The organism is Persicobacter diffluens (genome assembly GCF_036244895.1).
In the GTDB taxonomy this organism is placed as follows: domain Bacteria; phylum Bacteroidota; class Bacteroidia; order Cytophagales; family Cyclobacteriaceae; genus Persicobacter; species Persicobacter diffluens.
Map to the genome: position 1 here is coordinate 115,343 of NZ_BQKE01000002.1, position 115,343 is coordinate 230,685.

Here is a 115,343-nt window from a genome sequence, read left to right on the forward strand (position 1 = left end):
TTTTTTAAGGGCCTTTCGCTCCGCTTGATTTTCCTGCGCCTGTAGTCCGGCATTCCCCCAAAAAAGGAAAAGCAGTAGCCATAAACAAAAGCGTAATCGATCCATGAGCATAAAAAGAGGTTACCTTTTTAACCGGATCGGTTGCGCTTAGTTGCATTATTCGAAGATAGTTTGGTTGGTCCTCAAAACTTTGTCAGGGCATTGACTCAAAATGTCTGCCTTTTTAGATATAAATAAAACTATCTTTTTTCAACAAAGGCAAACTGGACCTGTCCCATAGCAAGCCACTTTCGGTCAGTTTTTTATTCAAAACCGCCACCTTCATGGCTTCTTTCGGAATGTTGTCCAGATTTAGACAGCTCGGTTTGCGTACGGTAGCAAAAAATTCCTGTTTTAGCCGCTCTTTTGGCAGACTTTCTAGTTCGTTAAGCTGAAGGTTTTTTTGGTGTTGATCAATGGTGCTCATAGCGGTCAGGTTTAATTGTTTTGGAATGAAGATATTTGGCTTAATGCTGCCGGTATCAGGAGGGCAAAGTCCTCTACCTGCCGGTCTTCGGCAATGGTCAAATGGTTTCCCAGCAGTTTGTATCGGTAGCGCAGGTTGATGCGGTAACGATCAATGAAAGTACCTGTCTCCCATTCTCTGCGCTTGATTTCCCGGCAAATCTGACTCAGCCTGCCAAAGGTTCCTGCTCCAAAAAACTGACGACTAATCGCCAGATTTAATTGTTCCAAAAGTTGCACCGCCGTGAGCTGGTGCAAAGGTTTTTCGATTTGTTTGATTCTTGATCCCGTCATTTTGCAATCTTTAGATTTTGAGATTGCATCAAGTGATGGTTTGTCCGCTTGGCAGACCACATCCGTTGACCACCGTGACGCATGCGCTCGGTTGGTACTGCTCAGTATGGGTTTTTAAGCTTGTATTTCCCTAAAAACCAACACCAATAGTTCTTGATGCTCGAAATGTTAAATGAATTTATTTAGTTTTTTATAAGGCCCAACTCAGATCCACTGGATGCTGGCAGGGCTGGGGTGTTCCCGATCGCATCAGAATCTCCGTCTTTATACGATTCAAATCCTGATGGTTCGTCTTAGGTCGATTATTTTCATCCAATTGTTTCGAAAAATTTTGGATTAACTCCTGCTCCGAACATCGGCGAAGAAACTGTCTTGAGAATTTTTGAATTTTTTTAATGGTCATGGTGCAATCAGTTTTTAGTTTAAAATCAAGATTGCAACAGAAATATTCGTGAGGCGTCGGTATTATTTTGTCCGTGTCGACCGCATGCTCAACCACCGTGGCTCCGAAGCTCGGTTGGTATTCGTCAGAATTCCTGATGCATTACAAAGGTAGGGGAGGCAGCTCTAAAATTCCAAATAATTTCCGATAAAATTTTTATTACCAAAGCTAAGGGTCTATTTTTCAGGGTGTAAAAATTTTTATTTACTTTTTTGGGGGTGCCCTCCTGACGTCGGTCGGGCCCTTGGGCTCGCTCTTTGGCAGGGGCGGATACTATGTTTGTTAATGGCACCGCCCTGCCAAAGGAGCTCAAACAAGCCCCCGCGGTCCCTCACCCGTGGGGGCCATGGTTAGTTTGAAATGCCTCACTATGGAACAAAAATCTCCTTCTTTCTGGTGTAGGGGACCGGGAAAAGCATAGGAAACTCCTTTTCCGGAAAGCAAAGGTCCAGGCTATCAAATTCTGCCTGTAGATTTTGGTAAATGGATTCCTCCCTGTTCCTTTGGTTTTCTTTTTGTGCCGGATCTGCGGAAAGGTGGAATAGTTTAGTGCGTACCTCTTCCTTGGGAAGTTTCTTCATATAGTTTTCCTGATCATTCCAGGTAATGATCCAGTCTCCTTTTCGGTAGGCATAATCGTCCATATAGCGCCAGTATAAATTTTCATGTGGTCTTTCAGTTGTTTTGCCCTGTAAATGCGGAATAATATTCACTCCGTCCAGGTCGGTGGAAGGGCTTATGCCTGCATGAGCCAAAAAGGTGGGGACAATATCCAGCGAGATTACCGGATGCGGATAACTTTGGCCCGCCGGTACCTGCCCCGGCCATTTGATGATGAAAGGCACCCGGATTCCCCCCTCATAAGTATCTCCCTTATAGCCTCGAAGTCCTCCGGTTTTTGACATGGTGATGTCCCCGGTATTGTAAGTGTGCGGACTGTTGATCGTTCGGGGAGAGCCATTATCCGAAAGGAAAACAATAGCCGTATTCTCCTCAATGCCCTTTTCCCGTAGCATTTCCATAATGGCCCCAACACCATCATCAATAGCCAGTGTCATACCGGCTAATATTCTTCGGTAAGGTAATGTATACTCCCGAAATTCATCCACCCGGTCCAGATAACTTTGAGGGGCATCCCAGGGATAATGTACCGCATTATAGGCCAGATAGAGGAAGAAGGGTTCCTCCGCATTTCGTTCAATGAACTCCACGGCCTCCCTGCTGAATTCATCTGTCAGATAATTGCCTTTTTTATAATCAACAATTCCTTCTATTCCATTTACATTCCGGTGTATCGGCCATTGATCTTTGCCTTTTGCCTCTTCGTAAGTGCTGGCTGCTTCATAATAACTATGTCCACCAGCATAGAATCCATAAAAATAATCAAAATTGCGGTGGTGTGGTTTGAAATGATCTTCCGCTAGCCCGAAATGCCATTTCCCTATGGCACCGGTTTTATAGCCCGCAGCCTTTAGATAATCCTGTAACATAGGCTGATTTAAGGGAAATCCTTTGGTAGATTGCGCCCCGAAATTCCCGCAAATCCCAAAGCGATCCTGATACCTTCCGGAAATTAAGCCAGCTCTTGAAGGACCACAAACAGAAGAGGTCACATAGCCTTGTTGCATCCAGCTGCCCTCACTGGCTAATTTGTCAATATTGGGGGTGAGCATATCCTCCGCACCCATAAAGCCCAGGTCGCCAGCGCCCATATCATCAATCAGGATGATGATGAAATTATCAGGCTTTTGCGCCACTAAACCGTGAAAACTGAACAATAAAAATAATAGGGGGGTAAGTTTTAACATAATGAAAAAATTGAATTCACATCCAAGGTGTGCAATTATGTGCTATATCTTTCAATATTCATTAAATATATAGCTTTTGTAGCAGCGGTATTCTGTAATTATTCAGGTGGTTATTACCGTTTAGGGATTAGCGAAATCATTGATATTGAGTTGTTAGTAAAGGGATTGTTCTCCGCTTTTTACCATTGATGGGCAATGAATTTCCAGCGAGCTTGAAGGGCAATTGATTGGCAGTTTAGAAAAGAATGATTAAGTAAAAGTGCTCGGAATGTGATTTAGGTATTCATGGTGGAATATGGTGAGTAATTAAAAAGTAGATTTGGTTACCATTATTATTCATTGCTCCCCGTCCTTTTGATGGTAAGGGCAGGGCTTTTTCATAAAAAGCTAGATCAGCCAATCAATACCTTATATTAAATCATTAATCGTTTCTTTTTCATTTTCCTTGATAGAAAACGAAACAAAAAATCCAGGCTGTGATCAATGTCGGCGGGACAAAGCACCTGTGGTGGAATCCATCAAGGCGACATTTGGAGCAGGCAGGAGGCTGGTGAAATAGGGCTGAAATGTCACTGTGATGCCTTCTTGTCGCCAGCAGAACCTTTGTCTATCCGTCCATTGATCAAGGCCGAACTGTTGATGTGGAAAATTTTATACGATAAAGCCAATGATGGAAAAGATAGAAAGCTAACCCATAAACAAGCGCGCAAATCAAACAGACCATCATTGGGAACTAGATCATTCCTATAATTTGCCCATTTGTTGTTTGATGAAAAAGCCGTGATGGTAGGGGAGAGCAGCGATAAGCATTCAGTTTGTTCCTTAAGAGCGTGTTTAAAAGCACACCATCCGGCTGCAAATTCGAATTATTGGAAGTGATTTTGGATAATTTCTCAACAATAGCGATGCTATTCTCTGAATATAATCGGGTATCGCTTCTGCAATAATCAAATTTTTGATACGAATTTAGGCTTTTTAACACGCTCTGAATTAGTCTGATCAATTATATTTTTCAGAGGCTTTTATTTATCAATCCTCTTAAATGTAAGTAGATTTAGCCTATATTAGCTTCATTTCAAAATATATATCTTCTATGACCGACCTGTTAAAATCTTTTGATACTTATAATGACTTTGTCCGGGGATTATATTTTACCCTGATTTATGAAGAAATTGCTTCCTCCGTAATGCACGAAACGCCTCTTCCGTCTTCAAAAGAAAACCGGGAAGCGGTAGAAAAAGTGTTGAATCTTCAAAATGGGGAGTTTGAATTGGTCTTCAATAACTGGAATACGGAAGACTCCGTGGATGCTGATTTTTCTCAAGACTATCCCTATGAGTCTGCTTACAGGTGCATCTCCCAAAAATATTTGATTTATATTCGGATGGAGGAGGATTCTCTGTTGGTGGATTTCCTGTTTGACGGGAAGGACAAAGCACTTGAGCAGCGGGTGATGGAGCAAAATCATGCTCTTCGTAAAAGCTTTGGGTTGGAAAGAGCCCCGGCATTCAAAGTTTTAACGAAAAGTAATATCCAATTTCATACAGAGGATGTCCGGACAAAATTAATCAATTTAGATTTAAATTTTTATAATGATGATTTTATCCCGGTTCATGAGGAAATTGAAAAAGCCATGTCTGAACAAAGGTCTGGTTTGGTCTTGTTATACGGAAAGCCCGGAACCGGGAAAACTTCTTATATTAAAAGCCTTATCGGAAGTTTCCCGCAGTTGAACTTCATTTTTGTTCAAAATGAATTTGTGAATAATCTTTTAGATCCGGATTTTATAACTTTTTTATTAAGGCAACGAAATGCCGTACTGGTGATTGAGGATGCGGAAAAAGTTCTTAAAAACAGAGACAAGGTAAATGAAGATTCTGTTGTTTCAACTGTTTTGCAATTAACGGATGGCTTGTTTTCTGATTATTTAAATATTAAAGTGATTTGTACCTTTAATACCAGTTTAGCTTCTATCGATCAGGCATTATTGAGGAAGGGGCGAATGATTGGCAAATATGAGTTTGGGGATCTGTCACTAGAAAAGACTAACCAGTTATTAAAAGAAAGGGACCTACCCAAAGTGGAGGAAGGGCTGAGCCTTGCTAATATTTTTGGATTTGACCAGAAATCCTTTGATACGCAAAAGAAAAGGAGAATAGGATTTTGATTTTTTAAAAGATAGAAAAGGTTTTTTCTGACAGCACTAAGACTGGGTTGTTCACTATTAGTTGGTGCCAGGCCATCCATTTTGAGTGTGAAAAAGCTATTAGGAGCCTGTTGATGTCGCTTCCAGGATAATCGACCTAAGCCGAATTATACGCCGCCAAATTCATTGATCCGGCTCAGGAGGCTTAATTTCAGTCTGTTCCAGATTTTTTTCTTTGGGCTAATTGAAAACCGATAAAGCCAATTTTAACAAACTGAAATAGAGCGGTTTAACGCAATGACCTGCATCCGGGCTTGAATAATTCGGCTTAATATTTTACGCTTCTGGCACCGTTTTAATGAGCAAACTATTGAAGCCAATTTTCATTTTGAAATGATAATTTTCGGTCTTATTTCAGCCGGTCATTTATTTGCTTTTGCCATTTGGCAGCTTCTTCAAGACTGAAATCATATTGATTTCCATCAGAAGTGGTAATTTTGATTTGGTCATTTTTAAACAGGCCAGAGTTTTCCTGCTTCACCACTTGACTGATATGGTCATAAGTAATTTGAATTTGATCGAATTGGCCCGACTTCTTATCCGTAGTGAAGATTACTTTTTTATCCGTTAAAAATAATTTCCCGTACACGGTGTTTTTTCCTGTGTTCAGACTGGCAAATCCTTCCATTTCAACGGTATCCTCAGCTGATAATTCTGCCAGCAATTTTTTATTTCTCCGCTTGATGAAATTGGTTAAAAGGTAAGGCCAGCTAAAACTAGATAGGAGTCCGAAGAGCGCAGATTGGAATACAATTTTTTCAATAGAAAGATATGGTTCAGAAAAAAAAGTATGTAATCAGTATGGTGAGGACTGCGAATCCTATGGAGGACTGAATAAACATTTGGATTCGTTTTTTCAGATCAAATTCGTAATGTTTCTTTCCGATTTCCATAAAGGGTCATAGTAATTAATGGTTGCCAAATTAGATATAATGTTTACATAAGACTAAAAAATACAATTAAAATTATATTAAAGTAGTGGTCTTTCCACTGAATTTCGATTTTCCGTTGGTTGTCCTGCCCCAGGACTTTCCTGTAGTTGTTCCGTTCTTTCGTTTTAAATTTCTCATTTTCTCCTGAGCATTTCGGAAAAATGAAAATCACTCGAAATGCTCCTATAGCCGGGTCAAAAAATAGGCTGCAACTGAGTCAGGACTCACGAAAATACTGAATGTGTTGGGGATGTCAGTTTTGGCTTAGACCTCGTTTAAATGCGCGCCATACGGCCTCAAATTCGATTATGAAAGCGATTTTGGATAATTTCTCAACCATAGCGATGCTATTCTCTGAATATAATCGGGTACCGTTTCTGCAATAATCAAATTTTCGCTGCGATCTTTGGCTTTTAAACACGCTTTTTGTCTTTTGAGGTAAAGATCATTAAGTATAAACAATCCAGCATAGGCGAGCCAGAAGGTAGTCCCATCCTCAAAGGTGATTTTTTCACATTTTATTTGAATTATATAGGGTATATATATTAAATAATCCATTTTAGGATTATTATTGTTTTTTATTTAAAGCTAGCGTATAAATGAAACTAATTAAGCAATCCATGATTTTGAGCATGATTTTTTTAATCTGCTCTTTTAATAATAGAAATCCAGAAAATCCGGAAAAATCAACACTATTCGAGCTTTTTGCTTTGGCGCCTATTACCTTATTTGATGGGACTTCTGAGGGAATTACCATAGAAGAAAAGAAGGATTTGTGTATTCAAAAAGAATCTGATTCCTGGAAAATCACCTATTTGACTGATGAAAAAATGGAAGTAACCTGTAAATATCCGAGTTCTAGTATTACACTGTTTACCTTAGAAAGGAAAAGTAAGTCACCTATTCTTGTTGCCTTCACCGTAAATGAGCGGAATACCTCGGTTGAGTTGTGGGAGAAAGATAAAGGTGGAAATCTTGAAAAAGTGGAGCTTCTGCCTACCGTTCACGCCAAGGACTTTTTTTTTATTGAAAACCAATTTGATGGTTTATCTAAATATAATAATAATGTGTATTATTCAGTAGATACTGAAAAATTTATTATAGGTGCCGGATTATACACTTGGATGGAAAAGGAGTTCGAATTTAGACCGGTTGATTTCCAAATTGAATTAAAATGGGATGGGGAAAAATTTTATCCCGATAAACAAGTTATTGTCGATTAAGCTGATGGTGGTTCATCTTTGTTCAATGGTCGGATGTCTTCTTTGGCAGGCCTTCAAACAAGTTAACCTATTTTATTCCTTTTTAAATTCCCTTTCGCTGTAATGCGGGAAAAATAAGCTTATATCGGTTTTTATTAACGATGTAGCTGAATGAGGAGAGAGCAAGCTTAGCCAAATTTGGGCTGATTGAAAATCGGCAAAACCAATTTTAACAAAGTAAAATATTGTTTCTTATAATACTTGCCCGAATCTATTGGTGAACCATTCGGCTTAAGCGTCCGGTAGGGTATTCTCACCTTTTATCTCGTTGGTTATTAATCCGTCATTTCTCCTCATTTTCCTTTATAGCATGTTTAAAAGCCAAAATTCGCAGCGAAAATTTGATTATTGCCAAAGCGATAGCCGATTATTTTGTGAGAATAGCATCGCTTTTTTTAAGAAATTATCCGAAATCGTTTCCAATAATTTCAATTTTGAGCCAGACGTTGCGCTTTTAAACATGCTCTTATTTTAAGTTTTATATAGGTGGGCGCAATGCCAAAGAAAAAATTTGTTCTACCCTCCTTAATTCTCCTCTTCTTTATTTGGACTAATTCAAAATAAGTCTCATTTTTGCGACCGTTAATTAAATGAAAGCATCCATGAGGCTATATTTACTGTTATTCATTCTACTGATTTTTAACTTTTCGGGCTTTGGCCAGGGCATTATCAAGGGATCCCTAACGGATGATGCGGGTTTACCTCTTCCATTTGCCAATGTCGGATTAGAGGAGCGGTCCGAAGGCACCAGTAGTGATGAAAATGGTGCTTTTCTGTTGGAAGCAATCCCGGCAGGTTCCTATACCCTGATGATTACGTCGGTAGGTTTTCAGCCCTTGAAAAAGAGTATTACGCTAAACTCCGGGCAAACGCTTCGTCTTCAATTAAAAATGAAAGGGGAGGCAACCCAATTACAGCAGGTCGAAATTGTGGGACGTAAGGAGGAGAGTTATAAGGATGATTATTCTTTTGCTGCGACCAAGACCGGTACCATGCTGAAGGATGTGCCACAGTCCGTGAGTACGATTACCAAGGAATTAATTATCGATCAGCAAATCACGAAATTGGGCGAGGCAGTGAAGAATATTTCCGGTGTTTCCCAATTTACAGTATACAATGACCTGACCATCCGGGGCTTTCGTTCCCGCCAATCTCATTTGGTAAACGGTTTAAGAACTGCCTTCAGTTTTTGGACCCAGCCCAATATTAATTTATATGAAAAAGTGGAAGTGGTAAAAGGTCCTGCTTCGGCCATGTTTGCCAACACCCGACCAGGCGGTACGATTAATTTTGTGACTAAAAAACCGCTACAGGTCGCCGGAGTAACCGCGCAGGCCAGTGGGGGGAGTTTCAACACCTGGCAGGCCAATGTAGATGCCACCGGGCCTGTTGGTCAATCAGAGAAGTTTTTATACCGGGTAAATGCCGGCTATTCCAATACGGCTGGTTTTCGGGATTTGCAAGGGCAGGAAAGTTTCTATGTGGCACCTTCTTTCTCCTTTTTACCGACGAACAGCACACGTATCAACCTGGACCTGGTATACCAGGGGGACCGGATGAAAATTGACCGGGGGCAAGCTGTGTATGATGGGTCCAATGATTTCTCGGTTACGCCCATTACGCTGAGTACCTCAAGAGAAAATGATTATCTGGATCTGGATAATTATTATATGACCCTTTCGGTGAATCAGAAAATCACGAAAAATATCAACTTTAATGCTTCCTATTTGAAGTTTAGAATGGACGGTGATTTAGCAGAACATCGCACCAACCGCAAATATTTAACACCTTCCGAGCTGGAATTGCGATATGTCAACCGCCAGGAATATGAGTTAGCCGATAACCTGTCTGCTTATTTCGTGGCCAATGCCCAAACAGGGCCTTTGCAACACACGCTTTTATGGGGCGTTGATTACAGCACTAAAACTTATGATAAAAATGAGTGGGTGGCTATTGGAATGAATGATGGGGTCGCCAACTTTGACCTGGACCAGCCAGATAATAGTGCCGCAGATGTGAGTCAATATGACCGTTCCATTGAAATTGAAAAAGGGGCCGGGGCCTACAATCGTAATTATACGACCGGGGTATATTTGCAGGATCAGATCAAGTGGAATAAACTTCAGCTGCTACTGGGATTGCGTCAGGAATTTTATGCGGAGGAACGCCTGGATCAGGGCGATGAGGAGGCTATCCGACAAACCGCCTTTTTACCTCGTGTGGGACTGGTATACAGCGCACATGCTAACGTTAACATTTATGGAACCTATACGGAAGGCTTTGAACCTCAGGATTACCGCTTCAATACGCCACAATACGGAGGTCCTTTTGATCCGCTGAAATCAAAAATGGTCGAATTAGGGGCTAAGGGAGCTTTCTTTGAGGACCGTTTATCTGCTGCAATAGGCATTTATCAAATTGATGTGGAGAATATCCTGATCAATGATCCGAACGATCCGGAGAAAAAAGAGCAAAGGGGTGGTGAACGATCGCAGGGTGTAGAGCTGGATGTAGCCGGCCAAATTACACCCAGTCTTTCTTTGAGTATCAATTATGCCTTTAACAATGCCTACATTACTGATTCAGATAATGAAGAAGAAATTGGTCGCCAAAAAGAAAATGCACCGGTACATCAGGCTGGATTTTGGGGGAAATACACCCTGAAGGATGGCCCATTAAAAGGACTCGGTTTTGGTCTTGGAAGTCATTATGTAGGGGACAGGGTCACCAATGTAGAGGGTTTGGTTTTCGATGATTATCTATTGTTTGATGCGGCCTTGTTTTATGAAGTAGGGAAGTTTAACTTTGCAGCCCATGCCAAGAATTTAATGAATGAGACTTATTATATCGGTGGATATAGTTACGACCGTTTGTTCCCGGGCATGCCCAGAAATTTTAGTTTATCATTGTCGATAAAGCTTTAAATAGCTAAATGAAGAGATTGTGGAAGTGGCATAGCGTCATTAGTTTGTATGTAGGGGTGGTCATCATTATTCTCTCCGTTAGTGGAAGTTTGGTGGTCTTTAAGCAAGAGATTGACCAATGGTTGAATCCTCACCTTTACTATATCACACCCGCCTCTTCCATTTCTGATGATCTTGATACATTTATTAATGCGCAATTAGGGGAATACCAGCAGTTGAAATCTTATAGCCTGGATATTCCCGAGGACAAGGAGCAGTCCTGGTGTTTGTCTGTTTACCTGAACAGGGAGGGGCAGCCGGCAGAAAATCTGGAGATCTTTATTGATCCTTATAAGGCGAAGGTACTTGGTGTCAGGAGTAAGTATCACAGTACGGCTTTTTTCCTGAGAACGCTGCATATCCGGTTATTTGAGGATTACTATGGTCGACAATGGGTAGGCCTGGCCGGTGTGTTAATGGTAGTGAATTTGGTCATTGGAGGAATTTTGTATTTTCCATTTTCCAAACGCCAACGTTTTGGGGAAGTGCGAAAGAAGAATAGTCGCTTATTATTCGGCGACTTACACAAATTTATTGGGCTAAGCACTTTGGTTTTTCATTTGTTAATCGCCATAACAGGGGCCTGGCTTGGCTTCCAGCCCATAATTCAAAAGAAAATCCTTCATCAGCGTCCCGGAGATTGGCAACCATCCGTCATGCGCACTAATCCACAAGAGGATCTTTTTACACCCATTGCTTTTCATGCGGTACTGGAAAAGGCCCGGACGCTAAAACCCGATTGGGAGGATTTTAAAATTCAGCCATCGATTAATGGTGCGGGGACCGTTACCGTTTTAGCTAATATCAAGGGGGCTGTTTTCGAGCATCAAACCAATGCGATATGGTTAGACAAGGAATCTCTGGAATGTCTCCATCAATTGGATCTGCGGGAGGAAAATTTCCTTCGTAAATTATACTATTGGCAGGAAGGTCTGCATTTTGGACATTTTGGCGGTTGGCCCCTAAAGATTTTATATGCGGCAGTAGGCCTTATCGGGGGATTTTTGGGTGTCTCAGGTTTTGTGGTGTATGTAAAGCGTCAAAAGAAAAGCTGGTGGTCTTCTAAAGCGGACTTAAAGATGGTTCTCTTTAGCTTGTTGAGTCTTGCACTGGGATTGGTCCTATGGGGTTTTACCCGTGTTTATGGTGTTCATTGGACATTAAGGGGTAGCAGCTATTTATTTTACTTTTTTTTAGTAATCCCTTTTCTGATTCCCGCCTGGCCTAGGATCAGCTCATATATTGAGAAATTAAAACGCTCCTGACTCCTATTGCGCAGGCCGTTTTTAAGGTGTTTTGCGTGCATCATAGGACATTCAGTTTGGTGGTGATTAGTTATTTAATAGCAGGGAGGTGGTCGAGGCATAGTCCGCAAAAAACATGCATCTTAGTTTCACCTGAAGGATGCTCCATAATCCGCGTTTACCTGCATGGCGGGATAAAGGATAGAGTAGTTCCCTTTGTCTATTTTTTTATCAACGATGCAGCTGAATAAGGAGAAAGCAGAAGCACTCCAACCCGGGCTAATAAAATCTATAATCATTATCTTAGTGGGCTGATAGTGAGTTCTGTTGGTAGCGGGACTAAATTTAGTTCTTTTTGGAAAGCGGTGATCTTTATTAGAAGATGTTTTGATTTTTCTTATGGGCAATACGGTATTTGCATAGACAGGCAGATAAAGTGTTCACCGGAAGAGGTTGAGCCAATGTGTCAGTATTCTGAAATTGTAAATTGGGTTTACGCTGAGTTTAGCCAGCAGGAGGAATGAATAAGGAGGGGCTAAGGTAACCGTAAAATCCCCCGACAAAGGCCATTTTCGAACGACCCTCCCCGGGGATATTGTTACTCCGTCCCTCCTTACTTCTGCGGAGGAGTGGTTGGTCTTACTTCAATCTTACTTGGAAGGGTCCGCGGATGCATCTGCATCAGGTCGACGACCATCTGTCCCAAATCTTCAGGCTGAATTTTCCATGCGTCTGTCTCTGCGGGTTCATGTCCATTGAAATAACTGGTGACAGAACCGGGCATGATGGTGGTCATTTTGATGCCGTATTTCCGCAGGTCCAGCATCACAGCCTGGCTGAAACCTACGAGCCCAAATTTGCTGGCATTATAGGCGGATCCTCCGGCGAAAAAGTTGGTGCCGGCCAGGGAGGCGATGGTAATCAAATACCCTTTGGATTTCTTTAGCGGCTCAATGGCAGCTTTGGTGGTATTGAATACCCCGGTCAGGTTGATGTCAATGGTTTCCTGCCATTGCTCAGCAGTAATGCTTTCTATGGAGCCGAAGTGTCCGACGCCGGCATTGGCGATGACGACATCTACCCGTCCCCATTTGGCTTCCATGGCTTCAATCACTTTTTGCTGGTCTTTCAGAGAACGTACGTCCGCTTCAAAAGCCAGTACTTCACCGCCACCAATGGCAACGAGTTCTTCCGCTGCGGCCTCTGCCGCGGATTGGCTCCTGCTGGTAATGGCGACATGAACCCCTTCATTGATCAGGGCTTCCGCAATGCCAAAGCCGATGCCTTTACTTCCGCCGGTGATCAGGGCGGTTTTTCCTTTTATTGCCTGCATAATTCGATTTGTTTGAGGTGGGTACAATATAGGAAATTGTCGGTCGAAATGAAGGAGATCGGCAGGTAGACTAATAAAAAGAGCAATAAAAAAAGCGATCCTTCTGAATCGCTTTTTCTGTAGTTTTCCTGAAGGATCAGGGTAACCATTTAATATTTCTAAAGTTAGGCTTTCTCTTTTCCAGAAAGGCGTTTCTTCCTTCTTTGGCTTCTTCGGTCATATAAGCCAGTCGGGTGGCTTCACCGGCAAATACCTGCTGTCCTACCATGCCGTCGTCGGTCAGGTTCATGGCGAATTTCAGCATTTTAATGGAGGTTGGGGATTTCTCCAGGATTTCCTGCGCCCACTGGTAAGCGGTGTCTTCCAACTCATCATGCGGAATTACGGCGTTTACCATGCCCATTTCGAAGGCATCCTGTGCACTGTAGTTGCGGCCCAGAAAGAAGATCTCTCTGGCTTTCTTCTGGCCCACCATTTTCGCCAGATAAGCAGAGCCATATCCGGCATCAAAGCTCGTCACATCGGCATCGGTCTGCTTGAAAATAGCATGCTCTTTACTTGCCAAAGTTAAATCACATACCACGTGCAAACTGTGTCCGCCACCTACGGCCCAACCCGGTACCACGGCAATGACTACTTTCGGCATAAAGCGAATCAAACGCTGGGCATCCAGAATGTTCAGGCGGTGATAGCCGTCATCTCCCACATATCCCTGATGACCGCGGGCACGTTGGTCGCCACCACTACAGAAAGAATATTTCCCATCCTTAGGCGATGGACCCTCAGCGGAAAGCAACACCACTCCGATAGAGGTATCTTCCTGAGCATCATGCAATGCATCCAGGAGTTCGCTGGTGGTTTTCGGGCGAAAGGCATTTCTTACTTCAGGACGGTTAAATGCAATGCGGGCTACGCCATTACATTTTTTGTAGGTGATATCTTCGTATTCTTTGACTACTTGCCAGTTAATTTGACTCATTGCGCTTATGTTTGATATTTTCTGAAGCAAAAAAAAACGATGCAGGCCACTTTATGGGTATCCGGACATCGGTTTTTTGTTAGCATGTAAATTTAATTATTTTCCGTCAATGCACCAGCATAAGGGTGTTTTTAGTTCCCGGATTCCAGATCTTCCACCGGGTCTTCTTCCTCCTCCGGCTGCCATTCCTGTATGCGTTTGCCTTGTGTCAACAGGCAGATGCTGTCTTCCTCGGCTTCCACGGAATGAATCTCATGATTGGGAATTTCATATTCCTCATATTTTTTCAGCAGGGTGGAGGAGTGGCCATTATTATAATACACGCTTCCTTCCAAAACTGTCAGGATAGTGGAAACATTCGTTTTGTGGTCTTCCAGTACCATGCCTTTATTAAAGCCCAGAATCAGGACTTTGAAGCCTTTTCCTTTGTGAAGTCTTCTGGCGATGGGTTTGTCCGCTGTTTTCAGTTGCTCGAGTACTTTCTGTATCGTCATGGTAGTCAGTTCTTAAAAGGCTTAATTTAAGGAAAATCTCTCAGAATGCCGGCTTCCCTTTATTTTTTGGAAGTTTTCTAAATAAAGCAAAAGGGAATGGAGTGGATCAATGCCCCGGATTATTCCTGTTTCGGAGTCATTTTTTTCTCCAACCATTCCGTTGCCTCTACGGTATACCAGTTTTTAGAATAGTTGGGCTGTCGTACCAATTGGATAAAAAAGGGTTTGCTTCGCTCAGGTTGTTGGAGCATATCATAATAGGTCCCCATATAATACAGCAGGTAAGGGTTATGCGGCTGTTTTTTAAGCAGTGTTACATTCAGCTTCAGATAGTGCGGATCCAGGGCCTGATGAGGAGGCAGTTGCCGGTAGGCTTCCACTGATTTTAAAAAGCTGATGCCATGTAAATGAGCCATCGAGCCATTTTGATCCAATTCCGGATAGGCTTGGAAAATATGATCGTATGAGGAAATGGCCTGCTGATAGAAAGCATTGTCAAATTGAGACAGGTAAGATTGCGCCAAAGCTTCTGCTACCCGGCACTTTTGCTCAAACTCTTCTTCCGACCATAATGAAAGTTGATATTTGCCCGCGATTTCCTGTAGCAATTGCAATGCAAAAAGATTGGTGGTCAGGTCTCCGTAGATCATTCGGGCCGGGTCAGCGATCAGGTTATTGTTCGCCTGTAAAATTACCTTTACATCCACTTCCGGCAGGTAGAGGAAGAGGGAGGAAAAGCAATCGTATTGCCCGTAGGCCCAGACTACTTTTTGATCCCCGATTTGCTGACTGAACAGGCCAAGTCCGTAAGGACTTCCGGCAAAGAAAGGGGTCGTCATTTTTTGGAAGTTTTCCTCCTTAATCATTTTTCCATCGACGAGCTGATCAAAGAATTTGAGGAAATCCGTCGGGGTAGCCAACAGACCGGCTGCCGCAGAGACCCCGAATTCATACAGGCCGTCTTCTGCTCCCTCATTTCCATAATAATAGGGGGAGGGCACAGGATGCTTCTCTAGCACTTCTTCTTCGAGAAAAGCGGTTTCCTTCAGGTCCAGTGGATCCAGTATGTATTCCTGTATTAATTCCGGAAAGCTTTTAAGGGTTGCATTTTTGGCCACTTCGGTCAAGAGGCCGAATCTTCTGCTGTAGAGGAAATCTTTCCCCACCTCTCCTTCTGAGGTATGGGACAATAAATGCTGAATTTGAATGTGATCCTCCAACGCGGAATTATACAAATAGCGGTTAACGGGCTCGTCCAGTTTCAGTTTTCCTTCCTCTTCCAGTTTTAAAAACAGGGCAGCGGTGTAAATTTTGGAAAGGGATGCGATGGGATGGTAATATTCAGGGCCATTTTTTTTTCGCTTTTCCAGCTGGCTTAGTCCTTCAAAACTTTGGGTGGTAATTTCCTTTTTCTCCTGAATGAGCAGGCTATATGCCGGAATTTGAAACCATTGGGCGAGACTGTCCATATTTTCCATTATCAGAGCGGATGGGGTTTGGCTCCGGGAAATGGTTGCGAATAAAAGAAATGGGATAATAGCTAAATATTTCATGAAGAAGAACAGGCTTTAGTGCTAGGTGAATATACGCCCAAAAATTAGCTAAAATGGCTAAGATTGAAATTACTTATTTTTTATTTCAGTTGGTGTGCTGTTTACTTTACCAGAATGATTTATTCTTTGGCTTGATTTAATACAGCACCATCCGGCTTCAATTTCGAATTATTGGAAGTGATTTTGGATCATTGCTCAGCAGTAGCGCTGTTATTGTCTCAAAATAATCTTTTATCGCTTTTGTAATAATCAAATTTTGGCGGCGAATTTTGGCTTTTAAACACGCTCATAAATCCTCGGGCTTCCCGCTTAACAGCTAAATGAAAATTTAAGCTGGAACCATTCGGTTTAATTCAGTTTTGCGCTTTATTGAAATCCAACAATGGGTTAATAATTATCTAATTTCCCTTATATTCGTTTTTTAAAAGCCTGAAAATAATGGATTGGATTAACCCCGTAGTGATTTCTGTTTTGGTGATGGTGGTACTTTGCCTGCTCCGTATGAATGTGATATTGGCCCTGATCATAGCGGGGCTTGTGGCGGGATTGTCTGCCGGTATGGGCTTTGGGGAGAGTATTCAGCATTTGATATCCGGTATGGGGGATAATGCGGAGACGGCATTGAGTTATATTTTGCTCGGAGCTTTGGCGGTAAGTATAGAAAGAACGGGCGCGGCAAAACTTTTGGCCCGGGGAGTGGCGGGTTTGGTGGGCGATCACCGGAGTGCTTTATTATTGGCGCTGATGCTGATGGCCTGCGCTTCTCAAAATCTTATTCCAGTTCACATTGCTTTTATCCCGATTATTGTGCCGCCCCTGCTGGAAGTAATGAACAGAATGCAGCTGGATCGCAGGGCAGTAGCCACCAGCCTGACTTTTGGTTTAAAAACGCCCTATATTACGCTTCCCGTGGGTTTTGGGTTGATTTTTCATAATCTGATTCGGGAACAAATGACGGCCAATGGGATCACCATTGCGACTTCCCAGGTGGCACAGGCCATGTGGTTGCCTGGTTTGGGCATGGTGGCGGGCTTATTATTTGCCCTATTGGTAAGCTATCGAAAAAAGCGGATCTATCAGGATGTTGAATTACCCGGCACTAAAATTCAGGAAGATGCGGGATTTCATGCCCGGCATGGATGGACGCTGGCTGCAGCAGTTGCCGCCTTTGGTATTCAGCTGGCTACGGATTCATTGGTGCTGGGTGCCATTAGTGGTCTCCTGATTATGTTTTTTAGCAAGGCGGTTAGTTGGCAGGAATTAAATGATTCTATCGAAGGCGGAATTGGGGTCATGGGTTTTATTGCCATTGTAATGCTGGTAGCAGCCGGTTACGGCAACATTATTCGGGAAAGTGGAGGAGTAGAAAAATTGGTGGAATTTATTGCCAGTGGGATGGGCGAGCAAAAAGTGGTGGCGGCTTTCCTGATGTTAGTGGTAGGCTTGCTGGTGACCATGGGGATTGGCACTTCTTTCGGTACTATTCCGATTTTGGCCTCTATTTTTTGTCCTTTAGGTTTGGAACTGGGTTTTTCCACCCTCGGTATCATTGCTTTGCTCGGAACCGCCGGCGCCTTAGGTGATGCAGGCTCGCCTGCCTCCGATTCTACCTTGGGGCCTACTTCAGGTCTGAATATGGACGGGCAGCATGACCATATCTGGGATACCTGCGTGCCAACGTTTCTGCATTTCAATATTCCATTGATTATTTTTGGGGTGTTGGCCGCCTTATTTTTATAAGAGCAGTGTTTTTAAGGGGAAGAAGTAGGGACTTAGATATTTATTGGTAAATCCGGAAAAATGGATTAATTTATATTAAAAATAACTTAAAAAGGCGTTTTTTTATATTTTAAGTATAATATTGTGGTTAATAACACACATTTACTTAAAATATTTTTTTATGTCAGCTGTACCTAAAAGTAAAAGACTCAAATCGCTGGACATTTTTCGGGGATTTACCATGTTACTGATGATTTTGGTAAATAATCCTGGCGATTGGGATCAACTGTATTATCCATTAAAGCATAAAGTCTGGCATGGCTGTTCGCTAACAGATTTGATTTTCCCTTACTTCATTTTTATGATGGGGGTCTCAATGACCTTTTCCCTAAAAAAAGCAAAGGAGGTTCCTGAATTTCGAAAATCGGCTTATTTGAAAGCTTTGAAGCGAGGAGGAAAACTTATTGCCATTGGTTTATTCATCAATCTTTTGCCCTTTTTTGAATTTGATACCTGGCGGTATTTCGGGGTACTGCAAAGGATCGGTATTATTTTTATTTGTTGCGTTCCGCTGTATTTCAATACCGACTGGAAAGGATTATTGGCTTTAGCCATCATTATTCTCGGAGGATATTTTGCTTTTATTAATTATGTGCCCGTTCCCGGAGTAGGTCTGCCTGATTTGGACCTCAAGGACCAAAATATTGGGGCCTATATTGATTATGCCCTTTTTAAGGATCACCTGTGGATACATTCCAAAACTTGGGATCCGGAAGGACTGATCAGTACAATTCCAGCGGTCGTAACGGCAATTTTAGGTTTGCTGTCGGGTTTATGGATTCAAGCCAAAAGAGCCAATGGATTTGAATTAGTGGCCGGTCTCTTCATCGGCGGATTTGCCTTATTAGTTTTAGGAGAATGGTGGGGGCTTTCTTTTCCCATCAACAAATCACTTTGGACGAGTAGTTTTGTGTTGTATTCCGGCGGGTATTCCCTGATGACATTAGGGCTGTTCTATTGGCTCCTGGATATCCACCAAGTTTCCTCACCATTATGGAAAATTTTTGAGGTCTTTGGGACCAATGCCATAGGGGCTTTCATCTTTTCAAATCTCCTAGTGAAATTCTTTGAGTTCTTTACTATTGATGGGCTCAACCTTTTGTCCCTGTTCTATCAGCAATTGATTTTACCGGCTTTCGAGCCAAAGACGGCTTCTTTGGTTTATGCGTTGATTATTACCAGTGTCAACTTTATTCCAATGTGGTGGCTGTATAGGAAAAATATTATCCTAAAAGTTTAGATAATGGCAGGGAATTTGGAAGAAATGGCTTGTGTTGGTGATTTTTATCAAAAAGAGGTGTTTGTGTTAAAAATATCCTAAGGATATATCTACTTTCGTAAATATTTCGTATCATTGAAAGATGACGCAAATCATAATTTGATATGATTACCATCAAATAAAAGTTTTAATTTGAATAATGCAATGTCATGCTTTTAATGAATTTGTCTAATTATGGAGATATCGTGAATCATTTTGAAAAATCCGGTAAAGATTTGACTACGGATTTTCTAGAGATGATGAAGCGAAAGCCAAATTATGTAGAGCAATGGTGGGCCTCTCCGGATTTAACCTATACCGGACAGTCGGTGGTTTATATTGGAGACAGTATTCCAACAGGAGAAAGAGGTTATATTATCGGGCATTCAAATTGGTTTGAAGAGCGAATGTTTTTCGTCGGGTTTCCAGATTTAGATCATGGGAGACCGATCGTTCTTTTTGAGACGATTGAAAATTTTGGATTTTTAAATAAATAAAAGCGGAAGTGATTCCGCTTTTTTTATACTCCTCCTTTTATTGGGAGGATTCATGCTGAAATCCACCTCTGTTTTCATTCAGTGAAATGAAGGAATCAATCGCCATTCCGAAATTTTCAAAGAGGCGATCAGGAATCTGAAAGGGAGCCGGCTTCTTCTGGCACTTTCCTAATTGACTGATCAATCAAAAGTTTAGGATACCTCTATAGTGTGAGAAGAATTTATGGTGATACCTTCCCTATGGAAAGAAGACAAGCTCGTAAGGGTATTCGTTTTGGTGGTTACGGTAGGGTATAAATGTAACTGCGGCAGCCTTAAGTCGGATTATTCTCCGCTAGATTCAGCTAGGTATGCTATTTGACGTTATTTCAGTTTGTGAAAATTGTTTTGCCGATATTCAGTTAGCCAAATTTGGCTAGGCTTGCTTTCTTCTCCTTCATTGGAAAAACTCGAAATAGAAAACTATTCCTTCATTTTTTCCGCCTTTCAGCTTAACGAGGATATAAGTAGGAGTACTCCGACTTAAATCAAATAATGAATGGATTAAATAAATTCACTTAAAGATTTTAAATTCAGTAGAATGGGAATGTTTCAGGCTATTTTTGTATAGTTCAAATTCAAGTGTTTTATTTTCTTCTTATTCCTCTGTTGTGTTTGGATAACCTGAATTCGCACATTTCCTCATCCTTTTCTCATTTTGCTGCTACACCAGGCTAGAAACATAAATAATTTGGTTTGAAGCCTGGCATATTTCCTTACCTTAATGGTGTTTTTATTAAACCATAAACCAAATGTTCAATAAGGTTAACAAATAGATGATCCTTTAATAAGCAGGATTCTCCCTAACTTTTCTTAGTTTGAAGAGTATGATACAATATACCTAACTCATTTGATATGACTAATCAAAAACCTATACACCCAGGCGCCATTCTTGAAGAGGAGTTTTTGTTTGCCAAAGGAATTTCCGTGCATATGCTGGCACAGGCAACGACTATTTCCAGATCTAATATTATTAAGCTGATTAATGGAAGTAAAGCCATGAATCAGGAGATTGCGGGAAAGTTAGCTTTGTATTTTAATACCACTTCCGACTATTGGATGGATTTGCAAAAAAGTTATGAAGCATTTCCTGAAATTGAATTGCCAGAAGCTTAAATCAAACATTGTTTGTTGTGATACATCTTTACCGGAATATTCCGGTATTTTTTTGCGCAGAAATCGGATTATTTCTAGCCCAAATTGGTTTTTGTTAGCGCGATTAGGTAGTTTCTAATGTGATGAATCATATTTTTTTATAACTTTCTCACATCATCTAAAATCACTAAAAGAATGAAAAATTTACTGTTGTTAATTTTATTAATTGGAAGTTTTTATTTTTTAGCTCAATATGGAGAGCGTATGAAGGAAGACTCAGAGAAAGAATACCAAGTTTTGGAAATTGTTGATGAAAATACGGCTAAGGGAGTTCATTAGGACTCCCTTTTTATACCCTCAAAGCGTTTAAATTGGTGCTTGAAATCATATTTTCCCGGACAAATTTTAATTATTCTGAAAGAATAATAAGTTCAGCAATCCTCTAAATAGTAATATTTATGAAAATTATAGCGCTTTAGCACCTGTGTTTTAATCCAATCGAATCAGCAAACTGAGCGAGAATAGATTATGGTGAATGATACAGGACTATTTCATTGAAGTTATTTTTAGGCGTTATTTTAATAAGGAAATTTGTTTTATGAATTTTCGATTTTAAACTTCCATTTAAAAATCCATATCCATTCCTCCTCCTTCGCCACCTCTGCCTTTTTTCACCTTATAATTATTGATGCTGTAGGTAATGGTTCCTTCTATAAACATGCGGGCATCGATGCGCATTTCATTGTAAAAATTCTCACCGAAGGATATTTGTTCCCGGGCAAAGGTTTTAAAGATATTTCTACCGGAAATAGTAGCAGATAACTGATTCTTAATGATTTCCTGTTTGATGGCCGCATTCGCAGTAAAGGTGGCTGCAATCTCTCCCTGCGCGGAAATGGTCGGCGCATTGTATTGCATTCCGAATTGTAATTTAGTGGTTTTGCCCAGCATGAAATCATTATTTAATCTTGCTGAACCTGTTACGTTAGATCGATTAAAGGTTTGCCCTTCAAAAGTCCCTTCCAAGCGGAATGTCCCGGCATTACCTGAAACATTAATATTCCACCAGGGAAACAGCGGACCTGTTATCATCATTTCCAAACCTGCCGTATATTCCTCTCCTACATTTTCCGGATTTCTCAACATGATGTCTTCCTGCCATACAGATTGTACCCATTGAATTCTGTTTTCGGTGATTCGGTAATATCCCTCCGCACTAAAAGAAAAATCTCCGAAGTTGTTTTGATAGCCCACCTCCATAGAGTGGATGTATTCCGGTAACAGATCCGGATTACCTGAACGGACATTATAGGCATCCTGAAAAGTTAGGAAAGGCTCCAGATAATAGGAACGTGGTCGGTTAATTCTTTTAGAATAACTGATCATGAATTGTTGTTGATCCGGCAATTGATAAGAAAAGTGCGCAGAAGGGAAGAAGTCAAATCGGTTTATGTGGAAGTTTTCTTCAGTGTCCACAATCGTCACCGTTCTATCTGTAAATTCTCCACGGAGCCCTAGCTGATAACCCAGTTTATTAAATTTCCCCCCGATCATGGTATATAGCCCATGAATGGTTCGTGCATATTCATTTTCGTAGCTAAAGTCATCCGAAATTTGCCAATTTTCTTCCGGTTCCTCCTGAAAGAAGATGGTATTACTACCGGCGGTATTTTCAAATCTGCCCTGATAGCCACTTTCCAGTTTGTGATCGGCGCCTATCGGTAAGGTATGGTCAATTTTTGCACGGAATTCCTGGCCCTGTTTTTCTTCTGTAGAATTTTGAGCGGGTCGTTCGTATTCATTCAAGTCGTTTACATTAAAGAATTTATCGAATTGATCCATATCTGAACCCCTGAACATCCCGCTAAAGTCTAATTTATGACCATTTTCGTCAAAGGTGTGGGTGTAAGTAAGATCTGCGCTCAGGTATCTCCAGGCGATATTACCCTCCTGCGTGCTGGAGGACATGATATTACTAATTTCATTCCCGTTGATAGTCGTTATGCTGTTGATGGATTGGTCCGCTTCATTACCCATTCCCCACTGCCCGGCATTGACCATTAAAGAAATCATATCTTTTTTACCCGGCATATAGTCGAAGCCCATTTTTATGGAGTAAGGATCAAACCATCGCTGGGCATCTCCATTTTGCCTCACTACATAGGTAGTATCTCCAAAATAGCTTTCATTATAGCTGCTTCTTTCTCCTGCCCGAACCCGCTTGTTATAATCTCCGCCTAAATACAGATTCCACTTATTCAATTTATAGGTTAATAAACCATCGGCGCCCATTCGTCCCCAGTTCCCTCCATGAATATTTGCTACACCGGAAAGTCCGGAAACTTTTTTCTTGGTAATAATATTGATGATACCGGCCGTGCCGTCCGGGTCGTACTTAGCAGAAGGATTGGTAATGACTTCAATTTTGTCAATAGTTGAGGCTGGTAATTGTTGCAGGGCTTCGGATCCTGTGAATACCGAGGGCCTTCCATCAATAAATACGGTGAAATCCGAGCTTCCTCTCAGACTCACGTTCCCTTCCGCATCTACGTTTACAGCTGGCAAATTTTCCAATACTTCTACCGCAGTACCTGCTAATGCAGTCGAGATAGAAGATACGTTAAGAACCTTTTTGTCTAGATTGTAATTTACAGAGGTTCTTTGCGCTTCAACTACCACGCCTTCCATCACTTTCGATGCTGGGCTTACCGTGATCGTGCCGATGTTAATATTGGACTTATTAAGTTCAAAAGTCTTGGTTTTCTGGGTTTCATAGCCCAGGAATTTTACTTCCAGAAAGTAAGTTCCGGCAGGAAGGTTTTTGATAATGAATTTGCCATTGGCATCTGAGATGCTTCCATTGACCATTTCCTGATTATTGGCGTTATAAGCCAAAACGGAAGCAAATTCCAGGGCGGCCTGGCTTTCGTCATCCAGTAGTGAGCCTTTTATGTTCCACCCATTTTGGGCCATCACATCATGAAGGGAGCAAATAAAGAAAATGAAAATGTATATAGTTTGGCGCAGGGGCATCATAAGTAGGGCTTAGCTTTATCGTAATAACTGTTGGGCAATTGATATGGTCTGAGCGAATGGATAAAAATCGTTGATTTGTCCAATGGGTGCCTATCCGTTGGAATAGGGTGAGTAGTCGGATTGTTTTTTAAGTCGGGTATTTTAGCGCATGGTTAAAAGCACCGCATCCGGCTGCAAATTCGAATTATTGGAAGGGATTTTGGATAATTTCTTAATAACACCGATGCTATTCTCCCAAAACAATCGGGTATCGCCTCTGTAATAATCAAATTTTCTCTGGAAATTTTGGCTTTTAAATATGCTCTTATCGTTTGGTGATTAATGGTTGATTTATGGTTTTTTAATATGAATCTACTTCTAATGCAATTATCGTCCTTTCAATACTTAAATGCTCCTTCTGAAAAGTTAAAAATGTGAAGAAAAAGTTAATTCCTTCTGACCAGGGAACCTCCTACACTGCGTGGTGAAGCATTCGTACGGATGTTTAATGCTTAAATTCTGGTTTGGCTGCTGGGTGGGGAAAATGAAGGGATAGATTCCTATTTCCATTTTTTTCCAACAAAGCAGTGGAGGGTGAAGAAAGCCAACTTACCCCAATTGGGGCGATGTAAAAATCAGCAAAATGAATCAAATGGAGTTAATAATGAGCTCCCTAGTGTTCGCCATGGAATCTGGCGGTACCTCATTAGGGTTAGATTTTGAAGGCAAATACTTTTTATAGATGATGGGTCTTAGCTTTCTTGCGGCTAATCAGAATAGGGTATTTTTTTAATAAAACCCTAATTTGGATGATGTCAATATTGTACATAATGGTATAAATTTTGAATAGATAGAAAGGCCTACTGCTCCCTACATTAAACCAAGGTATATGAAGCAGTTATCTAAAATATTTATTCTACTGACCCTCAGTTTGTTGGTGATTGGCGTGGAAAGTGCGCTGGCTCAACAACGCGGGGGAAGGTCGGGAAGCGCAGGTTCCTCCGGTAGTGCCCGTCCTGCAGCCAGTCCGGCTCGCCCCAGTTCGGGAGGTGGAGGGGCACGCCCTGCAGTAAGTCAGCCGTCAAGGGCTACCTCGAGACCGGCTCAGCCTAAAAGCAGGCCAAGTAATAACAGCCGACCAGCGCAGCAGCGGCCTTCCGGTGCGACAGCTCGCCCAAGTAAGCCATCTACTACTCAGCAAAAGAGTGCAAGACCGTCCTCAAACAAGTCCAATCGATCTTCTAATACAAAGCGGCCTACTCGGGAGGTGAGCAAGCCTGCACCCCCAGCCACTACAAAGCCGGCAGTAAAGCCTTCGCAGCCAGCGGTAGGTCAGCCTGTGCAAAAGCCACAGCAGCAGCCCGCTACCCGGCCAGCAGTGCAACAACCGGCGCAAAAGCCGGTAGATCGCCCGTCGGTGGGACAACCTTCCCAGCCTTCTATAGGCCAACCAATTGAAGGAAAACCTGAGCAGCCTGTGGTAGGAAAGCCGGTTCAGCCCGGCCAACCAGTGGAGAAGCCCGTTCAATTGCCGGAAAATGGCAGACCAAAACCTCCGGGGATTGAACACCCGATCGAACCAGGCAGGCCCATTGATCCGGGAGAGCCGGGCGTGCCGGGAAAACCTGGCAAGCCTACCAAACCGGATAAGCCCAGACCTCCGATTTGTTATCCGCCGCGCCCGAATTACCCTTATTATCGTCCGCATTATCGTTGGCATATGCATTATTATGGGGGGGCATATTGGGGTCCTCATTGGTATCCGGTGGGTTATGTGACTTATACCATGCCCGCCAATGCGGTATTAATTCGGAATGGCCATACCAGTATCTTTTATGTGGACGGCATTTTCTTTGAAGATGTCAATGGGCAATATCATGTGATATATCCACCAAAAGGGACCATGGTACCACATTTACCTCAACAGGCGGAATATTTCCTTTTCCGATCCAGCGATTACTACTACTATGCAGGCGTGTTTTTCATGCAAATGGGGGACAGCTTTATGGTCGTGTACCCACCGGATGGGATAATGATTTCCCATTTGCCCGAAGGTACACAGGAAGTTCAATTTCCTTCCGGTCCTTTGTATGAGTACCAGGGCTTCTTTTATAAACCGGTAGATATGGAGGGAATGGTCTATTTCCAACACATTGAACAACCTTCAGAACAAAGGGGCACTTCTCCTTCGGATTTGATGCCACTGTCTAATAGTGTTCCGACCCCTGCCGCACCGGTGAACCCTTCTCCCTCTTTAGCAGAGAAGGGCCAACAGCCCAACAGTTCCACTGCGGTAAAAAAGGCAGGGGAAGAGATGTTGGATTTGCCTCCGGTAGGTGCTGTTCCGATGGCCGAAATGGACGGCCTGATTACTTATGTGGAACAGGAAAGTGGTCAAATCTGGATACCGGTGGAGGTGGAAGGAGTGACCAAATATAAAAAGCAAGAGAGCGTACAAGCGCCATTGGAGGGCGGAAATCCTACGTCAACCATTAGAAATGGGATGCTGGTAGACGAATTGCCAGCCGGAGCAGAAAAATTGCCATTGGATGGTAAATTGTATTATAAAAAGGATGGGGTTTTATATGAACCGGTTTCTGAAGCCGGAACACGGAAATACAAAGTCCATCTGATAAAATAAAAAACATCGCCCGAATTATTCATGCTCTTAACCCTTGGTTTGGCTGCCGGGCGGGAAAAAGGAAGGAATCGTTTCCTGTTTCACCTTTTTTCCAAGGAAGTAGAGCAATGAGGAGATAGCAATCTTACCAAATTTTGGCAATTGAAAAGATCAACAATACCAACTGGAATACTTTGATGGTTAGTTGATTTAGGCGGTTTGATGAATTTGATGCTCAATTATTCGGGAATAAAATAGATAAGAAAGGGGTGTCAGTGGCACTCCTTTTTTTGTTTAAAAGGGATAGTTTGATTGAAGATGAAAGCCGGATTTCGAGCGGAAAATGCTCCTAGGGAAGGAGGTAGGTCGAATTGTTCTGGGAAAATGGCAACATGTTATGCTTTCGAAAACGCGCTAAGCAAATCTTAAGCAAAGGTTAAATATTTAATTTTTCAGGAAAAAGCCTTTAAATTGTCTTTTAGGCAGAGCAATGGTCTATGAGACAAAATAAAAAACAGATATATTTTATTATCAGCTTAGTGGTAATGGCCATTGGGGGGCTTTTCTATATTCAGGCCCATTGGTTACGGGATTATTATGCCACGGAGGAAAGTAAGTTCCGACATAGAATCCATAAAGACATTGATCAAATTGAAAATGCTGTCCGGCATAATCCCAAAATGACCACCATTGTTCCGCAGTGGTTGATGCATTTGGATCGCGCTGACAGTTTTCCAATGGATCCTAATCTGGCGCAAAAAGCATCGGATTTTGTTTGCCGTACGCTGAATGAATCCATGCTGAAAGATGAAATTTCCGAACCATATGACTGGGCAGTACTGAAAATAGTGGAGGATAAGAGCAGCATGAAGTTGATTTATTCTACTCAGGAGGCAGCAGTATCGGAGGCCGATGTTAAATCCTACCATCAGTTTACAGATTATTTTTACCTGCCCGAAAATCAGGGTTTTCACGAGTTTATTTCCAGTAACCGATCAGTCGGAGGTTATAAGTTTGCGATAAAATTTAAAGATAATAGTTATTACCAAAAGCATATTGGCAGCACGGTGCAATCTTATATCTGGTTGTCCTTATTATTCATGTTGGTGGTTTTGGGTTGTTTTATTTATACTTTATTGATCATCAATCGGCAGGCCGCTTTGGATGCCATGAAGAATAATTTTATTAATAATCTGACCCATGAATTAAAGACGCCTATTTTCTCTATTTCTCTGGTGACTAAGGTTTTTAGAAAAAGTCTTAGGGAGCAGGATTATCAAAAACTCCCCAAATACCTTGATATTATTGAAAAGGAAAATGCGCATTTGAAAGACCATGTGGAAAAAGTATTGCAAATTGCCCAAATGGGAAATCGGAAGCAGATGGAACTGGAAATGAAATCCTTTGATTTGGTGGCATTAACCCGGGAAACTTTACAACCTTTTGAACTTATTGCTTCCGAAAAATCCGGCCATGTCAGCCTGTCTTATCCAAAAGCGCCACAGCCCATGGTTGGGGACCCTACGCATGTGAAGAATATTATTCATAATTTGGTGGATAATGCCATAAAATACTCCAAGGATATTCCGGAAGTGAAGGTAAATCTTTCCTCTGAAGGGGATACTGAAGTTATTGAAGTAGTTGACAGTGGGGTCGGGATGACCGCCGGGCAGAAGAAAACAGCATTTGATATGTTTTATCGGGTACCGACTGGAGATGTTCACAAAGTGAAAGGTTTTGGCCTGGGCTTAAGCTATGTGAAATTGGCAGTTCAGGCACATCAGGGAGAAGTGGATTTAAGTAGTAAATTGGGAGGGGGAACTAAGGTGAGAGTAAGCTTTCCAAAAAACACCGCAGAAGGATGATAAAGATATTACTGGCAGAAGATAATGATTCATTGGGATATATCCTGAAAGAATATCTGGAGCTGAATGACTATGAGGTGGTCTGGACCAAGGACGGAGGACAGGCCTGGGATGCGTATTGCGCTGCCGCAAATTTTGATTTATGTCTGTTGGATGTAATGATGCCGGTGATGGACGGTTTCGAGTTGGGCAAGAAAATCCGTTCGGTGAATGAATATGTGCCGCTTATGTTTTTGACAGCAAAGTCATTAAAGATTGATAAGCTTAAAGGGTATAAATTGGGAGCCGATGATTATATCGTTAAACCGATTGATGAGGATGAGCTTTTGGCCCGTATTCGCGCGCTACTGAGAAGGGCTGCACTTAATAAAGAGGCCGCTACGACCCCTGCCGGTTTATTGCTTATTGGGTCCTTTCAGTTTGATCCGGAAAAAAGGATGCTGACAAATGGAGAGGAGGAACATCACCTGACGGGAAAGGAAACGGAGATTTTAAAAATGCTCATTCACCGTAAGAACAAATTATTGAGCCGCGATGATGCGTTGAAAACCATCTGGCAGGAAAATGATTATTTTGCCCGACGATCTATGGATGTTCATATTTCAAAACTTCGCAAATACCTTTCTTCTGACAGCGCCTTATCCATTAATAATGTGCATGGAAAAGGCTTTGTTTTAGAGGAAAAATAAAGCCCTAAATAGGGTGGTAGCTTAGCCCGAAATATTCACCGCTAAATTCATTGGCTAATCGCAAGTAGTTTATTTTCAGCTTATTAAAATTCATTTTCTTTGATTTATAATAGTCCAAATTTGGGCAAGCTTGCTTTCTCCTCTTTCATCTGTTTCGTTGGAAAAAACTTGAAATAGGAAAAATTCCTTCATTTTTTCCGCCTAACAGCTCAACGAGGATTTAAGGATGAATATTCCGGCTTAGTATAGCCCATTTTCATATTGGTAAATGGCTTGCTTTAATAAGGCTATCCCTTCTTCCATATTTTTTATCCAGTCTGGAAATTGAAGGGCGGAGCTTTGTCTTCTGCCTTCCGGTAATCGCTCCGCATTTTTCGAATCGGCATAAATTTCCAGCATGGCTTCTAGTTTTCTAACTTCTGCTATGGCCTGCATATAGAATTGATAGCGGTAAGGCGTTCTGCTTTGCATTGCCTGAGCTATTCGATAAGCTTTGGTTTTCTCTATGGACATTTCTAAAAATTAATACAATTATTTTACGACGCATTTGTCGCCTATGTTTTGTCGTTTAATAAAAAATTATAGGTTTTTCTCTTTGTGGCGCTTAGGCTTTCGCAGCTCGGGAATTGGAAGCGCTTTGGCTGATTGATTGTAGAGGTCAGTTTATTAACCTGTTTATCAATATATTATCGCTTATAAATATAGCTTAAAAACAAATGCTTATTAGATTTTTCTTATATTTAAATATGGAAAAGTCTTATATTGCTATTCTTAGGGGGATTAATGTTAGTGGTAAAAATATTATCCCTATGGCTGAGCTCCGTCGATTACTGGCTAAACTGGGGCTGAAGAACTGTGCCACCTATATCCAATCCGGGAATGTATTGTTTGATTCCACCCTGGACGCCAAAACATTGGAAAGCCTGATCGCTCGGGAAATTGCAAAGGTCTTTGGATATGATGTGCCCTGTCAGGTTTTTGCAAAAGAGGACTGGAAAATGATGGTGCAGGCGAACCCTTACTTAGGGAATGCTGCTTATGAAACCTCCTTTTTTCATTTGACCTTTTTAGCCGATCTACCAGAAGAGCAATTGTTTCAGTCTATAGGAGAATACAACCATGATTTGGATGAATTTAAAAAAATAGGCCGGGTGATATACCTTTATTGCCCCGGAGGCTATGGAAGAACAAAGCTCAATAATAGTTTTTGGGAAAAGAAATTAGGGGTAAGTTGTACCACCAGAAACTGGAAAACGGTTCAGCGTTTAGCGCAATAGAGGCGGAGGGATAAGTGGTCATTTCTTTTTATTAGATTAGGTTTTATTGGTTGAAGTCCTTCCCAGCCCCCTTTTTCATCCTGCTTGGTTCAAACATTTGTTTGATTTTTTAAATTATAATTCTACACACCCAGCATTATTATGGTTTTCCTTAATTGTTTATTTACAGCCGAATTATTCACCCCTGAATTCATTATGCCATTGTAATGCTCTCGATATCAAATAGATTTAACTATTTTTATTTAATGTTTAATCTCTCAAATTTGGTTAAGCTTACTTTCTCCTCATTCATTTGTTTCGTTAGAAAAAACTGCAAATAGGAAAAGTTCCTTCATTTTTTGGGCTCTTAGCCAAATAAGTATTTAAGCATGGATAATTCTCTTTAAGGCTAAAAAAAATCACCTATTATACTCAGTCTGAAATCGGGAGAGCATCCCACTTCAATTCAGGACTTTTTGCCGGAAATATTGCGCCCTGGTTTTATTTCCCAAGGAAATAATTGATAGAAAAGAAACGTTATGTTAGCATAAATACAAATTGAAGTATGTCTAATGTTTTTACTCACGGAGAATTTTTGAAGTTAGCTATGAGGGTGTTTAAAAGCCGAAATTCGCACTGAAATTTATAATCCAGGTGTTGCAGAATTGATACCCGATTATTTTGAGATGATAGCATCGCTTTTGTTGAGAAATTATCTAAAATCAGTTCCCGTAATTCGAATTTGAAGCCGGATGCTGTGTTTTTAAATACACTCTAAAACTTCCGTCTATTTTCAACTTTTGAGATCTCATCGTTCCACTTTTTCGGTGCCAATTGCACTTTTAATAGGAGGGGGTTTATTATTTAGAAAATAAAATTGAAGTAAGTGTTTGCTACAACATCTGCGCTTTTGTTGATCTAAATGGTTGATTTGTATGATTTTATTGATATCGTAAATTATCTCCTTGTGGGGGGTGGTAGGATGGGTGTAATTTTTATATGGTTTATTTGCGCAATTTATCTAGTTTTTGAATATTTATTTTTCCAAAGATTTTAGTAGGAATAGGTATCTTTTCATAGTCATTCATGGGTGCTTTGGTTGAAGATAGGCCAGTACTATTTGCTTATGGATGATGCTATAATCCGGTTTTTTTGGCGTTTTTTTAAATGCCTGTATTTAGTTATTTTTTTAATAAATCATAAAATTATGAGGATACTTACTTTACTCCCAGTGTTTCTGTTTTTTGTTAATATTTTGTACGCACAACCGGAGGCTCCCAACGGGAAAAAGTGGAAAGCGATTCCGGAGTTAACGGATGAGTTTGATGTTTGGGATGACTCCAAATGGAAAAAATCTTTGTGGAATTATGGAGAACCAGTGCAGATGGTCGCTGAGAATTCCGGGGTATGGGAAGGCTACTTATGGATCAGAGCCACGCATGATCCTAATTCCAGCCGCTGGTTTAAAACTTCCCGTATAATGTCCAAGGCGCAGGTGAAGTTTCCCATGTACACGGAATGTAGCATGAAAACGGCCCATATTTCTGCTTTTAGTACTTATTGGTTGAATAATGGAGACAGTTATAATCGGGATGAAATAGATATTTGTGAACATAATTCAAAACCTTCCTGGCCCGGAGATGAAGACAGGGCTTACAGTATGTATTCCCAGTATTTTATTGTAAAGGATAGCATTACGGAAAGAGCGCATATGCCAAGAGTGGATACCCGGAATCTGTCTGCTTCTAATCCTGCAAAAGGCAAAAAATGGAATGAGGCATATCAGACACTGGGTTGTTATTGGAAAGATGCGCATAATGTTATTTTTTATATCAATGGTGAAGAGGTGGGCAGCGTAAAATCCACTAAGCAATTTACCCGTAGCCAGAATATTATATGGGATTTATGGACCAGCGAATTTTCATGGACCGGAGGAATCGCAGATAAAAATGATTTATCCAATAATAATATCAATACCATGTATGTGGATTGGATTCACACTTATGAATTGGTCGATGAGTCTGAAACCGTGGGGAGTAGTACTTTCCGTAATCAGGGTGATTTTAATTATATGAGTACGGCAAATCCGGAAAAAATGGCTTGTAATCAATCTTCTGCGGGTAGTACCGAAAGATTTGAAATTATCAATTTGGGAAATGATCAGGTAGCCCTGAAAGGCGCTAATGGAAAATATGTAAGTTCAGAAAATGGAAATGTGGAGATGCGCTGTAACCGGGAGGCTATCGGAGCCTGGGAAAAGTTCACAATGGTGGATTATGGAAATGATATTTATGCCCTGAAAGGGAGCAATGGGCTGTATGTCCGCAACAATATGTTTTGCACCAGCCCAACAGCAGGGGATTGGCAAAAATTTAAAGTAGTGACCACCGCCTCTAATAATGAAAGACTGTTTGTGGATGAACAGAACGAAGCTGAACATCTCATTTATCCAAATCCGGTGAAAAATGAATTAAATATTAGTTTGGATTCCAGTGTCTCGGATTTTGAACTGTTTATCACAGATTTACAGGGAAGACAGGTTTTTAGGCAGTTTGTTAGTGGACATTATCAAAGCATTCCAGTAAAAATTTTACCTAAGGGAACGCTTATTATTCATATAAAAAGCTCTCAGGGGCACTTAGCAAAACGGGTGTTGATTGAGTAGGAGGGAGAAAATAATCCTGGAGGTTTCTTCTGCTGTGTTAATTTTTCGTTTAGAGCCTGTTTAAAAGTCAAAATTCCCATTGAAAATTTGCTTACTGCAGAAGCGATGCCTGATTATTTTGAGAGAATATCATCGCTATTGTTGAGAAATTATCCATAACCCCTTCCAATAATTCGAATTTGCAATCGGATGGTGTGCCCTTAAACGAGCCCTTAACCCGATTCCTTCACCGCTAGATTTAGCGGATAGATGTAAGTCGCTCTCCAGTAAGGCATTGTGATTTGTTTTTCTTAATTATTGACCGCTCAAATTTGGGCTATCAGAAATTTAGCAGGTTTAATCGGAACAAGTTGATAAAAAGCCATTTGAGATGATTTTTAAAACTAGCGGTGAATAATTCGGGTTGTGAAAAACCCCGTAATAGGTTTGCCCAAAAAGTATTGAGTTGTATTAGTGAATTTGTCGGTGCATCATTCAGGTAAAAAGCGGCATGGTCACTTTTCATCGAGATGCCGGGGAGTTGTGAAATATTATTGCTGGATAAGTTCAGCATGAGTAGGAAGTCGCATTTTTGGTTTTTGGAGCCAAAAGAGGCGAATTATTGTTATCCATTATTATTGGTGATTTTGCGCTGAATTTAATTAATAGGGTACTGAATAAAATTGAATCACCCTTTTTTACCGCTGAAGATCAAGGGGTTGGTTTGTTCTGGTAATTCAGTTTAAATCACTGGCATCTGTGCTTTTTCTAATTAAAGTACATCGATTTTGTTTTGGATGTATTGCGTACCCTTCATCCGGGCAAAAAAATTCAGAGCGAAAGCAAAATCCATTTTTTAATGTTGAAATAATTGCAAGAGACCACCATTGAAAAAAAAGGATTTTTCCCTCATAGTCTTTACGGTCTGACTTAATTTACAAGCGTTATATCAAGCTTTTGGCAAGGGTGTGCTGTTGGTTTCACAAATGGAAGAAAGAGGGATGCATTTCAGTAGAAAGGGAATTATCTCCTATAATGACAGCTTTGTTTTTCATTTAGGGGTGCTGCAACCTTTTTGTAATATCCGAATTCCGGCTTTCGAAACCTGAGTTGATTTTAGCTAGGGGTCTCTTTTCCACCTCCTGAAGCGAATAGGGATTAGCGATCCCTATTTGCAGATCAGTTAATGGCTTGCTGCTGTTTTTTGTAAATTTTTTAGTCAAAATATCATGAAAAATAATTTTGTTTATCTTTTTTTTGCGATTGCTTTATTTTCCTGTATTCAACAGGAAAAGCCTACAGTAACCGCCGGTTTTCCATTTGTTCTGCCTCAGGAAAAGCCGGAGCGTCAATTGAGTGCCGCAATGGAACGTATATACGATGACTATGCGAGCCCTCAGCCTCAAAATAATGAGCTTTTTTCTCAGTTTAAATACACTGAATTGAAAGGCTTTGATTATCATGATCATGATGGTACCATTACCAGACGTGACCCATCCAAAATTATATTACATGATGGAAAATATTACGTTTGGTACACCTATCGTAAAACGCCAACTCCTCCACAGGGTGCCAAACATTGTAATGATACTATTCCTTCCTCTGACTGGGACTTGTCTGAAATCTGGTACGCCACTTCTACCGATGGATTTACCTGGGAAGAGCAGGGGGTGGCTATTCGTCGCCCGGAGAAGCCGGCTGTTGGCTGGAGGTCGGTTACTACTTCTGATATTTTAGAGTGGAAAGGTAAGTATTATTTGTATTATCAGGGCTTTATGGAAGCCAGTGGTAAAAGGGGAGATGATTGCCCGGTAACCGTTTCTTATGCTGACTCTCCGGAGGGTCCATGGACACCTTATAATAAAATTGTAATTGCGAATGGAGCTGAGGGCGAGTGGGATCAATATTCTATTCATGATCCTTATCCATTGGTACATGATGGAAAGATTTACATTTATTATAAATCCGATTTTGGTGAAAAGCCAGATCTTGTGCGAATGCAGGGATTGGCTATTGCCGAAGATCCACTGGGGCCATTTGAAAAGCATCCGCTAAACCCTTTGATCACTTCCGGTCATGAAACCTCTCTGTTCCCCTTTAAAAAAGGGGTGGCTGCTTTGGTGTATAAGGATGGGCCTGAACACAACACCATTCAATATGCCGAAGACTGGGTGAATTTTGAAATTGCCGCTATTACGGAACTAATGCCTTATGCGGCTGCTCCATATGTTCCGGATGCTTTTACAGATACCCGGGATGGTAGAGGAATCAGTTGGGGACTGGCGCATTTTATTAATGTGACGGGGAACTGGAGCAAATTTAGTTCTAAATTGGTCAGATTTGATTGTGATCTTAGTCGGGATATACATGATCCTGAAATGAAGCATCATCGGGTTGTACATAAACCGGAGGTGTACTATCGTCAGGGCTTGAGTAAGCAACAAAAAGACAGAATTGCAAAGGAAAACAAAAGTGTATTGAGCATGGGCTCCTAAGAGGATCCTTTTGTTTAGCACGAATTTTATAGCCAACAATTGCAGCCTGGGGAGAATGGTATTAAACCAATTTTTGCTCCGTAATATTAAGGTAGTTGCTCTAAGCCGAATTATTCACCGCGAGATTTAGTGGGTTGTCTTAAGGGGCTTACTGTCAATTCATTAATCTCACGCTAACTGATTTTTTCTAGCTCATATTTGGGCAAGCTTGCTTTCTCCTCATTCACCTGCTTCCTTGGAAAAAACTCGAAATAGGAAACTATTCCTTCATTTTTCCCGCCTTGCAGCTAAAGGGGGATTAAAGCATGAATTATACGGGCAAAGTGATTTTATTGCTGTTCGTAAAAAATGGGTTATGCCGATTTTCAATTAGGCCAAATTCCTTTAAGTATGCTTTCATCTCATATATCTGTTTTCTTGGGAAAAAGCAAAAATAGGTATTCTTCCCTTCTATTTTTCCGCCTTGTCGCTATTCGGGGATAGGTATGAATAGTTCAGGATTAAAGCCCTTTTAATAAAATTACGTCCCTCAAAAATGAATTCCTCATTGGCTTTTAGTTAATGGGGTTTTCTTTTAATAGGCTTTTTTTAGTGGTGAGGGCGTGTTGGGGGAGTATCGGTAGGGAAACTGATGTGGTTATTGTTATGCCCTCATCCCAATTATGCGCTGCTAGATGCGGTGATCCAATATGTTATTTTATAGCTGGTTAAGGGTGTTGTTGCGGTTGTATTTTTTATACGCCTAAATTGAGGTATGCTTGCTTTCTCCTCATTCATTTGCTTCCCTGGGAGAAACCTGGAAAAGGGAAGATTCCGTTATTTTTGCCGCCTTGCGGCTAAACCAGGAATTGAACCTGAATAATCCTGATAAGCTATTTCTGCTAAGACCTTACCATTGGGCAAAAAAAGAGGCAAGAGTAATGAATAATTATCAATACTCTGCCTTCTTTTTGTTTTGAGCTTATGGGCTTTTTTTGTTAATGATATTTTTCCTTCATCAACGAAAGTAAGATCCGCTTAGCTATTTTTATTGCGAGACCACCATTTGTTCATTTGTCGCTTACTGGTAGCAGCCAAAAGTTTTTCACTTACTTCCTTTCCCAGCTTTTTGTATGCAGCTTTTCGTTCTTCAGAGCCATCAGTAGTTTCTTTAGAAATTTTCTTTGATTGGACAAATTGGTAAACCTTAACATCAATTACCGCTAATTGTTGCTCTTGCGTTAAGTCCATTACCCTGATCATTTCAGCAAGCTCTTTAGAGGCTTTTTTCATTTGATGATCATTAAGTTTTTTAGAAGCCAGGTAATTATTGGTTTTTTCTGTAAAGTCATGGGCATTTGCCGATTTCTGAGCTTTCCCTTTTCCATTAGCTTTTGCCTGACCACCGTTCTTTTTATTTTTATTATGGGCTAACCAGTTTTTCCAATTGTCATCCCCTACAATGCTTTTCAATTGGTTGTTAAAATCAGAACCATGCTTTTTCCATGCTTCTCTGGCCTCAGGGGTGCCTTTGGTCACACTGCCGGAAATTTTTGCAGCATCTACCGCCTGAGCTGTTTTTACTTTTTTAACCTGTTTGTCAGAAAGGCCCATTACTTCGGTCATTTCTGCTATTTCCTTTTCCAATTTCTTTTTTTGCCAGTTGTTCAATTCCTGTGCAAACACATTACCGGAAGCAATAATTAGCAAGGCTAAAAGTAAATTTTTAATGGTTCTCATAATTGTTCTAGTTCTTAGGAGTATTTGGATCTCCATATGAAAAAATTAAATTTATATTTACGAAGTTAGTAATCATAGTGTGATTGCCATGCATGAATTGCGACAGAAAAAGGGGGGAGAATCAAAAAAAAATGTTTATTCCAAGCGCTGTTGGCCATTTTTTAAGGTAGTGGGCCTAGTTCGATACTATATGGTTTTCGTATGGCGATAAAAAATATTTCATAGTAGGATTCCATATATGAACCGCATGATTAATCAATAATGGCAGTGGTATTGTTGAAAAATTGGCCGAAATCACTACTAAAAATTTGTTATTGCTTCGGCCTTATGGATTTGATCAGCCCTTTATCCTTTTTACAAAACAAAGTGTTGAAAGTGGGAAATGTAGCATTATGATGACAAGTCCGATACAATCAAAACTCTTTTCAAACAATGGAGAATTCCTTTTTCCCTCCGAATTGGATAAAGTGTATGAGCGAATAGACCAGCTGAACCCTTCGGCCTATGCGAAAACCCGCAACTATTTAGATGGCGCGGTAAGCAGGTTGTCTCCCTATATTTCTCGTGGGGTCATTTCTACCCGGACGGTGATGGAGCGGTTATATAAAAACGGCTGGAGGTTTTTTCAAATGGAAAAATTTGCTCAGGAATTGGCCTGGCGAGATTACTGGCAATGCATTTGGCAGGTCAGAAATGTGAGTGAGGACCTTAAACATCCACAGCAACAAGTGAGAAATGTTGGAGTCCCTGTTCCTGTTTTTCAGGCCAGCACCGGAATTGTTTCAGTTGATCAAAGTCTGAGCAAATTGTATGTGGAAGGTTATATTCATAATCATATGCGCATGTATGTGGCGGCCATTATTTGTAATATGGCAGGATGTCATTGGAAGGATCCGGCCCGTTGGATGTATGCCCATTTATTAGATGGAGACTGGGCAAGCAATGCTTTAAGTTGGCAGTGGGTTGCGGGGGCGAACAGTAATAAGAAATATTATGCCAATCAGGATAATATCAATAAATATAGTAAGCATCATCAACGAAATACTTTTCTGGACCGGCCTTATGAACAATTGATCTCGGAAGGATCCGCTCTTTTAGATTGGGAATGCCGTCCTTTTGAAATTAATACTGAATTACCAAAAATCGAAAAAGCTTTGAAGGTAAATCCACAAACGCCTACTCTCATTTATAATAGTTATAATCTGGATCCTACTTGGCGCAAGGGTTTTACCTATCAGCGAATATTGCTTTTAGAGCCCACTCATTTTCAGCAATATCCGGTTAGTCAAAAGGTGTTGAATTTCATTCTGGAGTTTGCTGGTAAAATCCCCGACATTCAAATTTTTGTAGGAAGTTTTGATGAGTTGGAGGATCAATTGAAAGGTAGTGAAATTCATTTCAAGGAGCATCCCCTGAATTATCATTATAAAGGTATAGAAGAATCCAGAGATTGGTTGACGCCGGTTAGCGGGTATTATCCCTCATTCTTTGCTTATTGGAAAAAAGCCAGGAAATATTTAATCCAGGAGTTTGGCTAAGCAGAAGATCAATATTGTTTGGTTGAAGCGTGATTTGCGTACTCAAAATCATGCTCCTTTGGCGGCAGCATGTGCGTCTGGCTACCCCACCGTGATCCTGTACTGCTTCGAGCCCAAGCAAATCGCTTATCCGGACACCAGTTTAAGGCATTTACAATTTATTTACCAGTCTATTCAGGTGATGCAGACACATTTACCTCAGGGGGTGAAAGTGTCGGTGCCTTATGGGGAGGCGGAAGAAGTGTTTTTGTTTTTATTACATCGCTATGAAGTGGCGACAGTTTTTTCGTATCAGGAAAGTGGGCATCAGCTCAGTTGGGACAGGGACAAGCGCCTAATGCTTTTGTTTCGAAAATTCGGAGTGGTTTGGCAGGAGTTTCAGCGGGATGGTATACAACGTGGCCTAAAGGATCGTAAATTTTGGGCCGTTAATTGGAGGAAAACCATGTGGTCTCCGCTTATCCGCAATGATTTTGCCTCCTTTAAAAGTCTTACGGTTTCCTTACCTTTTCCTTCGGTGGAGGAAGCCATGCCGGAAGTGATGCAATATCCCGCCACTTATCAGCCCGCAGGAGAAACTTATGCCTGGAAGTATTTGAAGTCTTTTGTGGGGCGCCGTTCGAAGCATTATAATCAACATATTTCTAAGCCTCAAAAGAGCAGGGCATCCTGTTCACGTTTATCAACCTATCTGGCCTGGGGGAATATATCTATCGCACAGGTAGTACAATATGTGCGCTCCCATGAAAGCTATCCTCAAAATCGGAAAAATCTGCATTCGTTTATGGCGCGGTTGCGATGGCACTGTCATTTTATTCAGAAGTTTGAAATGGAGTGTTCTTATGAGCAAAAGTGTATTAACCGCGCTTATGAACGACTGCAATATGAAGGGAAAAGGGAATGGCTGGAAGCCTGGAAGTGTGGGCAAACGGGTTTTCCTTTGATAGATGCCTGCATGCGTTGCCTGCAAACTACGGGCTGGCTGAATTTCAGAATGCGTGCGCTATTAGTGAGTTTTTTGGTGCACCATCTGGATGTGGACTGGAAGCAGGGGGTTTATCATTTGGCCGCTTTATTTTTGGATTATGAACCGGGTATTCATTACCCTCAATTTCAAATGCAGGCGGGTACCACGGGCATTAATCTAATCCGGATGTACAATCCTGTGAAGCAATCCTGGGATAATGATCCGGATGGGAGCTTCATTAAGCAGTGGTTGCCAGAGCTAAACGGGCTGCCGGTCACCTATATACATGAACCCTGGAAAACACCTCCGCTGCTTTTGCAGGAGTTCGGCGTTATTTTAGGAGCGGATTATCCCTGGCCCATTGTTGATCGTGCCAGTGCTATTGCCCGTAATAAAACTAAGTTTTGGTCGGTGCGGGAAAGTGTTTTTGCCCGGGAGGAAAGCAAACGCATTATTGCGAAACACACTAATCCTGATCGAAATCCATGGCGGGTGTAAAGGGGACCTTACTATAGACTTACCTCTGCCCACTACACTTTAAATGAAAAATATATGCAAAAAATAGGCTTATTATTTCCACATCAACTTTATGAGAATCATCAGGTAATTACTGCCAATACGGAGATATTATTGATAGAGGAATTTTTGTTTTTTCGACAATATGCTTTTCACCAACATAAGCTCATTTTTCATCGGGCCAGCATGAAAGCTTATGCCGATTTTTTGGAAGCTTCCGGAAAAAATGTCCGATATGTGGAGGCCATGGAAGCGAAGGCGGATATTCGAAAGCTTATTCCGCAATTGGCAAAGGAAGGGCTGGGGGAGGTTCAGGTTATTTTTCCCAATGACGACTGGTTGTTGAGGCGCATTCAAAAAGCATGTACTTCAGCCGACCTTCAGCTTCGGATATATGAAGAGGATGGTTTTTTGACTAGTCGGCAGGGCCTTGAGTCTTTTTTCGGGCCTGAAAAGAAGCGTTATTTCCACCATGAATTTTATCAGCAGCAGCGTCAGGGGCTTGAGGTGTTGATGCAACCGGATGGGCAGCCCCAATTCGGAAAATGGAGTCTGGATGAAGAAAATAGGAAGAAGTACCCCAAGAAAAAGCAGGCACCGGCGGTTCATTTCCCTCCGGATAGTCCTTACTATCAGGAGGCGCAGGAGTATGTCGCCCGGCATTTTGCGGATTGCCCGGGAAAGGCGCCAGCCAAAATCCGGTATCCGGTCACTTTTGAGCAGGCGCAGGACTGGTGGCATCAATTTTTGGAGTTTCGGTTTTCAGAATTTGGGCCCTATGAAGATGCCATGGTGAGCAAAGAATGGCTGTTGCATCATTCTTTATTGAGTCCATTACTAAATGTTAATTTGCTGCAGCCTCAGCAGATAATGGATCAGGCGCTCGGCTTCGCGAAAGATAATCAAATTGCGCCGGCCTCAATAGAAGGTTTTGTGCGTCAGCTCATCGGTTGGCGGGAATTCATCCGAGGCATGTATCTGTTTCATGGCCGTCAGGAGCGGAGTCGAAACTTTTGGAATTTTAAAAGGAAAATTCCTGCCTCTTTTTATGAAGGGACTACCGGAATTATTCCCTTGGATCTAACCATTAAAAAAGTGTTGGATACTGGATACTGTCATCATATCGAAAGGCTGATGGTGCTGGGAAATTTTATGTTGCTCTGTGAGTTTGATCCCGATGAAGTGTATCGTTGGTTTATGGAATTGTTTATTGATGCTTATGATTGGGTAATGGTTCCCAATGTTTATGGTATGAGTCAGTTTGCGGATGGGGGGATGATGGCCACCAAGCCTTATATTTCCTCCAGTAATTACCTGCGAAAGATGGGTGATTTTCCCCGGGGAGAGTGGGAGGAAATATGGGATGGGTTGTTTTGGCGATTTTTGGTAGCTCACCAACCTTATTTCAAAAAGAGTCCGCGTATGAATATGTTGCTAAAAACTTTTATGAAGAAGACAGCAAAGGACCAGTCCGGGAAAATAAAGCTCGGGGAAGATTTTCTAAAAATGTTGGATCAGAATCAGTCAAAGTAATTCTTGCTTTAATTCTCATTTAACCCCCAGGAAGTAAAAATGAAGGAATCATTCGAATTTGCAGCCGGATCTTGTGCTTTTAATCACCTTTTAAGGGTTTGACGGTGGCTTACTAAAGTTAGGGGATTTATTCCTGATGGCTTTCCGCTGATCACTGTTTTACGCCTATTGCTATTTCATTTAAACTTTCCTGTAAAAAATATTGATATTACTGCTATTAAGTATTAAGTTTTGACGCTGATTTAAAAAATATCTAATGGATATTTAACTAATGTAGCAACAAGTATTTTATACCTTTATTGATATGGAGTTTTTTGAACAAATGGACGTGGTATTGCGCACTTATTGGTATGTAGCCCTTCCAACGAGCTTAATTTTTATTATTCAAACCGTGATGAGTTTCATGGGGATTGATGGCGGGGATGGCATGGAGGCAGAGATAGATTTTGATGCTGATGCGGATATTGGCGGAGATGATATCGGTAGCTGGTTCTCCATCAAAAATTTGATCAACTTCCTTTTAGGCTTTAGTTGGACCGGGATTAGCTTTTACACGACTATATCCAATACTATTCTTTTAATTATCCTTTCGATTGCCGTAGGAGTAGGCTTTGTATGGTTGTTTTTTGTGGTGATGAAGCAAATGATGAAGTTAGGAGAAGACAATTCTTTCAAACCTGCACATGCCCTATTTCATACTGCAGAGGTTTATTTGCCTATCCCCGGATATAAAGAAGGCAAAGGAAAGGTGACCGTTAGTGTAAAGGGGTCAAGTCGTGAATTAGATGCCATTACCCTGAATCAGGCTATTCCTGCGGGAGAAGCGGTGAAAATTGTGGCTTTGGAAAATGAGGATTTATTGATTGTAGAATCACTTTAATATTTTTATGGAACCGATTGTTTTAATTGTCGTAGGAGTCATATTCTTCTTCGTCCTTGTGTCTACGCTAATCGCTCGATACAAGCGTTGTCCTTCGGACAAAATCTTAGTTATTTATGGTAAAACCGGGGGAGCTTCTGCGCGCTGTATTCATGGTGGTGGTGCTTTTATCTGGCCAGTGATTCAGGATTATGAATACCTGGATTTGAAACCCATTTCTATTGAGGCCAATTTAACCAATGCCTTGAGTAAGCAAAACATCCGTGTGGATGTTCCTTGTCGATTCACCATCGCGATTTCATCTGATGGAGACAATATGAACACTGCTGCGGAGCGTTTATTGGGTTTGGATCCTGATCAAATTCAGGAATTGGCCAAAGATATTTTGTTTGGTCAGCTGCGTTTGGTGATTGCTACCATGACCATTGAGGAGATCAACTCTGATCGTGATAAGTTTTTGCTAAACATTTCGCAAAATGTGGATTCCGAATTGAAGAAAATCGGATTGAAGCTGATCAACGTAAACGTGACCGATATCAAAGATGAGTCGGGATATATTGAAGCTTTAGGTAAAGAAGCTGCCGCCAAAGCGATTAACGAAGCGAAGATTTCTGTAGCCGAGCAAGAGAAGATAGGGGAAACCGGTAAGGCTGCTGCGGATCAGCAACGTGATATCGAAATTGAATCGACCAATCGTGAGCGTGATGTCCGTATTGCGGAAACGCACCGTGATCGTGATGTCAATATTGCCATGACTCAAAAAGATCGTGAGGTAAGTATTGCATCTGCGAAAAAAGATGAAGCCATTGGTAGAGCAGAGGCCGAATCTCTGACGCGTATCAAAACTTCTACTGCCAATGCACAGGCGATTGAAGGGGAGAATCAGGCGAAAATTGCCATTGCCAACTCTGAGGCTTTGCGTCGTGAGAAGGAAGCGGAATCTAATCGCGTAGCGATTTCTGCAGAGAAAGTACAGCAAGCAAAAGCCCTGGAGGAATCCTATACGGCGGAGCAAAAAGCCGAGGCGGCTCGTTCTGAGCGTGAGCGTGCTACGCAGGTGGCGAATATCGTAATCCCAGCGGAGATCGCGAAAGAGAAGTCGATCATCGAAGCGCAAGCGGAAGCGGAAAGACTGAGAGAGGCAGCCAAAGGGGAGGCCGATGCGATTTTCGCGAAAATGGAAGCCGAAGCGAAAGGTTTGTATGAAATCCTGACTAAGCAGGCGGAAGGTTACAAGCAAGTGGTGGATGCTGCCGGTGGAGATTCCAACAGTGCTTTCCAGTTACTATTGTTAGAGAAGTTGCCTGAGTTGGTGAAAACGCAGGTGGATGCGGTGAAAGGAATTAAAATTGATAAAGTGACCGTTTGGGATTCAGGTGCCGGGAATGGTGATTCTTCTTCTACTGCAAACTTTGTTTCCGGTATGATGAAATCCGTTCCTCCGTTGAACGAGCTATTCAATATGGCCGGTTTGGAATTGCCGAAGTATTTGGCAGGAAAGGAAGTTCCGACTGAAATCGAAGAAGCAAAAGAGGTGAAGGAAAGTAAGTCTCCGGAAGCGGAGGTATAATCGTTTAACCTTACAGCATAATATTGGAAAACCCGGGCAATATTGTCCGGGCTTTTTTTGTCCATTTTTAAAGTCGAGTGATGTATGCTTAACCCGGATTATTCATGCTTAAATCCTCGTTTAGCTGCTAGGCGGGAAAAATGAAGGAATAGTATCCTATTTCGAGTTTTTTCCAACGAAGCAGGTGAATGAGGAGAAAGCAAACCTACCCAAATTGGGGCGATTAACAGTTAAAGCAAACTACCTTTAATAGACTAGAGTTAAGTGGCTTGGGTTGGGGTAGTAAATTTAGCGGTGAATAATTCGGACTGAGCCCAATTGACCCAATAATAGCAATATAAATTTTTTAGCTGTGGTGTCGGCGAGTGCATGCCACTAAGTGCATGTTTGAAGAAATAATTAATAATGGAGATGGAATAGTACTAATTATATGATGCTGTTTTTATATTATGTATTGTTTGAATAGTTATATTTTATTAAATATTTGACTACTTATTGTTGTTGTATCCGTGTCCGTCAAGTTGTGTTAATCGAAATAAAAATATTTTATTATTTAATAATTTTTAAAATAAAAATCATGTTTTCTTTTTGAATGACCAGTTTTAGCTGTAATTCCTATGTGGGATTGTAAAATTGGATGAGCCAAAAATTCAAAGGGCATCGCCTTTGCCCCCACTGCAAAAAATGATTACTTTGCCTAAAATTTGGACTCATGTTATATCAGCTATTGAAGTGGTGGCTACGACTTTTTTATTTCCCTCTATTTTTTGGAAAAGTCCGGAAGAAAGGCTGGCATTTGATTCCTCAGAATAAGCCTTTGATTTTAGCCGTGACGCATCCTTTAATGTATATGGATGCCATGCTTTTGGGAGCCTATTTTGACAGGCCTTTGTATTTCTTGACCAAATCCACGGTGTTTACTTCTCCTTTCTTGAAGAAGATTTTCAAGATGCTGAATATGATTCCGGTGGTCCGGAAAATGGACGGCCCGCAGAAAGGTTTTAATAATGCCGACACTTTTGGGGCTTGTAAACAAATATTAGCTCAAGGAAAAACTATTTTGATTTTTCCCGAAGGCACGAGCATTTGGGAAAGACAGGTAAGACCTGTGAAAAGCGGTACAGCACGTCTGGCGCTGGAAACCGAAGCCCTTCATGATTTTAATTTGGCATCCGCTATTCTTCCCGTTTCATTGAATTATGATGAGCCCGCCGACTGGTTTCCTCAAGTGGAGATCGTAGTAGGAGAAGCCCTGAATGTAAAAGATTATCAGAAAGAATACGCAAAGCAGCCGGCCAGAGGTCAACGCAAGCTAACCAAAGATGTTGAATTGGGGATGAAAGCCGAATTTTTTCAGCTGGATTCCCACAGAAGGGAGAAGGCCCTGGCCTTCGGCCGCCAATGTATTATTCAACGAGGGAATTTCCATTCGGTAAACTATACGGATGATTTGCGTCAATTAGATCAACTCATATCTACTGCGCAAGAAGCTTCCCTATTGAATCTGAAGCTACAATGGGAAGGAATTTCGGATTCGGTTTTTGCCCCATTTCGTATAAGGCCTTTTCGGTTTATTTTACATAATGTATTCGGGTTTATGATTGCCCCTTTGGGACTTTGGAGTGGCTTTTGCCGACTTATCCAACAATTCAGTTTGAAATTGGCGCGAAAAACTTCGAGAGAAAAAGAGGTTTATGGAGCCAATATGTTAGTGATAAATTCATTGTTGTTTTTATTGGGGATCTTGAGTTTAGGGTTTGGGATTTCCCTGTTTTCCGAAAATTACCCGGTTTGGCCTTTTTTATTGATCGCCCTATTGTCCTATCCTATGGTAGGCAAGGTGTTCACTTTTTACTTCAATTTATGGGCAAAGTGGAAGCAAATATTAGGTAAACCTGAGCAAAAAGAAATAATTTTTAAGATTGATCAATTTATCTTTTCTTTAGAGAAAGATTTAAAAGGAGCGAGATTCCATGAGCAGGAAACCATATAGATTTGGCTTGGTGTTATCCGGAGGGGGAGCAAAAGCCCTGGCCCATGTCGGAGTATTAAGATTACTGGAAGAAATGGGTTTGCGTCCTGATTTGATTGCAGGTACTAGTGCTGGTTCCATTGTCGGTGCTATGTATGCTTATGGAATCAAACCAGCAAGCATTCAATCTTTTTTTGAGGTTACGCCGCTGTTTCATTGGGGGAATCGTCGCTTTTTGAATGGTAGATCATTCAATGGGATATTGGATCCGCATATTATCCGGCGTGTTTTTGAACCTTATTTTCCTGTAGATGATTTCTCAAAAACGGAAATTGAATTAAAGGTAGTCGCCACTGATATGCAGGCAGCCAAAGAAAGAGTTTTTGAAAAAAGAGGCTCTATCATTGATGCCGTTTTGGCATCCAGCGCCTATCCATTCGTTTTTGCACCCATGGAAATTGATGGTGTTTTGTATTCTGATGGAGGTATTCTGAACCATTTTCCAGTCTCTACCATCAGGGCCTGCTGTGACTTTCTTTTAGGAGTTTATGTTTCTCCAATTCGTCAGTATGAAAAACAGGAATTAAATAGTGTACAAAGTGTGGTTTTAAGAGCTATGTCGATTCAGGGGGATAAGGCAGAATTGGACAAATTTGAGGATTGTGATGCTGTGGTTTTTCCCCAGGATTTAATTAAATATAATACCTTTAACACCGAGCAGGGAGTTCTTCGAGAAATCGTGGAAGTTGGGTATCAAGAGGCGCTAAAGGTAAAACCTACTTTGGAAGCGTTAAAAACTCAATTGGAACCGGATTTTCAGTTTTAATATCGACTATAGCTCCTAAAAAAAGGAAGGATGCTCCACAAAATTAGCAGAGCATCCGTTCACCCAACATCAACCTATACTTGTATAGTGTAAGTGGAAGTCGGAATCCGCAAGGAATTTAAAACTTTTTTACAAAGGAGAATTTTTTTTACATTTTAGGTTCACAATCCTGTCATTTTATTTTTTCATGGAGAGCTGATTTTGGTGCTTTTACCCTAAGTTTGATTGCACTAATATCATGGTTTTGCTGGTAGGCTGGAAGGAAAAGAGATAGTTCTTTCTTCCCAGTTTTGACAAAGAAGCAGGGGAGTGAGGACAAAGTACTCTCGCCAGGATTGGGGCGGTAGCAAAATCAGTAATATCTATCTCAAAGCGTTGTAAATGAATTTATTTAATGCGAATGATTGAATCTGGCGATGGAGAAAGCGGCTTGCCCTTTTTTAGGCTTATTCAGGCTAATCCTACAGAACATCAGGGTATAGTTCCGAATAGGAATGAAATGGTTGGAGAGCGTTGAAAAGAAAAAAACAAGGCCCAATGCCGAAGCAATGAGCCTTTCTGAAACGCTAAGTTGATGAATTGGGAATGTTAATGTTTTAGCAATAAGCAGTATCACCTGAATATTTTTCCGATTTATATTTCTTGTCTTTTTTTCTGACGTGTCGGTAGGGACGGTCATGAAAGTAGGCCGTGATAACACGTGGCTGGATTAAATCAGTAATCACTACCATTCTGCTCAGTTTGTCTACCATTTTGTCATCAAGATCTCCCGGAAGCTCTTTTTTCTTTACCGTAAAGAATCTTCTATTTTGTCGGTGGGAACCATGACCATAATGAATTACATATTGTACCATCGCTTCCGTGATATTGCGATCCACGAATCTTCTCCAGGCATGATCAGACACCCCGAAATGCGCGATATTGATGGAAGATAAGGTTTGATTTTTCATCGGTAGTTTTGGACTTTAGTATTTTAAACCCCGATAAAAAGGTTAGGATTGATCAATGTAATTTAATTATATTTTTTTGTCTTGTTTTTTGATTTGTAAAGGAATGTTTAACCCCTTTTTTGGTGCGTTTAGCACTTCATTTTATATTCTTGAATACGCCGGTTTCCTTCTCTGAGCGCTCTGGCTTTCGCCTTCATTTCATTTTTTTGAGCTTGCGAATTTAGTTGTGTTGGCTTTTAAAAATGATTGGAGTTTCCTTTTTGGGCTGACAAATATGATGTGCTGTCACACATTTTTTTTTATTTTTTTTAGAAAAAAATGTCACGCCCTAAAGCATTGAATAGAAACTTATTAAAATGCTTATTTCAACATCTTTGGGACTAAAATGTTCAGCCTGTTTGAAAAAAAAATTTCAATTCTGTCACAAAACCAGTGCTTTGGTTGCCTATGGGGTGTGAATTGAAAAAAATGAAGCGGTGAAGACCGTTGGTAAATAAAGATTTTTATGGCTGACACCAATCAACTTTTGAAAGATTGTCCGGTAGCGATTATCGGTATGGCATCTGCCTTTGCAGACTCTAAAAACCTCGAACAGTATTGGGAAAATATTGTCGATGGTGTTGATTGCATTACAGAAGTTCCCTCCTCCCGTTGGGAGATCGATGACCTTTATGATGCAGATCCACGTGCGGAAGACAAGACCTATTGTAAGGTCGGTGGTTTCCTTCCGGACCTTGATTTTAACCCGATGGAATTTGGTTTACCCCCAAACATTCTGGAGGTAACCGATTCTTCTCAACTCCTTTCTCTTTTGGTGGCGAGAGATGCCCTGATGGATGCAGGCTACGCCCCGGGTTCCGAAGAATTTAATGAAGCCCTTCGTCAACGTACCGGTTGTATTTTGGGTGTAGGCGGTGGTCAGAAACTGATTACCCCTTTGACCGGTCGTTTGCAATATCCGATCTGGCAAAAAGTACTTTCTTCTATGGGATTGCCGCAATCAAAGATTGACCAGGCCATTGAAAAAATGAAGAAGGCTTACATTCCATGGACAGAGAATTCCTTCCCTGGCATGTTGGGGAACGTGATTTCTGGTCGCGTGGCCAACCGATTTGATCTTGGCGGAATCAACTCCGTAGTGGATGCGGCTTGTGCGGCATCACTTTCGGCCATTAAAATGGCCGTAGCGGAATTGATCGAAGGTCGCTCGGATATGATGATCACTGGTGGAGTGGATACGGACAATTCCCCTTTCATGTACATGTCTTTTGCCAAGACACCTGCTTTTTCCAAGCAAGGCAGCATTCGTCCTTTTGATCATGAAGGCGATGGTATGCTGATCGGGGAAGGTGTTGGTATGATCGTATGTAAGCGATTGGATGATGCTATTCGTGATGGAGATCGCGTTTATGCCGTGCTGAAAGGTATTGGTGGATCTTCTGATGGTCGTTTTAAAAGTATTTATGCGCCACGTCCGGAAGGACAGGCCTTGGCGATGCAGCGTGCCTATGATGAGGCAGGCTTTGAGCCACACACGGTAGGTTTAATTGAAGCACATGGTACCGGAACCAATGCCGGTGATGCTTCAGAAGCCAAGTCAATGGGTATGGTGTTCTCCCAAAATAATGAAACCAAAAATCACATTGCCTTGGGTAGTGTGAAATCGCAGGTAGGCCACTGTAAGGCTGCTGCGGGGGTTGCCGGAATGATCAAAGCAGCTTTGGCTTTGCATCACAAGGTATTGCCGGGAACGATCAACGTTACCCAGCCTAACCCTAAAATGGATATAGACAATTCACCGTTGTACGTTAATAGTGCAACGCGACCATGGTTTAGAAAGGATTCACACCTGCCACGTCGTGCGAGTGTCAGCGCCTTCGGTTTTGGCGGGGTGAACCTTCACATGGCCATGGAAGAATATGAGCAGGAAAGTGCGGCGAATTACCGCATCAATAAGCTGTACCAAGGCGTATTGCTTTCCGCTCCATCTCCAAGCGAATTAATCGCTGCCGTTCAGCAGCAGATTGAAAATATTCAGGGAGAGCAGGCCAACTATAAGTTGAAAAGCCTGGCCGCCTCCTCTGCCAATAAAGCCATTCCAGCCACTCATGCCCGTCTGGGTTTTGTAGCCAAAGGCGTGGAAGATGCTCAGAAGAAATTGCAGGCAGCATTGAAATTGTTGCAGGCCAATCCAACCGCCAGAAGCTGGGAACAACCTATCTTGGGAGTTTGGGGAAGATCTTCGGCGATCGCACCTACTGAAAAAACAGTAGCATTGTTTGCCGGTCAGGGTTCTCAGTATGTGAATATGGGTAATGCCCTGGCTTGTAACTTCCCGACCGTAAGAAAAAGTTTTGAAGCAGCGAATGCGGTCTTCGAGGCGAAAGGTAAAGCACCTTTGACCGAAACGGTTTTCCCTGTTCCGGTATTCAATCCAGCCGAAGAAAAAGCACTTCAGCAAAATCTGACGGCTACTCAAAATGCTCAACCAGCGATTGGTGCTTTGAGTGCGGGTATGTACCAATTGATGGCCAATGCCGGTTTCTCTGCTGATTTCTACGCAGGACATTCCTATGGGGAGATCACTGCACTTTGGGCAGCTGGCGTGATGGACGACGCGACTTTCTACCAACTTTCTGAGGCGCGTGGAGCAGCCATGGCAGCACCAGCTAATGGAGATGCTGGTTCTATGCTGGCTGTGAAAGCTTCTGCAGAAATGATCGAGCCGAAAATTGCGGCCTTCCCGAAAGTGCAGGTAGCCAATATTAACTCCAATAATCAGGTGATTTTGGGTGGTGATACTGCTCAGTTGCAGCAAGCGCAAGAGGCCTTGAAAGCGGAAGGATTCCTAGCGACCATGTTGCCGGTAGCAGCTGCTTTCCATACGCCATTTGTACAGCATGCTTCAGCTCCTTTCGCTGCAGAATTGGATAAGGCCAATTTCAAGGCGAGCAATAAAGTGATCTTCTCCAATACCACTGGTCAGCAATATGTAAATGATCCCGCGCAAATCAAGGAAACCCTGAAAGGGCATATCCTGAATCCTGTGCGTTTCCGTGAGCAAGTAGAAGGTATTTATGCCGCTGGTGGTCGTGTGTTTGTGGAATTTGGTCCTAAGAATATCCTTTCCAATTTGGTGAAAGATATTTTGGGTGATCGTCCGCATACTGTGATTGCCATGAATGCGAACGCCAAAAAGGATGGCGAACAGCAGTTACGTGAAGCAGCGATGCAGTTAGCGGTATTGGGCATGCCGGTTCAGGCATTTGATCAGGCTGCAGCCACGCCAATGGTTCCTGCTTCGGTGGGTAAAATGAATGTGAAGTTGAGTGGAAATAACTATGTTTCTCCTCAACGTCAGCAGGCCTGGCAAGAGGCGATTCAACCCGCTAAAGAAGTAGAAGAGACCCCAACCGAAGCAACCAACGGTAGCAATGGTTTGGCAGAAGAAATAGAAGCAGTGATGGTGGAGACCCAGGACATTGCCTCTTATGTACAGGAAAAATTACAGCAAAAACAGCAATCAGATAGCGAAGAAGCCATGGCAACTAAAGCACAGCTTGATCAAATACAGGCGGATCTTGAAAGACTAACCGCACAGCAAAACAGAATCGAAACCATGCTGAACGCCCTGTTCAGCCAGCCACTAGGCAATATTTTAGCCGCCGGCGCTCAGCCTGCTGCCGCTCCCGCACTGGAAGCTCCGAACCAGCAAGCAGCTCCTCAGCCAATGGCTACCCCGGCTGCCACTCCGGCTCAGCCTGCTGAAGCCCCGGCTCAGCCAGCTCCCGCTTCCGTACAGACAGGGCATGCCCTGTCTCAGGAAACGCCAGCTCCAGCTACCACTCCAGCACCAGCAGCACCAACCTCAACCGGCATTTCCCGCACTGAAATCGATGCGAGCTTAATGGAAGTGATCGCAGAGAAAACAGGCTATCCACAAGAAATGCTTGAAATGAGCATGGACATGGAAGCTGATTTGGGAATTGATTCTATCAAGCGCGTAGAGATCTTCGGCGCGATGACGGATGCGAACCCATCTATTCAGGGCGTGAATCCATCGGATTTGGCAGAACTTCGCACTTTGGATCAAATCTCAGCATATATTGCAAGCAAAGCAGGCGCTTCATCAGCTCCGGCTCAACAGCCAGCGGCAGCACCGGCTTCAGCACAGACAGGGCATGCCCTGTCTCAACAAGAGCAACCAATGGCCACTGCGGCACCGGCAGCTCCAACCTCAGGAGGCATTTCTCGCGCTGAGATCGATGCGAGCCTCATGGAAGTGATCGCAGAGAAAACGGGCTATCCACAAGAAATGCTTGAGATGAGCATGGACATGGAAGCTGATTTGGGTATTGATTCTATCAAGCGTGTAGAGATCTTCGGCGCGATGACGGATGCGAACCCATCCATTCAGGGCGTGAATCCATCGGATTTGGCAGAACTTCGCACTTTGGATCAAATCTCAGCATATATTGCAAGCAAAGCAGGCGCTTCATCAGCTCCGGCCCAACAGCCAGCGGCAGCACCGGCTTCAGCGCCAGTGGCTGAGCCAGTAGCAGCGGCTCCAGCTCCATCAGCAGCTCCTGCGGCTCCGGTTTCAGGTGGTATTTCTCGAAGCGAAATCGATGCGAGCCTCATGGAAGTGATCGCAGAGAAAACAGGTTATCCAGCAGAAATGCTTGAGATGAGCATGGACATGGAAGCTGATTTGGGTATTGATTCTATCAAGCGCGTAGAGATCTTCGGCGCGATGACGGATGCGAACCCATCTATTCAGGGCGTGAATCCATCGGATTTGGCAGAGCTTCGCACTTTGGATCAAATCTCAGAATATATTGCAAGCAAAGCAGGCGCTTCATCAGCTCCGGCCCAACAGCCAGCGGCAGCACCGGCTTCAGCGCCAGTGGCAGAGTCAGTAGCAGCGGCTCCAGCTCCATCAGCAGCTCCTGCCGCTCCGGTTTCAGGAGGCATTTCCCGCGCTGAGATCGACGCGAGCCTCATGGAGGTGATCGCAGAGAAAACAGGCTATCCAGCAGAAATGCTTGAGATGAGCATGGATATGGAAGCAGATTTGGGTATTGATTCTATCAAGCGTGTGGAGATCTTCGGCGCGATGACGGATGCGAACCCATCTATTCAGGGCGTGAATCCATCGGATTTGGCAGAGCTTCGTACTTTGGATCAAATCTCAGCATATATTGCAGGGAAAGCAGGCGCTTCATCAGCTCCGGCCCAGCCAGCGGCAGCACCGGCTTCAGCACAGACAGGGCACGCCCTGTCTCAACAAGAGCAACCAACTGCTACTCCGGCACCTGCCGCTCCGGTTTCAGGAGGTATTTCCCGCGCTGAGATCGACGCGAGCCTCATGGAAGTGATCGCAGAGAAAACAGGTTATCCAGCAGAAATGCTTGAGATGAGCATGGACATGGAAGCTGATTTGGGTATTGATTCTATCAAGCGCGTAGAGATCTTCGGTGCAATGACGGATGCGAACCCATCTATTCAGGGCGTGAATCCATCGGATTTGGCAGAGCTTCGCACTTTGGATCAAATCTCAGCATATATTGCAGGTAAAGCAGGTGCTTCATCTGCTCCGGCTTCAGCGCCAGTGGCTGAGCCAGTAGCAGCGGCTCCGGCTCCATCAGCAGCTCCTGCTGCTCCGGTTTCAGGTGGTATTTCCCGCGCAGATATCGACGCGAGCCTCATGGAAGTGATCGCAGAGAAAACAGGTTATCCAGCAGAAATGCTAGAGATGAGCATGGATATGGAAGCAGATTTAGGTATTGATTCCATCAAGCGCGTTGAAATCTTCGGTGCGATGACGGATGCAAATCCATCTATTCAGGGTGTGAATCCATCGGATTTGGCGGAACTGAGAACTTTGGATCAAATCGCAGCCTATATTGCAGGTAAGGCAGGCGCATCCGATGGGGTCACGAGTACATCCGTACAGGAGGCCGTGCCGGGAAAGCTTAATGGCCTGACGTCATTCACGTCGGGCCAGTACACAGGCGTTCCTCGTTCTGAGGTGAAATTGAAATACATCCCACAGCCGGATCAATTGATCAACAAAACGGCTTTGGGTGCTTTGACACTAGTGATCAATGAGGGGACAGGTTTTACACCTGCCCTTTGTGAAGCACTTTTGGCACACGGACATCAGGTAGTGGTTATGACCCTGCCTGAGGCCTTGGTGAGAAAAAGTAAATTCAATTTACCAGCAGGAGTGAAGGAAGTCGTATTGGCTTCGACTAAGGATGAAGATTTGAAAGTGGTGGTACAGGGCTTGAATGCGCCGGTAGCACACTTTATTTATAACCATCCGCATTTCCGTTTCCCATTAGGCCAATTGAGCCGTCATTTTGAAACGGAAAAAGCATTGGTGAAAGTGGCCTTCTTTATGGCCAAGCATTTGAAAGCTGGTTTGAATGAACTGGCCAATGAAAACCGCACCAGCTTTATGGTGACCACCCGTTTGGATGGTGCCTTAGGATTGCAGAATCCGGGGAATGTTTCCGTTGTTGGAGGAGGATTGTTTGGCCTGACCAAATGTTTGAATCTGGAATGGACAAATGTTTTCTGCAGAGGCGTGGATTTGGCTTTGGAATTAAAACCTGAGCAGGCCGCTGCCAACGTTGTAGCAGAATTGTACGATGCGGATCAGTGCATGACCGACATCGCTTATAATGCAAAAGGTGAACGTCATACTTTAGTGGCGGAAGAAATGCCAGCTTTACAGCAGCAATCGCTCGAGTCTACGATCAATCAGGATTCCGTATTTCTGGTAACTGGTGGTGCTCGTGGTGTAACGGCAGATTGTGTGAAGGCCATGGCGAAAACTTACCACTGTAAATTCATCTTGGTTGGACGTTCCGCTTTGGCAACAGAAGAACCAGCATGGGCAGTGGGTGTGGAAGATGCTCCAAGCCTGAAGCGTAAGGCGATGGAATTTTTGAAGTCTACAGGTGAGAAGCCATTACCGAAGACCATCAATAAATTGGTTGGAGGTGTTCAGGCGCAGCGTGAGATTTTAGAAAATCTGGAATACATCAAAGCACAAGGATCAGAGGTACATTATGCAGCAGCAGATGTAACGGATGCCGAAGGCTTGAAAGCGGCAGTAGCACCGATTGTAGCGCAAACGGGTGATATCACCGGATTGGTACATGGCGCGGGTCGTTTAGCTGATAAGTTGATTGAGAATAAAACCGAGTGGGATTTTGACGCGGTATATGACGTGAAAATTCAGGGCTTGGTGGCCGCTACAGCAGTGGTGGACATTCACAAGATCCAGCATGTGGTATTCTTCTCCTCAGTAGCAGGTTTCTACGGAAACGTGGGCCAGTCGGATTATGCGATTGCTAATGAGGTTTTGAACCGCACTGCGCATGTGTTCAAGAAGAACCATCCGGAATGGCATGTAAGCTCCATTAACTGGGGAGCATGGGATGCCGGAATGGTATCGGGTGAGTTGAAGAAGATGTTTGAGGCGCATGGCGTATCATTGGTGCCTTCGGATGAAGGTCCGGTATCCATGGTAGATCAGTTGAGCACTTTGTTCGCCGATCAGCCACAGGTGATTCTGGGAGGAACTTTGCCATTGGCCAAGGCCGATACCAGCGGTGATTTAAAAACGGCGGTATTGGAAAGAAGCCTGAAGGAAGAAGCCAATCCGTTTTTGGGACACCATGTGATTCAGGGCAATGCCGTATTGCCGATCATCAACGCTTCTACCTGGATGGCACAGACCGCAGAGGATTTCTACCCGGGCTTCTTTGTCTATAAGGTAGAAAATGCGAAGCTGTTCAAAGGAATTGTCTTTGATGGAAAGCAATCGGAGCAATACCAGATCAGTTTGAAAGAGCAATCGAAAGATGCTGAAAATATTGAAGTGTTAGTGACGATCTATTCCAATACGGGCGGGAAACTACCTATGAACCATTACCAAGCTACCGTCCGTTTGGTTTCGTCCAAACCTAAAGCACCAATCATGCCTTTGCCGGCAGTGAGAACTCCGGAAGTGGCAGATGCCTCAGGTATTTATACCGATGGCACATTGTTCCACGGTACGGATTTTCAGGGCGTGAAGCAGATCATTGAGGTGACGGAGAAAGGCTGTTTGTTGAAATGCGAACATGCCGGTGTGACGCCTGAGCGTCAGGGACAGTTTCCGGTGAAGTCTTTTAATGCCTTCCTGACCGATATTATGTATCAGGGATTGTTGGTGTGGGTAAGAAAGTACCACGGTTGTGGAAGCTTGCCATTGCGCACCGAATGGGTAGAGACTTATAATGCCTTGCCTTTTGGTCGTCCGTTTTATGTGGCGCTGGAGGTTTTGAAGTCTGATGACTTTGCGATGGAGGCGGATATTTCTGCTTTCGATGCCGAGACCGGAGAGCTGTACATGAAGAGCCACCGTGCCGGTGTGACCATCAGTAAAGATTTGGTTTGGAATTAATTTAAAGTGTATCAGAGCCGGAATCATTTTCCGGTTCTGATTTTTTGCGCTTTAGCGCATGGCTGAGGGATAGCGCCATTGTTGGAGCTCCTTTTGCCACCTTTTAAAATTTTTAAAAAGGCAAAAGAGCGACTGGCAAAAGCCCGACCGACGCTTGCGGAGGGCAGCCCCAAAAAAATACTGACACATCATGAGTAATCATAAAGAAAAAATAGCAGTCATCGGGATGGGAGGTTTATTCCCCGGATCTGACAATCTGGATCAGTTCTGGGATAACCTGATGGAGAACCGCGATCTGGCCAGTGCATCGACGCATGCGCAGTTTGGTGCTGATCCGGCGGGCTACTACCATGACGAGAAGGGAAAGCTGGATAAATGCTATTCCATTCGCGGTGGCTATGTAAATAATTTTGCTTTTGAGGCGGAGGGCTTTCAGCTGTCAGCCGACTTGCTGGACAAGCAGGATAAGCAGTTCCAATGGTCGTTGTATGTGGCGCGCGAGGCTTTGCAACATGCAGGCTATTGGGAAAAGGAGAAGCCGAAGACCGGGGTGATCATGGGGAACTTGTCGTTTCCTACGCATCGTTCCCGTCAGTTGCTGTCGGAGGTTTATGCAGAAATGGCGGAAGAAATTACTGCAGAGTTGACCGGACAGAAGGTGGATTATACTGCCAGCCAGACGGAATATCCGGCAACGGTGGAAGATACGTTATTCAGCAATGCGCCAGCGGCTTTGATCGCACAGGCGGTAGGGCTGAAGGGTACGCATTACTCTTTGGATGCGGCTTGTGCGTCTTCCTTGTATGCGGTGAAGTTGGCCTGCGATGAATTACATAATGGAAAAGCCGATATGATGTTGGCCGGGGCGGTATCAGGCTCGGATCCACTTTTCATTCATATGGGCTTTTCTTATTTCCATGCCTATCCGCGCATGCATGAGATTTCGGCTCCTTTGCAGACGAAATCCGGAGGATTGACTTCCGCCGAAGGTGCAGGGATGGTGGTTTTGAAGCGTTTGTCCGATGCCGAGCGCGATGGTGACCAGATTCTGGCAGTGATTGATGCAGTGGGACTGTCGAATGACGGTAAAGGAAAATTCCTTTTGAGCCCGAACCCAAAAGGGCAGAAGCTGGCTTTTGAGCGTGCTTATGAGCAGACGCCTTTAAATCCCGATCAGATTGATTATCTGGAATGCCATGCGACTGGTACGCCTTTGGGCGATAAGACGGAGATGAATTCCATCAGTGATTTCTTCGGCGTGAATCCTCCACAGATTGGTTCGGTAAAGTCCAATATGGGGCACTTGCTGACGGCTGCGGGTATGACCGGCATGATGAAGGTGATTCTGGCGATGCGTGCGGAATTTATTCCGGCGACCATTAAGGTAGATGCGCCATTGTCGGTGGAAGGTTGCCGTGTGGGAGGAGAGCAGATGGTATTGAAAAATCAGCCATGGCAGAAGAAAAATTCCCTTCCACATGCGGGGATTAATGCTTTTGGCTTTGGGGGAACCAACGGTCACTTGGTGCTTTCTGCTTATGATGGAAAGACACATACTGAAACGATTAATTCAACTGAAAATACAGAAGCGCAATCGGCTAAGCTGGCCATCACCGGAATGGATTTGCATTTTGGGGAGGTGGAGAGCCTGGAAGATTTCTACTTCACTTTATTTGAAGGCAAGCAACATTTCCGTCCATTGCCACCGCGCAGATGGAAAGGTTTGGAGAACTTGTCTTCGGTAAAAAGATTATTTGACCTGCCGGAAGCGGAGCAGATTCGTGGGAACTGGCTGGAGGAGTTTGAGCTGAACCTTCGTCGATTCAAGATTCAGCCTAAGGAGGCACAACGCCTTACTTTCCAGCAGACGCTGATGCTGCGCGTGGCGGATCGTGCATTGAAAGATGCAGGTCTGGCAGACTGGGAAGGTCAGGGCAAAAATGTAGCGGTATTGACGGCGATGGAATCCGAGCTGGAGATTCATCACCGCATGGGCCGATGGGATTTGAGCTGGCAGGTGGAGCAGGCCCTGAAAGCTGCGGGTATCTCCCTGGAGGAAGCCAAAGAATCCAAACTGACCGGTATTTTGCGCGATGCAATTTTCCCGGCTTATGAAGATCATTCTCCTTCGGAGCATACCGGATTTATCGGCAATATTATTTCCAGCCGTATCTCTGCCCTTTGGGATTTTACTGGCCCGTCTTTTACGGTTTCCTCTAATGAAAATGCAGTCTATAAAGCATTGGAAGTGGGAAGAAACTTGTTGGCCACAGGAGAGGTAGATGCAGTAGTTTTGGGCGCAATTGACCTTGCCGGAAGTCTGGAAGGCGTAGCAACCCGCCACAAAATTAACCCGATGAACAGCGGACAGGAGACCTGTTCCTGGAATGAAAACACCAACGGTTGGTTGGTAGGAGAGGGCGCCGGTGCGATTGTATTGAAGCGCGCTGAAGATGCTACTGAAGACCGCGTTTATGCCCATATTGACGGATTGGCGATTGTACAATCACAGTTGACGGATCTTCGCGGATCGGTAGATGCGGAGACCATAAAATCGGCTGCCCAACAAGCTATGAAAGTGGCGGGCGTACGCACCACGGATATTGGATTGGTGGAAGTGGCGGCTAATGGTGTTGCCGCTGATGATGCGGCAGAAATTGATGCTTTGACAGCGCTTTATCCTAAGCAGGAACCTTTGTTCCCGCAATTGCCGGTTTATCCGACTGCAGCGATTACTACGGCCAAGGCGCATATTGGTCATACCTTCTCTGCTTCAGGGATTGCGTCGATCATCAAGACGGCCTTATCGCTTTACCACCGCTTTATCCCGGCCATGCCACAGTGGCAATCGCCTAAGGCGATGGAGGCTTTGGAAGCTTCGTCATTTTATGTGCCGACCGCTTCGAGTCCATGGTTTCCGGAGTTGCACAGCCAGTCTTTATATGCGGCGGTGCAGGGAATTGCGGCAGATGGAACTGCCGCCCATATGATTATGAGTGAGGGCAGCCATCCGCAGTCCACAAAGGATAATCCTTATCTGAAAAAAGGAGGCGCGAGATTGTTCCCGATCGCTGCTGCCGATGCCAATGCTTTGGTACAGCAGATCGAAGTATTACAGCAGGATAAAGTGGATTTCCGCACTTTGTCTGATCAGCTGTGTGAGGCTTTTGAAAAAACGGGCGATCAGCCGGCTGTGGCGGTTATCGTTGCGGCCAATCAAAAAGAGCTGGAGCGTGAGTTGCTGATCTTTGCCAAAGGATTGATGAGCTGTGTGGCTTCCGGTAAGCCATTGCAGACACCAGCAGGTAGTTATTTCACCCCTGAACCATTGGGTAAAAAGGGTAAAATCGCCTGGATGTATCCGGGCGCAGGTTCGGCCTACACCGGTATCGGTACGGAATTGTTTCAGGCATTTCCGGAGCTGTATGAGGTGATCCGTGGCAGAGTGAACCATATGCATTCGGCCATTTTTGCGCCGGAGATTTATCCACGTAACCTGAAGCAACTGAATGAGGAAGAGCAGAAAGCGCAGCTCAGACGTTTGCGTGGCATGGCCTTGCCAATGATGTCGGCAGGATGTACTTATTCCGCCATGCTGACCCATGTTTTTCAGGATAAATTGAATATTAAAGGAGATGCCGTGATGGGCTACTCCATGGGTGAAACGAGCTCGATGAATTACTGTCAGCAGGTTTGGGATGCCCGTTATATCGATCAAAAATTCTTGTCTTCGACCCTCTTTATGGAGAAAGTCGGAGGACGTTTAACTACTCTCGCGGACTTCTGGGGCTGTAAGCCCAAGGAGGCCCGTGCACGCTGGACGAGCTTTTTGATCAGTGCCGTGAGTGCACCGCAGAAATTTGTGGCTCACCCGACTTTGGAAGCCTGGTATCAGGAGGAGGTGCAACCTTCGGCGAAAAACATCTTCCTGACTTTCATTAATACCGATCAGGAAATTATCCTTTCCGGAGACCGTGAGGAGTTGGCGGCCTTGATGGCCAAGCATGGTATTCAGGCGATGGAGATCCGCAATAATAATATTGTGCACCATGACTTCTGCCGTGCAGAGACCGAAGAGCTGATTGACATGCATACGCTACCGATCGAGCATCAGCCGGATTTGGCTTTTTACTCGGGCGTAACCTTCCAGCCTTTGGAATTGACTTCTGAAGTGATGGCGGAGAATGCCAAGGAGGTTTGCTGCAAGGAAGTGAACTGGCCAAAGCTGACGCGTCAGGTGCATGCAGACGGACATCAACTGTTCGTGGAAGTGGGCGCGAATGCGACTTTGAGCCGTTGGGTGGAATCCAATCTGCAGGGCTTGCCACATGTATGTATCCCATCGGATCGTAAGGGCGCTTCGGCTTTGAAAAATCTTTGCGCGACTACGGCCATGATGCTGGCACATGGGGTAAAAGCGGATTTGAAAGATTTCTATACCGCAGCTGCGGACAAGTCAGAAGAGAAAGTTTTGAATATCAAATTGCAAACCGGAGGACAACCATTCCGTGAGTTTGCGATCACTGAAACCAATAAAGTGGCCTGCCAATTGGCCGAACATGAAATGCCAAAAGCTGCATTGGTAGCCGAGGCGGCCGGAGGGGTGGAGACTTTCTCCTTGCCGGTACAAGCGATTGAAAATACTGACACTAATACAATGAATACTACTTTTTCTGTGGAAGCGAAGATGGGCGAAAATGGCCTGAAGCTTCAGGATTATAACGATCCGATGTACCTGAATGGTAAGCAGGTGATTTGGGATGAAAAGGATTTGGAAACTTTCGCCACCGGTAAAATCTCCGATGTTTTCGGGGAAGAATTCTCGGTGATAGACACTTATAAGCGTCGTGTGATGTTGCCGATGCAGCCTTATTTGTTGGTGAGCCGTGTGACGGAACTGAATGCCAAGACGCATGAGTACAAGCCATCCACAGTGACCACTGAATATGATATTCCTTATGGTTCCAAGTTTACGACCGATGGTCAGATTCCATGGGCAGTAGCGGTAGAGTCCGGTCAGTGTGATTTGTTGTTGATCTCTTATTTGGGTATTGACTTCCAGAACAAAGGTGAGTATGTGTACCGTCTGCTGGACTGTACCTTGACTTTCCTGGATGATCTGCCATATGAAGGACAGACGCTTCGTTATGATATTTCCATCAACAACTTTGTGCGTAACGGACAAAACTTGTTGTTCTTCTTCTCTTATGAGTGTTTCGTGGAGGATCGCATGGTATTGAAGATGGATGGCGGTTGCGCCGGATTCTTCTGTGATGCAGAATTGGCCGAAGGACAAGGGGTAGTATTCAGCCCGTCGGAATTGGCCGATCGTGCAGCACGTAAGCAGCAGTTCTTCACGCCGTTGTTGGAGTGTGAGAAAACTTCCTTCAATAAGGCAGAATTGCAGGCATTGGTAGCCGGAGATACGGTAACTTGTTTTAATGAAAACTATGTGGACAATGGCAAAAATAAATCATTGCGATTGCCACCGGAAGATATTTTGATGTTGGATCGCATCACTAAGGTAGAGCGCACCGGAGGTACTTCCGGTTTGGGTTATATCGAGGCGGTGAAAAATCTGAAGGCGGATGACTGGTATTTCCCATGTCACTTCCGCGATGATGAGGTTTTGGCCGGTTCTCTGCAGGCAGAAGGAGGAGGGCAGTTGTTGCGTTTCTTCATGATGTACTTAGGGATGCAGCGCTTGACTAAAGATGCTCGCTTCCAGCCGGTATTGGGTGTTCCGCAAAAGGTGCGTTGTCGTAAAGAAGTACCTGCGAAAAATGGCGAGTTGATCTATAAGATGGACGTGAAGGAAATCGGATTGACGCCGGAACCTTATGTGATTGCCGATTTGGAAATTCACTACGATGGTTATATCGCGGTATTCTTTGAAAACCTTGGCCTGAAGCTGCAGGAAAAAGATAATCCGAATTATTTGAAAGAAGGCAAAAATATGGTGAACGGTATCGCCGTGACACCAGTGGATAAGCCGGTATTGTTGAATGAGTCGGACATCACGCAGTTTGCTTTGGGTAAAGTGGCGGATTGTTTCGGGCCGGAGTATGAGGTGTATGAAGGACGTTGTCTGTCCCGTCAGCCAAATACGGATCTGCAATTCATCTCCCGTGTATTAGAAGTACAAGGCGAGCGTCATCAATTCAATAACAATCCGACGATTATCACGGAGTATGATGTGCCGGCAGATGCGTGGTATTATCAGCAGAATGCTTCACCGGAAATGCCGTATTCGGTATTGATGGAGGTGGCATTGCAACCATGTGGATTCCTGGGGGCTTATTTAGGTTCTACTTTGGCCTTCCCGGATAAAGATTTGTTCTTCCGTAATCTGGATGGTGACGGTGAGATGATCAAGTGGGTAGATTTGAGAGGAAAGACCGTAACCAATACCGCCTGCTTGTACAGCCATACCAATTTGGGTGGAACCGTATTGCAGCGTTACCGTTTTGAGTGTGCTGTAGATGGTGAGGTATTCTATAAAGGAACTTCTTCCTTCGGATTCTTCACCAAGGCGGACTTGTCTTCACAGGCGGGTCTGGATCAGGGGAATATTGTAAAATCCTGGTTGGAAGAAAATAATGCCGGTGGCATGAAGATCAATCTGGATTCTCCATTCGGAAAGATGAAGTTATTCAATTCTGTTTTCCCTGCTTCTCCAAAATTACACTTGTCGGACAAGCAGTTGAAGCTGATCGATACCGCAACGGTAGTGAAAGATGGTGGTAAATATGGAAAGGGTTATGTGTATGCTTCCAAAGCAGTGAAAGCGCATGAGTGGTTCTTTACTTGTCACTTCTATCAGGATTCGGTAATGCCGGGCTCCTTGGGTGTAGAGGCGATCTTCCAGGCGATGCAGTTGTATGCAGTGCAGCAAGGTTTGGGTAAAAACCTGAGCAATGCGACCATTCAGCATGTGGGTGACAATAATAAAACCGTTTGGAAATACCGTGGTCAGATTTTGCAAACCGATCCGGAGATGAATCTGGAAGTTCACTTCAAGGAAATCCGTGAGGAAGCCGGTAAAGTGACTTTGGTGGCGGATGCTTCCTTGTGGAAAGGCGCTTTGCGTATCTACGAAGTGACAGACCTTGCGATTCAGTTGCAGTCGAACTAATAGTTTTTGAATTTTAAGCCACGAATTACACAAATTTTCACGAATGATATTTTATTATATGCGTGTGGCTTTAGGTGTAATGAGGTGTTCTTCTCTAGCCTGAGTGATTCGCTTGGGTTGGAGATTAATTATTGAAACCACGAATTGCACTAATTTACACGAATTGATTTTTTGATAGGCGTGTGAATTCCGAGGTATGGAGGGGGTCCATTTCTTGTCCGGGTGACTGGTTTAGAATTCATTGAAATCATCCTCCCTATTATAAATTTAAAAATTAGTGTAATTCGTGAAATTAGTGGTTCCATTATAACCAACAGATAATCATGATATCAACAATAAATACTGCCTTACAATCCACAGCGCCGAAGAGCTCGGCCAAATGGTTTGGAAGTGCCAATATGCTGGCTTTCACCGCCGAAGAAATACGTTTGGCTTTAAGTCAGGCGGATAAAAATTTATACATTGTTCGTAATGCCGAAGGACAAACAGGTTTGGCCACAGGTATGGGAACGCAGAATCCTGCTGACCTCCAAACTTTGGAGCTTTTAGGGCATTTACCTGCTTTCACAGCCCCGCAGTTGGGTGATGCAGGTTTTCGTGAAACTTACGGGTTGCGCTACAACTATATGGGTGGTGCGATGGCTAATGGTATTTCTTCCGAGGAATTGGTGATTGCGATGGGAAAAGCCGGCATGATCTGCTCTTTCGGAGCGGGTGGTCTGGTGCCTTCCCGTATCGAGGAAGCGATTGATCGCATTCAGGCGGAATTACCGAATGGTCCTTATGCCGTGAACCTGATTCATGCTCCGAATGAGGAAGCATTGGAGCGCGAAGCTTGTGAAATCTTTTTGCGCAAAGGCGTTAAGGTTATTGAGGCTTCTGCTTTCATGGACCTGACGATTCACATTGTACGTTACCGTGCGGCAGGACTTTCCCGCAATGCCGATGGTTCTATCCATATCGGAAACCGTATTATCGGAAAAGTTTCCAGACTGGAAATGGCTGAGAAATTCATGCGTCCTGCGACCGCTAACTTGTTGGCTGCCTGCGTGGAAAAAGGATACATTACTGCGGAGCAGGCTGAATTGGCCAAGCAAGTACCGGTAGCGGATGATATCACCGTGGAAGCGGATTCGGGTGGACATACCGATAACCGTTCCCTGGTTTGTTTATTACCAAGTGTATTGGAATTGCGCAATCGCCTGCAGGCGGAGTTGAACTACCCAACCGCAGTTCGCATTGGTGCCGGAGGAGGAATCTCCACGCCGGAATCGGCTTTGGGTGCTTTTTCAATGGGTGCAGCATACTTAGTAACTGGTTCGATCAATCAGGCTTGTCGTGAGTCCGGATCTTCGGACTATGTCCGCAAGGTTTTGGCCAATGCGGGTATGGCAGACATCATGATGGCGCCGGCTTCGGATATGTTTGAGTTGGGCGTTAAGTTGCAGGTATTGAAAAAAGGGACCCTTTTCGGCATGCGTGCACAGAAGTTGTATGACTTCTATATGGCTTATGACAGCATTGAGGCCATTCCGGAGAAGGAGCGTCTGACTTTGGAGAAAACGGTATTCAAGGATACTTTGGAAAATATCTGGCAGTCCTGCATTGAGTTTTTCAATGCACGTGACCCGGAACAAATTGAAAGAGCAGAGGGCAATCCTAAGCGTAAGATGGCGTTGATATTCCGTTGGTACTTAGGCTTGAGCTCCAGCTGGGCCAACCGCGGTGTTGCCGGTCGTGAGATGGACTACCAGATTTGGTGTGGTCCGGCCATGGGCGCTTTCAATGAGTGGACCAAAGGCACTTCTCTGGAGCAATGGGAAAATCGATATGCGGCGAAAGTAGGAACCGCCTTATTGGATGGTGCAGCCTACCTGCAAAGAGTTCAAATGCTAAAGATATATGGCATTCAGGCAGAGGAAAGCTTGAAGAAAGTAATACCGGCCTAATTTACGTTGGTCGGATGTGTTGTAAGCCCTCGGTGTGGATCGGGGGCTTTATTTTTGCCATGATTTTAGGATTAATGGGATTGAAAAGATTTTTGAGCCTTGATTATGGGGATTAAAGGGATTTTAGGATTGGTTGTGTCGGATGTTGATTTCCAGAGATATAATTTCAACAGAACAAACGTTCTCCAGTCAGTCATTCAGCCTTAATTTGTGCATCTGTTATTGTGTAGCCGTTTATACTCCAAGCTCATAGCTCCGAAATTAATGAGTAAACCAATCTCTAAATTGTAAGCCTCTAAATAGTTCTTTCCTTGGGCTAAATGGGCATCTTCTAATTGTTTGGTCGCCTTGATTTCCAGCATCACGCTGTTCTCAATGAAGAAATCCACCCTTCTCTTTCCAACAGGTCTTTCCTTATAAAAAATCATCATTTCAAACTCCCGTATAAAGTCAATTCCTTGTGCTTCCAGCTCCATCGCCAATGCCCGTTGATAAATCACTTCTTGAAAGCCATTTCCCAAATACCGATGAACCTCCATCGCACAGCCAATGATTTTAAAGGTGAGATCCTGATGCTTCATGTTGATTTTTTGTCACTAAACCATGAATTTTTAGTATCTGTTCGCCTAATTGGCCATGATTAATGGTATTTATTGGATTTTAGGATTAGAGGTGTTTGATCAGGTTGAGAGTACAACCTTAGCCGGCAGTTTGCAAAGGAGAAAATGATGTGGGTTTTGGCTTAATACATCTATATCCCTTGTTTTTAAGGTCGAAATTGATCAGTCAGCCAATCCCCAACCCCCAATCAATAACCCCAAATCCTTTCAATCCTTCAAATCAAGTCAATCAAGGTCTTTGATGAGGCTGACCCTCCCATTTCCCTTTCTCGAAATTCCTTGTATTTGTACATTCAACCTGATATTTAATTGGGGTCTGCTTAACAATACTCCGTAGAGTTTTGAGCTATTGTAAAAAAAATGGTGACCTGTATATTTGTATCGCCAAACACCAACATACTAAGTCACCATCAAGAGCATCGAAACACTCCTAGCGCAAATATTCCATAAAATGTTAGACATTAACAAATGGGAGAGGGATTTCATGATAGAAAATTTGAAAGGACTACTGTCTTTCCGTGGTCGTAATAATTTCACCAACATGAGTCGGTATCTGCGGTACAATGAGGCCACGATTAGATCATGGTATGAAAAATATTTCAATTACCTTTTTTTCAATATTGAGCTCATTAAGACACTTAAAGATGAATTGCGCATCATTGCCTTTGATCCAAGTTATGTTTCCAAAAGTGGTCAACTCACCCCAGGTTTAGGGTACTTTTGGTCAGGCTGCGATAATTCAACAAAAAGAGGTCTAGAAATTACTGGAATAGCAAGTGTTGGCCTCGAAAGTAAAACCGCAATGCATTTAGAGGCCCATCAAACCTTTAAGAGTGAGGACGAGTCATTTAATTTGCTGACCTTTTATGCCAATTTGATTTTGTCAAATGTTGAATTGTACAAGCAAGTATCAGATAGTGTGGTTGTTGATGCTTACTTTTCGCGCTTTACATTCGTCGATCCAATAGTAGAAAAAGGGTTTATTGTCATTAGTAAATTGGCTAAAAACGCATTTCTTCGTTACAGAAATACCGAACCACCTACCGGAAAAAGAGGGCGACCCAAGGTCTATGGAGAAAAAGTGAAATTTAATAATCTTGACCAAAGACACTTTACACTATGTTTCAAAAATGAAAACTCGGAGGCTTTCGAAGCAGAGGTTCATAGTAAAAGTCTTAAACGATGGATCAAGTGTGTGGTCGTCGTTACTGAGCTTGACAATGGGAAAACCAGACGAGAAATTTTATTCAGTACAGACATTAATCAAAGCGGTTCCGCAATAATTGAGCGTTATCGACTTCGATTTCAAATTGAGTTTCTATTTCGAGATGCCAAACAATTCACCGGTTTGACTCACTGCCAGGCGAGGAGTAAAAATAAGATACATAATCACATAAATATGTCTCTAACGGCGGTGTCCGTGGCAAAGGCGCTTCACTATTTTGATAATAAAACCGAAGAAAAGGAACCCTTCTCATTATCAAGTATTAAGATGCTATATTTTAATCGAAACTATATCCAAAGAATATTTAAAGGGTTCGGGATTGCCCCCGAACCTTACGATAATTCAGAGCAAATGCTCCAGATAGAGAGATTTGGCTGTATTGCGGCCTAATTCTTTACGGAGTATTGGCTTAAAAAGGTCTCTTTATTTTTCTTGAAATTTGGTTGACCAATTCCAGCTTCGATTATTGATGTTACTAATGCCCATAAATCATATTCATAAATAATGAAAAAAAGGTCAAAAAAGATTCCTTTCATGAATCTTTCAAGGTTAGCAATAAAGAAGATGGCACCAATCCAAGAATTTGTGGTGTCTGATCTTCGTGCCTTAATATTATTCAATCCATACCCTCTTTTAGTTTGTCCAAATTTTCCTTCTACATGACTCCTCAATTTTTGATGGATAACCTTATTCTCTTCCCGCTCTTTAATTTTTTCAGGATCTTTAGGAGGAGCTCCAAGAGGTGAGCCGACGAAAGTTATATCATTTTGATCATAAACTTCTCTAGCATTTCGATTTCCATAAATTTTGTCTCCAACAATTCCATTTAGCTTAGTGTGAGGGTGCCGTAGTTTATGTGCTTCAATATGCTTTTTGATAATCTCCTCTTCCCCTTCATAGTATGCTTCAAAATCATGATGGTCAATATAAGAATAGCCTTGGTCAATAGATATTGATATTTTAGCTCCAAATTCAACATTCGCTCCAGACTTCCCTCTTATGATGGGGCGAATATGTGGTTGATATAAGTTTACAATACGGAAACCAACCGTATTTTTCTTCTCTTCAATCATTTCCATTTGTTGGCGATACACTTCTTGAATAACATACAATAGCTTCAAAAAACGCTTATTCAAAGGAATACCTACCTTAATTTGGTCTAATAGACGATGAATATGCCCTATATTTCGATGAAGATACTGTAGTTGTTTTCGATTTGCAGCCCTCCAAAAATCGGCGCCTTTCTTCTTTTTTCTTGTCAACGCTAGAAATTCTTTTTGGGCTTTTTGTCGATAGCTTCTAGGTTTCTTAGCATCTGTTTTAACAAATTCCCATAATATATCGATGATTTTTTCTGATTCAATGCGAGCCTTATTGATCAAAGCCAGGTCGGTCGGATAAGGAATTTCTTGCACCGCTACAGTAGCATCAACTGAAATCGAGTTTTCAATTTCAGGCTTCTTATATTTTGTATCACTTTCTACATTTTTTTCATCACGAAGTTCGCTTTGCTCATCAATACTAACGTCATGACTCTGGAGTAAGTGACTTAAATCATTAAAGTCTTTTATGGTCAAACGCTTTCTAATTGTCGGAAATAATGAAGAATCGAATACCTGATCATGTTGAAATTTATGCAATCCAACAAAGTATTGTAGATATGGACTTTCTTTGATTTGTTCAATTGTTTCTCTATCAGACAACTTATATTTGTGTTTGATAATCAAGGCTCCAATCACTAAACGCGCTGGTTTAGGTCTAGCTCCTTTGTCGAAGGACATGTTCCGTTCATAGATCCTTTTTAATTGACTCCAAGGAATTTCTTTGGCCATAATAATCCATCTATTATTGGGATTAAGGCCACCCAAATACGGGTCCATAAAATCAGAAATCTCAAGTTGATCAGGGGAATGCTTAATCATAGTGCAAGCTAAAAAAGTAGGAAAGGAGCCCTGGGGCTATTTAAAGGACAATTTACAAAATTTCCCCTTGCACTAAAAGAGATTTAATGTGATTTAATAAGTTGATCTTCAGTCGTTTTTAGATAATTCGAGCTATTTCAGCAGACCCTAAGTAGTTTTTTAGGAAGTCTATCTCAAATACCCAGCCATTTGACTTAAACTTATAAAAAATATTATTTTACCCTTATGGTTTTTCCTGCGCCCGTGTTGATAGCTGATTTGACCTTCATTGTACCTCAAAATGCTTCAAGAAGGTGCTTTGCTGAATTTTTTACTGTTTCCATGGGGGAGAAGAAATGGGGGAATTGTACTTTGTGTAGGTAGTGATTGTTAGGAGTGTCTTATTTGATGCTTATGCTGTGGCTCTCTTTTTCATAATTATGGATTTCATTTCAATGTAATAAAAGCATCAAGTTTAATATGATATATATTATAAGTAGCGAACTTAACTGTAATTAATACTCATTTTCGTAGATTAAATAGGGTGTTTTAGGTGTTTTTCTTTCCAAATCATTCAATTTGTTTTTAATTAGAATGCATGATTCTTAAGAAAGAACTGAGCGCCTCTAGTATATTGTTTGTAGGTTGTTTTATATCCTATTTATAATTGTACATCAACCTATATCATGAAAAAGTTAATTATTTATTTTGTGGTAATGTCTTTATTTTCAGTTTGTAGTAATCAATGGCATACGACCTCAACTTCAAATACAGTAATAAAATCTAAAGGAAAATATAAAGTAGAGAAAAAGCGATTTAAGGGAGCTTATTCTATCAAATAATCTATAGTCAAAATATGAAAAAAGGGAGTCTCCAATCAGGACTCCCTTTTTTTAATACCACTATTTGCATACAACTAGACATTTATTGATTTGGGGCAAATTTTCCGATCATGACTCAAGAAGTGATTCAGGATATACTCGCCCCAATTTTCTATTCTGTAACCAGCTTCTGCGATGCATTCGACTCCTTTTCGAAAAACGGAAATGGATCTGTACCTTTTACCATTGGCATAAGTTTTCAGACGAACATTTTTGTACTTTTTTAACCCATGAGCTATGGATACCGAATATGCAAAAACGACAATAGCCATCATTAACCGGCATCTATCTGCTCCCTGAACATTCATTTTTTCAAGGTCAAAACCATTGGTCTTCAAATGTCTGAAACATGTCTCAATTTGCCATCGCTTCCGATAGTCCTCAGCCACTTTATATGCGTTTTTAGACAGGTTTGTCAAAAGGAAAATCACAGGTTCCTTTTCCGCATCTTCACTTTTCTTGATGACCATCCGGCAATTGTCTCCAGCTTCAAACTTCATTTTAGCGGACATCGTTTTACCTTTCACCTTACTATTGGTGACTTTTGAAATCATTTGCGCTTTCGTCATAGATTTTTCATTCCACTGAGTCTTAAAGTTGCATTCTTTTACCCGAAGCACATATTTAAAGCCGTTATCTTCAAGGTATTTGATGAATTTCTGTCCTGCATATTCACGATCAGCCAAGAGAATTTTACCTTCAAGATTGAATAACTTTGACGCCTCTTCAAGCAACTGAATTCTTTCTTCCTGATTACTGATGCCCTTCTTTTCCAGATTCATGAAATAGATCGGCACCGCTACTCCATTATACAAAATGGCCAAGGTCATGAAATGAAAAGTACGATCCCCTTGCGTCCAGCTGGTGCCATCGACCATCAAAAAATCCCCACCTTTGTGCATATGCATGGCGGATAATTGCAATAGATCACTCCATAAATTGGTGTCAGAATATTCCGTAAATATGCGGGTTAAGCGTTTGTAATGGCCAGAGGCGGAAGTACGCTGATTATCTAAAATGCTACCGATGGAATCTTTCACTTTATTAAGACAAACGGTTCCTTTTCGGATGATGCCTAAACTTAGGGCGAGTACATTTTTCCAGCAAGCTTTACCCCATTTTGGAAATTCTTGCGTAAGTTTGCTGTGAAGCGAATTGAACATAGATCTTTGTTGGCGTTGGAACCCAAAGTTACTATTGTTGATTCGCTTTTTACGTTTTTAGGCAAAAATGTCTAGCTGTATGCACTATTTGCTTAGGCTTTGAAAACTCTTTTCATAAGGTTCTCCGAATAGTTTTTCATACTGATTGGAGAAGCGATCATATTCATTGTGTGCCTGCACATTTTTACCCAGGTGAGCTAGTGCAAGAATTTTCAAAGACAATCCCTGCTCTTCCAACTCGTCGAATTTAAAAATAACGTCCGCAATATCGCATACCCAAAGTGGGTTCTTACACTGATGAGCGAATAGGATCAGGATGTCAATGATATCTGATTGAATGTGGGAAGTGGTATTTTCTAACCAGTCCAATTTACTATTGGCGACGAATATGCCACTATGAATAATCTCATATAAAGCGCTGAGTTGGTTGATTTGATTTTCCTTGTCTTCGGCTTTCAGTTGATTTCTCAAATTCACAAAGGCTTCAAAATCACAATAAGCTCCCGACGATACGTCCAGTAACCATTCCCCATTTTGGAAGGTAATTTCTATACCTTCGCATTTTTGTAAGATCAACCGTAAGCGTCTGATAGATATTGATCGGTTATTCTTGGACTTGGATTTTGGAGCCCCCGGCCACAAAATATCCACCATTTCCTGAGAGCTGATCCCCCTGCCCATGATGTAGGGGTGGAAAAGAATGATCAAGAGTAATTGTCTTAATTTCTCTGTCACTTCACCAGAAATGTCGTTTCCCTCTTTGTCAAAAATCTTAAAACCACCAAATAAGTAAATGGCATTTTGCAGGGCTTTATTTTGTTCATTTAGGACCAAAGGCTCATAAGCGGTCACCTGTCGGGTCTCAAAATTTTGTTTTGGGGCTACAACAGTTTCCGTGGCATTCTTTTTTCTTTTAATCCACCACCAGGCCGGTAGGGGAATAAGCAAAAGAAGCACTGCCAGAAAATAGTAATTGCTTTTTTCTTCAGGCATAATGTCCAGAGCGGCGAGCTGAGCAGCACTTCTGGGAGAGCCTTGAAGTTTATAAATTTTTATTTCGGAATGATCCTGATTATAATCTCCGTGCTTTAGCACTGCGTAAAAACGGTGACTTTTGGGGTGGTGAAATAATTTGATGGTGGATTCGGTATCTTTGAACTCATTAGGAATACCATTACTCACCCATTCGAGATTACCATTCTCCAAATTAATTTTTGCCAGCTTGACGGCATCTTTGGGTTCATTGGCGGAATGCATCAGGGTAAAAAAGTGTTTACGATCATGTGAGACTACCAGATGATGGCCCGGTACCATTTCATGGGTTTTCTTGAGATCCCAGCGTTTTTTAACGGATTGGTTTTTCAGATCAATCTCATATAAATCATGGAAGATTTGAGTTCCTTTAGCCTGGTCCCCATCCAGATTACCATGACCACCAAATAACAGGTATTTATTGTCCTCTAAATAGCCAATTGCCGCCAGGTATCTGGGCGAGATTTCATCTCCCTTAAATGCAGTATTTGCCCATTGCTGCTTTTTATTATCAAAGTACCTAAAGTCTTTTTTAAAGGTGAAATAGCCATAGCCGCCAAAGGTGTAGGCTTGGTTTTTATAAATATCATAAAAAAGACTTTGATGCCAATAATCCAGGGGGAGATCATTATCTAAATGATTAAAGTTTGGCTGTTGATGATAATGGTAATCAATGGTTTTTCCACCCCGAACGTCATACAGTAAGCCTTGATCGGTTCCCTGAATATTTAGGCCGTTCAATAACAGTGGACTTTGGCTTTGGAATTCAAGGGTGTTCTCTTGCACCAATTGCTCTTTATTGAAATCAAATATAATTTGTTTATTGGAGCCTACAATATGCAATTGATTTTCCAGGCTGTCATGGAAAATCGCGGGTTGGAAGTTATTTTCTAAAACGGCTACCTCCTGCCAATAATGGTGGTAAAGTGCCAGCCAGTTGGGGTGGATAATTTGCCCGTGGTAACCAGCCTCCGTTTCGATGACAATTTCTCCCTCGGATTGATTCAGGGGCCAATGATAGACATGGGTTCCCGAAGTGAAATGGATATTTCTCAGCGAAAATCCGGGCACATCTCTGGTGGTGTAACCTGGGACTTTGCAAGCACCAAAATGAAGCTGAACACTTTCAGAAAGGGGTTGGGTGAGCGATGTTTGGAATTCTTGATCTCCAACCCTAATGAGAAGCTTTTGATGGTACTGATCAATTTCGATGTTGATCAATTGCCATAATCTTTGCTCCAATAGGTCTTTTGGTATTTTAATTTTAATTTCTTTCTCTAAAAAATCCCCCAGTATGATCAAAGCAGCATAAGGGCGGTTATTGGTTGGTTCGAATTTTAAGTCCAGGACATTTTCCTCACTGATCAACCTCAAGATATTCCCTAGAATTGGGCTGTCTTTTAGTTCCATTTCAAAGCTGATGTTCATTTTTGGATCAGCCGGGAGGTACTTGTCTCTGGGAAGGATTAGTGTGCTAATTTCAGAGGGCTTTTTTTCCGAGCTCATAAAATCCAATCCTCCGATCGATGGTTGGCCATCAATGGGATTGGACCATGATAAATAGGGTAAAAGGAAAAAGAAAAAAATGTAAAGATTCCTCATTCTAATTTCACGATTTTTTTTTGGGGGGTATTTTAATTGCCATGCAAATTATTCCAATTATTAGACCATGAATCACATTTTATTAAATTCTAATGAATAATTATAGAGAGGTTAATCTCGTGAATTTAAAACGCAATATGATTAATTTGATACTTAACGACTGTTAATCTGATTTCGTGTTTTATTAAATCCTCTGCCGATATCTTGAAGATTGGGTTAAGCCGAATTATTCACCGCCAAATTTAAAACGCCATTTCACGGTGCTTATCTTTAGTATAATAGGGTTCTTTTTCCATGATTATTAATGGCCTAAATTAGGCTAAGCTTGCTTTCTCCTCATGGATTTGCTTCGTTGGAAAAAACCAAAATTGGAAAAATCCCCTCATTTTTTCATCCCTAAAGCTAAATGGGGTTTTAAGGATGCATAATCCGGCTCAATTAAAAATTATCCCTTCTTAATTACTTCCCTAATTCCCATTTGTAGCCGGAAGGAGAGGTAATAAACAAGCCTAAAATAATAATTCAAATATGACAATGTTTTGGGTGTTCTTCAGGGTGACAATTGGTAAAATCTTATAAGTATCCCTAAAAAATCACGAATTTTTTAAAATGTAACCCAGCTGTAAGTCTTTAAGTCCTCTTCATTGTAGCTTGGGCCTGGCTATGTTTGAAGTATCAATTGATTCAGCTTGCCTTTTAAAAACCTTCTAAGTGGCAGGATCTGAACGCTTTTTTGCAGCTAATGAAAATGCTGTGGTTTTGAATTTTTAATACTTTGAAATAGATGAAAGCAGTCTTTAAGAAAATCACGAGTTTATTGGCCGCTGGCCTATTTGCGGCAGGTCCCCTGCAGGCGCAGGAGGATCTGGTTCAATATGTGGATCCGCGGATAGGTACCGCCGAGCATGGGCATGTGTTTATGGGAGCGAATGTTCCTTTCGGGGCTGTGCAACTAGGGCCGTCGAATGTTACGCAAGGATGGGACTGGTGCTCCGGCTACCATGTGTCGGATACCACCATTGTCGGTTTTGCACATACGCATCTGAGTGGTACGGGTATTGGTGATTTAGGTGATGTGTTATTGATGCCGCTCAGCGGGAAAATTCCTTCCACGGATCGGGGGTCTATCGAAAATCCTGAATCCGGGTATTTGTCTCCTTATTCACATGCAAATGAGGTGGCTGCTGCTGGATTTTATAGCGTGGAATTGGATCGATATCAGGTACGTGCGGAATTGACCTCTACAGAGCGCGTTGGAGCGCATCGTTATACTTTTCATAATGCAAAAGAGGAGGCGCATGTGTTGGTGAACCTCAAAGATGGAATTGGTTGGGACAAGGCCACTGAAACATCCATCGTTGTAGTGGATGAATTTCGTGTGGAGGGTTATCGTCATTCCAAAGGCTGGTCGGAAGATCAACGTTTATTTTTCGCTATTGAATTCTCCGAGCCAGTCAGGAAAATTGCCTTTTTTGACGATACCAAACCGGTCAAGGGAAAAACAGCTATAGGTGGCGATAAGGCAAAAGCCGTATTCTCCTTCGGCAAAAAACACGCGGGCGTGATTGAAGCAAAAGTGGCGATCTCTCCGGTAAGTTCACCTAAAGCCTGGGAAAATATGAAGGCGGAAGCACCTGGATTTGATTTTGACGGCCTGAAAGCCAAAGCTGCTCAAAAATGGGGGGAAGCGCTAGAAAAAGTGAAAATTGATAGCAAGGATGAATCGGTAAAAAGAACTTTTTATACCGCCATGTTCCGAACGATGACCGCTCCTTCTTTATTCAATGATCATGATGGCGCCTATCGTGGTTCAGACAAAAAGGTTTATCCGAATCCCGGTTTTGATAATTTGACCACCTTTTCTTTATGGGATACCTACCGTGCTGCCCACCCTTTGTATACCATTACACAACCGGAGCGGGTGAATGATATGGTAAACTCCTTGTTGACGATTGAGGCTCAACAAGACCAGTTGCCGGTATGGCATTTAATGGGAAGTGAAACCAATACAATGGTGGGCTTCCACTCAATTCCGGTAATCGTGGATGCTTATTTAAAAGGGTTTGACGGTTTCGATGCGGAAGAAGCTTATGCGGCCATTCGAAAATTTAAGGACTACGATCAGCGCGGTTTAAATTTTGTTCGAAATCAGGAATATATTCCTGCGGATAAAGAGGAGGAGGCAGTGGCAAAGGCATTGGAATATGCCATTGATGATTATGCGATTGCTATGATGGCCAAGAAACTCGGGAAAATGGAGGATTATGATCTGTTCATGAAACGTGCGGGATATTACCGTCATTATTTCGATCGCGATATTCAGTTTATGAGAGGGAAATTGGCCGATGGCAGCTGGAGAACTCCTTATGATCCTATTAAATCTACCCATCGGGAAGATGATTTTTGTGAAGGAAATGGCTGGCAATACACCTGGTTAGTACCGCATGATGTAGAAGGATTGGTTGATTTGTTCGGGTCTGATATTGCTTTTGCGAACAAATTGGATTCCCTGTTTATCATTGAAGGGGATATGGGCGAGGGAGGCTCTCCTGACATCACCGGTCTGATCGGGCAATATGCACAGGGCAACGAACCAGGGCACCATACTATTTATTTATATAACTATGTAGGGCAACCCTGGAAAACTGCCGAAATGGCCCGACGCATCTCTTCTGAAATGTTCAATGATCAGGTTAATGGTATGCCTGGCAATGAGGATGTAGGACAGATGTCGGCCTGGTATGTGTTCAATGCATTAGGGTTTTACCCGGTGAATCCTGTGGCCGGGGACTATGTTTTGGGAAGTCCCACAGTTGATCAGGCGGAAATTCAAGTTCCAGGTAATAAGACCTTCAAGGTAATTGCCAAAAATAATAGTGAGAAAAATATTTATATTCAGTCGGTAAAATTAGAGGGCAAGGATTATCCTTATTCCTTCATTCGTCATGAAGATATTATGAAAGGCGGAACCCTGGAATTGCAAATGGGGGATACTCCTTCAATTCACTGGGGAATTTCACCAGAATATCGTCCTCAATCCTTAAAATAAATCATCCTTGGAGGTGGTGGCCTGCTATCACCTCTGATTTTTTAATAAATCCCCATTGGTATGTATCAAAAATCCTTTCTGTTACTGGGAGTATTTTTACTATGTGGCCTTTCCTCCAAGGCTCAAAAATGGTCTTCTTTTGTCAATCCGTTTATAGGTACCTCCAATTATGGAGCCACTTATCCGGGGGCAGTGGCGCCTCGTCCCATGGTCACCGTTTCTCCCTTTAATGCAGCGGGGGAACAAAATGTGATTGATAAGGATAGCCAGTGGAATTCCATGGCCTATTGGAATGAAAATACCTTCCTGAGTGGCTTTAGCCATGTGAACTTATCCGGGGTGGGTTGTCCGGATCTTGGCGTAATCTTAACGATGCCCACCAGTGGTGAGCTTACTCCTCATTGGCAGGAGTATGGATCCACCTATAAAAATGAAAAGGCTTCCGCAGGATATTATTCCACCACCTTGGAGAAATACAATATACAGGTGGAAGCTACTGCAAGCCGTAGGGTAGGAATAAGTAAGTATCACTTTCCGGCAGGGCAAAATAATGTACTCTTAAATCTCGGCCTTGGTCTGACTAATGAACAGGGGGGGATGGTGAAGGTGGTTTCCGACCAAGAGGTGGAAGGTATGGTAACGGTAGGATCCTTTTGTTATAATAATCCACAAGCAGTATATCCGGTTTATTTTGTAATGGAATTTTCTGAGCCTGCAGATGAGTTCGGGGTATGGAAAGAAGCGCGTCCAAATACCGGAGTAGAAGAACAATGGATGAAATCTTATAATGGTGAATTACGATTATTGGAGCAATATCGTAACCATGTGGTAGGGGATTCTATCGGGGTTTACATGACTTATCATCACGAGCAGCCTTCTACAGTTGAGGTAAAAGTTGGGGTATCCTATGTAAGCATAGAAAATGCGCGTGAGAATCTAAAAGCGGAGACCAGTGATAAGGATTTTGCGGATATTCTGGCAGAAACGCAAGCCGAATGGGATGAGCTATTAGGAGTAGTAGAGGTAAAAGGTGGGAGTGAAGATGATAAGCAAATGTTCTATACGGCACTTTATCATACTTTAATTCATCCTAATATTCAGTCTGATGTAAATGGGGAATTTAACCTTTCCGGACATCAGGGTTTTGGCCAAACACAAGATTACGACCGCTACACTGTATTTTCTCTTTGGGATACTTATAGAAGTTTACATCCATTAATGTCGCTATTATATCCCGGGCAGCAGTCGGAAATGGTGAAAACCATGCTCGATATTTATCAGGAAAGTGGCTGGTTGCCGAAATGGGAGTTGAACTCCACGGAGACTTATACCATGGTCGGAGACCCTGCGGTGGCCGTGATTGCGGATACCTATTTGAGAGGGATTCAGGATTTTGATACGAAGGTGGCGTTGGAAGCAATGAAAAAGCATTATTTCACCACTGAAAATAACCCTGTTCGTCCCGGGAATAAGTATTATCATGAATTGGGTTATATTCCTGTAGAAGCAGAGAAGAGTGACCTTTTCGGTGGGGAAGATAATGGGGAAGCCCGTGTTTGGGGCGCTGTTTCCACTACTTTGGAATACAATATTGCCGATTATGCTTTCGGGCAATTTGCAGGTGCTTTGGGCGAACAAAAGCTTTCGGAAGAGGTGTTGGCACAAACAAAAGGCTATCAACATTTTTACGATCCGGAGACGAAAGTCCTAAGACCAAAAATGAAAAATGGGGAATTTCTAAATCCTTTTAATCCTAAAGATGGGGAAAATTTCACTCATGCCATTGGTTATGTAGAGGGCTCTGCTTACCACTACGCCTTTATGGTCCCTCATGATATTCCCGGATTAATCCAAACCATGGGAGGAGAAGAATCTTTTGTAAAGCAGCTGGATGTCGTATTTGATGAAGGCCACTATGAGCCGGACAATGAGCCGGATATGGCCTATCCATTTTTATATAATTATGCCCAAAACTATCGTTGGAAATCGCAGCAAAAGGTAAAGGCTATGATTGAGGAGGATTTTGCTAATACACCATCAGGTCTGCCCGGAAATGATGATACCGGTACCATGTCTTCATTATTGGCTTTTTCGATGATGGGATTGTATCCGGAATCGGCCGGGAGTGCTGAATATCTGGTGACTACCCCCCGATTTGAGGAGGTAATTATTCATTTGGATAAACATTATTACGGCGGAAAGAATATTGTAATTCGCGCGCCAAAATCAGATAGCAGACCTTATATTAAATCCTTTAGAGTGAATGGCCAGGAGCAGGATCGTTTGTTCATTGATCATAAAACTTTGACTGAAGGAGCTCAAATTGATTTTTCACTGTCTAAATCTTCAAAATAAATGTCATTCAAACATTTTTTCTTGCTGGCTTCAATCGCCCTGATGAGTTGTAAGACAACGGAAGAAACTACAATTGCTGCGGTGGACTATACCCAGTATGTTAATACATTCACCGGAACGGATGGCCCTGGGAATACTTATCCCGGAGCTACGGTTCCTCATGGTATGATTCAGCTAAGTCCTGACAATGGTTATGGTGGATGGGATCGTATTGCCGGGTATTTCTGGCCCGACAGCACCATTGCCGGATTCAGTCATACCCACCTCTCCGGCACCGGAGCGGGTGACTTGTACGATATTTTGGTGATGCCTCTGAATGATAAAAGTGATCGTCACCTTGTGGAAGGTCCGGTTCAGCGGGAGGTTTCTTTGTTCTCTCATGATCAGGAAGCTGCTTCTCCCGGCTATTATGAAGTTGAATTGCTGGATTATGGCATTAAGGCCGAAATGACCGCTACGGAGCGTGTTGGGGTACATCGTTATCAGATGCCCGCAGCCGAAGGTTCAAAGATTAAATTGGATTTGGGCTATGCTTTAAACTGGGATGCACCAACGGCTACTCAGATCAAAGTGATTGATAATGAGACCGTGGTGGGTTACCGTTATTCTTCGGGTTGGGCAGCCGTGCAAAAGGAGCATTTCGTGATGAAATTTTCGGAGCCTTTTTCTTCCTATGAATTGTATGATTATCAAAAGGCCTATGACAAGAAAACCTCGGGTAACAATACCGCTGTAAAGGTGGATGGTAATGAAGTGAATTCTAAATTCACCAAGGCTTATTTCCATTTTGCAGGTAAAGAGGCAAAGGAAATCATGGTGAAAGTGGCTTTGTCTTCTGTAGATATTGAAGGGGCGATGAACAATATGTCCGCAGAATGTCCGGGTTTTGATTTTGATGCTATTCGGGCGACTGCAAAGTCAAAATGGAACGAGGAACTAGGGAAAATCGCCATTGAAACGCCTATTCAGAAGGATAAAGAGGTTTTTTATACAGCAATGTATCAAAGCCATTTGGCACCAACCATTCACTCCGATGTGGACGGACGCGCCAAAGGAGCCGATCAGGAAATCCATCAGGCAAAAGGCTATACACGATATGATACTTTCTCGTTGTGGGACACTTTCCGGGCAGCGCATCCTTTGTATACCATGATCGATCCGGACCGTGCAGTGGATATGGTGAAGTCCTTGATGGCTTACTATGAAGAAATTGGGGAGTTGCCGGTTTGGTCAATGAAAGGAAATGAGACTTATATGATGATTGCTTACCATGCCGTGCCGGTGATTACAGATGCTTATTTCAAGGGCTTGCTGAATGATATGGATGCGGAAAAATTATTCGAAGCTTGTAAAGCCGCGGCCATGATGGACAATCGCGAGATTGATACTTATAAGGAATTAGGTTACGTGCCACATTCAGACGGGCATGAGAACTGGTCCGTATCCAAAACCATGGAATATGCCTATGATGATTGGTGTGTTGCGCAATTGGCCAAAGCTTTGAATAAGCAGGAGGATTATGAAATGTTCATGAAACGTGCAGCCAATTGGGAGAATGTTTATCACGATGGTCTGACCTGGATCTTACCAAAAGATAAAAAAGGCAATTGGGTAGGAGAAAAAGGATTTGACGCTAAGAATTATTCTGATGATTACTGTGAATCCAATGCATGGCATTATGTATTCTTTGTCCCTCAGGATATCGAAGGGTTAATTTATAAAATGGGCGAGCCTCAGTTTGAAGCTAAATTGGATTCTAATTTTAATTATTTTCCGGCGCCGGAAGATGATCTTCCAATTTTCTCTACGGGGATGATCGGCCAGTATGCGCACGGAAATGAGCCTTCCCACCATGTGGCTTATCTTTATAATTATGTAGGCAAACCCTGGAAAACCCAGGAGCGCGTTCGTGAGATCCTGGCCACGCAGTACCGTGCAGAACCTGATGGGGTTTGTGGCAATGAAGACTGTGGTCAAATGTCGGCCTGGTATATCTACAGCGCTTTAGGATTCTATCCGGTGAATCCTGCAACGGGTGATTATGACATCGGGTCGCCAAAATTTGACAAAGCCACTATTAAAGTAAAAGATGGCAAAACTTTTACGGTGGTAGCGCATAACAACAACGAAAAAAATATTTATATTCAGAAAGTGAGTTTGAATGGTAAGCCGCTGGAAAAAGCATTTATCAATCATGCTGACATCACAAAGGGTGGGGAGCTGGTCTTCGAAATGGGACCTGAGCCAAACACCTCACTGACTTTTTGATGTGGAAATTTTAAACGACCAAATTTAGAGAGCCGCCCAAATTGGGCGGTTTTTTTTGGGCTTGATTCCCAGTACCTTTCCTGCTAAATAAGCATATTTAATGTCCACTTCTCCCACAGGAAGCACTTTCTTTCCATTTTAATCCTTATATTTTGATGAGATTTTCATCATATTATTAAAAATTATGCCCTACAAGGATCATAGTGAGCAACTTCCACGTTTTTTTGTATGCACCTCAGATGAGGTGGCGCAAGACGTGGAACATATTTTGTGCATGGATAGCCCTTCGTGTCTGATAGAGGTGCAGCCTTATGATGAAGAATTGGGGATTCCGGCGGTACGGGAGGATCATGAGGTGATTTTTCAAACGCAGGATGATATTCCTTATATATTTAAGGTCAAGCACTATTTCCATTTGCCCCTGGAGAGGGAGGAAGAGCGTCATGCCTTCTTAAAATCCGTGGCGGATTTTTATTTTGACTTTCTGGAAGCGGAGGAGGACGATTTTGAGGATATGGACGAAGAAATTGAAAATATCCGGGAGGAATTGATGGCAGAATTTGAAGAGGAAGAAAAGGGAGATGATGTTCATGATTTGATGCTGGTGGGTAGAATTGCCCGCCCAATATTGGCCGGGATGGGAGCCCAGTTTGAGGACGATGAGAAAATAGCCAATTACAGGGAGACGATGCCGGTGGACTTTCATGGAGAATTCAGTAGCTATAAAGATATTCCGCAGGTAGATTTTTATTATTATAAACTGGAATTTAAGGATCAGGATTTTGAACCTTATTTATCCAAAAACACAGATGCGCGCAGATTAAGTACCTGGGATGTGAGCGAAATGGCTATTTTTGATAAGCCATTGCCGGAGAAGGTTATTTTAGGGCCATTCCGGGAGGAGCCACTATTTGTAGGTTTTGAGGAGCAAAAGATCAGTCTCTTTGAGAAGGATCATTTTTATTTCACCCTTGGGAATTCCTATCTTTCTTTTGATCCTAAAAAGAACGAGGTCTTTTTCACAAAAAAAGTAGAGGAGGCCATCTTTTTTAAGGACATGGATGAAGCGTTGAAAATGGGGGATTTTTTGAATGAAACGACGGGTTTTGATGTCCCGCCACTGCCATTTTCCATCTACCGGTTGTGGAACCTGCCTTATTGCGGACCGATTAAAATTGATGGATTCTTTACCACTTTTGTGGTGGAGGGACAGATGCTGTTGTTTCATAAACAGAATCCTCAGTTTGTAGTCCTACCGAATTATGACGGTGATATTACTTTTTCAGTCACTGTGGATGACATTGAGTTTTTGGAGATTTTACCCGTGGACCATAATGAGATCATTGAGGCTTACCATGAAGATATTATTACAGCATTTAAGCAGTTCATTGAAACTTACGGGCAGCATTTGTAATTATTAATGGGTTATAGAAATTTTATTTTTAAGCCATATTTTAAAATTGTAGCGATTAAGTAACTGTAAGTCAGGTCGTTGTAAATACTGTTGAGGATGTTAATCATAAACTATATTTTTGGATGATTTTTGGTTTGGTATTTGTCTAAAATAGGTGAATGAATAAATCACGAAAAGACTTAAAAGATGAATACTTTAAATCAAACTCAAGGACAGCTCAGCTTCCAGCAATTGAATCAATTAGGGATATTGACTTTAGAGGAAGCTTACAAAATTATTATGGAGCGCCGAAACAAGAGACGCCAGGGCTCCTAAATGACTGTTTTTATAAGCTAGATTTTTAGATTGACTTCTTTATTGTGGAGGTCAATCTTTTTTTTTGCCTATCTAAAGCGTGTCTTTTTGTGGCTTTTACAGAAGTCTCTGATGATCAGTTCCTCTGCTTTTGTGCCCTGTTTTATTCCGTCCATATTTTTTCCTGCTATCAAGGGTTAATCGGACAATTATTTGAATTCGCACTTGCCAAATTCTATAAGCCTGTTTATTCACCTTAATAAAAGTACTTTTACTGGGATGATATTTTATCCGAAGTATTCACTGCTAAATTCGGTAGCTCGGGTTAATGTAATCACCAATGAAAACGATACCACCTTCTAATTGAAAAGGGTACCACTTCACCAATCTAATTCGAAATTGAATTAGATTACAAAATGGTATCTATGAACACGAAACAAGAAATCCTGCTAAGGAAATACAGGGACCATCAAAGCCAGCGTACTATTGTAAAGGAATTGAAGGTTGGTAGAAGGACCGTAAGAAAATATCTTAAGGAATTTGAAGATTTACGGCCTCAACACAATGATTTTCAAAGTGCCCTGAGAGCGAGTTTGGCAATACATCTAAAGTATGACTCCTCTAATCGAACTAATTCGAAGCTGACAGATAAGGTCATCGCAAGAATTGAATCTCTATTGGAAGAAAATGATCGCCGACAAGGTTTGGGTTTAATAAAGCAGCTTTTAAAGGCGGTTGATATTCATGAATGCCTGGAATCTGAGGGCTATTCCATTAGCTATTCAAGTGTATGTGCATAACTTGCAAAAGAAAAAGGCAAATAGAAGGAAAGAGGCATATATCCGACAGCAAATTGCTGCTGGAAGTATGACGGAGTTTGATTGGGGAGAGATAAAATTAGAAATAGATGGAAAGCTGCGTGTAATACAGCTGGCAGTCTTCACATCTGGCTATAGTAATCATCGATTCGCCTACCTGTTTAACCGGCAGGATAGTATTGCATTTCAGGAGGCTCATGTCCGTTATTTTGCAAATGTAAAAGGTGTTTATCGTGAAGTGGTTTACGATAATATGCGTGTAGCAGTTAAGTCATTCATCAGTAAAACAGAGAAGGAACCCACCGAAGCATTCATTAATTTAAAAGCTCATTATGGTTTCAGTCATCGATTTTGTAATGTTCGAAAGGGGAATGAAAAAGGTAAAGTAGAACGAAGTGTAGAGTATGTTCGCCGGAAATCATTTGCGGGAAAAATATCTTTTAAATCACTGGAAGATGCTAATGATTACCTTTAGATAGAATTAGATAAAATTAATAATCGAAGACTAACGGGGAGAGAAGAATCAGCCAAAGATTTACTGGAATTGGAACGAGATTACCTACTTGAGCACTCCGGTGGATTTCACTGTTTTGAACGAGAGGAGATACGTGTAGATAAGTATGCCACCGTGTGCTACAAGACAAACAGATATTCTGTCCCTGATCATCTTGTAGGTAAATTTATTACGCTTGAAGTTACTTCAAACATGATTAAGGCTTTCTGCCAAGGGGAGTTGGTTGCGATTCATTCTCGGGTATTTGGCACCCATCAGTGGGCAATATCACTCCAGCATTACCTACCCACATTGGCGATGAAACCCGGAGCGTTAGCAAAAAGTGTGGCATTGGATTCAGACCCATTTTTAAAGGGGCTTTTTGATGATCATTTTAGCACGAATCCAAGATCATTTATCGAGATGCTGGCCTTTTGCCAGAAAGAAGGAATTGACCACCAACGGCTGGTTTTATGTGTGGATCAAATAAAGCGGAAGCAACCAACGGCGTCCATTACCTGGGAATTAATCAGAGTTTTACTAGGCAATAAGGAAAAAGAAACTCCGGTGATTAATATTAATTCGACCATTCTGCATCATGCTCAACAAACCATATCACAGGCCTCTAAATTACTGAAGGGATGAGAAAGTCAGATAAAGAACGAATCATTGAACTCAGCAGGGAATTGAGGCTTCCGGCACTGAGGAATAATTTTACCACATTAGCTGCCGAAGCAGCCGAAAACAATCTGGACTATGAGGACTACCTGTTAGCTATTTTAGAAAAAGAGTTCATCAATAGAAATGAAAATAGAAAGAAAAATATTATCCGAAGAGCGGGTTTTCCTTCAAAGAGCTATCTTTCGCTGTTGGAACGTACTTTTCTTCCCAAGGCGGCCCAAAAAAAGCTACCGGTTCTTGAACGACTGGAATTTATCGACCAGGGACAAAATATCATCATGGCAGGCAATCCAGGGACAGGTAAAACGCATATCGCTATTGGGCTGGGACTGAAAGCTTGTGAAATGGGCTATTCCGTTTATTTCACCACCATCCATGCTTTACTAACCCTCCTACGGGAATCGCACTCTCAGAAGGCGCTAAGGCAGATCGAAGCCAGATTTGAGAAATACGATTTGGTAATTTGCGATGAAGTAGGTTATGTCTCCTTTGATAAGGCCGGTGCGGAACTCTTATTCAATCATTTATCCCTCAGGGCTGGCAGGAAATCAACGATCATCACCACCAATCTGGACTTTGAGAGATGGCATGAAATATTCCTTGACCCGGTCTTAACAGCAGCCCTGATTGACCGGTTGACTCACAAAGCTCATTTGATCAATATGGATGGGGAGTCTTATCGATTAAGAGAGACAATGAATCTTACACAACAGGCATAATTTATTGAAAACAACCATGGGCTTTTAGCCTATTTATTTTACTTTTAATGGTACCCTTTTCGGTTGGAAGGGTGGTACCCATTTGGTTGGAGATTACAGGTTAAGTGATTTAATTGCAGGCTGATAAAAGTGTATTTATTGATTTATTAATAGCCCAAATTTGGACTAGCTTGCTTTCTCCTCCTTCATCTGCTTCGTTGAAAAAACTTAAAGTAGGGCATTATGCCTTCAATTATCCTGCCTTTCCGCTAATAGACGCTACGAATGGACAATCCCATTCATTGTGCATTCGTATCGTTTTTGTTTACTTGAGCTTAGAGGCGATATTTCTCTATTATCACACTGGAGGTATAACAACGATTTTTTTGCATTACCTCAATTCTGTTATCCTTTATTATGGCAGAAAAAAAGGAGCAGTCCTCTTCTTTGCCAATGTCAATTTTCATGGTCTTCAGGCAGGTGCCCTCTGCGGAGTAGCAGACAATATAATAATCTTTTGAGGCTTCCTCGTTTTCTTGCGCTGTAAATACGACCGAAAAGTGTTCTCTTGCTTGTGGTATTAGTCCTCCGATTTTAATGATTTGAGAACTAAGTTTTGCAGCTAATTGGGTTTCTGGAAGGTTTAATGCCTGAATGGGAGCAATCATCTGAAAATCTAATTTTCCTAATTGATCTGAACACAATTCAAAAGGCGCTTCCAGCGTTTTTTGGGAATAGTCCTTCATTTTGTTAATGTCCGGAATATTGGAAATTACAGCAAAGCTTTTCGCAGTGGTTCCTGTTATTAGCAGGCAACATAATATGATTACAAACAATCATACAACTAGACATTTATTGATTTGGGGCAAATTTTCCGATCATGACTCAAGAAGTGATTCAGGATATACTCGCCCCAATTTTCTATTCTGTAACCAGCTTCTGCGATGCATTCGACTCCTTTTCGAAAAACGGAAATGGATCTGTACCTTTTACCATTGGCATAAGTTTTCAGACGAACATTTTTGTACTTTTTTAACCCATGAGCTATGGATACCGAATATGCAAAAACGACAATAGCCATCATTAACCGGCATCTATCTGCTCCCTGAACATTCATTTTTTCAAGGTCAAAACCATTGGTCTTCAAATGTCTGAAACATGTCTCAATTTGCCATCGCTTCCGATAGTCCTCAGCCACTTTATATGCGTTTTTAGACAGGTTTGTCAAAAGGAAAATCACAGGTTCCTTTTCCGCATCTTCACTTTTCTTGATGACCATCCGGCAATTGTCTCCAGCTTCAAACTTCATTTTAGCGGACATCGTTTTACCTTTCACCTTACTATTGGTGACTTTTGAAATCATTTGCGCTTTCGTCATAGATTTTTCATTCCACTGAGTCTTAAAGTTGCATTCTTTTACCCGAAGCACATATTTAAAGCCGTTATCTTCAAGGTATTTGATGAATTTCTGTCCTGCATATTCACGATCAGCCAAGAGAATTTTACCTTCAAGATTGAATAACTTTGACGCCTCTTCAAGCAACTGAATTCTTTCTTCCTGATTACTGATGCCCTTCTTTTCCAGATTCATGAAATAGATCGGCACCGCTACTCCATTATACAAAATGGCCAAGGTCATGAAATGAAAAGTACGATCCCCTTGCGTCCAGCTGGTGCCATCGACCATCAAAAAATCCCCACCTTTGTGCATATGCATGGCGGATAATTGCAATAGATCACTCCATAAATTGGTGTCAGAATATTCCGTAAATATGCGGGTTAAGCGTTTGTAATGGCCAGAGGCGGAAGTACGCTGATTATCTAAAATGCTACCGATGGAATCTTTTACTTTATTAAGACAAACGGTTCCTTTTCGGATGATGCCTAAACTTAGGGCGAGTACATTTTTCCAGCAAGCTTTACCCCATTTTGGAAATTCTTGCGTAAGTTTGCTGTGAAGCGAATTGAACATAGATCTTTGTTGGCGTTGGAACCCAAAGTTACTATTGTTGATTCGCTTTTTACGTTTTTAGGCAAAAATGTCTAGCTGTATGACAAACAATCTCATTTTGATAAAAAAATAATGTATTGAGGTAAATATAGTACTGATAAAACTAATATCTTAGTATTTTATTTTTAATTATTCATATTTTTTATTGAAGACTGTCTACCATGAATGAACATGGCATGAAATGGGATAGTATATGATTATTTAATTACTATTTTTATTTTACTTAATATTTAGATAATATATCAGCGCCCAGACACTGACTTTCATCATGAATTAAACTGTTGTATATCATCCGTAAAATCTTGATTTTAGTTGATTGTTTAAGCTTCCCATCCTCTGTGGACTAATTTTTAAGCCGCAAAACTTTGGATGGTCACCTTAAATATGTTTAAATTAAAACAGGCGCACCATAACTGAGGGATTTGAGACAAAAAAAAATAAAAGGATTATTACCGTCCGGGCAATTCATGTTCGGAGCCTTTTTACCGGGCGTGTTTCTTTTTTTGTCCTATTTATTTATGAGGGTTTTCATGTTCAGCAGGGTATTTCCTTTTCTGGTCATTCTTTCCTTTGGAGAACGGTTTCTTTTGGTTTAGTGAATACGATCTGGTATGCTTTTTTTGAATTCCTGAGGCCCATTACTTTTCGTCTAAAATTAACATCCAGTTGGGGTCTCCGAATATTTTCTGTCTTTATAGGGGCACAAATTACCTATCTGCTATTTAATTATTATTGGAGTTGGACCGAATGGCATTGGTCCTCCTGGTGGGTTATGATGGGGGAGTATTTTTCGGTAATGGTTTTTCCATTTGGTGTTTTACATTTATGGAAGGGGAAAACCAAAGTTCTTTCACCCAGTCAGCGTTTGGTAAGTATTCAGGCGGCCAATGGAAAACATGAACTTGTGTTGGAACACCAATTCCTGTATTTTTTAAAAGCCGCGGACAATTATGTTGAAGTTCACTTTTTAAGTAAACAGGGGATGCGTTCGGAACTGATGCGGATTACGATGAAAGAAGTATTGGAACAGCAGGTGGATACGGCACTAATAATGCGATGCCATCGATCTTATGCTGTAAATCCCATAAAAATTAAAAGGAGCAGGCGAAAAGGAAATAAATTGGAACTGGACCTGGGGCTTGACTTCCATATTCCGGTATCTAATCAATACCAAGCGGCTTTTAGGAAATTTTTTGATTCGGTTGATTCACCCCAGGAGCGCGAAATTCGCCACAAATAGGGCATTATTCCCTCATTTATAAAAAAAATGAACGATAATGGAATAAAGTCTAAATTATGAAAACCTACCTGTTACACTTGTTCTTTTATTGTGTATTGGTAAGCTGTGAAGCTTCCCGAGGTAATAATAATCAACAGGAAAGTCAGCCTGATCCTTTGCTTGTATGTCTGGATCAGCTTATGGACAGCCTCTATCATCAGCAGAACTTTCATGGGAGTATTTTAGTAGCGGAATCACAGAAAATTCGTTTTCATAAATCCATTGGTTTGGCTGATCGTAATTGGAAAATTCCTCTTCGAAATGACCACGTGATGGATATCGCCTCTTTGAATAAATCCTTTGTGGCTGGTCTTTGCCTGATCGCAGGACAGGAGGGTAAATTGAATTTAGAAGATGATTTACATTCCCTTTTACTGAGTGTAAAAATACCCAATACCTTTGATCCTGCCATTACAGTGCATCAGGTGCTTTTCCATACTTCCGGAATAGCTGATTATTGTCAGTTGGAAGACAAGTATAGGGAGGACAATTTTCGTCGGTTTAAACGGTCTCATTTTGAGGGTAAAGCTTATGTGGAGTTTATTAGTGCGCTTCCGACTGTCGGAGAGGTTGGGAAGCAGTTTCATTACAGTAATTTTGGCTACCATGCCCTCAGCGTTTTATTAGAAGCCCTTTATCAAATGCCCTTTGAGGACTTATTGATAAAGAAAATTTGTCAACCGCTTGGGCTAGGTCATACATTTGCCTCTACCGATAATACAGAAATAATTCCACAGCTGGCCAAAGGTTACCAACTTGATCAGGAAGGGAACTGGCATCAAAATGATTTTATTGATCTGACTTTGGGAAGGCGCATATTTTCCAATGGGAATGATCTTCTCCTTTGGTCCAATGCGATGAATAAGGAAGGATTGTTCAGTGAAAAGAGTCTTCAGCTCATGAAACAAAATCATGTCGGGGATATTAATCCGGAGATTTCCTATGGATACGGCTGGGCGGTTTTCGGTCCTTATGACGATTTTCAGATGGGGAATTTGGAGACTGATTGGCCCTATATCATTCATGGCGGGCATACGGAGGGTTATAAGTCGTTATTGATCAATATTCAAAATGGAAAGTGGACGATTATCCTACAAGCCAATACAGGAAATCAGGTTAATGAAATGTCCATAGGGAATCACATCGTTCAATTGATAAAGGAGGTGGCTTATGCAAGTTAAAGTTTTAGTGATATTGATGATGGCTTTGGTATATTTCAATGCTTCAGCGCAGTCTTTGATTGGGCGGTGGGAAGTTGAAAAAGTCCTAGTTGGGAAGGAAGAGATGACCCCGGTTAGAAAGTGGGTAGAGTTTAAGAAAGATCGCACATTTGTTGGGGGAAATGGCGGGATTATTAATGGAGGCGGGATTTACCAGTTTGATGTAGCCAGCCATAAGCTCCTCTTAGAGGATGAGCTTGCGATAAAAGATGAATTTGGCCCTTTTGAAGTGAATTTTCTAAATGACCGAATGGAATGGAAGCGGCAGGAGGAGGGGATGCAAGTTAAAGTGTTTTTGCGAAAGGCAGTTGGCAGGTTGCAGGCTCCCTGGGATTTGCTTTTAGGTTTATGGATTTTGGAGGGAGATCCTGAAAGCGGAGGGCTTGAGGAATTATACTTTAGGTGGGATCATTTTTATAAGGGTAAGCGGAATGGTGAAAGGCTTTATGGTTATTGGGTGATTCATGCGCATAAATTAGAGTTGGTGCTGGTGGAGAAAACCGAAGGGCTTGAAGAAAGGGTTTATGAATTGGAGGTAAGTCAAAAAGAAATGACTTTAAGTTGGGAAGAAGAGGGGCAAAGGTTTAAAGCTGTTTATCAGCGAGCCACATCTTTCCCCTAATGCTTAGCCCGGTTTATGCACCGTCAAATTCATTGGTTAAACCCATGGCATTCATTTTAACCCGAATTATCGGATCATTACAGTTATTTTTTTGATTTATAATAGCCTAAATTTGGGCAAAATTGTTTTCTTCTCATTCATCTGCTTCACTGGAAAAGACTCGAAATAGGAAATTATTCTTCATTTTTTTTGCCTTACAAAAAATGAGGATTTAAGCATGGATTATTCGGCTTAACCGCTAAAATTTGGTTTTGCATGATTATTGCTGTGAAAACTCGAATTAACCTTTTTCGAATGCGTAATCAATATAAAATGTTGGTGCTGGATATGGATGATACCCTGCTTACCGACGACCATAAAATCAGTGAAAGGAATTATGAGCAGCTAATGGCGGCTCAGGAAGCTGGGGTGAAGGTAGTTTTAGCTTCTGGCCGTCCTACTCCGGCAATGACCAATTTCGCAAAAGCACTGAATCTACCTCAGTTTAACTCTCATATCATTGCTTATAATGGTGGGGTTGTAATGGATATGGGGAATAATGAGGAAATCTTTAATCAAAGATTGACTAATCAGCAGATTCATGATCTTTACAGTTATGCGCATAAATCTGCTTTAAATATCATGACTTATTCTGATTCTCATATTATCAGTCCATCATACTGTGAATATGTGAAGATAGAGGAAAATTTGGCGCAGATGCCGGTTGAGTTGGTGAATGATTTTTTCGAATTAAAGGAATTTGATTCACCTAAATGCATAATCGTAGGAAAGCCGGAAAAATTGCAGGAGATTAAGCCTCTTTTAAGTATGGCTTATCCGGATTTAAGTGTGGCTTTTTCAAAACCTTTTTATCTGGAAATTACGCCCAAAGGAATTGATAAAGCGGCGAGTTTGGATCGATTGGTTAAGAAACTTGACATCACTGCAGAAGAGGTCATAGCCGTTGGTAATGCCGGCAATGATTTGTCCATGGTAGAATATGCCGGATTAGGTGTTTGGGTGGACAATGTGGATCCGGAATTGCGTGATCGTGCGGATGTTATTGTGGCTTCTAATAATGATGATGGCGTAGCAGAGGTGGTGGACAGATTTATTTTAGGACAGCTTTCTGCTTCAAAATAAGCGTTAACCTTTCGTTTATTGAAGTTTAATTTATTCGCCTAAATATAAACGAAGCGCTATCCGTAAGAGGACAGCGCTTTTTTAAAATATAGGCGAACACGAAAAGTCTTTTTGAAATGGGACACATTTGTTATTTACTATTATCCAAAATAACACTTGTCCGAATAAGGGGTATTTCATTACTGAAAAAACCAATGAAGTGCACGATAACTATAGCGTTTTCAACACGCTCTAAACTCGAATTAGGAGGAAGTGGTTTGATGGCTTTATGATAATAGCCATCGTTGGAGCGTATTTAAAGCACACCATCTGGCTGCAAATTCGAATTATTGGAAGCGATATTGGATAATTCCTCCATAATAGAGATGCTATTCTCTCAAAATAATCCTTTATCGCTTCTGCAATAATCAAATTTTCGCTGCGAATTTTGGCTTTTAAAGCTGCTCTTAATCTCTCCGAACAATGGGCAATAGCTTCATTTCTTTTGAAATGCGGACTTTTAAAAATGCGCTAAAGGGATGAAGCCGGAAAGTTTACTCCTATTTTTATTCCATAGATCAGGGAGGTGCTTTTCGTCGACTGGTTGATGATGCCATTATATTGTTCCACTTCATTCATTAAGGGGAAAGCCCCATCTTCATCAACCATTTCTAATTCGTTCTGATGGAAGGCTGTTAAGCCCTTTTGTGCAAAAATGCTGAGACTCATCACTGAAGCGCCCGGGATTTTATATTTAAGCCCAAGCTCTAGCAGTGCATTGAAGTGGGCTTGGGTCTCCAGGTCAGATTTATAATTCCAATTATCTCGGTTTTCATGGAGACCGTGCGCCGGAATATCTTTCAAAATCAGCTCATATTGCGGGTACCAACCTCGGCTTGTTACCGTACCATTTTTCAATTGGTAATTTGTGGCCATTGGCAGATTAAAGGTTACGCCCAAATTCCCGAAAAGGGAGATGTTTCCATCGCTGATGGGGTAGGCCAGACTTAAAAATACCGGAATGGACAAATTGGAAATACGGACGTGATCCTCCAAACTTTGTGCTGTAATTTGAAGAATATAAGCCTCCCCTTCCGAATCCACAGCCGGGACGTCTTCCTGATAGCCTTCCAGGGATAATTGGGCATTATTCCAGCCGAAGCTCACCCCACTTCCCACCCCAATATAGGGACTAATGAAATAGGTGGTATGGAGATTAAGTTGAAAACTAGAGCCCGGATTCACCTTAATAGCACTATTATCTGTGTTGATTTGATGTAGGCCATAGCTCACTCCCCCTTCAAAATTAAAGCCCATTTGGTGTGTTTGTCCATAGGAGGAAAGCGGGATCAGGAGAAATGCGATTATAATATGAATAGGTTTCATAATGGTTTCACTTAGTATATGATGATTTTTTCCTGGGATACCGTGATCCCGTCAATGATGATATGATACTGATATATGCCGGCCTGGAATTCCGGAATATTGATTTTTTTTGATTTAGGATTTATAGTTCCCTCAAATCGCATATTCCCTAACTGATCGAACAGTTTGAATTTTATAGCAGCATTAGACATGTCTTGCGAAGATTGAATGGAAAGGCTTCTTCCCTTAGGTAATGGATTAGGGTAAACCGATACTCGCTGATTGCCATCTATCGTGAGTATTTCAGAGGAATAAGCTTCTCCGTCTTCACTCATGGCTACCACGAAATATTCCCCTTTTAATCCTCCTGCTTTGTAGAAATATTGCCCCTGACCGACTTCAATATTGTTTTCAAACCATCGGTAAGAAACAAAGTCTAAAGCTGAATTATCCACCAGTAAGAGGTCTCCCCATTTTTGAATTACCTTCACTGGTCTGATTGGTCTGAAGGTGGCGAGCAGATTCAGATATTCGGAGGCTTCTTCTATAACCTTAGTAGCATTTTGATCTCCATCACTCCATTCTTTGAATTCATATCCCTCTTCAGCAATTGCTACCACCTCGGTGGTGGATTCGCCCTTGGTGATGATTTGATTGGCATCTCCCTGAATGCTACCATGGGTGCCGGCAACGAAGTTGATTTTCACCTGATTGTCTTCCGCGCCATCATCATCCGTATCCCGGTCCAATGGATCCAAATTGAGTGCTATTTCTTCCTCATCCGTTAAGCCATCATTATCATCGTCAGGATCGGCATTATTCCCAATACCATCGCCATCTGTATCGAGACTTTCATTTTCGTCAAAAGGAAAAGCATCCTCGGTATCAGGCGTGCCATCATTGTCATCGTCGGTATCGGCATTGTCTCCTGTACCATCTTCATCATGGTCATTGTCTTCAAAAGGGTCAAAAGGAAAAGCATCTTCGGTATCAGAAGTGCCATCGTTGTCGTCATCGGGATCGGCATTATCTCCTATGCCATCGTCATCGTTGTCATTATCTTCCGCCGGATCCAATGGGAAATCGTCTTCGGTATCAGGCGTGCCATCATTGTCGTCATCGGTATCGGCATTGTCTCCTGTACCATCTTCATCATGGTCATTATCTTCAGCCGGATCAAACGGGAAATCGTCTTCGGTATCAGGCGTGCCATCATTGTCGTCATCGGGATCGGCATTGTCACCGGTACCATCGTTATCGTGGTCATTATCTTCCGCCGGATCTAATGGGAAATCATCCTCGACATCAGGCGTGCCATCATTATCATCATCCGGGTCGAGACGGTCACCTATATCATCACCGTCGGTGTCCAAATCAGTGGTGATGTCCATGGAGATAATTTCTGAAAATGCCGGTTCATTCGTCTCAGCGACAAAATAAATGGTATAATCCGTTCCTGGTTCGAGCTCAGTAATGGTAAAGTAGATCGTTTCGTCGGCGGTCATCGCCTGGGAGCCTGAATTCGCTATGGTGACATTTTGGTAATCAATACCCGCTTTAATTTCTGTTGCAGAAGGACTTGGGCTTCCCTCAGGCACAATGACCCAATAGCCTGTGGCGTTTTCCGAATTCCTGACATTAAAGTAGGCCTCATCATGAATAGCAGAAAGGGAAACCGTTGAAATCACTTGTTCTAAAATCGCATCAATTTCATCTAATTCTCCAGCCAAATAATACCAGTCCATTACAACCGTTTCACCGACTGCCAAATCATCAAATCGCGCATAAAACCCATAGGAATTATCATTCCCTTCCGCGATACGGGAAGTAGAAGGGGATTGATTTATGACGTTACTAAAGCTGCAGCAGGATTGTATAATGGTATTGGCTCTGTTGTAAGGAGAATAGAATACCAGGCTTTCCGACCCACTGAATACCTGTATAGCGTTGGAAGGTGTGTCGGGGGAGGGAATGGCCTGAAAACCTGCCTCGCTAATATTTCCTCTTACTTCGGTGGGGATATCTGTATTTCCCACCCAATCATCCCGATTTCCAATCCAGAGTCTAAAGTTTTCCGCAGTTGCATCCCCATTATTGGTGACTTTTACCTGAATGCCAATAAAGGCGTCGCCCTGAGGAAGGGTATAGCTTTGTTCAACCAAAAAATTGTGGCCATTCAGTTCAATCTCCCCGGTGGAGGTAAGGGTGCCATAACCTTTGCCCTCTGGAGTTTGATTAAATGCTGAAGTGATAATTTGTTGGTTTTGAATGGTGGGGTTTTCAAAAGTATTTCCATTGATGTTCCACTCTTCTGTACCATCGCCTCCTAACCCATAGGCGATGTCCAGAGGATAGTTGCTATAGGTTAGTTTGTACCATTGGTCATTGGTGGTATTATAATAAAAGGGCTGGAGCAGGTTGCCATATTGATTAATAGAAGCCTCTCCATCATTTCCAAAACGAAGCGCGTCATTTTGTAAGTGCTGTCCCTTACTTTTCGATATAAAAAGGAAAGGTAAGCATATTAAGAGTAATATTATATTTTTCATTTCTATATCGATTTCGTTTTAATGTTAGTCAGGTTCCATTCCTCTGCTTCCTTTTGGAACTCCATATAGTACCATCTAATAGGGTTTTGATCTTCTCCATAAACCGTGAAGTCCAGACGCGCCTTATTTTCTTTTACCTCATATATATAGAAGTCTAGAGTCGGTAAATGATCAGATTTGTTTTTGGTGTAAATGTTTACAGTCCAATTGCCCACCTGTTGTTGGTCAGTGAAAACACCCTGCGGTTGGTTGGATTGCAGTAAGGAATGCTGTTGAAGTTCCGGTAATTCTTCCTGAATAAGCTGAAGACATGTGGAGAAAACCAATTGCTTATCGCTTGAGGATTGGCTCAAAACAGTGTGGTTTAGAGCAATTGTTAATAATAGGAGAGTGATAGCGTTTTTCATTGGAAGTTATTTAATGAAAAATGAGTTGGCTTGTTTTAGATTATGGATTCGCCATTTTATAATTTAAAAAGGCCTTACATCCTTAATTTTATGGTTTTAACCTCATTAACACGAATTACTTCAATTTGTATTTTTATTAATCGCTATTTTCTTACATGGGCTTATTTTCCGTAAATACTTATTTTTTGAAATGCTATTCAGCGGCTGGGCATCGTCTGCTAGTTTTGGTTTTATTTGTTTCAAAAGGATTAGTTTTTTTGGGCTTTTTTAATACTTCTTTCGGTTATTTTTTTTCTGTGGTCTGGTAGATTGGAGAAATTCCATTGAGAATGTTGAAGAGATAGAAATCTTTATTGAAATTTAATTATTTCAGATATAATTTTGCTTCAGGAAAGAGGGGTGTTCACGGCATTATCGTGTTTTTATTCAAAATAAAAGGCCTTAATTCGAATTTTTTTCCAAATGTTTTGGTGTAAATCAAGCTATGGGAAAACGAATTTATAGGAAGAATATATTTGTTTTTTGTATAGTCAGGCTGTTTTATCACATTGAGCCGCTTTTTGATCTACCTTTTCGATAGCATGTTTTTTAAATTTATAGCAGAAGGTGGTGATATGTACTTTTCCTTTTTTGGACTTGATGTTTTTATTGAAAAAAAATCGGAGGACTTACCTTGTGTAGTTGTAAGGCTGTTGCATGGAGTTACCTATGGTCAAATTAAAGGAAGGGGCCAGTGGCATATAGGCTTTTATTATATATTTGTTGATTAGTTAGGTTACTACCTTAGAGCGAGTTTAAAAGCCAAAATTCGCAGCGAAATTTTGATTATTGCAGAAGTGATGCCCAATTATTTTGAGAGAATAGCATCGCTATTGTTGAAAAATTATCAAAAATCGCTAACAATAATTCGAATTTTCAGCCTGATGGTGTGCTTTTAATCTCGTTCTAAGGCTCACTTCAACATTCCGGCCTCGATCAAAGGGAGAACAGCCACGGATGAAACTACCGGTGAGCAGCCATCACCACCTTTTTTCCGCCTTATAGCTATACGAGGATTTTAGCATGAATAATCCGGGTTAATTTTTTATTAGTTACGGGAAAGAAAAGATAAAATATTGTTTACACCGGAGGGGAGAAACCATTTAGCTTTTTGTGAACAAAGCTTGATAGTAAGGGTATATCGATATTTTGGCTACATATAGAAAAAGCGGACTATATGCCCGCTATTCTGTTTTAAATTGGATAGATATAGTTTGGGTTTATGACCTTGGGGGTGGCAACTAAACTTTGTAAGCAGGCAGAGCAAAGAAAAATGCTGTTCCCTGATCCGGTTCACTTTCTACCTTGATGGTAGATTCATGTATTTCCAGAATTTTTTTAACAATAGCTAAGCCCAGTCCAGCACCCAGCTTTGCTTTCTGTTGATCGGATTGACGGTATCGTTCAAAGATGTAGGATTGATCCTCCTCTGGTATTCCCTTTCCGCTGTCTTTGATCATGACCTGAACAAACTCCGGTGAAGCATCCAGACCAATGACTACTTCTCCATTTTCCGGCGTGAATTTCAGGGCATTATCGATGAGGTTCTGAATAGCACGTTCTACCAGTTTAATGTCTGCAAAAACCAAAGGGATTTTTCCTTCCATCTCGAGTTTGAGTTCAATATTTTTTTGGTCCGCCAATACTTTATTTTTTGCCTGCAGATCATGAGCTAATTCCGTAATCAAAAAAGCCTCTTTGTGGGCCTCTACCTGTTTGGCCTCTAGTTTAGAATATTCGAATAATTGCGCCACCATATTGGAAAGCTTTTCAGAACTATTGTGAATGATGTCTAAATATTTATTTTTATCTGCCTCTTTCAGGCTATCACTTTTCATCTGTAAAGTTTCGGTATAACCGCGCAAAATGGCTAATGGAGTGCGCAGATCATGGGATACGTTGGCAATTAATTCTCTTCTCATCACATCCACCGACTTGATTTTCTCCATATCCGAGACGATTTTATCCGCCATTTTATTAAAGGCCAATGCCAAAGCGAAGAGGTCGTTTTTTTCGGCCTGTGGGACTCTTGCTTTGAGGTCTCCCTCCTGAAAGCGATTCACCTGAAAAATGATTTCCCGAAGGTTGCGTGTTAAAAACCAAATGAATAATAAACCGGTAATCAGCGCAAAAATTAAGACGTAGGTCATGGCGGTCAAACCTCCTTTAAAGAAGTAACTTGAAGATAAGGAAGCCTGAATGGCCTCAAGGGTTTGGCCAGCTAAAACAATGTAGATATAGCCTTTTCGTCCTTCATACTCAAAAGGGGCAACGGAGAAAATAGTGGGCTCGGAGCGGTCTCTGGGGTTGTCCCCCAAAATATATTGTTGACCTCCTGTAGCCAGATACTCTTTTACCGGGCTTAAATTAACCTGCTCCATCGGATTGTTGGGGTCACTGTGATCCAGCACGACCGAATATAAAATTTCCCCATGCTCATTGAGCAGGTACACCTCTATGGCCCGATTGACGGCCATCATATCATGCATTAAATCTCCAAACAATGGTTTGTTAACCGAACCGTCTTCCAGAAATGGGCGTTCATTGGTGAATTTTTCTTCAATTAAGTGGTTGGCTAGATTGGCATTGAGCTTTTGCAGGCTTTCACTAAAATATTGCGCACTATAATGAGTGGATATTTTTAGAAATGCTGCCCCGATAAGCAGGATAATCATGAAAAAAGTAATCGACAGTTTTACAATCAGTCGGTTACTTAAAGTAGGCTTGTTTTGCATGATGGATGATTACAGTTCTTCATTAAATTTATATCCTACGCCCCAGGTCGTCAGTATGTAGGTAGGATTGGTCATGTCCGGCTCTATTTTGGAGCGTAGTCGGTTGATATGGCTATTCACGGTATGCTCATAACCCTCAAAATCATAGCCCCATATCAACTTCAGTAAATCTGATCGGGAATAATTTCGTCCCGGATGGCTCGCCATTAATACCAGGAGGTCGAATTCTTTGGGAGAAAGTTCGACCTTTTTTCCGGCCACCATCACTTTCCTTTTCTCAATTTGAATGGAAATGTTATCATATTCCAAATGTGGGCTGAGGGGTTGCAGGCTTTCAGCAATCATCTGTGTTCTCCGGAAAATGGCTTTGACCCTGGCAATAAATTCCCGAAGGCTAAAAGGTTTGGTCATATAATCATCCGCCCCCATTTCCAAGCCCAACACCCGGTCAATCTCCTCACTTTTTGCTGTAAGCATAATGATCGGAGTGGCTTTTTCCGAACGAAGATTTTTGCATACTTCAATTCCGTCCATTTGAGGAAGGGATACATCCAGAATGATTAAGTCGAAGTCTTCCATCAAGGCCATTTTTAGTCCATCGGCACCATTATCAGCAGATTGACATTCACAATTCAGGTCTTTTAAATGTATGGTTAAGAGTTGGACGATTTCGGGATCGTCTTCGATGATCAGTACTTTTTTCATAGTAGAAATTACGATTTTTATACAGGGGATAGACGGGAATGCCTGCTTTTTTTAAAAAATGTCGGCTGTGTTACCTAGCGGCAAAAACTTGTTAAAATAGCCATTCTAGGGCTTCCAAGGCTTGTTTCTTCCCAAATGTCACAGTTCTGTGATATAGTGTTTATGCTAATGTGAAGCTGTTGTGAGTGGGGCGTTAGCTTGGAGGCGTTAATTGGGGTATATGACCAATGAAACATGATAAAAAAATGAAAAATCTAAAACTTAACGCCCTGATCCTGGCATTGATGGTATTATTCGCTGCCTGTAATGATGATGATAATGGAGACCCTGTTAATTTGCCTTCGGCTTCCACCATCAACCTGGACTTTGACGGCTTGGAAGATCTGGGCGCTGATTTTGCCTATGAAGGCTGGTTAATCGTGGATGGTGCACCGGTAAGTACCGGGACTTTTACCGTGGACGGTGATGGGAATTTATCCCAGTCGGAATTTGAGGTGGAGATGGAAACCCTGGAGTCAGCGACCACTTTTGTGCTTTCGATTGAACCGGTACCCGATAATGATCCAGCTCCGGCAGCGACAAAATTATTTGCGGGGGATTTTGTGAATAATTCGGCGACAATGAGTACTGCACCTGTGGCGGCCAGTTTTGATAACGTTGGGGGAAGTTTTATCGTGGCAGCACCTACCGGTTCTGGTGACGAGAGTGAAGCTTATAGTGGTATCTGGTTTTTAGATCCGGAGGAGGGAATGTCTTCTTTGGAATTACCGGAACTGAATGACGGTTGGAAATACGAAGGCTGGGTGGTGATTGATGGCGTGCCGGTGACTACGGGTACCTTTACTAGCCTGGAAGGCAATGATGATAGCGCGCCTTTTTCGGGTGATGGCCCTGCACCTGCTTTTCCCGGGGAAGATTTCCTGCTGAATGCTCCTGATGGTTTAACTTTCCCGACAGACATTCGTAATCGACCAGCTGTAATTTCTATTGAGCCTTTCCCGGACAATAGCCCGGCGCCATTTACCTTAAAGCCTTTGTTTCAAACGATTCCGGAAGATTTGGACGGTATGGGACCGGTGAATTTTGGTGACTATGTGGAGGACAGCTTCCCTATGGGTACTGTTAGCAGAACGATACAATAATGCTTTAATCTGATCTGTTTTGAGCTGCGGAATTTGATTTCGCAGCTTTATTTTTTCAAGTCCTGCAAATTATTCATTTGCTGATCCAGATGGCCTACTGCAATGCCAATAATATTCAATCTGGCGGCAGGATTTTTTGAACAGGATGGTATTTTTTCTATTTGTAAAGCCTGCAAGCACAATTCATTCTTTAAATGTTGTAAGGCTAAATTTTTCGTGAGTATGTTTTTAATCGATTTCATGTGTTCAGCTTCGCAAAAAGTAAACCAAACTGATCAAATGATTGAAATGAGTTACTCCAGAGGGGTTTTGCTGTAAAAATTGATAATCAAACCGATGCGTCAGGAAATTCTTTGAAACGAACCGTATCCCAATGGAAAAAAACTAATCTGAGGAGTCCGAATCGCCTTTTGATTTTGGAGTCGTTATGAGCTTGTCGGCTTCTATGAAGATTTTATTGATGACTGGCAGGGCATTTTTAATTTTTCGTTCCAGAGATTGGATCGTTTGCTCTACCTGTTCGGCGGTAAGATGATTATCAAAATCTACTTCCACATTTAAAAGCACTTCATTTGGGCCAAAATATAGGCTCAGGGGTTTTTCTGCTCGGCTCACCCCTTTTTCATTGATTAGAATATGTTGCACTGTTTTCAGATCATCTGCTTGTAATCCTTCTCCAATCAACAACCCCTTACATTCTACCGCGAAGAAGGTGGATACTCCCACCAGTAGCAAGCCAATTAATACGGAGCCGAGCCCATCAAAATAGACAATCCCTGTAAAGTGACCTAAGGTGACGCAGATCAGGGCAATCACAAGGCCAATGCAGGCGGCGGCATCTTCAATAACAATCGCGACCGTTCCACTATCTTTACTGTCACGTAAAGCCTGAATAAATCCTGCATTTCCCCGACTTTTTTTGAACTCTTTCAATGCTACCCGTAAGGCTGATCCCTCGAAAATTAAAGCCAGGATGAGCACAATATAATTCCAGCTTGGATCACCCATGGGCACTGGATGGAGTAAGTGCTGGATGCCCTCATAAAGTGCTATGCCTCCTCCAAGGGCAAAAATTAACATGGCAACAATAAAACTCCAAAAGAAAATTTCTTTCCCATACCCAAATGGATGTTGTGCATCTGCGGGTTTTTTACTCTGTTTGATACCAAATAGCAATAAAAGCCCGTTTCCGGTATCTACCAGCGAATGAACTCCTTCAGATAACATGGCGGAGGAGCCTGTGAAAAAGGCGGCAGTAAACTTGCTGATAGCAATGCCTGTATTTGCGATGATCGCTCCGTATATTGCTTTTTTTGATGATCCAGCCATTATGGGTAGGGGGTTTTGTGAGTAGGTATAGGTAGAAAATAAGGGTGTTATCTACAGGAATTATTATTCATTTAGTTGTAAGGAGCTAAAGGAAATGAAGGGCTTTTTGTTTAAGAAGTAGCGATAAAAAAAAATCCTGCCCAGAGGCAGGATTTTATGGGGAATAATTTACGCTTATTTTTTGGTGGCCTTTTTTACATTAAAGGACAGAAATTCAGAGATTAAAAACTTTTGTTTTTTAGCTTTTCTTTCTTCGCTATAATACTTAATAGCGTCTTCCGGGAATCCCGTCGGCCGCTGATCAGTAGTTAACCACTCTTTAAAAGATTTACTAGTGAGTTTTTTGTTATTTTTTTGCCACTTCGTAATAAAAGCTTTTGCCGCTCGGTAGCTCATATAGTCATTAGCGGCTTCTTCTGTTTTTTTGGAGGCTGTTGAGGGTTTACTTGCCGCTTTTTTGGTGGCACTTGTTTTGGTTTTCTGTGGTTTAGCAACAGCGGTCTCTTTCTCTTCCGTGGCGGCAGGGCGCTTAGGCGACTTTTTAGAGGCAGTTTTACGCTTCGGCGCAACTACGTCCTCTGGCATGGCTAAGAAATCCCAAAGATTGAATTTTTTCCCCTCCGCCAGGAAGAGAGGGCCGTAAGACTGATAAACATTTGAAGGGAAGCCTTTTGGGCGATTGTTTTTGAGCCAAAATTGGAATTGACTATTCGTGTCAAATTTCCCATGACGTTTTTGATAATCAATAATGATATTTCTGGCTTCTTCATAAGGCATTAAGCGAGAAACCGGCCCACGTTTTTTGCCAGTTCCGCCACTTGGGTTAGGACGGTTGGCAGCACGCTCCTTCCTTTTAAAGTAGTTTTTCTCCGGACCATAAATATTGGAAGGTGTTTTGGATAACATAAATCCAAATTTCTCTTCAAAGGCATCAAAATCTAAATCCGCAAGAAAAGCCTGGTATTCTTGTTTCGTATCGATCTTGAGTACAGAAAGAATGTATTTGAAGTCTTCCAGGTTTGGATATGCCTGACGTGTGGTCCGAACGTGCGGACCTTGAATTTTTGAAGGGTCAATTTGATTGATCATCACGAATAATTTACCTTATTATTTCCTGTAAGTAGTATCTATTTTATCATATATACTAAAAATTGTTTAAAAAGTTGAGTTGGGTTGAATATTATTTAGAATTAAGTGTCAAAATTCAGCTGTAATTCGCGCAATATTTAATTTTTTTTAATAAAAGTTTCATTTTTTTTGGACTGATTATCCATTTATCTTTCCTTTCATACAGCTTGTCGAATGCCAATATTACCTTTAAAAATAATTAATATTTGACATTAATTATTTCGGATTAGGAGGCAATATTTACCTTTATCACTTGGAGAGATTGATTTTCTTACGTTGTCACAAAGGAATATTTTGTTCAATGGACTTGTGGTAATTTTTTGTTATGGAGCCTAGGCGCTGGTTAAATGGGATTATTTTAGGGGTGGAGGCGGATTGGGATATGGAATTGGTTTGTGGGTTCTCGATATGCGTTAATAGCTTAGTGGTGAGGTAGGAGAGTGGGAGGGTTCTTAAGTGGAATCTTGTGAGTTTTGATAAAATATCCCAAAAAGGCACGCATGTAAGTTTTTTCAGTTTTAAGTAAAATGATTAAACAGGCAATCATGGGGAGGTACTTTTTCAAATAATGGAGCAAAGCGGATGCATTTTTTTAATAAACTCTCATTTCAAAAGAATTATAAAAATAGAAATTGTTGTTTTAAATACTGGGAAATTCTTTTTCAACTCTCCTCTGTATTTTTTAGGAAAATGGCGCTGTATATTTTGGTTTCCAAAGTTACTGCAAAACCCATTGTTTCAATCTTTAGAATTTTAGGAATTATGATCAGGGCTCAGGTAATGCAAGGGTTATAGACAGGTTTTTTGAACTGGAATAATACCCAAATGAGCCAAAAACGTGATTTTTTTATGGCGGCAGCCCCTCTATTGTTAAAAAATACCTATTCATGATATATTGAACACTATTGACGACTTTTGAAAATCACCGCGCCTCAAGTTAATCCATTCTACTGAAACTGATTCGGGATGGTTTTACAATAATAGTGGCGTTTTCTTCTTTCATTAACCAAATAATCAGGCTACAATCTTCGTTTTGCCACAAGTTAGATTAAATATAATAATGGTTACTCATTTACAGTTTTTCTCTGGGATGCAGATGAAGGAGGAGGAAATAGGCTACCCTAAATCTGTGTGGTTAAAAAATCAGAAAAACTATCCATTACAGCCCGATATTTAAAATTTTAGCCTGGCTTTTTGATCCACTATGTCATTAATCCGGGATAATCTTCTCTCCTGTACGTCTCGGACTTTCAAAGGATATTTTGGATTTTAATTCATCCCATCCGGATTCCTTAAGGATTTTTAACAATTTTTTTTTATTTGACAGCCGAGTAATGCTTAAATTTAAGCATACTACTTTCAATGCCTCCTATGATCTTTCGGATACCTTTTTGTATTATCGTATTTTTGTTTAGCAGTTTGGCTTTTGAGGCTGGCGCCCAGGAGTATCAAATTACTCAATATAGTCTGGAACAAGGGCTTCCCCAGTCTGAAGTTTGGGATATCTTACAAGATAAAGAGGGTGGCATCTGGATGGCCACAAACGGTGGAGGGGTGGTCAAATTTAATGGGAAAACCTTCCGGGTATGGGACAAAGGAGATGGCCTTCCGGTGAATATCATCTACACTATTACGGAGGGGAAGGACAGTACTCTTTATTTTGCCCACGCCAAGGGGGTGAGTAGTTTGAAAAATCAATTATTGCAGCATTTTCCATTTCCGGAAAATATCGCGGTGGTGAAAGTCTTAATGACCCGATTTAGCCAGGATGGATTCCTGACCGTACTTTTGGTTGATCGTAAGGGAGCAATGCATATTTTTCAGCTAATAGAGGGTAAGTGGACACCATTCCCACTACCGGAGGCAGGCGAATTTTATTATATGGGGCCCGGCCCGGAGGGTGATTTTTTCATTTCCCTGGCCAAGGGCCATTTTAGGCTGAAAAATCAGCAGTGGGTACCATATGAAATTCCTTATCCGGAATTGCAGCAAAAAGTATTGATTCCCATGTACCGGGAGGAGGATGGGAAGTGGTGGGTTAATGTTTATGATTCGCATACTCATTCCAAAATTATGGTCATTGAGCAGGGCAAGGTGCGGGAAATCGGTTGGTCCCCTAGCGGAAATGATGCAGGTATAGGAGAAGTTTTTAAGGATGACAATGGTTATTTCTGGATCAGTTCTCATAATGATAGGTTGGCTGGCAGATGGAAGGAAGGACATTTTGAAAGCATAAAGGATTTGTCTCATTCCCGAATTCCCAATGTGTTTTGTATGAAACCGGACCGGGAGGGGAACATTTGGGTGGGCACTTCCGGCGAGGGCTGCTTTAAGTTATCCATTATGCCTTTTGTGGCTTTCAATGAGCAAATGGGGATAGGGAATAATTTTGTTCGTGGAATTGGGGAAGATGCTCAAGGCAATATTTGGCTTGGATCCGGCCAGGGCGTACTCACGGTGATGCGAGATCATCAAGTGCTTAAAGTATTGAATGAGAATAAAGAAATTTCCATGGGCTTAGTGAGCAGTATAATTCCCTTTGAAGGAAACAAGGTGTTGATTTCTGCCTCTCGTGGGTATTTTTTATATGATGGCCACCAACTGACCAACGTTAATCAGCAATTTGCCGGGCGGAGCAAAGCCATATTGACTCCTCCAGCTCAGCTGGGAGAAGAATTATGGTATCATGTAAGAGGCAAGGGTTTTTATGTTTACAAAAATGGTTTAGCGCGGCCTGTTGAGGTAAAGATGACATCCAAGGAAGGCTATTATATGAATACCCTTTTTGTCGATAGTCAGGAGCGCATTTGGTTCTCCTATCACGGAGGCGGACTTGGTTATTTTATTCCCGCACAGGTAAAATCCAAAGAAGGGGAAGTTTTTGAGGCCATACAGTTTACCGATTCCACTCGTCAGGTGGCGATGCAACAAATCACCCAGATGACCGAAGATCATTTTGGACGAATTTGGGCCTCCACTTTTGGTGGTGGGGTTTGGTATTATGATGGAGGCCAGTGGATGGGGTTGGATAAGGCCAGTGGGCTAAGTTCTGATAATGCTTATTCAATTATTACGGATCAAGAAGGTCATATTTGGATAGGCCTGCAGAAAGGCGTGGATAAAGTGACCTTTAATGCTGATGGTAGTATCAACAATATTCGGAATTATAATGAGAATGATGGTTTCACAGGATTGGAAAACAATGGGGGCAGTGCTTTGGCCTCCTCCGATGGCCGCCTTTGGTTTGGGACCATCAAAGGAGTCATGATGTATCAGGCCGGCTATGATCAACAACCTCCGGCCGTTCCCCCTGTGCAAATTTCGAATGTGGATATTGATTTTGAGGGAGTGAACTGGAGTTCTCCTCCATTTAGCGATTATACCGCTTCGGTAGACCGACATGGCGTACCGGTGGATTTGCGCTTACCAAAGCAAATGGGACAGCTGAGTTTAAAATTTGAAACTTACACTTATTTTCAGCCCAATATGGTGGAATTTCAGTGGCGCCTGAATGATGGAAAATGGTCTTTACCCACCAATCTAGGTGAAATTCAGTTTTCCGAATTAGGTTCCGGGGCCTATCAGCTTGAAATACGGGCGCGTTATCCTCGTGGGGAGTGGAATAAAAGTACCATTTATAATTTTCAGGTAATCCCTTCTTGGTGGGAACATCCCTTTTGGTGGTTGATGCTCCTTGTTTTGGTGGTTATTGGAGGATGGACGTATTCTAGAATACGGATAAAGACAGTGCAGCGAGAGGCCAGGATTCTGGAGGAAAAAGTAGCACGGCGAACGAAGGAAATTGCCAAACAAAAGGATGAAATAGTACATCAGAATCAATCTATAAAAAATGCCAGTGAGAAAATTAAAAAGAAAAATGCTCAGCTGGAAAAACTGAATCATGAGAAGAATCACCTGATTAGCATAGTGGCGCATGATTTACGAAATCCATTAACCAGTGCCTTAACCATGGGGGGCATTCTTGCTGAGGAGGAATTAGGGGAAGACCAGACGCAGTGCGTTCAACAGCTGAATAAGAATTTGGAGCGGATGAATGAGATGATCCAGCAGATATTGAATGCCCGGGTAGCGGAAAATAAAATTCATGAGATGAAATTGCGGGTGGTGGCACTTCAGCCTTTGATGGAGGAATTGAAGGAACACTTTGAAAAATTGGCAGATAAGAAATCTATCCAGTGTTTTTTTGAGTCTGCAGGTGACTTGAGTGCTTTTGGTGATCGGGGTTATTTGAAGCAGATTTTGGAAAACCTCATTTCCAACGCCTTAAAGTACAGTCCGGAAGGGGCTTCTGTGTTTGTGACGGTAGAAGAAAAGGGGAAATCCGAACTCGTGATTTCCGTTGCGGATGAAGGAGAAGGAGTGAAGGAGGAGGAACAACATTTATTATTTAAGAAATTTCAGAGATTAAGCGCTCAACCTACCGGGGGGGAGCAATCCATTGGTTTGGGCTTATCAATTTGTAAGACGCTCGCGGAAGCGATGGGGGCAGAAATATCCTATAATGAAGCGTATACGGAGGGGGCCTGCTTTGAATTGACTTTATCCCTTAATGGCAATTTCGCTGAAGGGGAAAAGCAAAGCCAAATCGCCAACAAAAAAATTCCCTCCTGATTTGTGGTTAGGCTTTTGATAAAATGCCAAAATTTACAGAAAAATTGGGCGTATCGGAGAGGCAATCCTGTTTACTTTGAGTAAATAGTGCGTATGTTTTCGGGAAAAAAATTTAAAATCGATCCTGTAAATACGCAATTGAGGTCGGTTGTTATGGTTTTTACCACACTTTAAATCGCTTGTGATACAGTTTGATCTAATAGGTATTTTAACCGCTCTTTTCGTTTTTGAATTTGATTTAATTTGTTTTGAATAGAGCGTCGCTTAAATTCTGTCGGCCTATGGATTAGCCTGTAAATGTAGATTTCCATCTCTGTCAATGCGTTAATTTCGTTGGAGATTAGGCAGTGAAAAAATAGTAGATTGTCTTGCGCTGTTCCGGTCTGATCTTCTTTCATGGGTTTTTAAATTTCCTTAAAATAAAATTAACCAAATCCATCACTTATTAAGTGAGGAACGGCTGATTTTTAGCCTCTATACATTACAAATATCAACTTGGGATAGTATGTGAGTATTTTCCGGATCATTACCTTAACAAGATAGGACTCGGTATACGATTTCTCTCAGTTTTGGAACGACTAGGTCCTCCATCCAAGGGTTTTTTCTGAGCCATAAGTTGTTTCTCGGAGAAGGGTGTGGTAAAGGGAAATATTTAGGCAGAAAGTTTTCAAAATTTCGAACGCGTGCGCTTAAATTTTTGTAGGGAAGGTGCTTGAGGTAATATTGCTGAGCAAAATTACCGATGAGAAGTAATAGTTGTGCCTGTTTCATCTCCCCCAATAGTTGTTGGTGCCATTTAGGGGCGCATGCTTTTGGGGGCGGGAAGTCCCCGGAAGTTCCTGTGCCTGGAAAACAAAAGGCCATCGGCATCAAAGCGAAATTGTGATCGTCATAAAATTGCATACGATCCACCCCTAGCCAGTCTCGAAGGCGGTCTCCGCTTTTGTCATTCCAGGCTTGCTGACTTAAATGCGCTTGTCTTCCCGGAGCTTGCCCAACCACAATAATCTTGCTTTCCGGATGGGCAGACAATATGGGGTTTGGGGCTTGAGGTAATAAATCCGCACAATGTTGACATTGCCTGATGCTATGGAGGAGTGATTTCAAATGAATATTTTTTTTTGTATATTCTAAATAAGTCCAAGGGTGAAAAGATGTTTCAATGCAGGATTTAGAGCATGCTTAAAAGCACATCATCCGGTTGCAAATTCTAATTATTGGAAGCGATTTTGGATAATTTCTCAACAATAGCAATGTTATTCTCTCAAAATGATCGGGTATCGCTTTTGTGATAATCAAATTTTGCTGCGAATTTTGGCTTTTAAACCGCTCTAACCCATTGCAGGAATTTATTTCGGAGACCGAAATTTTGAAAGTTTCCGCTTTTTTTAGCTATAAAGAAGTATAGGTTATATAGGGATTAATTTTGCTTTTATGCATGATTTTTAAAGATGTATTTTCACTCTGGGACGAAATCGAAATCGACTTTTTGTAAATGATTCAAGCCAGAAAAAATGATGAATTCTATAATGGATTATTTTTCCTCCATGCCCTCCTTGCATCGGTCAATTATACTTTTCGGAGGTCTTACTTTTTTCTTGTTTATGGAATATTGCTTCCCCTTATTCAAATATGCCTTTCATCGAGGGAGGCATACAGCGCTAAATGTGTTTTTTACCTTAACTACCGCCCTGGTGAATTTATCTTTGGCGTCTCTTTTATTCGGACTAAGTGAGTTCTGTCAGCAAAATGAATGGGGACTTTTTTATTGGTTTTCCTTTTCGCCCATTTTGATCGCCAGCCTGGGCCTGGTACTAATGGATGGATTATCAGCATGGTTGCCACATTTTATCGAGCATCAAGTTAAGTGGCTGTGGCAATTTCATATTATTCACCATTCTGATCGATCGGTAGATGCCAGTACAGCGAATCGGCATCACCCGGGCGAAAGCGTTTTGCGTTTTATCTTTACTTTATTCGGAGTCTTGGTTTTAGGAGCGCCGCTTTGGTTTATATTATTATATCAGTCTGTTTCTGTCTTATTTTCTCAATTCAATCATAGCAATATTAATCTTCCCGCTTGGTTAGACCGCGGGCTCTCCTGGGTGTTTGTTACTCCTGGAATGCACCGGGTACACCATCATTTTCAACAACCTTGGACGGACAAGAACTACGGGAATATTTTTTCTATTTTCGATCGTATTTTGGGTACTTTTGCTCAAAAAGATCATCATGCTCTGATTTTTGGTTTGGATACCCATTTTGATCAAAAGGAGACAGATCATCTTTTACCGCTGCTAAAGATTCCTTTTTTGCCTCATCGACAATCAGAAAATAATGGAATTCTACCGGGAAATTCGAAAAATGCAGCAGAACCCCATATCGATCGACAGCAGTAAATTTTTGTGATTGATCCTATAATGCTGAGCCGGATTAAAGTTCATAGTTCGAAACCAAAATTTGGTGTATAATAAAAGCAATATTCGATGGTTTGGGAGAATGCATCGCTCATGTAAACAGTGATCGAAAATTGCTATACATTTTTCGATCTCGCTTCGAATGGGATGGATTTAAATGTGCCAAAAGGACAGATGAAGGTGATTTATTTGCCAAAAGGCATAATTTACCGCGCTCAGTGGAAAACAATTTATACCAAAAAAAGTAAATTCTTACAGATGTGCTATTTTGAATAAATCTAATATGAGTAATAAGAAACCTATTATTTTTGGTCTCCTGGGAACGGCGGTATTGGGCTATTTGACCGATAGATTTTTGCGTGGTTCCATTTATAGAGGAGAAAGTGAGCATTTGGAAGGCCGAAAGTTTAAAAATAGTACAGGTGGAAAAAACTACTTTCCCAAAGTGCTGGTTCAGTTGGTGCGCAATTTTAAGGACAGGGAAATATGGCCATTAAGTTTTGAAAAACCTTCCCTGACTGTTGAGCCAAGAAATTTTGAAGAAGGAGACGACCAATTAAAAGTTACTTTCATTGGACATGCAACAGTCCTATTGCAATGGGACGGATTAAATATTATTACAGATCCCATGTTTTCTGATTATGCCGGCCCCTTGAACACCTTTGGTGCAAAAAGAAAAACTGCCCCGGGGATAAATATGAAAGCTCTGCCACCCATTGATATGGTTTTATTAAGTCATAATCATTATGACCATTGTGACTTAAAGGCTTTGGAGTATATTGGTGCAACGCAAAAAAAAGCTCCATTAGTCATTACCGGATTAGGGAACCGTGCTCTAATGAAAAGTGTTGGTCTAACGAATTGTGTTGAATTGGATTGGGGAGAATATATTCGGTATAATGAATGGAATATACATTTTGAGGAATCTATTCATTGTTCCGGAAGGGCATTAAGTGATCAGAATAGAACTTTGTGGGGCAGTTTTGTGATAGAACACCCCTCGGGGAAGAAGATTTATTTTTGCGGAGATTCCGCTTATGGCCAACAGTTTAAGCGAATATTTGAAAAGCATGGGCCAATGGAATTTTCTATATTGCCCATTGGGGGGTATCACCCCAGACAGATCTTTGGCAATATTCACATGAATCCTAAAGAAGCTGTTAAAGCTCATGCCGATTTACATTCACGTCAGTCATTAGGCATTCATCATGGGACTTTTCAACTAACCCTGGAGGGGCGGTTCGCGCCAATTAAAGCACTGGCAGTGGCCCTGAAGGAACAGGATACCGCGCATCCTTTTTTCGTTTTAAAAAATGGGGAATCTGAGGTTTTAAACCTTTAGAACGTGTTTAAAAATCAAAATCACTTGCAATAATTCGAATTTGTAATCGGATGGTATGCTTTTATAAACGTTCTTAGTGTTTTAGGCTTCCCGGCCTTCAAGGATTTGCGCTTCCATCATCTGAGTCGTCTGGTGAAAATCTTTATGTTCTTCTTTCCAATCCTTACTTTTATTGGGAGTGGGAAATTTACGCTTTTCAATAGTCGGTACGGTAAAGTAAAACTTGCTGCCTTTTCCAATAACGGATTCAGCCCAAATGGCGCCTCCATGCAGTTCAATAATCTTTTTACAGATGTTCAGGCCCATGCCGGTCTTTTGATTTCGGTCATTTTCTAGGGATTGAAAGGGGATGAATATTCTCTCAAGGTATTTCTGTTTTATACCTTTGCCATGATCTCTAACACAAAAAGTCCAATCATATTCTGTTTTGTCGGCCATAATGACGATCTCATTTTCCTGAGCACGAATGTTATTCTCTATGGCGTTTTTTATTAAATGATAGAAGAGTAGGTTTAATTCTTTTTTATAGCCATAAATTACCGGTAGGGTAGTATAAGTTATATGGGCTTTATGCTGTAGGATTAAATCCGCCAGGTTTTCACATACGTTATCGACTAGGAGGTTGATGTTTACTTTTTCGTAATTACTGCTTTTATTCAGGGAGGTATAAGCAATGAGTTGGTTGATGACTCCTTCTAGTTTAGTGCTGGCCATCTTTAAATAATGGAGGAATTTTTTGAAATCCGCACCCTGTTCGGAGGAATATTGGAACTTTTGTTCCATCAGTTTTGTGAAGGCAATAGTGGTCAAAATAGGTTCTCGTAAATCATTGGAAATGATGTAGGCAAATTCCTCTAATTGTTTATTTTTCATTTCTAACTCATGAGTCCTCTTGATAATTTCCAGATCCATTTCTTCATGATAATGTCTCATTTTAAGATCCCTTTTTTTCAAAACATAAATCAATGCAGCAACTACTCCAATGGAAATGATCGCATAAAAGCGGTTAATGAGCACCATCCAGTTAGGACTAAAGCTAGGAGAAAGGAAATAGCCTAAGATCGTCATCAGAATGGAAGTGCCCGCTAAATATATGGTGTAAACAGGCTTGTTAAAAATCCAGCCCGTGAGTACAAGCAAAATATAAGGGACTCCGGCAGCGATACCTAAAGGCATACTGATGTCTAATAAAAACAGCATTCCGGCCAGACTGAAAGCATAGCCAATGATCCAGGGGTTGTAATTGATATTTAGGGCTTTATGGATTTTCTTTTCCAGGTCCCAAAAATAAAAAGATAAACCTACACCTAAAAGCATGAAAGCCGCGGCGGTGTGCAGCGCCATATGGGTATAACTTCCCCAGCCATAGACGGGGTTCAAACCTAGAATATACCCAATAAAAGCCAAGGCGCCCATACAAAAAACCAGGGAGGAAAGTAAACCTTTAAATTGTAAGGCCCTGGTGTTTTTAATAGGTAATAATATTGAAAGCCCAAGCATCAGGAATGATATGGCGGTATTGGGAGCCATTCTTCCCGGGGTATTCGTGTTGGTAACGATATCGGCTTTAATAAAAATCTCATCAATATTTAGATTGACATTCCAAAAGATCTCTATGAGCGTAAGCAGGGCAAGTCCACTTAAAACGGCGGCCATGGTATTGGCAAATTCCCGGTTGTCATTCAATAAGAATAAAATGACAACACTGCTGATCATAAAACCCAGTGCGGTGTTAAACTGCATTGGGGCGAAAGTATAGTGCAATTGGACCAATGATGGAATTTGCAAGAACCATCCGAGAATCACCAAAATGGCAATAGTAAAGGAGAGGATAGCTGTCAGCAGGGTGATATCTTTGGGACTAGGTAAATTGGTAGTTTTCATAGTCTTAGGTTCGAAATGGAGGATAGGATAATAGTCAAGTATTCTTAAAGAAAGTTTTTGGTAGTTTTGGGCTTAATTGTTATCCCTGTTTGGATTTCGCAGCTCAAATTCGAATAGTTAACCTATGGGATCTTTGGGAGGGTATGTTGGACAAAATTGTAAGCATAGTGATGCTATTGGGGATCTGGGTCAATATGAAATTTCATAAATCGAATTTGCAGTCGTGAATCCTGGCTTTTTAACACGATCTTAAACACCTTCATTGAATTGCATGATGGATTTTATACTGACCTCTATGGTCTTCGAATGGGGGCTTTTGCAGAACTATTGGAGTGGGACATAGAATAGGGTATCTTTTCTTCATAGCGATCTCAATTTAGTTATTCAAAATTGCAATGAAACATGATAAAAAGCTGTATTTGTTGATCAACTTACTGATAATGTAATATTTATGGTGTGATTTAAGTTAAACCAGCTTTGAAAGTAGTTCTATGAGAGGGGTTTGAGGAAGGCGAAAAAAAATAAAGACATAGAAATTTATGCACTTTTTCTTTTTATAGGTCTTTCGCTTAAATTTTGTTAAAAAAGGTATTTCTATTCAAAATAAAGAGGGAAATAGGAAACTATTTAGCCTTATGGGCTCAATACCCTAATTCGCTGAACAGGGCTTGGACATGCTCTGCTTCCAGAGGTTTGGACTGGAATTTTAAAACTGCCTCAAATTCGATTGCTTTTCTTTCATCAATGGGGTTTATCGAGGTAGATAGCATAATGACCAAAATATCTTTCTTTTTAAATCTGGAAATCTTTTCTAATTCTTTTAAAAACTCCCACCCGTTCATAGCCGGCATGTTGATATCTAAAAAAATGATATCAGGCTGAATTGGAATTTGATGATTTTGCCCTTTTAACATTTCTAATGCGACAAACCCATTTTCTGCAATGTTGACTTGCTCTATATACCCACTTTCTTTTAAAATGATGGAATGGTAAAAGTTATCTGCTGCATTATCATCAATTAGTAACACTTCTTTGATCGGTTTCATATAAATGGAATTATCGATTTAAAAACATTCTCCCTCATTATTAAATTTCGGGTTCTATTAGGAGAATTTCTGATGTTTTTAATGCTTTTTCTTACAGAGGTGCAATGATTTATCACTCGGAGGTAGGAGAGGACAATGGGAAGAGGTCGAGGAGGTGTATTAACCCTGCTTATTCATGCTTAAATCCTCGGTTTGCGGTAAGGCGGAAAAAATGTTGGAATAGTTTCCTATTTCGATTTTTTCCAACGAAACAGTGTATGAGGAGAAAGCAAGCCTGCCCAAATTTGGGCTATTATAAATCAAAGAAAAAAATGTAATGAACTGAAATTAAATTATTTGCGATTAGTTAATGAATATGGCAGTGAATAATTCGGGTTAAATATGGATTGACCAATTCATTGATCTAACGGTTGGCTTTCAAAGAAAAACGCTTAGACTAACTCAAAAATGGCGGTATATTTTATAATTATGATTTTTGAAAGTCGAAGATTAAAGCCAGAATTCAGTGGGGTAATTTGATTATTGCTCAGCCTTTGACCATAGTGGTGGCAGCCTTACAGCACCATAGCTGTAATTATTTCCACAACCCTTTCATTAATCAAATTGGCTTTTAA

Annotated in this window: 73 protein-coding genes and 1 riboswitch (1 of these 74 cut by a window edge); of the genes, 42 read left to right on the forward strand and 31 right to left on the reverse strand. The window is 41.8% G+C overall.

Going from position 1 to position 115,343, the window contains the following annotated elements:
* From AAA970_RS15380 to AAA970_RS15400, 5 genes are all read right to left on the reverse strand, one after another.
* Positions 1–105 carry the beginning of a BamA/TamA family outer membrane protein gene (locus tag AAA970_RS15380; protein ID WP_338237785.1) on the reverse strand. 1,071 nt of this gene lie to the left of the window's left edge, so the window shows 105 of its 1,176 coding nt (coding positions 1–105); it begins with the start codon at positions 103–105; its stop codon lies beyond the left edge, outside the window.
* Between the two features lie 118 nt (positions 106–223).
* Positions 224–466 (reverse strand): hypothetical protein, encoded by a 243-nt coding sequence (locus tag AAA970_RS15385; RefSeq protein ID WP_338237786.1) that lies wholly within the window; start codon positions 464–466, stop codon positions 224–226.
* Positions 467–477: 11 nt separating this feature from the next.
* Positions 478–798 (reverse strand): hypothetical protein, encoded by a 321-nt coding sequence (locus tag AAA970_RS15390; RefSeq protein ID WP_338237787.1) that lies wholly within the window; start codon positions 796–798, stop codon positions 478–480.
* A 190-nt stretch (positions 799–988) separates the two neighbouring features.
* Positions 989–1,201: a hypothetical protein gene (locus tag AAA970_RS15395; protein WP_338237788.1), complete on the reverse strand. Its 213-nt coding sequence runs from the start codon at positions 1,199–1,201 to the stop codon at positions 989–991.
* A 53-nt stretch (positions 1,202–1,254) separates the two neighbouring features.
* A riboswitch (SAM-I-IV-variant riboswitch) is annotated at positions 1,255–1,346 on the reverse strand.
* Between the two features lie 262 nt (positions 1,347–1,608).
* On the reverse strand, positions 1,609–3,048 hold the full coding sequence (locus tag AAA970_RS15400) for a sulfatase family protein (protein WP_338237789.1): 1,440 nt from the start codon (positions 3,046–3,048) through the stop codon (positions 1,609–1,611).
* A gap of 1,093 nt (positions 3,049–4,141) precedes the next feature.
* On the opposite strand from AAA970_RS15400, the gene AAA970_RS15405 reads away from it, so the two are divergent.
* A complete protein-coding gene (locus AAA970_RS15405; protein WP_338237790.1) occupies positions 4,142–5,215 on the forward strand; it encodes an AAA family ATPase in 1,074 nt (357 codons plus the stop codon).
* A 388-nt stretch (positions 5,216–5,603) separates the two neighbouring features.
* On the opposite strand, the gene AAA970_RS15410 is transcribed toward AAA970_RS15405, so the two are convergent.
* A complete protein-coding gene (locus tag AAA970_RS15410; protein ID WP_338237791.1) occupies positions 5,604–5,918 on the reverse strand; it encodes a GRAM domain-containing protein in 315 nt (104 codons plus the stop codon).
* 867 nt (positions 5,919–6,785) lie between these two features.
* Between AAA970_RS15410 and AAA970_RS15415 the strand changes: the two genes are divergently transcribed.
* From AAA970_RS15415 to AAA970_RS15425, 3 genes are all read left to right on the forward strand, one after another.
* Entirely contained in the window at positions 6,786–7,409 is a 624-nt protein-coding gene (locus AAA970_RS15415; protein WP_338237792.1) for a hypothetical protein, read from the forward strand.
* Between the two features lie 641 nt (positions 7,410–8,050).
* A complete protein-coding gene (locus AAA970_RS15420) occupies positions 8,051–10,372 on the forward strand; it encodes a TonB-dependent siderophore receptor (protein WP_338237793.1) in 2,322 nt (773 codons plus the stop codon).
* An 8-nt stretch (positions 10,373–10,380) separates the two neighbouring features.
* On the forward strand, positions 10,381–11,676 hold the full coding sequence (locus AAA970_RS15425; protein ID WP_338237794.1) for a PepSY-associated TM helix domain-containing protein: 1,296 nt from the start codon (positions 10,381–10,383) through the stop codon (positions 11,674–11,676).
* Between the two features lie 592 nt (positions 11,677–12,268).
* Here AAA970_RS15425 and AAA970_RS15430 read toward each other — a convergent pair.
* From AAA970_RS15430 to AAA970_RS15445, 4 genes are all read right to left on the reverse strand, one after another.
* Entirely contained in the window at positions 12,269–12,988 is a 720-nt protein-coding gene (locus tag AAA970_RS15430) for an SDR family oxidoreductase (protein WP_338237795.1), read from the reverse strand.
* A gap of 136 nt (positions 12,989–13,124) precedes the next feature.
* On the reverse strand, positions 13,125–13,967 hold the full coding sequence (locus tag AAA970_RS15435) for a 1,4-dihydroxy-2-naphthoyl-CoA synthase (protein WP_338237796.1): 843 nt from the start codon (positions 13,965–13,967) through the stop codon (positions 13,125–13,127).
* A gap of 131 nt (positions 13,968–14,098) precedes the next feature.
* The gene (locus AAA970_RS15440; RefSeq protein WP_063790996.1) at positions 14,099–14,461 is read right to left on the reverse strand and encodes a cupin domain-containing protein; all 363 of its coding nucleotides are present in this window, start codon (positions 14,459–14,461) and stop codon (positions 14,099–14,101) included.
* Between the two features lie 119 nt (positions 14,462–14,580).
* On the reverse strand, positions 14,581–15,930 hold the full coding sequence (locus AAA970_RS15445; RefSeq protein WP_338237797.1) for a serine hydrolase domain-containing protein: 1,350 nt from the start codon (positions 15,928–15,930) through the stop codon (positions 14,581–14,583).
* A gap of 522 nt (positions 15,931–16,452) precedes the next feature.
* Between AAA970_RS15445 and AAA970_RS15450 the strand changes: the two genes are divergently transcribed.
* From AAA970_RS15450 to AAA970_RS15470, 5 genes are all read left to right on the forward strand, one after another.
* The gene (locus AAA970_RS15450; protein ID WP_338237798.1) at positions 16,453–17,754 is read left to right on the forward strand and encodes a Na+/H+ antiporter family protein; all 1,302 of its coding nucleotides are present in this window, start codon (positions 16,453–16,455) and stop codon (positions 17,752–17,754) included.
* Between the two features lie 160 nt (positions 17,755–17,914).
* On the forward strand, positions 17,915–19,033 hold the full coding sequence (locus AAA970_RS15455; protein WP_338237799.1) for an acyltransferase family protein: 1,119 nt from the start codon (positions 17,915–17,917) through the stop codon (positions 19,031–19,033).
* Positions 19,034–19,221: 188 nt separating this feature from the next.
* On the forward strand, positions 19,222–19,548 hold the full coding sequence (locus AAA970_RS15460; protein WP_338237800.1) for a hypothetical protein: 327 nt from the start codon (positions 19,222–19,224) through the stop codon (positions 19,546–19,548).
* A gap of 894 nt (positions 19,549–20,442) precedes the next feature.
* The gene (locus AAA970_RS15465; protein ID WP_338237801.1) at positions 20,443–20,703 is read left to right on the forward strand and encodes a HigA family addiction module antitoxin; all 261 of its coding nucleotides are present in this window, start codon (positions 20,443–20,445) and stop codon (positions 20,701–20,703) included.
* A 174-nt stretch (positions 20,704–20,877) separates the two neighbouring features.
* Positions 20,878–21,021: a hypothetical protein gene (locus AAA970_RS15470; RefSeq protein ID WP_338237802.1), complete on the forward strand. Its 144-nt coding sequence runs from the start codon at positions 20,878–20,880 to the stop codon at positions 21,019–21,021.
* A gap of 285 nt (positions 21,022–21,306) precedes the next feature.
* Here the strand turns inward: AAA970_RS15470 and AAA970_RS15475 are convergent, their stop codons facing one another.
* On the reverse strand, positions 21,307–23,718 hold the full coding sequence (locus tag AAA970_RS15475; RefSeq protein WP_338237803.1) for a TonB-dependent receptor: 2,412 nt from the start codon (positions 23,716–23,718) through the stop codon (positions 21,307–21,309).
* Between the two features lie 868 nt (positions 23,719–24,586).
* Here AAA970_RS15475 and AAA970_RS15480 point away from each other — a divergent pair.
* The 3 genes from AAA970_RS15480 (at position 24,587) to AAA970_RS15490 (ending at position 28,871) form a co-directional block, all read left to right on the forward strand.
* Positions 24,587–26,338, forward strand: coding sequence for a DUF6515 family protein (locus AAA970_RS15480; protein WP_338237804.1), 1,752 nt, complete (start codon positions 24,587–24,589; stop codon positions 26,336–26,338).
* 476 nt (positions 26,339–26,814) lie between these two features.
* A complete protein-coding gene (locus AAA970_RS15485; RefSeq protein WP_338237805.1) occupies positions 26,815–28,182 on the forward strand; it encodes a sensor histidine kinase in 1,368 nt (455 codons plus the stop codon).
* The gene (locus AAA970_RS15490) at positions 28,179–28,871 is read left to right on the forward strand and encodes a response regulator transcription factor (RefSeq protein ID WP_338237806.1); all 693 of its coding nucleotides are present in this window, start codon (positions 28,179–28,181) and stop codon (positions 28,869–28,871) included. Before AAA970_RS15485 ends, AAA970_RS15490 begins: the two co-directional genes overlap by 4 nt.
* A gap of 240 nt (positions 28,872–29,111) precedes the next feature.
* On the opposite strand, the gene AAA970_RS15495 is transcribed toward AAA970_RS15490, so the two are convergent.
* Positions 29,112–29,384, reverse strand: coding sequence for a hypothetical protein (locus tag AAA970_RS15495; RefSeq protein ID WP_060688066.1), 273 nt, complete (start codon positions 29,382–29,384; stop codon positions 29,112–29,114).
* A 233-nt stretch (positions 29,385–29,617) separates the two neighbouring features.
* Here AAA970_RS15495 and AAA970_RS15500 point away from each other — a divergent pair, with 233 nt between their 5' ends.
* The 3 genes from AAA970_RS15500 (at position 29,618) to AAA970_RS15510 (ending at position 35,266) form a co-directional block, all read left to right on the forward strand.
* Positions 29,618–30,148, forward strand: coding sequence for a DUF1697 domain-containing protein (locus AAA970_RS15500; protein ID WP_338237807.1), 531 nt, complete (start codon positions 29,618–29,620; stop codon positions 30,146–30,148).
* Between the two features lie 1,186 nt (positions 30,149–31,334).
* Positions 31,335–32,792, forward strand: a complete 1,458-nt coding sequence (locus tag AAA970_RS15505) for a T9SS type A sorting domain-containing protein (protein WP_338237808.1) — start codon at positions 31,335–31,337, stop codon at positions 32,790–32,792.
* Positions 32,793–34,000: 1,208 nt separating this feature from the next.
* A complete protein-coding gene (locus AAA970_RS15510; RefSeq protein WP_338237809.1) occupies positions 34,001–35,266 on the forward strand; it encodes a glycoside hydrolase family 117 protein in 1,266 nt (421 codons plus the stop codon).
* Positions 35,267–36,283: 1,017 nt separating this feature from the next.
* Here AAA970_RS15510 and AAA970_RS15515 read toward each other — a convergent pair.
* Positions 36,284–36,985 (reverse strand): hypothetical protein, encoded by a 702-nt coding sequence (locus tag AAA970_RS15515; RefSeq protein WP_338237810.1) that lies wholly within the window; start codon positions 36,983–36,985, stop codon positions 36,284–36,286.
* Positions 36,986–37,377: 392 nt separating this feature from the next.
* Between AAA970_RS15515 and AAA970_RS15520 the strand changes: the two genes are divergently transcribed.
* The 7 genes from AAA970_RS15520 to AAA970_RS15550 all read left to right on the forward strand — a co-directional run bounded on the left by AAA970_RS15520 (position 37,378) and on the right by AAA970_RS15550 (position 46,787).
* The gene (locus AAA970_RS15520; RefSeq protein ID WP_338237811.1) at positions 37,378–38,523 is read left to right on the forward strand and encodes an FAD-binding domain-containing protein; all 1,146 of its coding nucleotides are present in this window, start codon (positions 37,378–37,380) and stop codon (positions 38,521–38,523) included.
* Positions 38,516–39,988 carry a cryptochrome/deoxyribodipyrimidine photo-lyase family protein gene (locus AAA970_RS15525; protein WP_338237812.1) on the forward strand — a complete coding sequence of 491 codons (1,473 nt, stop codon included), beginning with the start codon at positions 38,516–38,518 and terminating at the stop codon, positions 39,986–39,988. The genes AAA970_RS15520 and AAA970_RS15525 overlap by 8 nt, the downstream gene beginning before the upstream one ends.
* A 54-nt stretch (positions 39,989–40,042) precedes the next feature.
* Positions 40,043–41,539: a cryptochrome/photolyase family protein gene (locus AAA970_RS15530; protein WP_338237813.1), complete on the forward strand. Its 1,497-nt coding sequence runs from the start codon at positions 40,043–40,045 to the stop codon at positions 41,537–41,539.
* 304 nt (positions 41,540–41,843) lie between these two features.
* The gene (locus tag AAA970_RS15535; RefSeq protein WP_338237814.1) at positions 41,844–42,419 is read left to right on the forward strand and encodes a serine protease; all 576 of its coding nucleotides are present in this window, start codon (positions 41,844–41,846) and stop codon (positions 42,417–42,419) included.
* Positions 42,420–42,426: 7 nt separating this feature from the next.
* Positions 42,427–43,989 carry a flotillin family protein gene (locus AAA970_RS15540; protein WP_338237815.1) on the forward strand — a complete coding sequence of 521 codons (1,563 nt, stop codon included), beginning with the start codon at positions 42,427–42,429 and terminating at the stop codon, positions 43,987–43,989.
* 712 nt (positions 43,990–44,701) lie between these two features.
* Entirely contained in the window at positions 44,702–45,982 is a 1,281-nt protein-coding gene (locus AAA970_RS15545) for a 1-acyl-sn-glycerol-3-phosphate acyltransferase (protein ID WP_338237816.1), read from the forward strand.
* Entirely contained in the window at positions 45,963–46,787 is an 825-nt protein-coding gene (locus tag AAA970_RS15550) for a patatin-like phospholipase family protein (RefSeq protein ID WP_338237817.1), read from the forward strand. The genes AAA970_RS15545 and AAA970_RS15550 overlap by 20 nt, the downstream gene beginning before the upstream one ends.
* 596 nt (positions 46,788–47,383) lie before the next feature.
* Here AAA970_RS15550 and AAA970_RS15555 read toward each other — a convergent pair.
* Positions 47,384–47,737, reverse strand: a complete 354-nt coding sequence (locus tag AAA970_RS15555) for a hypothetical protein (protein WP_338237818.1) — start codon at positions 47,735–47,737, stop codon at positions 47,384–47,386.
* A gap of 505 nt (positions 47,738–48,242) precedes the next feature.
* On the opposite strand from AAA970_RS15555, the gene AAA970_RS15560 reads away from it, so the two are divergent.
* The 3 genes from AAA970_RS15560 (at position 48,243) to AAA970_RS15570 (ending at position 65,282) form a co-directional block, all read left to right on the forward strand.
* Positions 48,243–56,198, forward strand: coding sequence for an SDR family NAD(P)-dependent oxidoreductase (locus AAA970_RS15560; protein ID WP_338237819.1), 7,956 nt, complete (start codon positions 48,243–48,245; stop codon positions 56,196–56,198).
* Between the two features lie 190 nt (positions 56,199–56,388).
* Entirely contained in the window at positions 56,389–63,333 is a 6,945-nt protein-coding gene (locus AAA970_RS15565; protein WP_338237820.1) for a beta-ketoacyl synthase N-terminal-like domain-containing protein, read from the forward strand.
* 323 nt (positions 63,334–63,656) lie between these two features.
* Positions 63,657–65,282: a PfaD family polyunsaturated fatty acid/polyketide biosynthesis protein gene (locus AAA970_RS15570; protein ID WP_338237821.1), complete on the forward strand. Its 1,626-nt coding sequence runs from the start codon at positions 63,657–63,659 to the stop codon at positions 65,280–65,282.
* A 203-nt stretch (positions 65,283–65,485) separates the two neighbouring features.
* On the opposite strand, the gene AAA970_RS15575 is transcribed toward AAA970_RS15570, so the two are convergent.
* The gene (locus AAA970_RS15575) at positions 65,486–65,863 is read right to left on the reverse strand and encodes a GxxExxY protein (protein WP_338237822.1); all 378 of its coding nucleotides are present in this window, start codon (positions 65,861–65,863) and stop codon (positions 65,486–65,488) included.
* A 490-nt stretch (positions 65,864–66,353) separates the two neighbouring features.
* Between AAA970_RS15575 and AAA970_RS15580 the strand changes: the two genes are divergently transcribed.
* Positions 66,354–67,517, forward strand: coding sequence for a transposase (locus tag AAA970_RS15580; protein WP_338237823.1), 1,164 nt, complete (start codon positions 66,354–66,356; stop codon positions 67,515–67,517).
* On the opposite strand, the gene AAA970_RS15585 is transcribed toward AAA970_RS15580, so the two are convergent.
* The 3 genes from AAA970_RS15585 to AAA970_RS15595 all read right to left on the reverse strand — a co-directional run bounded on the left by AAA970_RS15585 (position 67,514) and on the right by AAA970_RS15595 (position 73,706).
* Positions 67,514–69,049 carry an IS5 family transposase gene (locus tag AAA970_RS15585; RefSeq protein ID WP_338237824.1) on the reverse strand — a complete coding sequence of 512 codons (1,536 nt, stop codon included), beginning with the start codon at positions 69,047–69,049 and terminating at the stop codon, positions 67,514–67,516. The two genes, AAA970_RS15580 and AAA970_RS15585, sit on opposite strands and share 4 nt — an antisense overlap.
* An 895-nt stretch (positions 69,050–69,944) precedes the next feature.
* Positions 69,945–71,072 (reverse strand): transposase, encoded by a 1,128-nt coding sequence (locus AAA970_RS15590; protein WP_338236619.1) that lies wholly within the window; start codon positions 71,070–71,072, stop codon positions 69,945–69,947.
* 84 nt (positions 71,073–71,156) lie between these two features.
* Positions 71,157–73,706: an AfsR/SARP family transcriptional regulator gene (locus AAA970_RS15595; protein ID WP_338237825.1), complete on the reverse strand. Its 2,550-nt coding sequence runs from the start codon at positions 73,704–73,706 to the stop codon at positions 71,157–71,159.
* Positions 73,707–74,490: 784 nt separating this feature from the next.
* Here AAA970_RS15595 and AAA970_RS15600 point away from each other — a divergent pair.
* The 8 genes from AAA970_RS15600 to istB all read left to right on the forward strand — a co-directional run bounded on the left by AAA970_RS15600 (position 74,491) and on the right by istB (position 85,797).
* Entirely contained in the window at positions 74,491–76,755 is a 2,265-nt protein-coding gene (locus AAA970_RS15600; protein WP_338237826.1) for a GH92 family glycosyl hydrolase, read from the forward strand.
* Between the two features lie 60 nt (positions 76,756–76,815).
* Entirely contained in the window at positions 76,816–79,110 is a 2,295-nt protein-coding gene (locus AAA970_RS15605) for a GH92 family glycosyl hydrolase (protein ID WP_338237827.1), read from the forward strand.
* Positions 79,111–81,378, forward strand: a complete 2,268-nt coding sequence (locus tag AAA970_RS15610) for a GH92 family glycosyl hydrolase (protein WP_338237828.1) — start codon at positions 79,111–79,113, stop codon at positions 81,376–81,378.
* Positions 81,379–81,562: 184 nt separating this feature from the next.
* On the forward strand, positions 81,563–82,792 hold the full coding sequence (locus tag AAA970_RS15615; RefSeq protein ID WP_338237829.1) for a hypothetical protein: 1,230 nt from the start codon (positions 81,563–81,565) through the stop codon (positions 82,790–82,792).
* 719 nt (positions 82,793–83,511) lie between these two features.
* Positions 83,512–83,886 (forward strand): hypothetical protein, encoded by a 375-nt coding sequence (locus AAA970_RS15620; RefSeq protein ID WP_338237830.1) that lies wholly within the window; start codon positions 83,512–83,514, stop codon positions 83,884–83,886.
* Positions 83,831–84,379: a hypothetical protein gene (locus AAA970_RS15625; RefSeq protein ID WP_338237831.1), complete on the forward strand. Its 549-nt coding sequence runs from the start codon at positions 83,831–83,833 to the stop codon at positions 84,377–84,379. Before AAA970_RS15620 ends, AAA970_RS15625 begins: the two co-directional genes overlap by 56 nt.
* A gap of 69 nt (positions 84,380–84,448) precedes the next feature.
* Positions 84,449–85,042, forward strand: a complete 594-nt coding sequence (locus AAA970_RS15630; RefSeq protein ID WP_338237832.1) for a Mu transposase domain-containing protein — start codon at positions 84,449–84,451, stop codon at positions 85,040–85,042.
* Positions 85,039–85,797: an IS21-like element helper ATPase IstB gene (gene istB, locus AAA970_RS15635; protein ID WP_338237833.1), complete on the forward strand. Its 759-nt coding sequence runs from the start codon at positions 85,039–85,041 to the stop codon at positions 85,795–85,797. The genes AAA970_RS15630 and istB overlap by 4 nt, the downstream gene beginning before the upstream one ends.
* A 314-nt stretch (positions 85,798–86,111) precedes the next feature.
* Here istB and AAA970_RS15640 read toward each other — a convergent pair whose 3' ends face one another.
* Positions 86,112–86,522 carry a hypothetical protein gene (locus AAA970_RS15640; protein ID WP_338237834.1) on the reverse strand — a complete coding sequence of 137 codons (411 nt, stop codon included), beginning with the start codon at positions 86,520–86,522 and terminating at the stop codon, positions 86,112–86,114.
* 98 nt (positions 86,523–86,620) lie between these two features.
* Complete coding sequence (locus AAA970_RS15645; RefSeq protein ID WP_338236619.1) at positions 86,621–87,748, reverse strand: transposase; 1,128 nt, start codon at positions 87,746–87,748, stop codon at positions 86,621–86,623.
* An 811-nt stretch (positions 87,749–88,559) separates the two neighbouring features.
* Between AAA970_RS15645 and AAA970_RS15650 the strand changes: the two genes are divergently transcribed.
* From AAA970_RS15650 to AAA970_RS15665, 4 genes are all read left to right on the forward strand, one after another.
* Positions 88,560–89,027: a LytTR family DNA-binding domain-containing protein gene (locus AAA970_RS15650; protein WP_338237835.1), complete on the forward strand. Its 468-nt coding sequence runs from the start codon at positions 88,560–88,562 to the stop codon at positions 89,025–89,027.
* 56 nt (positions 89,028–89,083) lie between these two features.
* Positions 89,084–90,247 (forward strand): serine hydrolase domain-containing protein, encoded by a 1,164-nt coding sequence (locus AAA970_RS15655; protein ID WP_338237836.1) that lies wholly within the window; start codon positions 89,084–89,086, stop codon positions 90,245–90,247.
* Entirely contained in the window at positions 90,237–90,908 is a 672-nt protein-coding gene (locus AAA970_RS15660; RefSeq protein WP_338237837.1) for a hypothetical protein, read from the forward strand. Before AAA970_RS15655 ends, AAA970_RS15660 begins: the two co-directional genes overlap by 11 nt.
* 294 nt (positions 90,909–91,202) lie before the next feature.
* Positions 91,203–92,030 (forward strand): Cof-type HAD-IIB family hydrolase, encoded by an 828-nt coding sequence (locus AAA970_RS15665; RefSeq protein ID WP_338237838.1) that lies wholly within the window; start codon positions 91,203–91,205, stop codon positions 92,028–92,030.
* Between the two features lie 510 nt (positions 92,031–92,540).
* On the opposite strand, the gene AAA970_RS15670 is transcribed toward AAA970_RS15665, so the two are convergent.
* The 5 genes from AAA970_RS15670 to AAA970_RS15690 form a co-directional block, all read right to left on the reverse strand.
* The gene (locus AAA970_RS15670; RefSeq protein WP_338237839.1) at positions 92,541–93,395 is read right to left on the reverse strand and encodes an outer membrane beta-barrel protein; all 855 of its coding nucleotides are present in this window, start codon (positions 93,393–93,395) and stop codon (positions 92,541–92,543) included.
* Between the two features lie 11 nt (positions 93,396–93,406).
* Positions 93,407–95,923: a T9SS type A sorting domain-containing protein gene (locus AAA970_RS15675; protein WP_338237840.1), complete on the reverse strand. Its 2,517-nt coding sequence runs from the start codon at positions 95,921–95,923 to the stop codon at positions 93,407–93,409.
* Positions 95,924–95,925: 2 nt separating this feature from the next.
* The gene (locus AAA970_RS15680; RefSeq protein ID WP_338237841.1) at positions 95,926–96,276 is read right to left on the reverse strand and encodes a hypothetical protein; all 351 of its coding nucleotides are present in this window, start codon (positions 96,274–96,276) and stop codon (positions 95,926–95,928) included.
* A 1,334-nt stretch (positions 96,277–97,610) separates the two neighbouring features.
* On the reverse strand, positions 97,611–99,104 hold the full coding sequence (locus AAA970_RS15685) for a sensor histidine kinase (RefSeq protein ID WP_338237842.1): 1,494 nt from the start codon (positions 99,102–99,104) through the stop codon (positions 97,611–97,613).
* A gap of 9 nt (positions 99,105–99,113) precedes the next feature.
* A complete protein-coding gene (locus AAA970_RS15690) occupies positions 99,114–99,809 on the reverse strand; it encodes a response regulator transcription factor (protein ID WP_338237843.1) in 696 nt (231 codons plus the stop codon).
* A gap of 245 nt (positions 99,810–100,054) precedes the next feature.
* Between AAA970_RS15690 and AAA970_RS15695 the strand changes: the two genes are divergently transcribed.
* Entirely contained in the window at positions 100,055–100,951 is an 897-nt protein-coding gene (locus tag AAA970_RS15695) for an anti-sigma factor domain-containing protein (protein WP_338237844.1), read from the forward strand.
* A gap of 47 nt (positions 100,952–100,998) precedes the next feature.
* Here the strand turns inward: AAA970_RS15695 and AAA970_RS15700 are convergent, their stop codons facing one another.
* The 3 genes from AAA970_RS15700 to AAA970_RS15710 all read right to left on the reverse strand — a co-directional run bounded on the left by AAA970_RS15700 (position 100,999) and on the right by AAA970_RS15710 (position 103,369).
* On the reverse strand, positions 100,999–101,193 hold the full coding sequence (locus tag AAA970_RS15700) for a hypothetical protein (protein WP_338237845.1): 195 nt from the start codon (positions 101,191–101,193) through the stop codon (positions 100,999–101,001).
* Positions 101,194–101,335: 142 nt separating this feature from the next.
* Complete coding sequence (locus AAA970_RS15705; RefSeq protein ID WP_338237846.1) at positions 101,336–102,280, reverse strand: cation diffusion facilitator family transporter; 945 nt, start codon at positions 102,278–102,280, stop codon at positions 101,336–101,338.
* 174 nt (positions 102,281–102,454) lie between these two features.
* Positions 102,455–103,369, reverse strand: coding sequence for a hypothetical protein (locus AAA970_RS15710; RefSeq protein ID WP_338237847.1), 915 nt, complete (start codon positions 103,367–103,369; stop codon positions 102,455–102,457).
* Between the two features lie 1,410 nt (positions 103,370–104,779).
* Between AAA970_RS15710 and AAA970_RS15715 the strand changes: the two genes are divergently transcribed.
* Entirely contained in the window at positions 104,780–108,040 is a 3,261-nt protein-coding gene (locus AAA970_RS15715) for a sensor histidine kinase (protein ID WP_338237848.1), read from the forward strand.
* 531 nt (positions 108,041–108,571) lie between these two features.
* Here the strand turns inward: AAA970_RS15715 and AAA970_RS15720 are convergent.
* On the reverse strand, positions 108,572–109,147 hold the full coding sequence (locus tag AAA970_RS15720) for a uracil-DNA glycosylase family protein (protein WP_338237849.1): 576 nt from the start codon (positions 109,145–109,147) through the stop codon (positions 108,572–108,574).
* A 560-nt stretch (positions 109,148–109,707) separates the two neighbouring features.
* On the opposite strand from AAA970_RS15720, the gene AAA970_RS15725 reads away from it, so the two are divergent.
* Positions 109,708–110,439, forward strand: a complete 732-nt coding sequence (locus AAA970_RS15725; RefSeq protein WP_338237850.1) for a sterol desaturase family protein — start codon at positions 109,708–109,710, stop codon at positions 110,437–110,439.
* 301 nt (positions 110,440–110,740) lie between these two features.
* Entirely contained in the window at positions 110,741–111,799 is a 1,059-nt protein-coding gene (locus AAA970_RS15730; protein ID WP_338237851.1) for an MBL fold metallo-hydrolase, read from the forward strand.
* An 81-nt stretch (positions 111,800–111,880) separates the two neighbouring features.
* On the opposite strand, the gene AAA970_RS15735 is transcribed toward AAA970_RS15730, so the two are convergent.
* Positions 111,881–113,683 carry a sensor histidine kinase gene (locus AAA970_RS15735; protein ID WP_338237852.1) on the reverse strand — a complete coding sequence of 601 codons (1,803 nt, stop codon included), beginning with the start codon at positions 113,681–113,683 and terminating at the stop codon, positions 111,881–111,883.
* A 641-nt stretch (positions 113,684–114,324) separates the two neighbouring features.
* Positions 114,325–114,729 (reverse strand): response regulator, encoded by a 405-nt coding sequence (locus tag AAA970_RS15740; RefSeq protein WP_338237853.1) that lies wholly within the window; start codon positions 114,727–114,729, stop codon positions 114,325–114,327.
* Between the last annotated feature and the right edge of the window lie 614 nt (positions 114,730–115,343).

Bases quoted from the DNA above. Each gene is read 5' to 3' on its own strand.
- AAA970_RS15650 (WP_338237835.1), top strand. From the start codon at position 88,560: ATGATGGGGGAGTATTTTTCGGTAATGGTTTTTCCATTTGGTGTTTTA.
- AAA970_RS15515 (WP_338237810.1), bottom strand. From the start codon at position 36,985: ATGAGAACCATTAAAAATTTACTTTTAGCCTTGCTAATTATTGCTTCC.
- AAA970_RS15405 (WP_338237790.1), top strand. From the start codon at position 4,142: ATGACCGACCTGTTAAAATCTTTTGATACTTATAATGACTTTGTCCGG.
- AAA970_RS15700 (WP_338237845.1), bottom strand. From the start codon at position 101,193: ATGAAATCGATTAAAAACATACTCACGAAAAATTTAGCCTTACAACAT.
- AAA970_RS15520 (WP_338237811.1), top strand. From the start codon at position 37,378: ATGATGACAAGTCCGATACAATCAAAACTCTTTTCAAACAATGGAGAA.
- AAA970_RS15595 (WP_338237825.1), bottom strand. From the start codon at position 73,706: ATGAGGAATCTTTACATTTTTTTCTTTTTCCTTTTACCCTATTTATCA.
- AAA970_RS15600 (WP_338237826.1), top strand. From the start codon at position 74,491: ATGAAAGCAGTCTTTAAGAAAATCACGAGTTTATTGGCCGCTGGCCTA.
- AAA970_RS15705 (WP_338237846.1), bottom strand. From the start codon at position 102,280: ATGGCTGGATCATCAAAAAAAGCAATATACGGAGCGATCATCGCAAAT.
- istB (WP_338237833.1), top strand. From the start codon at position 85,039: ATGAGAAAGTCAGATAAAGAACGAATCATTGAACTCAGCAGGGAATTG.
- AAA970_RS15445 (WP_338237797.1), bottom strand. From the start codon at position 15,930: ATGGACAGTCTCGCCCAATGGTTTCAAATTCCGGCATATAGCCTGCTC.
- AAA970_RS15585 (WP_338237824.1), bottom strand. From the start codon at position 69,049: ATGATTAAGCATTCCCCTGATCAACTTGAGATTTCTGATTTTATGGAC.
- AAA970_RS15550 (WP_338237817.1), top strand. From the start codon at position 45,963: ATGAGCAGGAAACCATATAGATTTGGCTTGGTGTTATCCGGAGGGGGA.
- AAA970_RS15540 (WP_338237815.1), top strand. From the start codon at position 42,427: ATGGAACCGATTGTTTTAATTGTCGTAGGAGTCATATTCTTCTTCGTC.
- AAA970_RS15440 (WP_063790996.1), bottom strand. From the start codon at position 14,461: ATGACGATACAGAAAGTACTCGAGCAACTGAAAACAGCGGACAAACCC.
- AAA970_RS15480 (WP_338237804.1), top strand. From the start codon at position 24,587: ATGAAGCAGTTATCTAAAATATTTATTCTACTGACCCTCAGTTTGTTG.
- AAA970_RS15530 (WP_338237813.1), top strand. From the start codon at position 40,043: ATGCAAAAAATAGGCTTATTATTTCCACATCAACTTTATGAGAATCAT.
- AAA970_RS15535 (WP_338237814.1), top strand. From the start codon at position 41,844: ATGGAGTTTTTTGAACAAATGGACGTGGTATTGCGCACTTATTGGTAT.
- AAA970_RS15510 (WP_338237809.1), top strand. From the start codon at position 34,001: ATGAAAAATAATTTTGTTTATCTTTTTTTTGCGATTGCTTTATTTTCC.
- AAA970_RS15710 (WP_338237847.1), bottom strand. From the start codon at position 103,369: ATGATCAATCAAATTGACCCTTCAAAAATTCAAGGTCCGCACGTTCGG.
- AAA970_RS15545 (WP_338237816.1), top strand. From the start codon at position 44,702: ATGTTATATCAGCTATTGAAGTGGTGGCTACGACTTTTTTATTTCCCT.
- AAA970_RS15400 (WP_338237789.1), bottom strand. From the start codon at position 3,048: ATGTTAAAACTTACCCCCCTATTATTTTTATTGTTCAGTTTTCACGGT.
- AAA970_RS15415 (WP_338237792.1), top strand. From the start codon at position 6,786: ATGAAACTAATTAAGCAATCCATGATTTTGAGCATGATTTTTTTAATC.
- AAA970_RS15735 (WP_338237852.1), bottom strand. From the start codon at position 113,683: ATGAAAACTACCAATTTACCTAGTCCCAAAGATATCACCCTGCTGACA.
- AAA970_RS15390 (WP_338237787.1), bottom strand. From the start codon at position 798: ATGACGGGATCAAGAATCAAACAAATCGAAAAACCTTTGCACCAGCTC.
- AAA970_RS15580 (WP_338237823.1), top strand. From the start codon at position 66,354: ATGTTAGACATTAACAAATGGGAGAGGGATTTCATGATAGAAAATTTG.
- AAA970_RS15675 (WP_338237840.1), bottom strand. From the start codon at position 95,923: ATGAAAAATATAATATTACTCTTAATATGCTTACCTTTCCTTTTTATA.
- AAA970_RS15420 (WP_338237793.1), top strand. From the start codon at position 8,051: ATGAGGCTATATTTACTGTTATTCATTCTACTGATTTTTAACTTTTCG.
- AAA970_RS15690 (WP_338237843.1), bottom strand. From the start codon at position 99,809: ATGAAAAAAGTACTGATCATCGAAGACGATCCCGAAATCGTCCAACTC.
- AAA970_RS15395 (WP_338237788.1), bottom strand. From the start codon at position 1,201: ATGACCATTAAAAAAATTCAAAAATTCTCAAGACAGTTTCTTCGCCGA.
- AAA970_RS15385 (WP_338237786.1), bottom strand. From the start codon at position 466: ATGAGCACCATTGATCAACACCAAAAAAACCTTCAGCTTAACGAACTA.
- AAA970_RS15560 (WP_338237819.1), top strand. From the start codon at position 48,243: ATGGCTGACACCAATCAACTTTTGAAAGATTGTCCGGTAGCGATTATC.
- AAA970_RS15615 (WP_338237829.1), top strand. From the start codon at position 81,563: ATGCCCTACAAGGATCATAGTGAGCAACTTCCACGTTTTTTTGTATGC.
- AAA970_RS15660 (WP_338237837.1), top strand. From the start codon at position 90,237: ATGCAAGTTAAAGTTTTAGTGATATTGATGATGGCTTTGGTATATTTC.
- AAA970_RS15450 (WP_338237798.1), top strand. From the start codon at position 16,453: ATGGATTGGATTAACCCCGTAGTGATTTCTGTTTTGGTGATGGTGGTA.
- AAA970_RS15460 (WP_338237800.1), top strand. From the start codon at position 19,222: ATGCTTTTAATGAATTTGTCTAATTATGGAGATATCGTGAATCATTTT.
- AAA970_RS15425 (WP_338237794.1), top strand. From the start codon at position 10,381: ATGAAGAGATTGTGGAAGTGGCATAGCGTCATTAGTTTGTATGTAGGG.
- AAA970_RS15590 (WP_338236619.1), bottom strand. From the start codon at position 71,072: ATGTTCAATTCGCTTCACAGCAAACTTACGCAAGAATTTCCAAAATGG.
- AAA970_RS15470 (WP_338237802.1), top strand. From the start codon at position 20,878: ATGAAAAATTTACTGTTGTTAATTTTATTAATTGGAAGTTTTTATTTT.
- AAA970_RS15575 (WP_338237822.1), bottom strand. From the start codon at position 65,863: ATGAAGCATCAGGATCTCACCTTTAAAATCATTGGCTGTGCGATGGAG.
- AAA970_RS15640 (WP_338237834.1), bottom strand. From the start codon at position 86,522: ATGAAGGACTATTCCCAAAAAACGCTGGAAGCGCCTTTTGAATTGTGT.
- AAA970_RS15620 (WP_338237830.1), top strand. From the start codon at position 83,512: ATGAACACGAAACAAGAAATCCTGCTAAGGAAATACAGGGACCATCAA.
- AAA970_RS15730 (WP_338237851.1), top strand. From the start codon at position 110,741: ATGAGTAATAAGAAACCTATTATTTTTGGTCTCCTGGGAACGGCGGTA.
- AAA970_RS15670 (WP_338237839.1), bottom strand. From the start codon at position 93,395: ATGAAACCTATTCATATTATAATCGCATTTCTCCTGATCCCGCTTTCC.
- AAA970_RS15685 (WP_338237842.1), bottom strand. From the start codon at position 99,104: ATGCAAAACAAGCCTACTTTAAGTAACCGACTGATTGTAAAACTGTCG.
- AAA970_RS15610 (WP_338237828.1), top strand. From the start codon at position 79,111: ATGTCATTCAAACATTTTTTCTTGCTGGCTTCAATCGCCCTGATGAGT.
- AAA970_RS15495 (WP_060688066.1), bottom strand. From the start codon at position 29,384: ATGTCCATAGAGAAAACCAAAGCTTATCGAATAGCTCAGGCAATGCAA.
- AAA970_RS15740 (WP_338237853.1), bottom strand. From the start codon at position 114,729: ATGAAACCGATCAAAGAAGTGTTACTAATTGATGATAATGCAGCAGAT.
- AAA970_RS15695 (WP_338237844.1), top strand. From the start codon at position 100,055: ATGAAAAATCTAAAACTTAACGCCCTGATCCTGGCATTGATGGTATTA.
- AAA970_RS15715 (WP_338237848.1), top strand. From the start codon at position 104,780: ATGATCTTTCGGATACCTTTTTGTATTATCGTATTTTTGTTTAGCAGT.
- AAA970_RS15490 (WP_338237806.1), top strand. From the start codon at position 28,179: ATGATAAAGATATTACTGGCAGAAGATAATGATTCATTGGGATATATC.
- AAA970_RS15435 (WP_338237796.1), bottom strand. From the start codon at position 13,967: ATGAGTCAAATTAACTGGCAAGTAGTCAAAGAATACGAAGATATCACC.
- AAA970_RS15430 (WP_338237795.1), bottom strand. From the start codon at position 12,988: ATGCAGGCAATAAAAGGAAAAACCGCCCTGATCACCGGCGGAAGTAAA.
- AAA970_RS15485 (WP_338237805.1), top strand. From the start codon at position 26,815: ATGAGACAAAATAAAAAACAGATATATTTTATTATCAGCTTAGTGGTA.
- AAA970_RS15455 (WP_338237799.1), top strand. From the start codon at position 17,915: ATGTCAGCTGTACCTAAAAGTAAAAGACTCAAATCGCTGGACATTTTT.
- AAA970_RS15555 (WP_338237818.1), bottom strand. From the start codon at position 47,737: ATGAAAAATCAAACCTTATCTTCCATCAATATCGCGCATTTCGGGGTG.
- AAA970_RS15500 (WP_338237807.1), top strand. From the start codon at position 29,618: ATGGAAAAGTCTTATATTGCTATTCTTAGGGGGATTAATGTTAGTGGT.
- AAA970_RS15505 (WP_338237808.1), top strand. From the start codon at position 31,335: ATGAGGATACTTACTTTACTCCCAGTGTTTCTGTTTTTTGTTAATATT.
- AAA970_RS15665 (WP_338237838.1), top strand. From the start codon at position 91,203: ATGCGTAATCAATATAAAATGTTGGTGCTGGATATGGATGATACCCTG.
- AAA970_RS15645 (WP_338236619.1), bottom strand. From the start codon at position 87,748: ATGTTCAATTCGCTTCACAGCAAACTTACGCAAGAATTTCCAAAATGG.
- AAA970_RS15565 (WP_338237820.1), top strand. From the start codon at position 56,389: ATGAGTAATCATAAAGAAAAAATAGCAGTCATCGGGATGGGAGGTTTA.
- AAA970_RS15625 (WP_338237831.1), top strand. From the start codon at position 83,831: ATGAATGCCTGGAATCTGAGGGCTATTCCATTAGCTATTCAAGTGTAT.
- AAA970_RS15655 (WP_338237836.1), top strand. From the start codon at position 89,084: ATGAAAACCTACCTGTTACACTTGTTCTTTTATTGTGTATTGGTAAGC.
- AAA970_RS15465 (WP_338237801.1), top strand. From the start codon at position 20,443: ATGACTAATCAAAAACCTATACACCCAGGCGCCATTCTTGAAGAGGAG.
- AAA970_RS15570 (WP_338237821.1), top strand. From the start codon at position 63,657: ATGATATCAACAATAAATACTGCCTTACAATCCACAGCGCCGAAGAGC.
- AAA970_RS15475 (WP_338237803.1), bottom strand. From the start codon at position 23,718: ATGATGCCCCTGCGCCAAACTATATACATTTTCATTTTCTTTATTTGC.
- AAA970_RS15605 (WP_338237827.1), top strand. From the start codon at position 76,816: ATGTATCAAAAATCCTTTCTGTTACTGGGAGTATTTTTACTATGTGGC.